Origin of the sequence: Lysobacter sp. TAB13 (assembly GCF_052113885.1) — a bacterium.
GTDB classification, from domain to species: domain Bacteria; phylum Pseudomonadota; class Gammaproteobacteria; order Xanthomonadales; family Xanthomonadaceae; genus Lysobacter; species Lysobacter gummosus.
Genome location: NZ_JBFRDR010000019.1, coordinates 1 through 101,744 on the forward strand (window position 1 = coordinate 1; position 101,744 = coordinate 101,744).

General features: G+C 67.2%; 80 protein-coding genes and 2 pseudogenes. 41 read left to right on the plus strand and 41 right to left on the minus strand.

Annotated features, from left to right (window positions below; translation table 11 throughout):
• A partial coding sequence (locus AB4Y92_RS19355) for an AraC family transcriptional regulator (protein ID WP_441821143.1) occupies positions 1-661 on the minus strand: 661 nt, incomplete at its 3' end.
• A 579-nt stretch (positions 662-1,240) separates the two neighbouring features.
• On the opposite strand from AB4Y92_RS19355, the gene AB4Y92_RS19360 reads away from it, so the two are divergent.
• Entirely contained in the window at positions 1,241-4,444 is a 3,204-nt protein-coding gene (locus AB4Y92_RS19360; RefSeq protein ID WP_441821144.1) for an efflux RND transporter permease subunit, read from the plus strand.
• On the plus strand, positions 4,441-5,583 hold the full coding sequence (locus AB4Y92_RS19365) for an efflux RND transporter periplasmic adaptor subunit (RefSeq protein WP_441821145.1): 1,143 nt from the start codon (positions 4,441-4,443) through the stop codon (positions 5,581-5,583). The genes AB4Y92_RS19360 and AB4Y92_RS19365 overlap by 4 nt, the downstream gene beginning before the upstream one ends.
• A gap of 265 nt (positions 5,584-5,848) precedes the next feature.
• On the opposite strand, the gene fghA is transcribed toward AB4Y92_RS19365, so the two are convergent.
• From fghA to ppc, 4 genes are all read right to left on the minus strand, one after another.
• Positions 5,849-6,679 (minus strand): S-formylglutathione hydrolase, encoded by an 831-nt coding sequence (fghA, locus tag AB4Y92_RS19370; RefSeq protein WP_441821146.1) that lies wholly within the window; start codon positions 6,677-6,679, stop codon positions 5,849-5,851.
• A 130-nt stretch (positions 6,680-6,809) separates the two neighbouring features.
• Positions 6,810-7,919, minus strand: a complete 1,110-nt coding sequence (locus AB4Y92_RS19375; protein WP_441821211.1) for an S-(hydroxymethyl)glutathione dehydrogenase/class III alcohol dehydrogenase — start codon at positions 7,917-7,919, stop codon at positions 6,810-6,812.
• Between the two features lie 123 nt (positions 7,920-8,042).
• On the minus strand, positions 8,043-8,318 hold the full coding sequence (frmR, locus tag AB4Y92_RS19380) for a formaldehyde-responsive transcriptional repressor FrmR (protein WP_215056842.1): 276 nt from the start codon (positions 8,316-8,318) through the stop codon (positions 8,043-8,045).
• A 301-nt stretch (positions 8,319-8,619) separates the two neighbouring features.
• Positions 8,620-11,358 (minus strand): phosphoenolpyruvate carboxylase, encoded by a 2,739-nt coding sequence (gene ppc / locus AB4Y92_RS19385; RefSeq protein WP_441821147.1) that lies wholly within the window; start codon positions 11,356-11,358, stop codon positions 8,620-8,622.
• Between the two features lie 289 nt (positions 11,359-11,647).
• Here ppc and AB4Y92_RS19390 point away from each other — a divergent pair, with 289 nt between their 5' ends.
• Positions 11,648-12,403 carry a tetratricopeptide repeat protein gene (locus tag AB4Y92_RS19390; protein ID WP_441821148.1) on the plus strand — a complete coding sequence of 252 codons (756 nt, stop codon included), beginning with the start codon at positions 11,648-11,650 and terminating at the stop codon, positions 12,401-12,403.
• On the opposite strand, the pseudogene AB4Y92_RS19395 reads toward AB4Y92_RS19390, so the two are convergent.
• Positions 12,381-12,506 (minus strand): annotated as a pseudogene (locus tag AB4Y92_RS19395) (DUF6053 domain-containing protein); the annotation flags it as partial. The gene AB4Y92_RS19390 and the pseudogene AB4Y92_RS19395 overlap by 23 nt on opposite strands.
• 3 nt (positions 12,507-12,509) lie before the next feature.
• Positions 12,510-13,430, minus strand: a complete 921-nt coding sequence (locus AB4Y92_RS19400; protein WP_441821149.1) for a LysR family transcriptional regulator — start codon at positions 13,428-13,430, stop codon at positions 12,510-12,512.
• 138 nt (positions 13,431-13,568) lie between these two features.
• Between AB4Y92_RS19400 and AB4Y92_RS19405 the strand changes: the two genes are divergently transcribed.
• A complete protein-coding gene (locus tag AB4Y92_RS19405; protein ID WP_441821150.1) occupies positions 13,569-14,423 on the plus strand; it encodes a DMT family transporter in 855 nt (284 codons plus the stop codon).
• A gap of 141 nt (positions 14,424-14,564) precedes the next feature.
• Here the strand turns inward: AB4Y92_RS19405 and AB4Y92_RS19410 are convergent, their stop codons facing one another.
• Complete coding sequence (locus tag AB4Y92_RS19410) at positions 14,565-15,944, minus strand: glutamate--cysteine ligase (protein WP_441821151.1); 1,380 nt, start codon at positions 15,942-15,944, stop codon at positions 14,565-14,567.
• A 275-nt stretch (positions 15,945-16,219) separates the two neighbouring features.
• Between AB4Y92_RS19410 and AB4Y92_RS19415 the strand changes: the two genes are divergently transcribed.
• From AB4Y92_RS19415 to AB4Y92_RS19430, 4 genes are all read left to right on the plus strand, one after another.
• Positions 16,220-17,782, plus strand: coding sequence for a peptide ABC transporter substrate-binding protein (locus AB4Y92_RS19415; protein WP_441821152.1), 1,563 nt, complete (start codon positions 16,220-16,222; stop codon positions 17,780-17,782).
• Positions 17,779-18,501 (plus strand): VIT1/CCC1 transporter family protein, encoded by a 723-nt coding sequence (locus AB4Y92_RS19420; protein WP_441821153.1) that lies wholly within the window; start codon positions 17,779-17,781, stop codon positions 18,499-18,501. The genes AB4Y92_RS19415 and AB4Y92_RS19420 overlap by 4 nt, the downstream gene beginning before the upstream one ends.
• The gene (locus tag AB4Y92_RS19425; protein ID WP_441821154.1) at positions 18,501-19,421 is read left to right on the plus strand and encodes an ABC transporter permease subunit; all 921 of its coding nucleotides are present in this window, start codon (positions 18,501-18,503) and stop codon (positions 19,419-19,421) included. The genes AB4Y92_RS19420 and AB4Y92_RS19425 overlap by 1 nt, the downstream gene beginning before the upstream one ends.
• Positions 19,422-19,529: 108 nt before the next feature.
• On the plus strand, positions 19,530-20,561 hold the full coding sequence (locus AB4Y92_RS19430; protein ID WP_441821155.1) for a LacI family DNA-binding transcriptional regulator: 1,032 nt from the start codon (positions 19,530-19,532) through the stop codon (positions 20,559-20,561).
• Positions 20,562-20,770: 209 nt separating this feature from the next.
• Here the strand turns inward: AB4Y92_RS19430 and AB4Y92_RS19435 are convergent, their stop codons facing one another.
• From AB4Y92_RS19435 to AB4Y92_RS19445, 3 genes are all read right to left on the minus strand, one after another.
• On the minus strand, positions 20,771-22,462 hold the full coding sequence (locus AB4Y92_RS19435) for an alpha-amylase family glycosyl hydrolase (protein ID WP_441821156.1): 1,692 nt from the start codon (positions 22,460-22,462) through the stop codon (positions 20,771-20,773).
• The gene (locus AB4Y92_RS19440) at positions 22,459-23,964 is read right to left on the minus strand and encodes an MFS transporter (protein ID WP_441821157.1); all 1,506 of its coding nucleotides are present in this window, start codon (positions 23,962-23,964) and stop codon (positions 22,459-22,461) included. Before AB4Y92_RS19440 ends, AB4Y92_RS19435 begins: the two co-directional genes overlap by 4 nt.
• 255 nt (positions 23,965-24,219) lie before the next feature.
• Positions 24,220-27,048, minus strand: a complete 2,829-nt coding sequence (locus tag AB4Y92_RS19445) for a TonB-dependent receptor (RefSeq protein ID WP_441821158.1) — start codon at positions 27,046-27,048, stop codon at positions 24,220-24,222.
• A 285-nt stretch (positions 27,049-27,333) separates the two neighbouring features.
• Here AB4Y92_RS19445 and AB4Y92_RS19450 point away from each other — a divergent pair, with 285 nt between their 5' ends.
• From AB4Y92_RS19450 to AB4Y92_RS19460, 3 genes are all read left to right on the plus strand, one after another.
• Positions 27,334-28,983 carry an alpha-amylase family glycosyl hydrolase gene (locus AB4Y92_RS19450; protein WP_441821159.1) on the plus strand — a complete coding sequence of 550 codons (1,650 nt, stop codon included), beginning with the start codon at positions 27,334-27,336 and terminating at the stop codon, positions 28,981-28,983.
• A gap of 85 nt (positions 28,984-29,068) precedes the next feature.
• Positions 29,069-29,956 carry a putative signal transducing protein gene (locus AB4Y92_RS19455; RefSeq protein ID WP_441821160.1) on the plus strand — a complete coding sequence of 296 codons (888 nt, stop codon included), beginning with the start codon at positions 29,069-29,071 and terminating at the stop codon, positions 29,954-29,956.
• Positions 29,957-30,168: 212 nt separating this feature from the next.
• The gene (locus tag AB4Y92_RS19460; protein WP_441821161.1) at positions 30,169-31,050 is read left to right on the plus strand and encodes a putative signal transducing protein; all 882 of its coding nucleotides are present in this window, start codon (positions 30,169-30,171) and stop codon (positions 31,048-31,050) included.
• Positions 31,051-31,098: 48 nt separating this feature from the next.
• Here the strand turns inward: AB4Y92_RS19460 and AB4Y92_RS19465 are convergent, their stop codons facing one another.
• Both AB4Y92_RS19465 and yihA read right to left on the minus strand, forming a co-directional pair.
• Positions 31,099-31,962 carry a tetratricopeptide repeat protein gene (locus tag AB4Y92_RS19465; RefSeq protein WP_441821162.1) on the minus strand — a complete coding sequence of 288 codons (864 nt, stop codon included), beginning with the start codon at positions 31,960-31,962 and terminating at the stop codon, positions 31,099-31,101.
• A gap of 246 nt (positions 31,963-32,208) precedes the next feature.
• Positions 32,209-32,898 carry a ribosome biogenesis GTP-binding protein YihA/YsxC gene (gene yihA, locus AB4Y92_RS19470; protein ID WP_441821163.1) on the minus strand — a complete coding sequence of 230 codons (690 nt, stop codon included), beginning with the start codon at positions 32,896-32,898 and terminating at the stop codon, positions 32,209-32,211.
• 184 nt (positions 32,899-33,082) lie between these two features.
• On the opposite strand from yihA, the gene AB4Y92_RS19475 reads away from it, so the two are divergent.
• The 4 genes from AB4Y92_RS19475 (at position 33,083) to AB4Y92_RS19490 (ending at position 36,855) form a co-directional block, all read left to right on the plus strand.
• Positions 33,083-33,970, plus strand: a complete 888-nt coding sequence (locus AB4Y92_RS19475; protein ID WP_441821164.1) for a c-type cytochrome — start codon at positions 33,083-33,085, stop codon at positions 33,968-33,970.
• A 352-nt stretch (positions 33,971-34,322) separates the two neighbouring features.
• The gene (locus tag AB4Y92_RS19480; protein ID WP_441821165.1) at positions 34,323-35,000 is read left to right on the plus strand and encodes a thiol:disulfide interchange protein DsbA/DsbL; all 678 of its coding nucleotides are present in this window, start codon (positions 34,323-34,325) and stop codon (positions 34,998-35,000) included.
• Positions 35,001-35,195: 195 nt separating this feature from the next.
• Complete coding sequence (locus AB4Y92_RS19485) at positions 35,196-36,071, plus strand: thiol:disulfide interchange protein DsbA/DsbL (RefSeq protein WP_441821166.1); 876 nt, start codon at positions 35,196-35,198, stop codon at positions 36,069-36,071.
• 25 nt (positions 36,072-36,096) lie between these two features.
• The gene (locus tag AB4Y92_RS19490) at positions 36,097-36,855 is read left to right on the plus strand and encodes an endonuclease/exonuclease/phosphatase family protein (RefSeq protein ID WP_441821167.1); all 759 of its coding nucleotides are present in this window, start codon (positions 36,097-36,099) and stop codon (positions 36,853-36,855) included.
• A gap of 655 nt (positions 36,856-37,510) precedes the next feature.
• On the opposite strand, the gene AB4Y92_RS19495 is transcribed toward AB4Y92_RS19490, so the two are convergent.
• From AB4Y92_RS19495 to AB4Y92_RS19505, 3 genes are all read right to left on the minus strand, one after another.
• Positions 37,511-40,405: a TonB-dependent receptor plug domain-containing protein gene (locus AB4Y92_RS19495; RefSeq protein ID WP_441821168.1), complete on the minus strand. Its 2,895-nt coding sequence runs from the start codon at positions 40,403-40,405 to the stop codon at positions 37,511-37,513.
• A 371-nt stretch (positions 40,406-40,776) separates the two neighbouring features.
• Positions 40,777-43,704 (minus strand): TonB-dependent receptor, encoded by a 2,928-nt coding sequence (locus tag AB4Y92_RS19500; protein ID WP_441821169.1) that lies wholly within the window; start codon positions 43,702-43,704, stop codon positions 40,777-40,779.
• Between the two features lie 363 nt (positions 43,705-44,067).
• Positions 44,068-44,865, minus strand: coding sequence for a sulfite exporter TauE/SafE family protein (locus tag AB4Y92_RS19505; protein ID WP_441821170.1), 798 nt, complete (start codon positions 44,863-44,865; stop codon positions 44,068-44,070).
• A gap of 240 nt (positions 44,866-45,105) precedes the next feature.
• Here AB4Y92_RS19505 and AB4Y92_RS19510 point away from each other — a divergent pair, with 240 nt between their 5' ends.
• The 4 genes from AB4Y92_RS19510 to AB4Y92_RS19525 all read left to right on the plus strand — a co-directional run bounded on the left by AB4Y92_RS19510 (position 45,106) and on the right by AB4Y92_RS19525 (position 49,946).
• A complete protein-coding gene (locus AB4Y92_RS19510; protein ID WP_441821171.1) occupies positions 45,106-47,178 on the plus strand; it encodes a transglycosylase SLT domain-containing protein in 2,073 nt (690 codons plus the stop codon).
• A 10-nt stretch (positions 47,179-47,188) separates the two neighbouring features.
• On the plus strand, positions 47,189-48,094 hold the full coding sequence (locus AB4Y92_RS19515) for a complex I NDUFA9 subunit family protein (protein WP_441821172.1): 906 nt from the start codon (positions 47,189-47,191) through the stop codon (positions 48,092-48,094).
• Positions 48,095-48,286: 192 nt separating this feature from the next.
• Positions 48,287-48,664 carry a PH domain-containing protein gene (locus AB4Y92_RS19520; protein ID WP_441821173.1) on the plus strand — a complete coding sequence of 126 codons (378 nt, stop codon included), beginning with the start codon at positions 48,287-48,289 and terminating at the stop codon, positions 48,662-48,664.
• Positions 48,665-48,701: 37 nt separating this feature from the next.
• Positions 48,702-49,946, plus strand: a complete 1,245-nt coding sequence (locus tag AB4Y92_RS19525) for a multifunctional CCA addition/repair protein (RefSeq protein WP_441821174.1) — start codon at positions 48,702-48,704, stop codon at positions 49,944-49,946.
• A 362-nt stretch (positions 49,947-50,308) separates the two neighbouring features.
• On the opposite strand, the gene AB4Y92_RS19530 is transcribed toward AB4Y92_RS19525, so the two are convergent.
• From AB4Y92_RS19530 to AB4Y92_RS19540, 3 genes are all read right to left on the minus strand, one after another.
• Positions 50,309-52,810, minus strand: coding sequence for a TonB-dependent receptor plug domain-containing protein (locus AB4Y92_RS19530; protein WP_441821175.1), 2,502 nt, complete (start codon positions 52,808-52,810; stop codon positions 50,309-50,311).
• A gap of 271 nt (positions 52,811-53,081) precedes the next feature.
• The gene (locus tag AB4Y92_RS19535) at positions 53,082-53,504 is read right to left on the minus strand and encodes a VanZ family protein (RefSeq protein ID WP_441821176.1); all 423 of its coding nucleotides are present in this window, start codon (positions 53,502-53,504) and stop codon (positions 53,082-53,084) included.
• On the minus strand, positions 53,501-54,685 hold the full coding sequence (locus AB4Y92_RS19540) for a class I SAM-dependent methyltransferase (RefSeq protein ID WP_441821177.1): 1,185 nt from the start codon (positions 54,683-54,685) through the stop codon (positions 53,501-53,503). The genes AB4Y92_RS19535 and AB4Y92_RS19540 overlap by 4 nt, the downstream gene beginning before the upstream one ends.
• Before the next feature lie 168 nt (positions 54,686-54,853).
• Here AB4Y92_RS19540 and AB4Y92_RS19545 point away from each other — a divergent pair, with 168 nt between their 5' ends.
• Positions 54,854-55,714, plus strand: coding sequence for a hypothetical protein (locus tag AB4Y92_RS19545; protein ID WP_441821178.1), 861 nt, complete (start codon positions 54,854-54,856; stop codon positions 55,712-55,714).
• Between the two features lie 66 nt (positions 55,715-55,780).
• On the opposite strand, the gene AB4Y92_RS19550 is transcribed toward AB4Y92_RS19545, so the two are convergent.
• Complete coding sequence (locus AB4Y92_RS19550) at positions 55,781-56,623, minus strand: DUF6159 family protein (protein WP_441821179.1); 843 nt, start codon at positions 56,621-56,623, stop codon at positions 55,781-55,783.
• Between the two features lie 63 nt (positions 56,624-56,686).
• Here AB4Y92_RS19550 and AB4Y92_RS19555 point away from each other — a divergent pair.
• Positions 56,687-56,746, plus strand: a pseudogene (locus tag AB4Y92_RS19555) (DUF6053 domain-containing protein); the annotation flags it as partial.
• Between the two features lie 110 nt (positions 56,747-56,856).
• On the opposite strand, the gene folB reads toward AB4Y92_RS19555, so the two are convergent.
• Both folB and tsaD read right to left on the minus strand, forming a co-directional pair.
• Positions 56,857-57,207, minus strand: coding sequence for a dihydroneopterin aldolase (gene folB / locus AB4Y92_RS19560; protein ID WP_441821180.1), 351 nt, complete (start codon positions 57,205-57,207; stop codon positions 56,857-56,859).
• A 231-nt stretch (positions 57,208-57,438) separates the two neighbouring features.
• Positions 57,439-58,461 carry a tRNA (adenosine(37)-N6)-threonylcarbamoyltransferase complex transferase subunit TsaD gene (gene tsaD, locus AB4Y92_RS19565; RefSeq protein ID WP_441821181.1) on the minus strand — a complete coding sequence of 341 codons (1,023 nt, stop codon included), beginning with the start codon at positions 58,459-58,461 and terminating at the stop codon, positions 57,439-57,441.
• Between the two features lie 146 nt (positions 58,462-58,607).
• On the opposite strand from tsaD, the gene rpsU reads away from it, so the two are divergent.
• The 6 genes from rpsU (at position 58,608) to AB4Y92_RS19595 (ending at position 64,801) form a co-directional block, all read left to right on the plus strand.
• Positions 58,608-58,823: a 30S ribosomal protein S21 gene (gene rpsU / locus AB4Y92_RS19570; protein ID WP_031371286.1), complete on the plus strand. Its 216-nt coding sequence runs from the start codon at positions 58,608-58,610 to the stop codon at positions 58,821-58,823.
• A gap of 228 nt (positions 58,824-59,051) precedes the next feature.
• Positions 59,052-59,498, plus strand: a complete 447-nt coding sequence (locus AB4Y92_RS19575) for a GatB/YqeY domain-containing protein (RefSeq protein WP_441821182.1) — start codon at positions 59,052-59,054, stop codon at positions 59,496-59,498.
• A gap of 378 nt (positions 59,499-59,876) precedes the next feature.
• Positions 59,877-59,954 carry an SEC-C metal-binding domain-containing protein gene (locus AB4Y92_RS19580; protein ID WP_441821212.1) on the plus strand — a complete coding sequence of 26 codons (78 nt, stop codon included), beginning with the start codon at positions 59,877-59,879 and terminating at the stop codon, positions 59,952-59,954.
• Positions 59,955-60,299: 345 nt separating this feature from the next.
• Positions 60,300-61,178, plus strand: coding sequence for a YihY/virulence factor BrkB family protein (locus AB4Y92_RS19585; RefSeq protein ID WP_441821213.1), 879 nt, complete (start codon positions 60,300-60,302; stop codon positions 61,176-61,178).
• Between the two features lie 268 nt (positions 61,179-61,446).
• Complete coding sequence (dnaG, locus tag AB4Y92_RS19590) at positions 61,447-63,195, plus strand: DNA primase (protein ID WP_441821183.1); 1,749 nt, start codon at positions 61,447-61,449, stop codon at positions 63,193-63,195.
• Positions 63,196-63,391: 196 nt separating this feature from the next.
• A complete protein-coding gene (locus AB4Y92_RS19595) occupies positions 63,392-64,801 on the plus strand; it encodes a hypothetical protein (protein WP_441821184.1) in 1,410 nt (469 codons plus the stop codon).
• Between the two features lie 66 nt (positions 64,802-64,867).
• Here the strand turns inward: AB4Y92_RS19595 and AB4Y92_RS19600 are convergent, their stop codons facing one another.
• A complete protein-coding gene (locus tag AB4Y92_RS19600) occupies positions 64,868-66,004 on the minus strand; it encodes a dipeptidase (protein WP_441821185.1) in 1,137 nt (378 codons plus the stop codon).
• 216 nt (positions 66,005-66,220) lie between these two features.
• Here AB4Y92_RS19600 and AB4Y92_RS19605 point away from each other — a divergent pair, with 216 nt between their 5' ends.
• From AB4Y92_RS19605 to AB4Y92_RS19620, 4 genes are all read left to right on the plus strand, one after another.
• Positions 66,221-68,215 (plus strand): S9 family peptidase, encoded by a 1,995-nt coding sequence (locus AB4Y92_RS19605; RefSeq protein WP_441821186.1) that lies wholly within the window; start codon positions 66,221-66,223, stop codon positions 68,213-68,215.
• A 465-nt stretch (positions 68,216-68,680) separates the two neighbouring features.
• The gene (locus AB4Y92_RS19610) at positions 68,681-69,622 is read left to right on the plus strand and encodes a DNA/RNA non-specific endonuclease (RefSeq protein WP_441821187.1); all 942 of its coding nucleotides are present in this window, start codon (positions 68,681-68,683) and stop codon (positions 69,620-69,622) included.
• Between the two features lie 23 nt (positions 69,623-69,645).
• Positions 69,646-70,020 (plus strand): hypothetical protein, encoded by a 375-nt coding sequence (locus AB4Y92_RS19615; RefSeq protein WP_441821188.1) that lies wholly within the window; start codon positions 69,646-69,648, stop codon positions 70,018-70,020.
• 436 nt (positions 70,021-70,456) lie between these two features.
• Positions 70,457-71,455, plus strand: a complete 999-nt coding sequence (locus AB4Y92_RS19620; RefSeq protein WP_441821189.1) for a bile acid:sodium symporter family protein — start codon at positions 70,457-70,459, stop codon at positions 71,453-71,455.
• 197 nt (positions 71,456-71,652) lie between these two features.
• Here the strand turns inward: AB4Y92_RS19620 and AB4Y92_RS19625 are convergent, their stop codons facing one another.
• From AB4Y92_RS19625 to AB4Y92_RS19645, 5 genes are all read right to left on the minus strand, one after another.
• Positions 71,653-72,954, minus strand: a complete 1,302-nt coding sequence (locus tag AB4Y92_RS19625; protein ID WP_441821190.1) for a Xaa-Pro dipeptidase — start codon at positions 72,952-72,954, stop codon at positions 71,653-71,655.
• A gap of 59 nt (positions 72,955-73,013) precedes the next feature.
• The gene (locus tag AB4Y92_RS19630; RefSeq protein WP_441821191.1) at positions 73,014-73,946 is read right to left on the minus strand and encodes a heme o synthase; all 933 of its coding nucleotides are present in this window, start codon (positions 73,944-73,946) and stop codon (positions 73,014-73,016) included.
• On the minus strand, positions 73,946-75,094 hold the full coding sequence (locus AB4Y92_RS19635) for a COX15/CtaA family protein (RefSeq protein ID WP_441821214.1): 1,149 nt from the start codon (positions 75,092-75,094) through the stop codon (positions 73,946-73,948). Before AB4Y92_RS19635 ends, AB4Y92_RS19630 begins: the two co-directional genes overlap by 1 nt.
• A 79-nt stretch (positions 75,095-75,173) precedes the next feature.
• Positions 75,174-75,662 (minus strand): hypothetical protein, encoded by a 489-nt coding sequence (locus AB4Y92_RS19640; RefSeq protein WP_386794030.1) that lies wholly within the window; start codon positions 75,660-75,662, stop codon positions 75,174-75,176.
• Positions 75,663-75,892: 230 nt separating this feature from the next.
• Positions 75,893-76,633: an SURF1 family protein gene (locus tag AB4Y92_RS19645; RefSeq protein WP_441821192.1), complete on the minus strand. Its 741-nt coding sequence runs from the start codon at positions 76,631-76,633 to the stop codon at positions 75,893-75,895.
• Between the two features lie 87 nt (positions 76,634-76,720).
• On the opposite strand from AB4Y92_RS19645, the gene AB4Y92_RS19650 reads away from it, so the two are divergent.
• Positions 76,721-76,948, plus strand: coding sequence for a twin transmembrane helix small protein (locus tag AB4Y92_RS19650; RefSeq protein ID WP_057941396.1), 228 nt, complete (start codon positions 76,721-76,723; stop codon positions 76,946-76,948).
• Positions 76,949-77,366: 418 nt separating this feature from the next.
• Here AB4Y92_RS19650 and AB4Y92_RS19655 read toward each other — a convergent pair whose 3' ends face one another.
• The 6 genes from AB4Y92_RS19655 to AB4Y92_RS19680 form a co-directional block, all read right to left on the minus strand.
• Complete coding sequence (locus AB4Y92_RS19655) at positions 77,367-78,245, minus strand: cytochrome c oxidase subunit 3 (RefSeq protein WP_441821193.1); 879 nt, start codon at positions 78,243-78,245, stop codon at positions 77,367-77,369.
• Positions 78,246-78,280: 35 nt separating this feature from the next.
• Entirely contained in the window at positions 78,281-78,931 is a 651-nt protein-coding gene (locus tag AB4Y92_RS19660; protein WP_441821194.1) for a cytochrome c oxidase assembly protein, read from the minus strand.
• Entirely contained in the window at positions 78,928-79,068 is a 141-nt protein-coding gene (locus AB4Y92_RS19665; protein ID WP_441821195.1) for a hypothetical protein, read from the minus strand. Before AB4Y92_RS19665 ends, AB4Y92_RS19660 begins: the two co-directional genes overlap by 4 nt.
• 64 nt (positions 79,069-79,132) lie before the next feature.
• A complete protein-coding gene (ctaD, locus tag AB4Y92_RS19670; RefSeq protein ID WP_441821196.1) occupies positions 79,133-80,749 on the minus strand; it encodes a cytochrome c oxidase subunit I in 1,617 nt (538 codons plus the stop codon).
• Between the two features lie 27 nt (positions 80,750-80,776).
• Complete coding sequence (gene coxB, locus AB4Y92_RS19675) at positions 80,777-81,754, minus strand: cytochrome c oxidase subunit II (protein WP_441821197.1); 978 nt, start codon at positions 81,752-81,754, stop codon at positions 80,777-80,779.
• Positions 81,755-81,891: 137 nt separating this feature from the next.
• Positions 81,892-82,146 carry a hypothetical protein gene (locus tag AB4Y92_RS19680; protein WP_441821198.1) on the minus strand — a complete coding sequence of 85 codons (255 nt, stop codon included), beginning with the start codon at positions 82,144-82,146 and terminating at the stop codon, positions 81,892-81,894.
• Positions 82,147-82,376: 230 nt separating this feature from the next.
• On the opposite strand from AB4Y92_RS19680, the gene putA reads away from it, so the two are divergent.
• Together putA and AB4Y92_RS19690 are read left to right on the plus strand one after the other, a co-directional pair.
• A complete protein-coding gene (putA, locus tag AB4Y92_RS19685) occupies positions 82,377-85,541 on the plus strand; it encodes a bifunctional proline dehydrogenase/L-glutamate gamma-semialdehyde dehydrogenase PutA (protein WP_441821215.1) in 3,165 nt (1,054 codons plus the stop codon).
• Between the two features lie 242 nt (positions 85,542-85,783).
• A complete protein-coding gene (locus AB4Y92_RS19690) occupies positions 85,784-86,407 on the plus strand; it encodes a LysM peptidoglycan-binding domain-containing protein (RefSeq protein ID WP_441821199.1) in 624 nt (207 codons plus the stop codon).
• 265 nt (positions 86,408-86,672) lie between these two features.
• On the opposite strand, the gene AB4Y92_RS19695 is transcribed toward AB4Y92_RS19690, so the two are convergent.
• Positions 86,673-87,059, minus strand: a complete 387-nt coding sequence (locus tag AB4Y92_RS19695; RefSeq protein ID WP_441821200.1) for a hypothetical protein — start codon at positions 87,057-87,059, stop codon at positions 86,673-86,675.
• Positions 87,060-87,330: 271 nt separating this feature from the next.
• On the opposite strand from AB4Y92_RS19695, the gene AB4Y92_RS19700 reads away from it, so the two are divergent.
• Positions 87,331-87,783 (plus strand): DUF3574 domain-containing protein, encoded by a 453-nt coding sequence (locus AB4Y92_RS19700; RefSeq protein ID WP_441821201.1) that lies wholly within the window; start codon positions 87,331-87,333, stop codon positions 87,781-87,783.
• Between the two features lie 137 nt (positions 87,784-87,920).
• Here the strand turns inward: AB4Y92_RS19700 and AB4Y92_RS19705 are convergent, their stop codons facing one another.
• The 3 genes from AB4Y92_RS19705 to AB4Y92_RS19715 all read right to left on the minus strand — a co-directional run bounded on the left by AB4Y92_RS19705 (position 87,921) and on the right by AB4Y92_RS19715 (position 90,490).
• Positions 87,921-88,175: a DUF2164 domain-containing protein gene (locus tag AB4Y92_RS19705; RefSeq protein ID WP_057941389.1), complete on the minus strand. Its 255-nt coding sequence runs from the start codon at positions 88,173-88,175 to the stop codon at positions 87,921-87,923.
• Between the two features lie 65 nt (positions 88,176-88,240).
• Complete coding sequence (locus tag AB4Y92_RS19710) at positions 88,241-88,939, minus strand: MOSC domain-containing protein (RefSeq protein ID WP_441821202.1); 699 nt, start codon at positions 88,937-88,939, stop codon at positions 88,241-88,243.
• 171 nt (positions 88,940-89,110) lie between these two features.
• Positions 89,111-90,490: an OmpP1/FadL family transporter gene (locus tag AB4Y92_RS19715; RefSeq protein WP_441821203.1), complete on the minus strand. Its 1,380-nt coding sequence runs from the start codon at positions 90,488-90,490 to the stop codon at positions 89,111-89,113.
• Positions 90,491-90,756: 266 nt separating this feature from the next.
• Between AB4Y92_RS19715 and AB4Y92_RS19720 the strand changes: the two genes are divergently transcribed.
• Both AB4Y92_RS19720 and AB4Y92_RS19725 read left to right on the plus strand, forming a co-directional pair.
• The gene (locus AB4Y92_RS19720) at positions 90,757-91,452 is read left to right on the plus strand and encodes a rhomboid family intramembrane serine protease (RefSeq protein ID WP_215056195.1); all 696 of its coding nucleotides are present in this window, start codon (positions 90,757-90,759) and stop codon (positions 91,450-91,452) included.
• Positions 91,453-91,629: 177 nt separating this feature from the next.
• A complete protein-coding gene (locus AB4Y92_RS19725) occupies positions 91,630-91,947 on the plus strand; it encodes a DUF1820 family protein (RefSeq protein WP_057941385.1) in 318 nt (105 codons plus the stop codon).
• A gap of 252 nt (positions 91,948-92,199) precedes the next feature.
• Here the strand turns inward: AB4Y92_RS19725 and AB4Y92_RS19730 are convergent, their stop codons facing one another.
• From AB4Y92_RS19730 to gpmI, 3 genes are all read right to left on the minus strand, one after another.
• Positions 92,200-93,720, minus strand: coding sequence for a S41 family peptidase (locus AB4Y92_RS19730; RefSeq protein WP_441821204.1), 1,521 nt, complete (start codon positions 93,718-93,720; stop codon positions 92,200-92,202).
• A 219-nt stretch (positions 93,721-93,939) separates the two neighbouring features.
• Positions 93,940-95,205: a murein hydrolase activator EnvC family protein gene (locus AB4Y92_RS19735; RefSeq protein WP_441821205.1), complete on the minus strand. Its 1,266-nt coding sequence runs from the start codon at positions 95,203-95,205 to the stop codon at positions 93,940-93,942.
• Complete coding sequence (gene gpmI, locus AB4Y92_RS19740) at positions 95,205-96,740, minus strand: 2,3-bisphosphoglycerate-independent phosphoglycerate mutase (RefSeq protein WP_441821206.1); 1,536 nt, start codon at positions 96,738-96,740, stop codon at positions 95,205-95,207. The genes AB4Y92_RS19735 and gpmI overlap by 1 nt, the downstream gene beginning before the upstream one ends.
• A gap of 244 nt (positions 96,741-96,984) precedes the next feature.
• Between gpmI and AB4Y92_RS19745 the strand changes: the two genes are divergently transcribed.
• The 4 genes from AB4Y92_RS19745 (at position 96,985) to AB4Y92_RS19760 (ending at position 101,237) form a co-directional block, all read left to right on the plus strand.
• Positions 96,985-97,656, plus strand: coding sequence for a hypothetical protein (locus tag AB4Y92_RS19745; protein ID WP_441821207.1), 672 nt, complete (start codon positions 96,985-96,987; stop codon positions 97,654-97,656).
• Between the two features lie 458 nt (positions 97,657-98,114).
• On the plus strand, positions 98,115-99,893 hold the full coding sequence (locus AB4Y92_RS19750; protein ID WP_441821208.1) for a M28 family metallopeptidase: 1,779 nt from the start codon (positions 98,115-98,117) through the stop codon (positions 99,891-99,893).
• Positions 99,894-100,046: 153 nt separating this feature from the next.
• Positions 100,047-100,442: an MAPEG family protein gene (locus AB4Y92_RS19755; protein ID WP_441821209.1), complete on the plus strand. Its 396-nt coding sequence runs from the start codon at positions 100,047-100,049 to the stop codon at positions 100,440-100,442.
• A gap of 45 nt (positions 100,443-100,487) precedes the next feature.
• Positions 100,488-101,237: a 2OG-Fe dioxygenase family protein gene (locus tag AB4Y92_RS19760; RefSeq protein WP_441821210.1), complete on the plus strand. Its 750-nt coding sequence runs from the start codon at positions 100,488-100,490 to the stop codon at positions 101,235-101,237.
• Positions 101,238-101,744: the final 507 nt, after the last annotated feature.

Here is a 101,744-nt window from a genome sequence, read left to right on the forward strand (position 1 = left end):
GGCGCAGCACCGCGACCGCCTTGGCGACGCGGCTGGAGCGGCTGTCGGTGACCGCCAGCGCGCGCAGGCGATGGCCCAGGTCGCCCATCAGCACGCGATAGAAAATCTCGCGCAGCGCCATCGGCGCCAGCACCGGCAGGTCTTGCGGCGTGTCCAGCAATCGCATCAGCCGCAGCACCGCGTCCATCAATGTCTTGTTGACCTTCGCCGCGTACAGGCCCAGGTCGACGCCGTTGCTTTCGCGGCCGCTGTCGCTGGCCGGCGATTGGCCGGCATCGACGATCAGCCGCGCGATCTCGGCCGGATCGATGTCGATGCGCAGGCACAGATACGGTTTGTCCGGCGTGGCTTCGACGATCTGTCCGATCATCGGCAAGGTCACCGACACCACCAGATAGTTGAGCGGATCGTAGTGATAGGTGCGGTCGGACAAGGTCACGACCTTGCGTCCTTGCGCGACCACGCACAGGCGCGGCTCGTACACCGAGGGCGAGCACTCGGTCGGGCCGCTCATGCGGATCAGGTGCAGCGGCCGCACGACGGTGTTGTGGACACCGTCGCCGCCGCTGTCGGTTAATCGGGCAATCCGATCGACCAGTTCGGCCTGCGCGGCGCAACTGCCTCGGTGCGCGATCGATTCAGCAGAAGTATTGGCGTTCATGGCTTCCCGGGGGGAGGCGGGTTGCTGGGATTATCGGTATGAATCTGGCCTGAGACTGTGCCGCTTCGGCTGAATTGCAGAAATAGGCAATGATGCGACAGTAATGTACTAACGCGGCGGCGGTTCAGGGACTACTTTAATCGCACTCCCCCAGCGACCCGTCACTCCTTGGTAACGGAGGCCGGGCCGATGGGCGGCGATCCGGCTCCCGACGTCCCGCCCCGCGCGGCCGCCGGCGGCCGCGGTCGGCGCGCCGGTCCCGGAGCGGTCCGGTCGGGCAGGCGCAGCGAGCGCCGCCGCCCTGTCACCCAGCGAGGCCCAAACCCAGCGGGGAACGATCGCCCTCCCCAGGCCGATGCATCCGGCGTCCGCGCCCACGACTGACGATTTTGTCAGCCAAGCGACAGCGCCGCGTTCGTCCGCGCCGCCTAAAGTGCCTGTTCTGGCCGCTCGGCCATGCATTCAGGCGCCCGCAGCGTTGCGGCACGCACACGAACCTTTCCGCGCGGTACGGCTGCAACCCGGACCTTCCGCGCGGACACTTCGCACCACTCATCCAGCCGTCGGAACCCTCTCACGATGTGGATTGTTCAATACGCGCTGAGCCGCCGTTACACCATCGGCGTCCTGGCGATCCTGATCCTGCTGTTCGGCGTGCTGTCGGCGCGCAAGATGCCCACCGACATCCTGCCCGAAGTCGGGATTCCGTCGATCAACCTGGTATGGACCTACAGCGGCCTGCCGGCGGCCGACGTCGCGGCGAAGATGACCTCGTTCTCCGAGGCGGCGATCCTCAACACGGTCGATGACCTGAAAGAGGTGCGCTCGGAAACGCTCAACGGCGCCAGCATCGTGCGCATCGACTTCCAGCCCACCGTCAGCCTGGACCGCGCGCTGGTGCAGATCACCGCGGTCTCGCAGACGATCCTGCGGCGCATGCCGCCGGGAACCTCGCCGCCGCTGGTGGTGCGCAACAACGTGTCGAGCACGCCGGTGCTGCAGCTGGTGCTGTCGTCGGATTCGCTGACCGAGGCGCAGCTGTACGACTACGCGCGCCTGCAGCTGCGCTCGCAGATCCAGACCATTCCCGGCATCCGCATGACCCTGCCCTACGGCGGCGCGCCGCGGCAGATCATGGTCGATCTGGATCCGTCCAAGCTGCAGACCTACGGCCTGACTCCGGCCGACGTCACCAGCGCGCTCGAACGCGGCAGCCCGACCTTGCCGTCGGGTTCGATCCGCGAAGGCGGGCGCGAGATGCAGATCTCCATCGACACCAGCCCGGCCAGCGCGGCCGAGTTCCTCGACATCCCGGTCGCCCAGCGCGGCGGCACCGTGCTGTACGTGCGCGATGTCGCCTCGGTGCGCGACGGCGGCGCGCTGCAGACCAACGTGGCGCGCATGGACGGTTCCAGCGCGGTGTCGGTGGCGCTGATCAAGCTCGGCGGCGCGTCCGCGGTCGAGATCGTGCGCGCGGTGCGCGCGCGCCTGCCGGAGATCGAAGCCTCGGCGCCGCCGGGCACGCGCATCCACGCGATCTTCGATCAGTCGGTGTTCGTCGATAACGCCATCGGCTCGATCGAGCACGAAGCGGTGCTGGTCGGCCTGCTGGTGGCGCTGGTGGTGCTGGTGTTCATCGGTTCGTGGCGCTCAAGCATGATCGTGCTGTCGGCGATCCCGCTGGCGCTGCTGGCCTCGGTCGCGATGCTGCATCTGCTGGGCTACACCTTCAACGTCATGACCCTGGGCGGGCTGGCGCTGGCGATCGGCATCCTGGTCGATAACGCGGTGGTGGACGTGGAGAACACCAACCGCAACATCGCCCTGGGCAAGGACGTGCGCACCGCGATCCTGGACAGCGCGAAGGAAGTGGTGTTCCCGGAAATGGTCTCGACCATTTCGATCTGCATCGTGCTGACGCCGATCCTGTTGATGACCGGCCTGTCGGCGTGGGTGTTCACCCCGCTGGCGCTGGCGGTGATCTTCGCCATGCTGGCCTCGTTCCTGCTTTCGCGCACGCTGATCCCGGTGCTGTGCTATCTGCTGCTGCCGGCCGACATCCAAAGCCGCGCCAATCCGCGCTGGGCGCCGGAAAAGCTGCTGCTGAAGATCAATCACAAGGTCGAGCACGTGCTGGACTCGCTGCGCGACAAGCACCACGCGCTGCTGGTCAAGCTGGGCCATCACGGCGCGGTGCTGACCATCGTCGCGCTGCTGGTGTTCGGCGTGGGCGCGCTCGCCGCCGCCTCGCTGGGCCGCGAATACTTCCCGCAGGTCGATGCCGGCCAGTTGCGCATGCAGGTGCGCCTGCCGACCGGCACGCGCCTGGAGGAGACCGCGGCCAAGCTCAGCGAGATCCAGCGCGAGATCCGCAGCATCATCCCGCCGCAGGAACTGCAGACCGTCTACGAGCAGATCGGCGTGCCCGACGCGATCAACCTGTCGCTGGTGGACAGCACGGTGGTGGGGTCCTTCGAAGCCGAAATCATGCTGCAGCTGCGCTCGCCGCACGCCAACAGCCACGATTACCTGGTCAAGATCCGCAAGCGCATCGCCGAGCGTTTCCCCGAGGTGAAGCTGTTCGAGCGCCCGCCGGACGCGACCAGCCGCACCCTGGCCGGCTCGGCCGCGGCCGCGTTCGAAGTGCGCCTGATCGGCCGCGACGTGCCCGGCAACATGGCGCTGGCGCGCGAGATCGAAAGTCGCCTGCACAAGGTGCCCGGCGCTGTCGATATCTCGCTGCGGCAGGTGCTGGACCTGCCCGAGTATCAGGTCAAGATCGACCGCACCCGCGCCGCTCAGCTGGGCCTGGACGCGCAGCAGGCCGCGCGCGCGGTGCTGGCGGTGCTCGGTTCGGCCGGCACGGTGTCGCCGGTGTACTGGACCGACACCGTCAACGCCATCGCCTACACCGTGCAGGTGCAGGCGCCGCTCAACAACATGCAGAACATCGATCAGCTGATGAACTCGCCGCTGCGCATCGGCGCCAACGGCGAGGCGGTGCTGCTGCGCAATATCGCCACCGTGACGCCGCGCAACGTGCCGGCCAGCATCGCCCGCACCACGCTGGCGCCGACCATCAGCGTGATCGCGAATGTGGAAGGCACCGACCTGGGCTCGGTCTACGACCGTCTGTCGAAGATCACCGCCGAACTCAATGCCAAGCTCAAGCCCGGCAATCGCATCGAGATCGTCGGCCAGGCCGGCGAGATGCAGAGCGCTTACGGCGAACTCGCCGCGGGCCTGGTGATGTCGGCGATCCTGGTGTTCCTGGTGCTGGTGGTGAACTTCCAGTCGTGGATTCAACCGGCCGTGGCGATGTCGGGCCTGCCGATCGCCATCGCCGGCGCCGCGGTCGGCCTGTGGGTGACCGGCACGCCGCTCAGCGTTCCCGCGCTGATGGGCGTGATGATGGTGATCGGCGTGTCGACCGCGAACTCGGTCTTGGTGACCAGCTTCGCGCGCGGCCTGATCGCCGACGGCCACGACCCGGAACTGGCCGCGTACGAATCGGCCGCGGTGCGCCTGCGCCCGGTGCTGATGACCGCCAGCGCGATGGTCCTGGGCATCATCCCGATGGCCATCGGCCTGGGCGACGGCGGCGAGCAGAACGCGCCGCTGGGCCGCGCGGTGATCGGCGGGCTGTTGTTCGGCACGCCGGCCACCTTGATCCTCGTTCCTTCCATCCTGGCCGTCGTCGGCCGTCGCCGCAAACCTGCCGCAGACGTCGAAGCCGACGGCGCGGCCGAACCGAACGGCACCCCCGCAGGAGTCGCTCCATGAATCGCTCTAAGCCTCAAGCCAAGCTGATCCGCATCGCGCTGGCCCTGGCCGTTTCCACCGCGCTGCTCGCCGTGTTGTCCGGCTGCGGCCGCAGCTCGGCCGAGTCGGCCCCGGCCAGCACCGTGCCCGATGTCCTGACCGTGCAGGCCAAGGCCGCCGACGCCGCCTACGACCTGTCGCTGCCCGCGCGCGCGCAAGCCGGCGAGTCGGCGCAGCTGTACGCGCGCGCCACCGGTTTCGTCAGCGAGCGCAAGGTCGAACTCGGCGACAAGGTCGCCGCCGGGCAGGTACTGGCGACGATCTCGGCGCCGGAAATCGATCAGTCGGTGCGCGAAGCGCGCGCGGTGCTGGCGCAGACCAGCGCCGACCAGGAACTGGCCAAGGTCAACTACGACCGCGCGCAGACGCTGATCGGTTCGGGCGCGGTGTCGAAGGAATACTTCAGCGATCGCAAGGGCAATTACGACGTTGCCGTCGCCGCGCGCAACGCCGCGCAGGCGCGGCTGACCTCGGCGCTGGAGCGGCAGGCGTTCCAGTCGGTGCGCGCGCCGTTCGCCGGCGTGGTGGTGGCGCGCAATGTCGAGCGCGGCGATCGCGTGGTCGGCGATTCGGCGTCTTCGACCGTGCCGATGTTCGAAGTGGCGGTGCTCGATCCGTTGCGGGTGGTGGTGGACGTGCCGCAGAACGTGTCGATGCAGATCGAAAACGGCCTGGAAGCGCAGGTCAGCTTTCCGGAACTGCCGGGCCAGAGCTTCAAGGCCCAGGTCGCGCGCAGCGCGCGTAATCTCTCTCGCGACGCCGGCGTGATGCGCACCGAACTGCGCCTGCCCAACCCCGACAGCCGCATTCCCGCCGGCATGGTCGGCACCGCGCGCCTGCACCTGCCGCGTGCGGCGCCGGCGGTGGTGCTGCCGGTGTCCACCGTGATCCAGCGCGGCAGCGGAACCCAGGTGGTGACGTTGAAAGGCGATTCGACCCTGGCTTATCGCGACGTCACCCTGGGCCGTAACCTCGGCAACGAGGTCGAAGTGCTCAGCGGCGTCAATCCGGGCGATACCGTGGTGCTTGCGCCTAATGCGATGCTGGCCGACGGGAATAAGGTCAATGCGAAGGCGTTGCCGCCGCCGAAGAAGTCGTAAGGCAGTCGCTTCTTTTGTCGCACGCAACATCGTGAACGTGTCTCCCTCTCCCGCTTGTGGGATGAGTGGACGCGGCTTGCGAGCCATCGGCTCGCGCGTCCGCGAACGCCCAAACGCTATGTGTTTGGGCCGGGGCGGGTTGGGGTGAGGGCACGCGCAGCCGCCAATAGCGTCGTTGCCGTAATTCGCGCGCCCTCATCCGGCCCCCCGCCTTCGCGGGGCAGGCTCTTCGGGCCACCTTCTCCCGCTTCGCGGGAGAAGGGCATCACCCACGCAACGCCTTCGCATGATGCGCGATGTGCTCGCCGATAAAACTGGCAATGAAGTAGTAGCTGTGGTCGTAACCCGCCCGCATCCGCAGCTCCAGCGGATGCTCGGCCACCTCGCACGCCACCCGCAGCAACTCGGGCTTGAGCTGCGGCACCAGGAATTCGTCGTCGCCGCCCTGATCGATTAGCAGCGGCAGCTTCTCGCGCGCGGTGGCGACCAGCGCCGTCGCATCCCACGCCTTCCACGCCTCGCGACCCTCGCCCAGATACGCGGTGAAAGCTTTCTCGCCCCAAGGCGAATGCGAGGGCGCGGAAATCGGCGAGAACGCCGACACGCTGCGATAACGCCCCGGATTCTTCAGCGCGATCATCAGCGCGCCGTGTCCGCCCATCGAATGCCCGCTGATGGCGCGCGCGCTGGTGGTCGGGAAATGCGCATCGACCAGCGCCGGCAACTCATCGACCACGTAGTCGTACATGCGGAAATTCGCCGCCCACTTGGGCCGGGTCGCATTGAGATAGAACCCCGCGCCCTGACCCAGGTCGTACCCGTCCGCGTCGGGAATGCCCTCGCCGCGCGGGCTGGTATCGGCCGCCACCAGGATCACGCCGTGCTGCGCCGCGAACTGCTGCGCGCCGGCCTTGGTGATGAAGTTCTGCTCGGTGCAGGTCAGGCCCGACAGCCAGTACAGCACCGGACAGTCCGCGCTTTCGGCCTGCGGCGGCAGATACACGCCGAAGCGCATCGTGCAGCCCAGCGTGGTCGCGTTGTGGCTCCAGACTTGCTGACGGCCGCCGAAGCAGGCGTGGGATTCGATTTTTTCCATTGCGTTCTCTCGGGTTTTTCCGATCGGCGCGGCGACGATGTGCGGCCGCCCTCATCCGCCCCCCCGCCTTCGCGGGGACAGGCTCTTCGGGGCACCTTCTCCCGCGCGCGGGAGAAGGGAACAACTGCACTCAGTAATGAATCACGGTACGAATCGACTTGCCCTCGTGCATCAGATCGAAGGCTTCGTTGATCCGCTCCAGCGGCAGCGTATGGGTGATGAACGGGTCCAGATCGATCTCGCCCTTCATCGCCTGCTCGACCATCCCCGGCAACTGCGTGCGGCCCTTGACGCCGCCGAACGCCGAGCCGCGCCAGACGCGGCCGGTCACCAGCTGGAACGGTCGCGTGCTGATCTCCTGCCCCGCGCCGGCCACGCCGATGATCACCGACTCGCCCCAACCCTTGTGGCAACACTCCAGCGCCGAACGCATGACGTTGACGTTGCCGATGCATTCGAAACTGAAATCCACGCCGCCGTCGGTCATCTCTACCAGCACGTCCTGGATCGGGCGATCGTGATCCTTCGGGTTCACGCAGTCCGTCGCGCCCATCGCCTTGGCCAGTTCGAACTTGCCCGCATTGGTATCGACGCCGATGATGCGTCCGGCCTTGGCCTGCACCGCGCCCTGGATCACCGCCAGGCCGATGCCGCCCAGGCCGAACACCGCGACGGTATCGCCGGGCTGCACTTTCGCGGTGTTGTGCACCGCGCCGATGCCGGTGGTGACGCCGCAACCGAGCAGGCAGACCTTCTCCAGCGGCGCCTCGGGATTGACCACCGCCAGCGACACTTCGGCGACCACCGTGTATTCGCTGAAGGTGCTGCAGCCCATGTAGTGATGGATCGTCTGGCCCTGATAGCTGAAACGCGAGCTGCCGTCGGGCATCAGGCCGCGGCCCTGCGTCGCGCGCACGGCCTGGCAGAGATTGGTCTTGCCCGACAGGCAGAACTTGCACTTGCGGCATTCGGCCGTGTACAGCGGGATCACGTGGTCGCCGGGCTTGACGCTGGTGACGCCTTCGCCGACCTCGACCACGACACCGCCGCCTTCGTGACCCAGCACGGCCGGAAACAGGCCCTCGGGATCGTCGCCGCTGAGGGTGAATGCGTCGGTGTGGCAGACGCCGGTCGCGGCGATGCGCACCAGCACTTCGCCCGCGCGCGGCGGTTCGACATCGATCTCGACGATCTGCAAAGGCTGGCCGGCGGCGAAGGCGACGGCGGCGCGGCTTTTGATGACCCGGCTGCTCATGGTGAAACTCTCCTGCGGTGGCGTCCCGTGTGGCGGGAAGGATGCGGTGCGGCGCGTGCCGCGGTTATCGGTGAATCGTCGCGCCGCGCATGGATGCGCGCGGCGGCTTCATTTGAGGTACGAACGCACCAGCGCGGCGACTTCATCGATGCTGGCGCTGCGATGTTTTTGCGAAGCCACCGCCTGCCCGAGCTCTTCGCGGATATGGCTTTCCAGCACTTGCGCCATCAGCCCGTTGATCGCGCCGCGGATCGCGGCGATCTGCTGCAGCACGGCCGCGCACTCGCTGCCTTGTTCCAGCGCGCGCTCCAGCGCTTCGGTCTGGCCCTTGATGCGGCGCACGCGGGTGAGGACGATTTTTTTCTCGGCGGGGGAATGCGGCATTGGGGCGGCCTCGGGCGGCGGGCGCTGGATACTGGGGGATAGTATCAGGATCTGGGGAAGGGTCTGGCGAGTGCGGAGCAAATCCCCCGCGCTGGGGAATGCTCAGGCTTCGTGCTGCGCGGGGCGCGTGCCCCCTTTTTTAAAGGGGGCACTGGTTGGCGGCGCCGGCCTCGACGCCTCCCCCCAAGACGGGTTCCCCCCTTTGAAAAAGGGGGGTCAGGGGGGATTTGCTCTTGCTCCAAAAGAAAACGGCGCACCTATCAAAAGCGCGCCGTTCCCAATCCCAACAATGCCAAACCCCTCAACCCGTGTTCTGCACCCCTGCCGCGATCCCATTGACCGTAGCCACCAGCGCCTGCAACAACGCATCCTCCTGCCGCCCCGCCGCGCGCCAGCGCGCGAGCAGATCGACCTGCAACAGGCTGATCGGATCGACATACGGATTGCGCAGTCGAATCGACTGCCGCAAGCGATGATCCCCGGCCAGCAATTCATCGCTGCCCTTGATCGTCAACACCGCATGCCGGGTGCGTTCGAACTCTTCCGCGATGCCCGGATGAAAACGCGCATGCAGATCGCCCTCGGCCAGATCGGCGGCGAGCATCGAATAGCGTTCGAAAATCGCCGGATCGGACTTGGCCAGCACCATTTCCAGATCGTCGATCAAGGTGCCGAAGAACGGCCAGTCGCGCGCCATCTCGGCCAAGGTCTCGCGGCCATGCCGGTCCAACGCTTGCGCCAGGCCAGTGCCGACGCCGTACCACGCGGTCAGCCCGGCGCGGTTCTGCGACCAGGCGAACACCCACGGAATCGCGCGCAAGGAAGAAATATCGCCGGCGCCGGCGCGCTTGGCCGGACGCGAGCCGATCCGCAGCCGCTCGATCACGTCGATCGGCGTGGCCGCGCGGAAATATGCCGGGAACGCCGCGTCCTCGTGCACCAACGCACGGTAGTGGGCGCGCGCGGTGTCGGCCAGATCGCCGGCGATGCGCCGCCAGCCGGCTTCGCGCGGCTCCGGCGGACGCGGCCGCAGGGTCGCGCGCAGCACCGCGCCGGTGGTCTGTTCCAGATTACGCAGCGCCAGCGCGCGGATGCCGTACTTGCGATGGATGACTTCGCCCTGCTCGGTCAGGCGCAGATAACCATCGACCGATCCGCGCGGCGCGGCGATCACCGCGCGCTCGGTCTTGCCGCCGCCGCGGCTGATCGAACCGCCGCGGCCGTGGAAGAAGGCGATGCGCACGCCGCTGTCGTGGGCCAACGCGGTCAGCGCGATCTGGGTCTGTTGCAGCGCCCAGCGCGAGGCGACCATGCCGCCGTCCTTGGCGCTGTCGGAATAACCCAGCATGACGACTTGACGATCGCCGCGCGCGCGCAGATGCGCGCGGTACATCGGGTCGGCGAACAAGGCGCGCAGGGTATCGGCGGCGGCGTCCAGGTCATCGACGGTTTCGAACAGCGGCGCCACGTCCAGCGGCACGCGACCGCTGCCGTCGAGGCAGCCGGCGGTCTTGGCCAGCGCCAGCACCGCCAGCGCGTCGGCGGCGCTGCGGCTCATGCTGACGATGTACGGCCCGAACGCGCGTTCGCCGTAGCGCGGCCGCAGCCGGGCGACGGCGCGGAACACATCGAGCGTCGGCTGCGCCGCGGCCGCGGCGGCGCGCGCCGGCGGCGCCTCGCCGTCGAGCAGCTCGTGCAGACGCGCGGCGCGCGCGGCCACGTCCATCTGTTCCCATTGCGGCAAATCCAGCAGCGCGGCGAGCGCGGCGTCGTGCGTGCCCGAATCCTGGCGCAGGTCGAGGCTGGCCAGATGGAAGCCGAAGCACTCCGCGCGACGGCGCAGACGCCGCACCGCGAAACCGCCGGCGTGTTCGCCCTGGTTCGCGGCCAGACTGCGCTCGATCAACACGATATCGGCCAAGAACGCAGCCGCATCGGGATACCCATGCACGCTTTCATCGCTGGTCGCCTGCAGGCGCGCGGCCATCAGCCCGAGCAGGTTGCGATACGGCATGTCGGCGTGACGCGGCTTGAGCAGCGCGGCGGCCTTCGGCAGTTGGTAGCGATAGTCTTCCACCCGCGCCAGCACCGCGTCGTCCACGCGCACGCGGGTCACCGATTGGCTCAGCAGTTCGGCCATCGAGGCCAGATCGCGGCGATAGGCGTTGAGCACCAGCGCGCGCTGTCCGGCCAGAGTCGCGGCGATGGTGTCGGCGCCGACGTTGGGATTGCCGTCCATGTCGCCACCGACCCAGGTGCCGAAGCCGAGCACGTCGGGCAGCGCGGCGGCAGTGCCGTAGGTTTCGCCCAGCGCCTCTTCGAACATTTCGTAGTAGACCGGCAGCACGCGGTAGAGCACGTCGGACAGATAGAACCCGACGTGCTCGAACTCATCCGCGACGCTGGGCTTGGCCGCGGGCGCTTCGGCGGTTTGCCAGCTCGCGGTCAGGGCCAGGCGGATGCGCTCGCGGTCGGCGCGGCGTTCGGGCGGGGTGCGGCCGCGGTCTATGTCGGCTACTAAACAGCCGACGATCGTTCTTTCTTTCTCAAGCAGCGCGCGTCGCACCGCTTCGGTGGGATGCGCGGTGAACACCGGTTCGATCCGCAGCCGCGGCAGCAAGGCGGCGACTTCCTCCGCGCTCACGCCCAGGCGCGCGAGCGTGCCGATCGCATCGCGCAACCCGCCGGGCTGCGGATCGGCGCCGCGCCGCTCGTAGTCGCGGCGGCGGCGGATGCGATGCACGCGTTCGGCCAGATTGACCGCCTGGAAATACGTCGCGAACGCGCGCACCAGATCGCTGGCCTGATCCAGGTCGATATCGGCCAGCGCATCGGCCAGCGCGGCGATCGGCGCTTGCGCTTCGCGGCGGCGGATGGCGGCGCGGCGCAGGCGTTCGACATCGTCGAGAAAGCCGTCGCCGCGTTGCTCGGCGAGGATCTCGCCGACCAGCGCGCCGAGCATCTTGACGTCGTCGCGCAGCAGCGCGTCGGTGGAGGCGAAGTCGATCGCGCGCAGGGGTTCGTCGCTGGTGTCGTTCATGACGTTCATCCGGTCAAGGCTATCTCAGTGGCTTGTGCATTGCAGCAAGTTGCTTGTGATGCTTTGGTTGCAGGTGAAACGATAGGAACGAGTGGAGAGGAGTGAGGAGTAAGCAAAAGCGATAGGCGGCTTGCGCGCGCTCTTACTCACTCCTCACTCCTGCGCACTCATTTCTGCTCCCCTCGCCCGCCCCGAGGCGACGAACGGCCGCCATCCCCTCTGGCGCGGGCGCCGTCAAACCGTGACACTGTCGCCCGTTTTCGCCCCTCCCTTTCGCAAGGAACGCGTCATGCCGTATCTGGGCCTGGGATTGCACGTCCTGGTCGCGCTGTGTTTCGCCGTGCACGCGGTGCGCAGCGGACAGGATCGTTACTGGTTGATGATTCTCTTCATGTTTCCGCTGCTCGGCAGCGTGGTCTACGCCTTCGCCATCTGGCTGCCCGAGCAGCGCCACACCCAGCACGGCCGCGCCCTGGTCGGCAACGTGCGGCGGATGCTGGACCCGGGCCGCGAGCTGCGCGAAGCCCAGGACGCCTACGACACCTCGGCCACCACCGACAACCGCATGCGCCTGGCCGATGCGCTGCTGGCCGCCGGCCGCGCCGGCGAAGCGCTGCCGATGTACCGCGCCGCGCTCAGCGGCGTGCATCGCGACGATCCGCATCTGCAGGTCAAGCTGGCCCATGCCCTACTCGAAGGCGGCGATGCGGCGCAGGCGCGGCAGACCCTGGATGAGCTGATCGCCAGGCGCGCGGATTTCCGTTCGCCCGAAGGCCATCTGACCTATGCGCGCGCGGTCGCGGCGCTGGGCGAGAAGGCCAAGGCGAAGGAAGAATTCGAAACCCTGGTCGGTTACAGCAGCGGGTTCCAGGCGCATGTGCGCTATGCCGAATGCCTGATCGGCTGGGGCGAACTGGGCCGCGCGCGCGAGTTGTGCGAGCAGGCGCAGGCCAAGGCGAAGCGGCTGCCGGCATATGCGCGCAAGATGCATAAGCCGGAGTTGGATCAGCTCAAGGAATTGGCTAAGCGCACGCAGACGGTGTGAGGGGCGCGGTGGGCTGAGACGAAAGCGTCGGGGCTGAAGCCCCTACCACATTAGATTTTGTGGGAGGGGCTTCAGCCCCGATGCCTTCCGCTCCGATCGCCGCGGCTCAGCCAGCCGCCTCGCCCCGCAACAACCCCAACAACCAATCGCGCACCCACCCCAACCGCGCGCCGCCGCCGGCTTCGGGCAACCACGCCAGATACAGGCGCTTCACCGGCCCCGGCTGCGGCGAGGCCAATACCTGCAATTCACCGCTCGCCAAGCGCTCGGCGATCAACCGCGGATACAGCAGCGCGATGCCCTGCCCGGCCAGCGCCGCGCTGATCGCCGGCATCGGCGAAGACAGACTCAGCTGCGGCAGCGGCCACGCCGCGAGATCGTCGCCGAACCACGCCGGCCAATCCTGACGCCAACCTTCGCTGACCACGTGCAGCACGCGCACGCCGGGCGCCGGTTCCTGCCACCAGCGCTGCGAATCCATCCGCGCGATCAACTCGGGCGAAGCCACCGGCACCAGCGCCTGTTCGAACAACAACTCGCCCTGCAATCCCTGCGCGCGCGGATCGCCGTGCATCAGCAGCGCGTGCACACGCGCCTGCGCCAGATCGGGCGCGGAGGCCGGGCAGAACAACTGCAGGTCGAAGCCGGCCTGGGCGGAGAATTCGTCGATCCGCGGCAACAGCAGGCTGACGCTGAGGCTGGTCGGCGCGCCCAGCACCAGCCGCCGGCTTTCGTCGCCACGCAGGCGCAGGCGCGCGGTCGCCGCTTCGATCTGTTCGAAGCCGGCGATCAACGCCTCGCCGTACTCGCGTCCCAGCGGCGTCGGCCGCGCGCGTCCGCCGCTGCGGTCGAGCAGGCGCAGGCCGAAGGCTTCCTCCAGGTGCTGCACGTGCTGGCTCAGCGCGGCGTGGCTGAGGTGCATGCGCTCGGCGGCGCGGCGCATGCCGTCGTAGCGCACGACGGCGGCGAAGGCCTGCAGGGCGCGCAGCGGCGGCAGGCGGCGGGGCGAGGGATCGTCTGTGGTCATTTTTACTTACCGCTAATCCAGGAATTCCAGATTTTTATGTACCCATGGCATGGATATATTTACCACATGCCTGCCGCCCCGATCGCTTCCCCGGTTGTCCTGTCGCCGTCCCGTCCCTTGGCCCTTCGCGCCGGCCTCATGGCCGCCGCCTCCACCTGCCTGGCCCTGCTCGGCTTGCTCAGCCGCTACACCCGCGGCCTGCCGCCGGAGCTGGTGACCTGGCTGCGTTTCATGATCCCGGGCCTGGTGCTGATCGCGCTGGCGCGGCGCGAAGACTGGCGCGCGGTGTGGTCGCTGGCCGATCGGCCGGGCTGGGTGCGCGCGGTGTGCGTGATCGTCTCGCAGGGCTGCTTCGTGCTCGCGGCGATGCGCGGCGACCTGCTGCACGCGGTGCTGCTGTACAACACCGGCCCCTTGTTCATTCCGCTGATCGCGTGGCTGTGGCTGGGCGAACGCCTGCGTCCGGCGGCGATCGGCGGGCTGATCGTCGGCTTCCTCGGCGTGCTGGTGGTGCTGCGCCCGGATGCGCGCGGGCTCGACGGCAATTCGCTGGTGTCGCTGTTCGGCGGCTTCGCGATGGCGGCCTCGCAGGTGCTGTTCTATCGCAGCGCCCAGCATCAGCCGCCGTTTCGCAATCAGTTCAAGCTGTATCTGCAGGCATCGCTGGTCGGGTTGCCGTTGGCGCTGTTCGGCATGACGCATCTGCCGGCGCAGCCGTTCGCGGTCGAGCCGCCTTGGGTGCTGACCTTGGCCTTGATCGGCATGGCGGCGTGCAGCCTGGGCAGTCAGTCGCTGCGCGATCTGGCTTATCGCGGCATGGACAATGCGTCGACATTGGCGCCGTTGATGTACGTGGCGGTGCCGGTCAGCGCTGCGCTGGATTGGCTGTTGTTCGGGCACGCGGCGCGTGCTTCGACCTTGATCGGCGCGGCTTTGATTATTGCAGGGGCGGTGGTGGCGCTGCGTAGCGGGGCCAGGGCTAAGCTGGGGTGAGTGGCGGGGCGAAGAGCGAATCCCCCCTGCCCCCCTTTTTCAAAGGGGGGAACAGCGCAGTTCTTTACGATCGCAACGAATGCGCTCCCTCCTTTATAAAAGGAGGGTTGGGGAGGATTTGCTTTTCCGTCCCCGCGCTAATCAGTACGCAAATTCCTTGAACACCGGATCCACACTCCCGCCCCAAGCCCCATGGAACAGCTCGAGCTTGCGCTCGGCCGGGCTCTTGCCCATCGCCACGAACTCGGTCAACGGCTCCAGATAGATCGACTCATCGGCGCCGTGGTGGTTCAAGCGCGCGCGGCGCTTCAAGCCGTGCGCGGAAATCTCCAGCGCGCGGCGCGCCAGATCCAGCACCTTGCCGTCGCGGAACGGCAGCTGGAATCCGTGCTTGGGCACGCCATCGCGCAAGGCGTGGCGTTCGGCCGGATTGAAGTCCAGCACCAGATCCCAGGCCGCATCCAAGGCATCGGCGTCGTACAACAGACCGACCCAGAACGCCGACAGCGCGCAGATCCGGTTCCACGGGCCCGAGTCGGCGCCGCGCATTTCCAGGTACTTCTTCAAGCGCACTTCCGGGAACGCGGTGGTGGTGTGGTCGGCCCAGTCCTTCAAGGTCGGGCGCTGATTCGGATACGCCGGCAGCTTGCCGTCGAGGTAATCGCGGAACGACTGGCCGGCGGCGTCGATGTATTCGCCGTCGCGGTAGACGAAGTACATCGGCACGTCGAGCAGGTAATCGACGTAGCGCTCGTAACCGAAGCCGTCTTCGAACACGAAGTCGAGCAGACCGGTGCGGTCGGCGTCGGTGTCGGTCCAGATGTGCGAGCGGTACGACATGTAGCCGTTCGGCTTGCCTTCGGTGAAGGGCGAGTCGGCGAACAGCGCCGTCGCGATCGGCTGCAAGGCCAGCGAGACGCGGAATTTCTTCACCATGTCCGCTTCATCGCGCACGTCCAGATTGACCTGCACGGTGCTGGTGCGAGTCATCATGTCCAGGCCCAGGTCGCCGACCTTGGGCATGTACTCGCGCATGATCTTGTAGCGGCCCTTGGGCATCCACGGCATTTCGTCGCGGCGCCACTTGGGCTGGAAGCCCATGCCGAGGAAGCCCAGCCCCATCGGCTCGGCGACGGTGCGCACTTCGCGCAGATGAGTGGCCGCCTCCACGCAGGTGTCGTGCAAGGTCGCCAGCGGCGCGCCGGACAATTCCAGCTGGCCGGCCGGCTCAAGCGATACCGAGGCGTCGTCGCGGGTCAGCGCGATCACCCGGCCCTTTTCTTCCACCGGCGCCCAGCCGAACTGGGTCAGCCCCTTCAGCAAGGCCTCGATGCCGCGCTCGCCGTCGAAGGTGGGCGGACGCAGATCGTCGGTGCGGAAGCCGAACTTCTCGTGCTCGGTACCGATCTTCCAATCCGACTCCGGGCGCGCGCCCGAGGCCAGGTAATCGACAAGCACGGCGCGCGCGCCGCCCTTGATGTCGGGAATCTCTAGATCCTTGACCTGGCTGGGACCGGACACATCCACCTCGCTGATTGAATCGATCGACTGGACCGGAGCCCGGCCGCGGCCGCTTGGCGCGACCCAACGCCCGCAACCGGCGCCCCGTCACACGGGAGCCGGTCCGATGCCCTGAATCCTACCTTGCGTGAGTACACATGGTTTCTCGGTCTGGATATGCGGCGGGTCGCCTACAATCGCAAGACCCAGGCAGTGTAGAGCCCGTCTTGCGCCGAACAACGTCCGTCCTGCAACGCTATGGTTCGGCCCTGCTACTGGCGCTGGTGGCGCCCGCCGTGCCTGCGCAGACGGCCGCGGCGCAACTAGAACGCGGCAACGGCCCGGAACCGAGCACGCTGGACACGCACCGCTGCCAGGAAGTGGCCTGCGGCAACGTCCTGCGGGATCTGTACGAGGGTCTGGTCACCGAGGACGCGCAAGGGCGGCTGGTGCCGGGCATGGCGCGCAGCTGGACGGTGTCGGCCGACGGCCGCACCTGGACCTTCACCCTGCGCGAGCGCCTGCGCTGGAGCAATGGCGAAACGCTGGACGCGGCGCAGATCCTGGCCAGCTTCCGCCGCGCGTTCGCGCCGGCCACCGCGGCGCCGTTCGGGGAATTGTTCGACGCGCTCGACAACGCCCAGGCGGTGCAGGCCGGCCGCTTGCCGCCCGAGCACCTGGGCGTGGCCGCGCCCGACGCGCATACCGTGGTGTTCACTCTCAACCGCGCCGCCTCGCTGCCGGCGCTGCTGACCTTGCCGATCGCGTTCCCGGTGTATCTGCCGGCGGTGCAGCAATACGGCGCGCAGCACACGCAACCGGGCCGGCTGGTGTCCAACGGCGCCTATCGGCTGCAGGCGTGGACGCCGCAGGCGAATCTGCTGGTCGAAAAAAATCCGCAGTTCCACGACGCCGGCGCGGTGGCGATCGAACGCGTGCGCTTCCACGTCACCGAGGACGCCGCCGCCGAACTGCAGCGCTTCGCCGCCGGCGATCTGCACATCACCGAAGTCGTGCCGCCGCAGCCGTTGACCGCGCTGCGCCGGCGCTTCGGCGCGCAGTTGCGGCTGTCGCCGTATGTCGGCGCGTTCTGGCTCGGCCTGAATCTGACCAAGCCGCCGTTCCGAGACGCGGCCTGCGCCGCGCCGCCGTGCGACGACAAGGCGCTGGCGCTGCGCCGCGCGCTGGCGTTGGCGGTCGATCGCGACAAGCTCACCCGCTATGTCACCGGCCTGGGCGAAACCCCGGCCTACGGCATCGTGCCGCCGGGCATCGCCGGCTACACGCCCGCGGCAATGCCGTGGGCGACGCTGACGCAAGCCCAGCGCGAGCAGCACGCGCTCGCGCTGTACCGCCACGCCGGTTATTCCAACGACAATCCGCTGGTGATCGAGCTGCGCTACAACACCTCCACTCCGCATCGGCGCCTCGCGCTCGCGGTCGCGGCGATGTGGCGGCAGACGCTCGGCGTGCAGGTGCGGCTGCGCAACGAGGAATGGAAGGTGTTCGTGCAGAACCGCAAGCAGCGCGCGATCACCCAGGTGTTCCGCGGCGGCTGGATCGGCGATCTGCCCGACGCGCGCAATTTCCTCGCCGCTTTCGGCAGCGACGGCCCGCTGAACTGGATGGGCTACGACGACGCCGGTTATCGCCAGCGCCTGGCGCGGGCCGACGGCGCGCATTCGGAAGCCGCGCGCAACGCCTGGCTGCGCGCCGCCGAGCAGCGCCTGCTCAACGACAACGCGGCGATTCCCTTGTATTTCTACACTTCCAAACACCTGGTTTCCGAACGCGTGCGCGGCTTCCAGGCCAATGCATTGGACCGTCACGCCAGCCGCTGGTTGAGCCTGTCGCCATGACCGCATCTTCGACCTCGCCACCGCCGCGCAGCCGCAACCCGCAGGCGCATCGCTCCGAACGCGTCGGCTGGCTGCGCGCGGCGGTGCTCGGCGCCAACGACGGCATCGTCTCGATCGCCGGCCTGGTGGTCGGCGTCGCCGCCAGCGGCGCAGATACCGCGGCGATCCTGACCAGCGGCATCGCCGGCACCGTCGCCGGAGCGATGTCGATGGCGGCCGGCGAATACGTTTCGGTGCAATCGCAGGCCGACACCGAGCGCGCCGACATCGCGGTGGAACAGCGCGAACTCGACGACGATCCGCAGAGCGAACTGCAGGAACTGGCGCGCATCTACGAACAACGCGGCCTGACGCCCGAGCTGGCGGGCGAAGTGGCGCGCCAGCTCAGCGCGCACGACGCGCTGGCCAGCCACGCGCGCGACGAACTGGGCATCACCGACACCTTGCGCGCGCGGCCGGTGCAGGCGGCGGCGACCTCGGCGGCGGCGTTCGTCACCGGCGCGGTGCTGCCGATCGCCGCGGTGCTGCTGGCGCCGGCCGGGCGGATCGAAACGGTGGCGATCCCGGCGACCTTGATCGGCCTGTCGGTCTCCGGCGCGCTCGCGGCCTGGACCGGCGGCGCGCCGGTGCTGCGCGGCGCGCTCCGGGTGGCGTTCTGGGGCGCGCTGGCGATGGCCGCGGCGACCGCGGTCGGACGCTTGTTCGACGTGCAGGTCTGATGCGCGTCCATCCGCTCGTGCGCCTGCTCGCTTCGCGCCTGCTGGAAGCGGCGATCACCCTGTGGCTGCTGGCCACGCTGTGCTTCGCGTTGTTGCGCGCCGCGCCGGGCGGGCCGTTCGACACGGAGAAGGCCGCGCCGCCGGAAGTGCAGGCGGTGCTCGACGCGCAGTACCGGCTGGATCAGTCCCTGCCGATGCAATACCTGGGCTGGCTCGGCGACGCGCTGCGCGGCGACCTCGGGCCGTCGTTCCAGTATCCGGACTACACGGTCAATCAGCTGATCGCCAACGCCTTGCCGGTGTCCGCGCTCAACGGCGGCATCGCCCTGCTGCTGGCGCTGCTGTTCGGCGTGAGCCTGGGCGTGTGGGCGGCGTTGCGCGCCGGCGGCTGGACCGACCGATTGCTGATGTTCGTCGCCGGGCTGGGTCTGGCGATCCCGAAATTCGTGGTCGCGCCACTGCTGGTGTTGCTGTTCGCGGTGACCCTGCACTGGCTGCCGGCCGGCGGCTGGGGCGAATGGGACAACGTGGTGCTGCCGGCGATCGCGCTGGCGCTGCCCAACATCGCCTACTGCGCGCGGCTGACCCGCGCCTCGATGCTCGACGTGCTGTCGGCCGAGTACCTGCAGGCCGCGCGCTCGCGTGGCCTGTCGCAGACGCGGCTGCTGTTCGCGCACGCGCTCAAACCGGCGCTGCTGCCGGTGGTGGCGTGGCTGTCGCCGGCGCTGATCAACGTCGTCACCGGCTCGGCCGTGGTCGAGCAGGTCTTCGGCATCCCCGGCATGGGCCGCTACTTCGTCCAGGGCGCGCTCAACCGCGACTACACCCTGGTGCTGGGCGTGGTGCTGGTGATCGGCGCGCTGATCGTGGCGATCAACGTGGCGGTGGATGCGTTGCGGGGGTGGATGGATCCGCGGTGAACCGCCGGGAATCGGGAATGGAGAATCGGCAATCGGCTCCTCCCGCAGCGGCGCTCAGCCTTCCGATTCCCGACTCCCCATTCCCGATTCCCGTGCCAAACTCCCCCCATGCGCAGAAAGTCGAAAGCGACCTCGGTCGATATCGCCCACCTGGCCGGCGTGTCCCAGGCCACCGTGTCGCGCGTGCTCAGCGGCAGTCCGCTGGTCAACGCCGAAACCCGCAAGCGCGTGGAAGCGGTGGTGCGCGAGCTCAACTACAAGGTCGATCGCCACGCCTCCAGCCTGCGCCGTCAGCGTTCGGGCACCCTGGCGATGTTGCTGTTCGAAGATCCGACGCCGGATGAGTCGCACATCAACCCGTTCTTCCTGTCGATGCTCGGCTCGATCACCCGCGCCTGCGCGCGCCACGGCCAGGACCTGCTGATCTCGTTCCAGCAGTTGTCCGACGACTGGGCCGGCGACTACGAAGACAGCATGAAGGCCGACGGCCTGATCCTGCTCGGCTACGGCGATTACCTCGCCTATCAGGGCAAGCTGCAGAAACTGGTCGAGCAAGGCACGCGCTTCGTCCGCTGGGGCGCGGTCCTGCCCGATCAGCCGGGGCTGTCGATCGGCTGCGAAAACATCGGCGGCGGGCATCAGGCCGGGTCGCATCTGGTCGCGCTGGGGCGCAAGCGCGTGGCGTTTCTGGGCGACGCTTCCAGCCATTACCCGGAATTCCTAGATCGTTTCATCGGCTGCGAGCGCGCGCTGGCCGATGCGGGCCTGGTGCTGGACCGCGCGCTGCAGGTGGATGCGGAAAGCTCCGAAGACGCCGGCCATGACGCCGCGCGCGAATTGATCTCGCGCGGGTTGGCTTTCGATGCGGTCTTCGCCGCCAGCGACTTGATCGCGCTCGGAGCGATGCGTGCGTTGACCGAGCACGGGCTGCGCGTGCCCGAGGATGTGTCGGTGATCGGCTTCGACGATATTCCGATGGCGCGGTTCGCGCATCCGCCGCTGACGACGATTTTTCAGGACACCAAGCAGGCCGGGGAGCTATTGGTGGATACGCTGATGCGTCTGGTGCGGGGGGAGGAGGCGGAAAGTATTCGGTTGCCTACGGCGTTGGTGGTGCGTAAGTCGTGTGGGGCTGAGTAGGTACCTACCTACCGTCATTCCCGCGAACGCGGGAATCCAGGGCCTTTCGTGCGAGAACCTTTGAAGTCGCTGGATTCCCGCGTTCGCGGGAATGATGGACTGGAGAGATGACGCTGAAGTCTCTGGATTCCCGCCTTCGCGGGAATGACGTCCTTGAGAGAGGGCGCTGAAGTCTGTGGCGACCGATCAAAACCCGCTGCCCAAAAAACTCACCGCCTACGCGCGTGAGCCATCGCTCTATCCAACGCCGCAACCAGATCACCCCGCACCACCGGCGCATCCAGCACGAACACCTCCACTCCATGCGCCGCAACGGTCGCTTTCAGCACGCCGCCAGCGCCCTCGCCGATATCGACCTCGCCCCCACCCAACGCCGCGCGCCAGCGCCCGGCCTGCAGATACTCGCGCACCTCGAAGTCCGCCGCGGCATCGCCCTTGTTGAGCAGCACCAGCGCGATCTGAGACTGCCCGCCGTGCTCGTAGACCCGATAAAACGCCGCGCGATCGCCCTGCATCAACACATTCAACTGCAAGCCGCGCTGCAACGCCGGCGTGGTCTCGCGAACCTTCGCAATACGCTTAAGTGCGGCGCGAATCGGATGCCCGCGCGCCGCATCGATGCGCTGCTGGCCGAAGTAATTGCGATTGCCCGCATGCTCGGCCTTGCCGCGCTCGAAACCGACCTCCGAGCCGTAATAGATCACCGGAATGCCGCGCGCGGTGAACAGCCAGTTGTTGGCGTCGATGAAACCCGCGTCGCTGGCGTCCAGGCGCGGCATGTCGTGGTTGTCGTAGAACGTCATCAAATCGTACGGATTCGCGTACGGCCCATCGGTCAGATAGAGCCGGTCGGAGAGCAGCGCGAAGTCGCCGCGGCCGCGGCCGAACACCTCGGCCATGCGCTGCTTCAACGGGAAGTCGAGCACGCTCACGCCGCCGTTGCTGGCCCAGGTGAACGGCGCGATGTTCTCGGCCTGGTAGTCGAAGGCTTCGCCGAACATGAAGAACCCGGGACGCTTGGCGCGGATGCGATCGGCGAACTGTTTCCAGAACGCCGGCGGCATATGCCGGATGGTGTCGATGCGAAAGGCGTCGGCGCCCTGATCGATCCACTGCGAATACGCGCCGACGAAGTAATCCAGCACCGCCGGACTGGTGTCGTCGATATTCGAAAGCTGCACCAGATCCTTCTCGTTGTGGAAGAACCGGTGCAAGGGGTTATGCGCGGGATCGAGCTTTTCCGGCGACAGATTCTGGTGATCGGCGACCAGCACGCCATCGCGATAGATCTCGCCGTACTTGGGCTGATCCTTGGGCATGGTGAACGACGGCGAGCCGTGATTGGCGACGATGTCGAGCACGGTCTTCAAGCCGTGCCCCTTCAAGCCCGCGGTCAGGCCGGCGAAATCCAGATCGCGGCTGGGCAGGTGCTCGTCGAGGCGATAGAAATCCACGCCCCAGTAACCGTGATAACCGGTCTTGCCGCGGTCCTGGAACGCGCCGCCCCAGGTCACCGCGTCGCCGCCGGTGAAGGCTTCATCCGGGTTGTCCACGATCGGCGTCAGCCAGACCGCGCCGAAGCCCATGTCGCGAATGTAATCGGCGTTGTCGAGCAGGCCTTTGAAGTCGCCGCCGAGATACCCGATGTTGTCGCTCTCGCCCTTCGGCGCGCCGGGCACGGGCCGGTCGAAACTGTGCGTGGCCGGATCCGGCCCGCCCTGATCGCGATGATCGTTGCCGGTGTCGCCGTTGACGAAGCGATCGGTGACGACGAAGTACACCGCGTCGCTGGCCATCGGTTCCAGCGTGCCGTAGTAATCGCGCGACAGCGCTGTGCCGCGCGTGGCCTGCGCGCAACCGCACAACGCCAGCGCTAAAGCGACGACAGGCAAAGCCCTCACGCCCGCGCCTCCGCGCCGGGCTCGCGCACCCACAGCACGCACAAACCGGCGATAAACAGACTGACGCCGCCGATCACCAGCGCCGCCGCCGGATGCCCGCCGAAGGCATGCTTGACCAGGAACCCGAGCAGACTGGCCGCGACCAGCTGCGGGATCACGATGAAGAAATTGAAGATGCCCATGAACACGCCCATCTTCGCCGCCGGCACGCTGTCGGACAGCATCGCGTAGGGCAGCGACAGGATCGAAGCCCAGGCGAAGCCGACGCCCAGCATCGATAGCAGCAACCATTGCGGGTCGCGGATCAGCGCGATCGAAATCAGGCCGGCGCCGCCGAGGGCAACATTGAACAGATGGCTGCGGCGCAAACCCCAGCGCCGCGTCATCGGCGGAATCACGATGGCGGCGAGCGCGGCGAAGCCGTTGTAGGCGGCGAACAGCACCCCGACCCAGTTGGCGCCTTCGTTGTATGCCGCCGAGGCGGTGTCGCTGCTGTGGTAATGCAGTTGCGTGACCGCCGGTGTGGTGTAGATCCACATCGCGAACAAGGCGAACCACGAGAAGAACTGCACCAGCGCCAGGCGCAGCATGGTCGGCGGCATCGCGCCCAGGTCGTCCATCACCGTGGCGAAGCCGCCGCCGTCGCGGACCACGCCGCGCACCACCAAGGCCAGGCCGAACGCGGCGATCAGCGCGGCCAGAACGTACAACTGGCGATCCAGCGCCATCATCGAAATCGTGGTCGCGCAGATGCCGCCGACCACCATCCACGACGCGCCCAGCAACAGGCAGCGCACGCGGTCGCGATCGCGCGGCGGCGTCGCCGGCGCTTCGTCGAAGGCGAGCAATTCCTGCGGCGGATACTCGCGCGTGCGCAGCACCGTCCAGCCCACCGACAGCAGCAGCACCGCGCCGCCGAAGTAGAACGCGTAGCGCACGGTGTCCGGCACTTCGCCGGGGCCGGCGGTATTGCCCACGCCGAAATGCGCCAGCGCATACGGCAGCAGGCTCGCGACCACCGAACCTACGCCGATGAAGAAGCTCTGCATCGCGTAGCCGCTCGCGCGCTGCTGTTGCGGCAGTTGGTCGCCGACGAAGGCGCGGAAGGGCTCCATCGAGATATTGATCGAGGCGTCGAGCATCCACAGCAGGCCGGCGGCGATCCACAGCGTGGGCGAATTGGGCATCGCCAGCAGCGCGAGCGTGGCCAGCACGGCGCCTACGAGGAAATACGGGCGGCGCCGGCCGAGACCGGTCCAGGTGCGGTCGGACAGGTAGCCGACGATGGGTTGCACGATCAGCCCGGTCAGCGGCGCGGCGATCCACAGCATCGGAATGTCGTCGATCGGCGCGCCCAGCGTCTGGAAGATGCGGCTGACGTTGGCGTTCTGCAGCGCGAAGCCGAACTGGATGCCGAGGAAGCCGAAGCACATGTTCCAGATCTGCCAGAACGACAGTTGCGGCTTGCGGTGCGGGACGGCGGAGTCGCGGCTATCGGTCATGGGTCGATACTGGCATGGAGGGCGGTTGCGCGGTGGGTGGGGCAAAGAGCGAATCCCCCTCAACCCCCCTTTTACAAAGGGGGAAGACAAGCGGCTACGACGCGCCCCACCTCCTACGCAACGGTTCCCCCCTTTGAAAAAGGGGGGTTAGGGGGGGATTTGCTTTTGCCGTTGCGCCGCGTCAAGAGCGAAAAGCAAATCCCCCTCAATCCCCCTCAACAAAGGGGGAAGACAAGCGGGGATTCGCTTATGCCCTCAGAACTGCGAAGAGAACCGCACCCCATACATCCGCGGCGTATTCAAATACCGGATATTGGTCGCGTTGTTGACGAACCCCTTACCCGAATACACCTCGTCGGTCAGGTTCGACACGAAACCATCGATGCGGAACTGATTGTCGCTGCCGAAGTTCACGCCGGCCGAGACATTGACCGTCAAAAACCCATCCACATCGTCGCGCATCGCCAGCCCATTGGCCGGGCCGCCGCCCGCGGCCGGGTTGGAGCCGTTGTTGAACGGCATGTCCTTAAGCGGAATCTCGATCACCCGCCCGTTCGCGTCCAGACCGAAGCCGCGGCTGTTGAACGCGGTCAGGTAGTAATCCGAACGGTAGGTCAGGTTGATCGTCCAATCGAACGAAGACAGCGCGCCGTGGTTGATGTCGATGGTCTGCGACAGGCTGACGTTGGCGTTGTACTTCGACGTATTCGGCAACCGGTTGCCGTCCAGCGGCACGATCAGGCCCAGGCCGCCGGAGCGGGTATCGAGCACCATCGAGTCGTCGAAGGTCGCGTCCAGATACGTGAAGTTGTAGCCCAGGTTGAAGCCGTGCGGCAGGCCGACCCGGCCTTCCAGTTCCAGGCCCAGCACGCTGGCGTTGGCGGCGTTGTCGTTGAACACCTGGCGGCTGGTCGCGTTCGGGTTGGTCGGCGTCGGCGCCGGCACGTCGATCAGGTTCTGCAGCACCTTGTTCTTGTAGTCGTAGAAGAACACCGACGCGTTCAAGCGCACCGGCGTCTCGCCCCACAGATAGTCGCCCTTGATGCCGGCCTCATAGGAGGTCAGCTCTTCCGGCTCGAAGCTCGGTGCCAGCGCGCTGCCGTCGTTGAGCGAGAGCGGACGGTTGATGCCGCCCGAACGCGTACCGGTGGACACGGTGCCGTACAGCATCACCTGCGGATTGACGTCGTACTCGAAGCCCACGCGCCAATCGACGTAGCTGTCCTTGTAGACGTCTTCGCTCTTGCCGCCGGGGAAATCCGAGCGCGCGATCACCTGGATCTGATCGCGGTTCTTCTGCAGGAACTGCGCCCAGTTGTCGTTGGCGCCGAAGCTGTCGATGCCGCCGAGGAAGTAATCGAGCGTATTGCCGCCCGGGCCGCAGCGCAGGTCGGCCGGCGACCAGCCGGTGCAGATGCTCGGATCGCCGCCGCGGCGGTCGCCCGGAGGCGCCAGGCGGAAACCGGGCGAACCCAGGATCAGGCCGGTGGTGTAGGGATTGGTGGAGGTGTTGATCGGCTGGCCGGTGAACTGCTGGAACAGTTCCTCGGGCACGATGAATTGATACTTGATGTTGGATTCGCGCGCGATCTTCTTGTCGCGGGTGTAGCGGATGCCGCCGATCACGCGCAGCGAATCGGTCGCGGCGAAGCTGAAATCGCCGTAGACCGCGTTCGATTCGACCTTCGAATTGTCGCCGCGGTTCTCGCCGCCCAGGCCGTCCTGGTAACCGCAGACCGTGCCCGGCTTCCACCAGTCGCAATCGCCGAAATAGCCGTTGCCGACGTCCCACGACACGTAGTCGTACTTCTCTTCGTAGTTGAACAGGCCCGCCGACCAGATCAGGCGGCCGGTGTCGCCGAAGAAGCGCAGCTCATTGATGGTCGAGCTGGACTTGTCCGCCTGATAGAAGGTGTCGTACCACTTCAACCGTTCCGGATTGAAATAGGCCTCGCGCTCGGAGCCGGGATACACCGGGCCGAGCTGCCACTCGCGCGAAGCGTTGCGGTTATAGAAATCGTACTTGCGGTACGAAGTGTTGAACTCCACCGAGACCTTGTCGTTGAAGGCATAGGTGAAGGTGCCGGCGACGCCTTCGATGTCGTTGGTGGTCTTGCCCTGGGTGCGGAAGTACTGCTTGAACGGATCGTGCAGATCCTTGATGTCGTAACCCGCCGACAGTCCGCGCTCGGCGAACAGGCCCGGGTCGCCGGTGCCGCGCTCGGTCACCTTGTCCAGCATCACGAACGCGGAGAATTTGTCGTTGGGCTCCCACAGCATCGACAGGCGCGCGGCCTGGTTGTCGAGCGCGCTCGGGCCTTCGGCGTCGAACAGCGACTTGGGATAGCCGTTGGTGATGTACGAGGAGCGCTCTTCGTCGAACAACGCCGCGCGCAGGGCGAAGGTCTCGCCGATCGGCAGGTTCAGCACGCCTTCGGCGGTGGTGAAGTCGTAGTTGCCGGCGCCGATCTTCAGGCCGCCGCTGGTCACGCCCAGTTCGGGGCGCTTGGAGATGACGTTGATCGAGCCGCCGGTGGCGTTACGGCCGCGCACTGTGCCCTGCGGGCCCTTGTTGACTTCGATGCGGTCCACGTCGAAGAACATCGGGCCGATCGAACGCGGACGCGGCAGGTAGATGCCGTTGTAATAAGTCGCCACCGACGGATCGGAGGAGAAATCCGAATCGGCCGCGCCGATGCCGCGCAGGAAGATTTCGTACTTGCCTTCCTGCTTGGTGATCTGCAATCCCGGCACCACCGCCTGCAGGTTGCGGAAGTCGGTGTTGATGCCGAGCTTGGTCAGGTCTTCGCCGCTGAAGGACTGGATGGTGCCGGCGTATTTCTGGATCGACTGCACGCGACGGTTGCCGGTGACCTGGACCGCGTCGAGCTCATGCGCGGCGCTTTGCGGCGCGGCTTGCGCGGCGGCGGGCGCGGCGTCCTGCGGCGCGGGCGCGTCGGCGGCCGATGGCAGTTCCGCGCTCCAGGCGGCCCACGAGCTGCACAGCCCCAGCGAGGCCAGGGCCACCGTCAACAGGTGGCGATTGAATTGATGTTGCGATGAAGCCGGCTTCGATCTCGACATGCTCCCCTCCAGAAGCGCTGTGTGTCGGCCGCGCGCACTGACTCGCGCTGCGGTTGCCTGGGCGGCGTGCGCCTTCGGTCTGTGGCGCATGTTAGGCAAGCGGCCGCGTCCGCAGCGGGTTCTGCATACGTATTCATGGGATGAAGTCGCATTCATGTCGCACTTCTTCTGGCGATTGGCGGGTGAATACGTATGCACACGCTCAGGCCGCGAGGGGCGGCGGCGGTAAGCTGGCTCGCATCGCGGCAGTGCAGCACGCAGGCCGCCATCGATCAGGGGCCCGTCTTGTCCGCCGTCCGTATTTCCAGCGATCCGCTCCGCAACGACGCTTGGTGGCGCGGCGCGGTCATCTATCAGATCTACCCGCGCAGCTTCCGCGACCTCGACGGCGACGGCGTGGGCGACCTGCCCGGCATCATCGACAAACTCGGCTACGTGGCCGACCTGGGCGTGGACGCGATCTGGATTTCGCCGTTCTTCAAATCGCCGATGGCCGACTTCGGCTACGACATCGCCGACTACCGCGCGGTCGATCCGTTGTTCGGCGACATCGACGACTTCGACCGGCTGCTGGCCAAGGCGCATGCGCTGGGCCTGCGGGTGATGATCGACCAGGTGCTCAGCCATACCTCCAGCGAACACGAATGGTTCAAGCGCAGCCGCGAGAGCCGCGACAACGAGTATTCCGACTGGTACGTGTGGGCCGACGCGCGCGAGGACGGCACCGCGCCGAACAACTGGATGTCGCTGTTCGGCGGCGTCGCCTGGCGCTGGGAACCGCGCCGGCAGCAGTACTACCTGCACAACTTCCTGTCGGCGCAGCCGGATCTGAATTTCCACAACCCGGCGGTGCGCGCGGCGGTGTTGGACAACGTGCGCTTCTGGCTCGATCGCGGCGTCGATGGCCTGCGCCTGGACGCGATCAACTTCTGTTTCCACGACGCGCAATTGCGCGACAACCCGCCCAAGCCGGCGGCGCAGCGGGTCGGCCGCGGCTTCAGCCCGGACAATCCGTACGCGTTCCAGTATCACCACTACAACAACACCCAGCCGGAAAACCTCGCCTTCCTGGGCGAACTGCGCGCGCTGCTGGACCGCTATCCGGGCGCGGTGGCGCTGGGCGAGATCTCCTCGGAGGACTCGCTGGCGACCATGGACGACTACACCCGCGACGGCCGCCTGCACATGGGCTACAGCTTCGAGTTGCTGACCGAGGACTACAGCGTCGCGCACATCCGCGGCACGGTGCAGCGCCTGGAAGCGACCATGCGCGAAGGCTGGCCGTGCTGGGCGATCTCCAATCACGACGTGCAGCGCGTGGTCACGCGCTGGGGTCGCGGCGAGCGGCCGGCGCATTTCGCCACCCTGCTCAGCGCGCTGGTGTGTTCGCTGCGCGGATCGGTGTGCGTGTACCAGGGCGAGGAACTGGGCTTGCCCGAGGCCGAGCTGCCTTTCGACGCCTTGCAGGACCCGTACGGCAAAGCGTTCTGGCCGACCTTCAAGGGCCGCGACGGCTGTCGCACGCCGTTGCCGTGGGACACCAGCGAGCGCGCCGGCTTCACCAGCGGCGAACCGTGGCTGCCGATTCCGGCCAGCCATCGCGCGCTCGACATCGCCAGCCAGCAGGACGATCCGGCCTCCAAGCTCAACGGCTTCCGCCGTTTCCTGGGCTGGCGCAAACGCCATGCCGCGCTGCTCGACGGCGCGATCGGTTTCATCGACAGCGCCGAGCCGGTGATCGCGTTCGTGCGCGGCGAAGGCAGCGAAGCGATGCTGATGGCGTTCAATCTCGGCGATGCGCAGGCGTCGGTGGAACTGGGCGAACGCGCGGACTGGATCGCCGACGACGGCCACGGCCTGCCCTGCGGCCACCTCCAGGGCCAGCGCTTGATCCTGCCGGCCTACGGCATGTATGCGGCGCGCGCTCGCGGCTGAGGCGCCGCGCCCCGCTCGCCACGCGCGCCGGGGCCTGGGCATACTGGCCTGAGCCGGCCCGTCGGCCGCGCTCAGGGGGACATCGGTGCAGATCGTCTATCACGCCGCCCATTCGGCGGATGCGCAGCTCGTGCGCGGCCTGCTGGCGCAGGAAGGGATTCAATCGTTCGTGTTCGGCGGCGCGCTGGAAGCCGGCGCCGGCCTGCTGCCGGTCGGCGGCTCGGTGCGGGTCGAGGTCGCCGACGAACAGGCCGCGCGTGCGCGCGAAATCATCGAGGAATGGCAGGCCGCGGCGGTGCCGCTGGACGACGACGAAGGCGAGCCGGCCGACCGCGACTTCGGCGACGACGACACGCCCGAGCATGTCGAAAGCGAGAACGTCTACCGGCCGTTGAACCAGCGCAAGCCGCCGCCCAACGGCTTCGCCATGGCCGGCACCGTCATCGCCCTGGTGATCGGCGCCTTGCTCGGCGCGCTGGTGACGGGCGCGGTGATGCAGCCGGGCGTGAGCGAACAGGACGTGGACTACAACGCCGACGGCGTCGCCGACGAGCGCCTGGTCTATGAAGGCCAGCAGTTGATCCGCACCGAGGCCGACCGCAATAACGACGGCAGCGCCGATCAGGTCATCCAGTACGACCCGCGCGGCTTGCCGACCGCCGCCGAAGAAGACCAGGATTTCAACGGCGTGCGCGAAACCACCACGAGCTATCGCGACGGCCTGTGGGTCGAGCGCAGCGCCGACTACAACGGCGACGGCGCCCCGGAACTGCAGCAGACCGCGCTGCGCGGCGTGCCGCACACCGACCAGTGGCTGGATGCGCAGGGCCGGGTGATCAAGCGCAACATCTACACCGGCGGACGCCTGACCGGCGGCGAGATCGATAGCGACGGCGACGGGGTGCTGGACACGGTGCGGATCTTCGATGATCGCGGCGAAATCCGTTCTACGCGGCCTGTGCAGGCGCAGTGATCGGCGGCAAGCGCGGGCCGGTTGATCCGGCGTAGCGGATCGCGCCTGCACGGCGGCCGATGGACGCCGCGATACGACGATGGCGTTCTATCGCGGAGCCTTGCCGAGGTTGCGCGCACGACTGAAACCGCGCGCCAGCCTCTCGTCACACGGCGCCGGTCGCGGGATACTCGCCCGGACGGACCGGCCGGTCGCGTCCATGGAGGACATCGGTGCAAATCGTGTATGAAGCCGCCCATCCGGCGGATGCGCAGCTCGCGCGCGAGGTGTTGGCTCAGGATGGAATTCTGGCGTATGTGCTCGACAGCGCCAGCGGTTCGGTGCGGATCGAGGTCGCCGACGACGATGCGCCGCGCGCGCGTCAACTCATCGGGCAGTGGCGGGGCGCGGCCGCGCCGCCGGCCGGGCACGAAGACGGCGCGCTCATCGATCGCGATTCCGGGCACGGCGCCGCTGCCGCGCCGCCCGACGATTCCGACGCCTACCAGCCGCTGAGAAAGCGCAAGGTAAGCGACAGCGGCTACGGCCTTCCCAGCCTGATGGTGACGCTGATCGTGGGCGGCTTCATCGGCGCGGGCTTGTCGGAAATATTCGCCGCTCGCACCCAGCCCGCGCCGCCGGCCACGCAGACGATCGAAACCGACTCCAACGGCGATGGCCGGACGGATACATGGACGACCTATGTGAACGGCGTAGGCACGCAGATGCGCAGCGATCGCAACGGCGACGGCAAGGTCGATGAGATCGTGCGATTCGAAAACAACTTGCCTCAGTCGAACTCGCAAGACAACGATTTCGACGGCGATTACGAGAGCCAGGCCATCTACCTTCAAGACAAGAACCGCACCTTGACCTACTCGATCGATCGCGACGGCGACGGGGAACCCGACTATCGCGTCGTCGGTCCGTTTTCGATCATGCAGAGCGAAGAGTGGCTGGACTCGCAAGGCCGCGTCGTCAAGCAAGTCCGCCACGATGCCCTGCGCGCACTCGACGGCAAGTTCGACAGCGACGGCGACGGCGTGCTGGATGTCGAGCGCACTTACGACGAGCGCGGCGAGATCGTTTCCACCCGACCGCTGACGCCGCGTTGATCGCGGCCTGCGGCGCGGCCGAAGGGCCGCGACCGCACGGCGGCGGAATCAGTTCTGCGGCGGCCGTTGCAGCTCGCGCACCGGCCGCTCGCGCGGTTCCGGCCGGCCCGGTTGCAACACCGGCGTCAGCGGCCGCGGCGGCGTGGTCTTCGGCGCCGTCGCCAGCGTATCCAGGCGTTTTTTCGCGCCGGCGTTGCCCAGGTCGGCGGCGCGCTTGAGCACCACCTTGGCTTCGTCGATGCGGCCCTGGCCGACATAGATTTCACCCAGGCCGCTGAGCGCGGTGGCCTTGCCCTTGGGGTCGCCGGGCGGCGCGTCCTTCACCGCCTGGGTCAGCGTCGCCTGCGCGCTGGCCAGTTGTCCGTTCGACAATTGCTTCCAGCCGCACAAGGTCGCGTCCCCGCCGCCCGCGCACGGGTCCTGGCCGGCGCTGTCGGCCGCGGCGATTTCCTCCGCCAGTTCCTTGGGCTGGCTGGCCAGCGCGGCGCTGCCCAGCGCGTTCTGCAATTGCTGGTTGTTGTGCTGCAGGCCTTTGACTTTCTCGATGATCGAATCGACCGAGATGTTGATGCTGCTGTTGTTGTCGGCGACCTTGATCGCCGCATTGGGCGCCAGGGTCTGGCCGCTGTATTCGATCACTGGGTCGGGCAAGTTCACCGCGGCGAAGCGCGGCGAGAAGGTCAGGTAGACGTTGGGGACGATGCGTTCGCCGCTGCGCCAGCTCTTGAGCGTGTCGAAGCCGATCATCGCCACTACCACCGCCGCGCCGATGCCCAGGTACCAGCGTACGTTCTTGTTCTGTTCGGCGTTCCGGGTCTTGAGCAGCGCGTAGGCGCCGTAGGCGAAGAACAGCAGCGCGGTGCCGTAGGCGCCCGCGGCGAGGATGGTCTGCGGGTCGGAAATCGGGTCCATGTCGTATCGCTTCCTGGCTGAGCCCGCGCGCGCGGACGGTCACCCAGGGAGTAACGCGAACGGCGGTGGGAAAGCGGCCAAGGGTCGCGAACACTCTCAAAGACTTGGCGAAGCCCGGAGGTCTTTTGTGGGAGGGGCTTCAGCCCCGATGCTCTTCGGCCAGAGCCTGGCGGATCTCAACGGGCCGCTTCACCGCGATCTGAAAGGAAAGCATCGGGGCTGAAGCCCCTCCCACAACAGCGCGGCTTACTCGTCTTCGTCCCGCGCCATCTCGGGAGCGCTCGGCGCCGAGGCCGGCGCATCGCCCATGCCCAGCCAGCCCATCACTTTCTCGCGCGCTTCGTCCACGCCCAGCTTGGACTCGCCGGAGAAGGTCTGCACGCTGACCGTGTCGCCATAGGCCGATTGCAGTTCCTTGCGCACCGCCATCAGTGCCTGCTGCTGCTGGCCGCGGCCGAACTTGTCCGCCTTGGTCAGCAGCGCATGCGCCGGCAAATCGCGGCTGACCGCATAGCCGAGCATCTGTTTGTCGTAATCCTTGAGCGGATGACGGATGTCCATCACCACCACCAAGCCGCGCAAGGCCTGACGCGTCTGGAAGTAGCGGTCGAGGAACGCCTGCCAGTGCGCCTGCAGGTTCTGCGGCACCTTGGCGTAGCCGTAACCGGGCAGATCGACCAGGAATCGATCCGGATCCGGCGCCGGCTCCGGGCCGCGATACGGCAGGCTGACGTCGAAAAACACCAACTGCTGAGTGCGTCCGGGCGTCTTGGACACCCGCGCCAGCGCGTTCTGCTGGCACATGGCATTGAGCGCGCTGGACTTGCCGGCGTTGGAGCGGCCGGCGAAGGCGACCTCGAATCCGCCGTCGGGCGGCAGCTGTTTGACGTTGTGCGCCGACAACAGGTAACGGGCGCGGGCAAGGTGGTTGATCATGCCCTTAGGATCGCATGCCCCGGCCGGATGCTCGCGTTCTGCGACCTGTCCGGCTGAACCCGCGTTGACCCGATCCGGTCCGGCGGAAGATAATTCCGAGGTTCCGGCGCCCATAGTGGCCGGCCGCACTGTCATCCAGCCAGCCCTTGCACAGCAAGCCAGCAGTAGTTCGGAGCCCAGCTACATGAGCCAAGCCCGCGTCCTGAGCCTCGTCGGCATCGCCGCTTTAGCGGTCGCCGCCGTCGCGTTCGCCCAGCCTACGGTCACGCCGATCCCCGATAAGGAGCCGGTGAAGGTCGCGCCGCTCACCGCCGGGCCCAAGACCGCCTGGGGCGACGTCAAGGCCGGCGCGACCAAGGCCGGCACCTGCGCGGCCTGCCACGGTCTCGACGGCAATCCGACCGATCCGCAGTACCCGCGCCTGGCCGGCCAGAGCGAGCGTTACATCGCCCACCAGATCGCCCTGTTCAAGACCGGCGAGCGCAATACCGGCATGTCCGCGGCGATGAAGCCCTTCGCCGACGCGCTCAGCGAGCAGGACGCGCGCGACCTGGGCGCCTACTTCGCCACGCAGAAGTCCGGCGCCGGCGTGGCCGACGACACCGTGATCGCGGCCGGTCCCAACAAGGACAAGAAGTTCTTCGAAGTCGGCGAGCAGCTGTTCCGCAGCGGCGACAAGGCCCGCGGCATCCCGGCCTGCATGGCCTGCCACGGTCCGGGCGGCGCGGGCAATCCGGGTCCGGCCTATCCGCACATCGCCGGCCAGCAGGCGGTCTATTCGCAGCGTCGCCTGGAGGAATACCGCGCCGGCACGACCACGCAGAAAGACCCGCACCTGTTCAACATCATGGCCACGGTGGCCAAGCAGCTCAGCGACGAAGAGATCGGCTCGCTGTCGAGCTATCTGCAGGGCCTGCACGAACGCGCCGACGACGTCGCCGCGGCCGATGCGCCGGCTCCGGCAGCCGCCAAGCCGGCCGCGCCGGCGGCGGCTCCCGCCGCGGCTCCGGCGGCCGCTCCGGCTCCGGCGACGGCCCAGCCGGCCGCTCCGGCCAAGCCCGCCAAGGGCTGAGCCCGCGCCACCCGTGTTTCGACGACGCCGGCCTGGGGACAGGCCGGCGTTTTCGTTTATGGGCGGTTCTTTCCGGTCAGTCGGGTGGGAGCTGCAACCGGAGCGTCTGCCCTCGCGATTCAGGTTTCGCGGCAGTTCCCGCCCGAAGCCCATCCACGCCGCGAGATTTTGGTGATCGCCATCACCGAACGCCGCGCCGCGGAACTTCCGCGCGCAAGATCAGTCTGATCAGACACTCTTGGTTCAAGACGCCGGCCGTTATCCTTAGCGCCGGCGTTTTTTATGCCCGCCCCTCCCGGGCGCGACGGTCTTCCGTGGCGCGACCGGGCCTCACTACCCACGAGACCTAACGATGAATCGACGTCTGGCCACCTTGCTGCTGCTCGCCGCGCTCCCCTTCGCCGCCTTCGCCGCGCCCAAGGCCGCCGCTCCGGCCGGCCCCGCGCCCGAGCCGGGCGTGGATTACGTCGAAATCGAAGGCGGCAAGCCGTTCGCGCCGGTCGCCGGCAAGATCGAGGTGGTCGAAATCTTCGGCTACACCTGCCCGCACTGCGCGCACTTCGAGCCGCAGATCAGCGCCTGGAAGAACAAGCTCCCCGCCGACGTCAACTTCGTCCCGGTGGCCGCGCCGTGGGGCAGCTACTGGACGCCGTACGCGCAGGCCTTCTACACCGCGCAGTCGCTGAAGCTGCTGCCGCAGACCCACGACGCGGTGTTCAAGGCGCTGCACGAAGAACACACGCTGCCGATCCAGAACGCCAGCGCGGCGCAGATCGGCGCGTTCTACGCCAAGTACGGCGCCAACGCCCAGACCTTCGCCGCCACCATGACCAGCCCGGCGATCGAGCAGGCGATGAAGCGCGCGAGCGACTTCATCATGGCCTCCGGCGTGGACGGCACCCCGGCGATGGTGGTCGCGGGCAAGTACCGCATCACCACCCAGAAGGGCTTCGACGACATGCTGCGCGTGGCCGATCACCTGATCGCGCAGGAACGCGGCGCGAAGCCCAAGCCCAAGGCCAAGCGCTGAGGCCCCTGGCCGGACGCCGGCTGCGGGCATGAGCCGGGCCGCGGCGACGCGGCCGCGGTGCGTCCCCGGTTCCGAAATCCCCAATCCCGGCCCCGCGACCGCTATCCTGGCGGCCGCCCTAGACGGCAGCGCGCCGGCGCCTCCCAGCGCCCGCGCCGCCCTCCATTTCATTCGATCGTTTGCGGAGAAGTCCCGATGAATTCGCGTATCGCCACCCTGTCCCGCTATCCGCTGGTCCTGAGCGCGCTGTTCGCGCTGGCCGCCTGCAACAAGACCGAAACCGCCGCGCCGGCCGACGCCGCCGCGACCCCGGCCGCCGGCGAAGCCGCCGCGCCGGCCGCGACCCCGGCCGCGGGCGAAACCCCCGCCCCCGCTCCGGCCCCGGAAGAGCCCGCGATCACGCCGGCCGCCACCGTCACCCCGCCGGAAGGCCCGGCGCCGGTCGCCGGCACCGACTACATCGAAATCCCCGCCGGCCAGGCCTTCGACCCGGTGCCGGGCAAGATCGAAGTCGCGGAAGTCTTCAGCTACACCTGCCCGCACTGCGCCCAGTTCGAGCCGCTGCTGGTGGATTGGCGCAAGAAGCAGACCGCCGACGTGAAGTTCACCCCGATCGCCGGCCCCTTCGGCGGCAACCCGATTCCGTTCGAGAAGGCCTTCTACGCCGCGCAGACCCTGGGCCTGGTCGAGAAGACCCACGAAGCGATGTTCCGCGCCGTGCACATCGACCAGTCGATCCCGTACCTGAGCGTCACCGACGAACAACTCGGCGCGTTCTACGCCAAGTACGGCGTCAAGCCGGCCGACTTCATCGGCACCATGAACAGCTTCGCGATCAACGCCAAGGGCAAGCGCGCCGAGCAGTTCATGCAGCGCTCGGGCGTGGATTCCAGCCCGTCGCTGGTGGTCAACGGCAAGTACCTGGTCAAGGGCAAGAACTTCGAGGACTACCTGCGCATCGCCAGCCACCTGGTCGCGCGCGAGCGCGCCACGCTGCAGGCGACCGCGCCCGCCGCCGCTCCGGCCGCCGCCGCGCCTGCGCCGGCCGTCGAAGCCGCGCCGAAGCAGTAACCGACTCGCAGGATTCGACCCGAGCATGACCACACGCCGGCTGCGCCTGCTCAGCGCGAACATACAGGCCGGCTCCAGCACACGTCGCTACAGCGATTACGCGACGCGCAGCTGGTCGCACGTGCTGCCCGCCGGCAACAAGCGCGGCAGCCTCGACACCATCGCCCAGTTGGCCGGCGAGCACGACATCGTCGGCCTCAACGAAAGCGATCCGGGCAGCCTGCGTTCGGGTTTCACCAACCAGACGCACTACCTCGCCCAGCGCGCCGGCTTCGACTACTGGAGCCACCAGCCCAACCGCCGCGTCGGCAATGTCGCCTCCAGCGCCAACGGCCTGCTGAGCAAGCTGGAACCGCGCGAAGTCGTCGATCACCCCCTGCCCGGCCGCATCTCCGGCCGCGGCGTGTTGATCGCTCATTACGGCAACGACGACGACGGCCTGACCGTCGCCGTCGCCCATCTCTCGCTGGGCGCCGCCTCGCGCGCCTCGCAGCTGGCCTTCATCGCCGAACTGCTGCACGACCATCCGCACGCGGTGCTGATGGGCGACTTCAACTGCTCGGCCGATCGCCCCGAGATGCAGGCCTTGTTCCGCAACACCCGCCTGCAGCCGCCGAACGACGTGTTCCCGACCTTTCCCAGCTGGCGGCCGCAGCGCGCGATCGACCATATCCTGCTGGGCGATGGCCTGGGTTTTGCGAGTGCGCGCGCGGTGCCTGCGGCGCAATCGGATCATTTGGCGTTGTCGTTGGAGCTTGATGTGCCTGAGAGCGCATTGGTCTGAAGCGATAAATCGCAGTACGAAAATTCGCCCCCTTTGAAAAAGGGGGCTGGCGCTTGCGTGGCCGCGTTGCTGAGTGGCCTACAGTGCGCCGGGGGATTTGCTTTTCGGCAAAGCAAAGGCAAATCCCCCCTGCCCCCCTTTTTCAAAGGGGGGAACAGCAAAGGCCGCTGTCGAATGACCTCCGCTTCGTCCGGCGCGAACGCCTCATTGAATTCGCCCCCTTTGAAAAAGGGGGCTGGCGCTTGCGTGGCCGCGTTGCTGAGTGGCCTACAGTGCGCCGGGGGATTTGCTTTTCGGCAGAGCAAAAGCAAATCCCCCCTGCCCCCTTTTTCAAAGGGGGGAACAGCAAAAGCGGCTGTCGAATGACTGACGCTTCATCCGACGCGAACGCCCATTGAATTCGCCCCCTTTGAAAAAGGGGGCTGGCGCTTGCGTGGCTGCGGTACTGAGTGGCCCGCAGTGCGCCGGGGGATTTGCTTTTCGGCAGAGCAAAAGCGAAGCCCCCCTTCCCCCCTTTTTCAAAGGGGGGAACAGCAAAGGCCGCTGTCGTTTGCTTGTATGCAAACGACAACGGCCGACGCATCACGCGCCGACCGTTGTCGAATAACCGCCGCTTCATCCGACGCGAACGCCGGATGAAGCGCTACCGCTCGGATCAGAACCGCAAATCAGCCCGCACGTAGTAATAACCACCGCCCGGCAGATCGTAGGTCGAGCCGTCGAAGCCGTTGAGGTTGCACGACAGGCAGGTCGGCGGGTCCTTGCCGAACACGTTGTTCATGCCCGCCTGCAACTGCAGGCCCTTGAGCACGTCGAAGCGGTAGCCGATCTGGAAGTCGTGGAAGGTGGTCGCGCCCAATCGGTTCTGGCCGGTCTTCGGGTCGTTCTTGCACACGGCGAAGTCGGCGGCGTCGCCGCACTCTTCGACCAGCTGGCTGATGTGACGCGCGGTCCACGATGCGTTCCAGCGGCCGTAGGTCCACTCCAGCGTGGCGTTGGAAGTCCACTCCGGAATCGAGCGGGTGACCGGATCGCTGACCAGGCGGCCGACCTGCAGCGGCTGCAGCGAGCCATCGGCGCCGACGGCTTCGTAATTGCCCACGATGGTGTTCTGCCAGATCACCTTGAACTGGCCGAAGCGGGTTTCCGGCAAAGTCCAGAACACGTCGATGTCCCAGCCGTTGGTCTTGACCACGCTGAGGTTGCCGAGGAAGTTCGCGAAGCCGTCGATCTGGTCGGTGATCGGGTTGCGCTGGATGCCGCCGCAGAATTCCGGCGACAGCGTCTGCACGCACAGGTTGAGCTGGGTCTGCGGGTCGATGGCCTGGATCGCGCCTTCGATGCGATGGCTGTAGAACGTGCCCTCGATGTCCACGCGCTTGGCGATGGCGGTGTCTTCCAGGATCGACGGCGTCCACACGAAGCCGAGCGAGAAGCTGGTCGAACGCTCCGGCTCCAGGTTCGGATTGCCGCCGGTCAACACCGAAATTTGCGGATCGACCTGGCGCGTGCCCGGATTGACGCCCTGCGCGGCGCAGTTGGCCGCGCTGCCGGTCGGCGGCGCGCCGTTGGAGCCGATCAGGCACGGATCGATCATGCCCACGTCGGCGCGGCTCTGCGAGCCGAACAACTCGCCGATCGACGGCGCGCGGAAGCCTTCCGCGTAGGTGCCGCGCAGCAGCAGCTCGTCGGCCACCTGCCAGCGCAGGCCGTACTTGGGCGTGAACTCGCCGCCGAAGGTGGAGTAGTCCGAATAGCGGCCGGCGATGCTCAGGTCCAGGCTCTTGCCGAACGCCGAGTCCTTGAACAGCGGCACGTTGAGTTCGACATAGACCTCGTTGACGTCGTACTCGCCCTGGGTCGGCAGCGACGGCACGCCGTTGTATTCGCCGCGCACGGTGATCGGATCGGGACGGTAAGAGCCTTCGTACTTGCGGTACTCGTAACCGGTCGCGAACGACAGCGGGCCGGCCCACATCTCGAACAGATCGCCGGACAGGTTGAAGGTGGCCAGCTGCAGCTTGTTCTCGCTGCTGTCGTGCAGGACCGGGCTGATGTACTTGAGCATCGCCGGGGTGATGGTGTTGTAGCCGAAGATGTTCAACGGCGTGCAACCTGGGGTGGCCGCGCAGATCGCCGGGTCGCCCATGGCGATGGCGATGTTCTTCGCGTTGTAGCTGCCGCGGTTGGTCTGCTCGGCCTTGTTGCGGCTGCTGGCGAGGTTGGCGTCCCAGAACCAGGCGCGCTCGCCGACATCGAAGGTGCCTTCAAGGCCGGTGCCGACGAACCAGGTATCGACTTGCTGCTCGAAGCGGCGCGGGCCGCCTTCGATCGGACGGCGGCGCAGGATGCGCAGGTTGCTGGAATCGAGCTGCACGCCGAACGGGTTGTAGGGATGGTTGGCCGGCATCACCAGCGCGGCGGCGAATGCGTTGCCGGCGCCCGGGCCCAGGTCGATCGGCTCGGGCGCGGCGCGGTTTTCCGACTCGCGGCGGTTGAGCAGGGCGCGCGCGTACCAACGCACCTTGTCGTTGACGTCGAAGCGGAACTGGCCGAACACGCCGCTGCGCTCGGACGGCGACAGCACGTAGTTGTACGGGGCGAAATTGAACGGATCGTTGGCGCCGAAGCAATGGAAGCCGTCGGTGCGCGGCACCCCGGCCGAGCACGGCGCCTGGCCGGGCGTGTAGGCCGGATTGCTCTGGCCCGCGTTGGCGACCAGGTCGTACCTGTTGCCGTCCGGCGCGGTGAAGGCGATGCGGCCGCCGGGCACGCGCGAGCTGCCCAGCGCCAGACCGGTGCCCGGCACCGGGAAGCGCGCGAGTTCGCGATCGGCCGAGCTGACTTCGTCCTGCTTGGTGTAGCTGGCGCCGAGGAACCAGGTCGCGCGTTCGCTGCTGCCGCCGTAAGCGAAGTCGAGACCGCGGCTGGTGCCGTCGCCCTTGGTGTACTGGCCGAAGTTGGTGGTCAGCTGGAAGCCGTCGAAATTACGCCGGGTGATGATGTTGACCACGCCGGCGATAGCGTCGGAGCCGTACAGCGAAGACGCGCCGTCCTCCAACACTTCGATGCGCTCGACGATGGCCAGCGGAATGGTGTTGAGGTCGGTCGCCGAGCCCACGCCGGAGGCGGAGGATTCGTTGACCCAGCGGATGCCATCGACCAGCACCAGCACGCGCTTGGAACCCAGATGACGCAGATCGACCGTGGTCGAACCGGCGCCGACGCCGCCGCCGTCGGACGGGAAGCCGTCGTTGCCCGAAGCGTTGCGCTTGCCGTTGAACGAGGAACCCGAACCGGTGAGTTCCTGCACCACATCGCCGATCGAGGTCAGGCCGGTGCGTTCGATGTCGTCGCGGGTGAGGGTCTGAATCGGAACCTGGCTTTCGATTTCGGCCTTGCGGATACGGGTGCCGGTGACCTGGACGGTGTCCAGGGTGGTGGTGCCTTTCGCGGCCTCCGATTCCTGCGCGGCGGCGAAGCCCGGCAGGGCGACCAGTACGGACAACTGAATGGCTTTCGCCAAGGCATGACGGCGCAACGCTTTCATCGGTTCTCTCCCTCGAATGATGTGTGGCTTAGCTCTGTTGGCTATCGGCGCGCCGCCCAGTGATTCCCCGCGGACGGCGGCTGTTTTTTGTACGCAATGGATGGAACGGTCGCAAGGCGCGAAAAGATCACGCGATATCCGTATTAGCACCGCGGTGCCGGCAATAACCTGGCCCAACGGGGCTGTTGCGCGTGACTTGCGCACCGGCGATTTCGTGCAAGGCGAATCGGTGCGGCGAACGGCGTGGATAAGAAAACGGCCGGTGGTTTCCCACCGGCCGTTCGTGTTTCAGCGCTGCCGCGGCGCGTGGATCGAAAGCGCCGCGGTCGCGCGAACGCCGACCGCGACACGTCGATGGAGCGCCGCGCCGATCAGAACCGCAGGTCCGCGCGAACGTAGAAGAAGCGGCCGCCCGGGATGTCGTAGGTGGACGCGTCGTAGCCGTTGAGCGAGCACGACAGGCAGATCGGCGGGTCCTTGTCGAACACGTTGTTGACGCCGCCGGTGATCTGCAGGCCCTTGAACATCTCGAAGCGGTAGCCCAGCTGCAGGTCGTGGTAGGTGGTCGCGGCCAGCTTGTTCTCGCCGGTGACCGGGTTATCGCAGTACGGCGAGTTCAACGCCGAGGCCTGGCAGATTTCGGTCAGCTCGGAGATGTGGCGCACGGTCCACGACGCGTTCCAGCGATCGAGCTTCCACTCGGCGCTGACGTTGGAGGTCCATTCCGGAATCGCGCTGTCGTTGACTTCCACGCCCGGCTTGCGCGGCTGGATCTGGCCGGCGGCGCCGACCGCTTCGTACTCGGTGACCCAGGTGTTCTGCCACTTCAGCTTGAACTGGCCCCAGGAGGTTTCCGGCAGCGTCCAGAAGAAGTCCACGTCCCAGCCGGAGGTCTTGATCGAACCCAGGTTGGTCAGCTTGTTCTCGAAGGAGGAGATGCCGCCGATCGAGGAGCGGGTAATGCCGCCGCAGTACAGCGGATCGAGCGTCTGCACGCACAGGTTGAGCTGGGTCTGCGCGTCGATCGCCTGCACCGCGCCTTCCAGCGAGTGGCGGTAGTAGGTGACTTCGAAGTCGAACTTGTCCGACCACGGCACGCCCGCGGCCCAAGCCGGGCTGTAGACGAAGCCGGCGGTGAAGCTGCGCGCGGTTTCCGGTTCCAGGTCCTGGTTGCCGCCGGTCTGCACCGATATCTGGCTGTTGGCCTGGGCGGCGCCGGCCGGCACGCCGAGCGCGGCGCAGTTGGCGCGGTTGCCGGTCGGCGGTGCGCCGGTGATCGAGGTCAGGCACGGATCGCTGAGCTGCAGGTCGGCGCGGCTGGCCGAACCGAACAACTCGCCGATCGACGGCGCGCGGAAGCCTTCCGCGTAGGTGGTGCGCAGCAGCAGTTCATCGGCGACTTGCCAGCGCAGGCCGTACTTCGGCGTGAACTGGCCGCCGAAGGTCGAGTAGTCCGAGTAACGGCCGGCGAGGCTCAGGTCCAGGCTCTTGCCGAACGCGCCTTCCTTGATCAGCGGCAGGTTGAGTTCGACATAGGCTTCGTTGACGTCGTACTCGCCCTTGGTCGGCAGCGACTGGGTGCCGTTGTAGTAACCGGCCACGGTGATCGGATCGGGCTGATAGAAGCCTTCGTACTTGCGGTATTCGTAACCGGCGGCGAACGACAGCGGGCCGGCCCACATCTCGAACAGGTCGCCGGAGAAGTTGGCGGTGAACGTCGACAGCTTCTGCTCGCTGCGATCGCGCACGACCGGGCTGATCCACTGCAGCATCGCCGGAGTGATCGTGCCCGGGCCGCCGAAGATGTTCAGCGGCACGCAGCCCGGGGTGGCGGCGCACAGGGCCGGATCGCCCAGGGCGATGTTGATGTTGCGGACGTTGTAGCTGCCGCGGTTGGTCTGGTCGGCCTCGTTCTTGTTGCTGGCGAGGTTGACGTCCCAGAAGTAGGTGCGGTCGCCGGCGTTGAAGCTGCCTTCCAGTCCGGCGGCGATGTAGGTGGTATCGACCTTCTGTTCGAAGATACGCGGGCCGCCTTCGATCGGACGGCGCGCGACCGTGTCGAGGTTGGCGTTGGGGCCGATCGAGGTCAGGTCGAAGCCGAACGGGTTGTACGGGTTCAGGCGCGAGATCGTGATCTGCTCGGACCAGGGATTGCCGGTACCGGCGCCGGCGCCGAGGAAGATCGGTTCCGGCGCGGCCTGGTTGGTCGATTCGCGGCGGTTGTACAGCGCCTTGACGTAACCCTGCACGTTATCGTTGAAGTGATAACGGAACTGGCCGAACGCGCCGGTGCGCTTGGACGGCGTCAGCAGCATGTTTTCAGCGGCGAAGTTGTAGCGGTTGGCGCCGGTGAAGGGAATGAAGTCCTGCGGATAGCGCGGCCCGTTGGGGAAGCTGCTGCCGTTGGGCGTGGTCATGTTGCAGAACGGCACCGGCGGCGTCGCCGGATTGTCGTCGGTATCGGTCAGCGGACAGGCGCTGCTGGCGGTCGGCGGATTGAAGATGAAGCGGCCGTTCGGCGTCGCCGAGCTGCCGGTCTCCACGCCCAGGCCGGGCACCGGCACGCGCGCTTGCTCGCGGTCGCGCGAGTACACCGGGTCCTGATCGACATAGCTCAGGCCCAGGAACAGATTGGCGCGTTCGGTGTTGTAGCCCCAGGCCGCGTCGAAGCCCTTGAGCTTGCCGTCGCCCTTGCCGTACTGGCCGTAGTTCAAGGTCAGCTGGCCGCCGTCGAAATTGCGCCGGGTGATGATGTTGACCACGCCGGCGATGGCGTCGGAGCCGTACAGCGAGGACGCGCCGTCCTCGAGGATTTCGATGCGCTCCACGATCGCCAGCGGAATGGTGTTGAGGTCGGTCGCCGCGCCCACGCCGGAGGCGGAAGACTCGTTGACCCAGCGCATGCCGTCTACCAGGACCAGCACGCGCTTGGGACCGAGGTGGCGCAGATCGACCTGGGCCGAGCCCGCGCCGATGCCGTCGCCGTTGGGCGAGAAACCGAAGTTGCCCGACGAATTGAATTTGGTGTTGAGCGCGGAACCGGCGCCGGTGAGTTCCTGCACCACATCGCCGATCGAGGTCAGACCGGTGCGCTCGATGTCGTCGCGGCTGAGGGTCTGGACCGGGACCTGGCTTTCGATCTCGGCTTTCTTGATGCGGGTGCCGGTGACCTGGACGGTGTCCAGCGTGGTGGCGTCTTTGGCGGGTGCGGCGTCCTGGGCGGCGGCAAAGCCCGGCAGGGCGACCAACAAGGACAACTGGATGGCTTTCGCCAAGGCATGGCGACGCGACAGCTTCATCGACTCTCTCTCCCTCAAGGTTTGTGACCTAGCTCTATTGGCTATTGGACGCCGTCCGTCCGTGCCGGACGGCATCCAGAGGTTGTAAACAATTCGTGAAGCCGCCACAAGGCGCAAATAGGCCCTACTTGCCAACCCGGTCGCAGTTCTGATCGGCATGCGCCGCGCTGCCGCCGAACGGCGGTTCGCGGCAAGGTCGGAACGCCTGTTCAGGCGTGGCGGGGACGCGGCGGCGGCGTGGCGCCGGAACGCGATGGGCGTCTCATTCCCCCCTCCTGCTGTTCTCCCTCTCCCGCTCGGCGGGAGAGGGCCGGGGTGAGGGTGAGCGCCGCAGGTGCAGCTGCGAAGCCCAATCCGGGCGACTCAGCCGCCCAGCAGCAGACTCACCGCGACCAGGATCAGGAAGCCGGCGAACACCCGCTTCAAGGTGTCGCCGTGCAACTTGTGCGCCAGCCGCGTGCCGTAGGGCGCGGCGATCACCGAGGCGATGGCCACGCCGATCGCCGCCGGCAGGTAGACGTAGCCGATCGCGTAATGCGGCAACGCGCCCGGCGGCGCGTTGAAGGCGTAGCCGATCGCGCTGGCCAGGCCGATCGCCACGCCGCAGGCCGAAGAGGTGCCGACCGCGCGCACCGGCGCCACGCCGCGCCATACCAGCAGCGGCACGGTCATGCTGCCGCCGCCGATGCCGACCACCGCCGACACCGCGCCGATGCCGACGCCGGCCGCGGTCAGCGGCGCTCCCTGCGGCGCCGGCGCATCGGCACCGAGCGCGGCGCGGTTCTTGCCGAACAGCAGCTGCGCGGCGGCGATGAAGCAATAGCCGGACACGATCAGGCGCAGCCATTCGCCGTCGATGCGCACCGCGACGAAGCTGCCGAGCCAACCGCCGAGCAGCAGCCCCGGCACCATCCAGCGCACCGTCGGCCACAGCACGCTGCCGCGCTGGGCGTGCGCGCGCGCCGAGGCGGTCGCGGTCAGCACGATGCTGGCCAGCGAACTGGCCAGCGCGGTGTGCATCGCCGCTTCCTTGGGAATGCCGAAAGCCGGCGCGATCCAGGCCAGCGCCGCGACCAGCACCAGACCGCCGCCGACGCCGAGCAGGCCGGCCAGAATGCCGGCGATCGCGCCGAGGACGAGGAACACCAACCAGATCGCCATGCGTTTGCTCCGATGATCGGCCGATTCTGCATGCCCCGCGCGCGACATGCGACCTCGACGGCGCGATTGTGCGAAGCAGGCGCGGCGCGGGCGGCCACATCGCCAAGCCGCCGCCGTCGATTCGCGCGCGCCGCTCGCCCCTGCCGGCATCGAGCGATGTTCGCGACAGCGTTTGCATTCCGCGCGCATGCACCGCTCGTTCACATAAGACATTCATGCATGCTCGGCTATAGTCCGACGATGCTTCCGCGCCCCTACTCCCTGCTGTTCGCCGCGCTCGCCGCGACCCTCGCCACCACCGCCTGCGCGCAGACCACGGCGGCGGCGCCGGCCCTGCCCGCGATCAAGCCCGCGGCGGTTCGCAACGCGCTGCCGGCGCCCGCGGTCGATACCCAGTTGCCGCGCGTGCGCGCGGCGATCGAAGCGGCCGAACGCGGCCCGTTCGACGCCGCCCAATACGCCGACATCGCGCGCCATCCCTTGTACGGCTGGGTCGAGTACGCGGCCTTGCGCCGCGGCATCGACACGGTCAACAACGGTCAGGCGCAGGATTTTCTGAGCCGCCGCGGCGATCAGGCCTCCGGCGATGCGTTCCGCGACATCTGGCTGGCCGCGACCGCGCGCCGCGAAGACTGGGCCGCCTTCACCGCGGCGTGGACGCCCAAGAGCAGCGCCGGCAAGGAGCGCAGCGTGAACTTGCGCTGCGCCGAGTTGAACGCGCGTCAGGCGCTGGGCAAGGCCGACGCGCAATGGACCCGCGACGCGCAGGCGATCTGGCGCAGCAGCGGCAAGTCCCTGCCCGACAGTTGCGATGCGCCGTTCGCGGTGCTCGCCGCGCAGAACGGATTGAGCCCGGAACTGCGTTGGGAACGCATCGATGCAGCCGCGGCGGAATGGCAGCCGGCGGTGATGCGCGCGGCCGCGCGCGGGTTGCCTGCGGATCAGTTGGCGCAAGCCAACGACTACGCGGCTTTTTTGGATAACGTGAATGAGCGCGCGCTTGGTTGGCCCAAGACCGAGCGCAGCCGCAAGATCGCCTCCTACGGCCTGGCCAAGCTGGCCAAGTCGCAACCGGCCAGCGCCGAAGCGCAATTGCCCAAGTACGCCAGCGCGCTGGGCTTCACCGACGAAGACCGCGGCCGCGTGCTGTACCAGGCCGCGCTGTGGTCGGTCGCGTCCTACGACACCGAATCCGCGCGCCGCCTCAACGCCGTGCCCGATGTGTCCTATGACGAGCGCCTGCACGAGTGGCGCGCGCGCGAAGCCATGTCGCGTTCGGACTGGGCCGCCGCGCTGGCCGCGATCCGCAAGATGGGCCCCAAGCAGCGCGGCGAATCGCGCTGGGAATATTTCGAAGCGCGCCTGAGCGAACGCGCCGGCGACAAGACCGGCGCCGCCAGGCTGTATCGCGAATCGGCCAAGAACGCGGATTTCCACGGCTTCATGTCGGCCGACCGGCTCGGCGCGCCGTACACCCTGTGCCCGATCCAGCCCACCGACAGCGCCGCGGCCAAGGCCGCGATCGCGCGCGATCCGGCGCTGATGCGGGCGATGGGCCTGTTCCAGATCGAACGCGCCAACTGGGCGATCCGCGAATGGGACGACGCGCTGACACGTTTCGACGACAGCCAGCGCCGCATCGCCATCGAAGTGGCGCAAAGCTACAACTGGTTCGATCGCGCGGTGTTCTCGCTCAACAAGACGCCGCAGGAACAGCGCCTGTACTACCTGCGCTTCCCGCTGCACCACGGCGAGACGATCCGGCGCGAGTCACTCAAGAACGGCATCGATCCGGCCTGGGTCGCCGCCGAAATCCGCGCCGAAAGCATATTCAATCCCACCGCGCGTTCCGGCGCCAACGCCATGGGCCTGATGCAGGTGCTGCCCGGCACCGGCGCCCAGGTCGCCAAGAGCCTGGGCCTGCCCTGGGGCGGCGCCGCCAGCCTGTACGACTCGGACACCAACATCATTCTGGGCACCGCGTACCTGCGCCAGTTGCTCGACAAGTACGGCGGCCAGCCGTATTTCGCCATGGCCGGTTACAACGCCGGGCCGGCGCCGCTGGCGCGCTGGCAGTCGCAGCGCCCGGGCATGGATGCGGACTTCTGGATCGAAACCATCAGCTACAAGGAAACCCGCGAGTACGTCGCGCGCGTGCTGGCTTTCAGCGTGCTCTACGACTGGCGGCTCAACGGCGACGCGCTCAACGTCAGCGATCGTCTGCGCGGGGTAACCAATACTCAGCGCAAATCCTTCGTCTGCCCGGCCACCGCCGCGTCCGCCACGACGCCGCTGCCCGCCGAAACCGAGTGAGCCGCGCGCGATGGCCCGTCGTCATGTCCTGATCCTGGGCGGCACCGGATTCGTCGGCCGCCACCTCGTCGAACACCTGCTGCGCGAGCACTGCCGCATCACCGTGCTCAGCCGCGGGGTGGACCCGCACAAGAAGAAACTGCTTTCGCGCGACGCCAGCATCATCGAAGGCGATGTCGGCAATCCGGATTTCCTGCGCGCGGTGCTCGACGATGTCGATGCCGTGGTCAATCTGGTCGGCATCCTCAACGAGCAGGGCGACAGCGGCGCCGGTTTCGAACACGTCTACGTGGAACTGCTCGAAGCGCTGATCGAAGCCATGCGCGACATGGGCGTGGCGCGGCTGCTGCAGATGAGCGCGCTCAACGCCGGCACCGGCCACAGCCATTACCTGGAATCGCGCGGCCGCGCCGAGCAGCGCGTGCGCGCCAGCAAGCTGGCGTGGACGCTGTTCCGCCCGTCGGTGATCGCCGGTCCCGGCGACGGCCTGTTCTGCCGCTTCGATTCTTTGCTGCGTTATGCGCCTGTGTTGCCGATGGGCCGCGCCAGCGCGCGCTTCCAGCCGGTGTGGATCGGCGACGTCACCCAGGCCTTCGTCAACGCCTTGAACGACGACAGCCACATCGCGCGCAGCTACAACCTGGTCGGGCCGGACGTGATGACGCTGGCCGAGATCGTGCGCGCCGGCGCCCGCGCCCGCGGCCGCCTGCGCGCGGTGCTGCCGCTGCCGGACGCGCTGGGCAAGCTGCAGGCCGACATCGGCGAGTTCCTGCCCGGCAAACCGATCAGCCGCGACAACTGGCGCTCGCTGCAGACCGATTCGACCAGTGTCGAGAACGGCTTGCTCAAGCTCGGGGTTACGCCGACGCCGGTGTCGGCGCATTTGCCGGAAATTCTCGGGGTCGGCGCGCGCTGAAGCGTTCGTCGGGGCTGAAAGCCCCTCCCACAATAGTTACGCCGCCACGAAGTCTTTTGTGGGAGGGGCTTTCAGCCCCGACACCCGAAGCCCGGCACCGGCACCGCTCCGGTTGCGGCCAAACGCCATAGACGCGCATCCCTGCATCCACGCGCTAGGATGCGAACCGACTCCACGCGACAAGGACATCCCATGGGCCTGCTCGACACCCTCCTCGGCCACGCCGGCGAAAAATCCACCGACAAGGTCAACGAAGACTTCGCCCCGCTGCTCGCCGCGGGCGAAACCGTGCAGCGCGCGTTCGGCGAAATCCGCGACCTGATCGTGTTCACCGACCGCCGCCTGATCCTGGTGGACAAGCAGGGCGTGACCGGCCGCAAGACCGAATTCCTCAGCCTGCCTTACCGCAGCATCGTGATGTTCTCGCTGGAAACCGCCGGCCATTTCGATCTGGAATCGGAACTGCGCCTGTGGGTGTCGGGCCAGCCCAATCCGATCGTGCGCCATCTGGGCCGCAGCGCGGGTTCGGAGGACATCATTGCGCTGTTGGCGCAGAACTCGCCGCGCTAGTGAGCGCGCATCGCAACGGCATTCGAGGAAAGCAAGGATGAAGGTGTACCTGGTCGGCGGCGCGGTGCGCGATTGCCTGCTCGGCCTGCCGGCCGGCGATCGCGATTACGTGGTCGTCGGACAAACGCCCGAGGCGATGCTCGCCGCCGGCTACAAGGCCGTGGGCAAGGATTTCCCCGTGTTCCTGCATCCGGACAACGGCGAGGAATACGCGCTGGCGCGCACCGAGCGCAAATCCGGCCGCGGCTATCGCGGCTTCGTGGTCGATGCCGATCCGTCGGTGACGGTGGAAGACGACCTGGGCCGTCGCGACTTCACCATCAACGCCATCGCCCGCGACGAAAGCGACGGCCGCCTGATCGATCCCTACGGCGGCGCGCGCGATCTGCAGGCGCGGGTGCTGCGCCATGTCGGCCCGGCCTTCGTGGAAGATCCGCTGCGCGTGCTGCGCGCCGGCCGTTTCATGGCGCGCTTCAAGTCGCAGGGCTTCACCGTCGCGCCAGAAACTATGGAACTGATGCGGCAGATGGCCGAATCCGGCGAACTGGCCGATCTGGTCGCCGAGCGCGTGTGGCAGGAACTGCGCCGCGCGCTGACCTGCGCCACGCCGTCGGCGTTCTTGCGCACCTTGCACGACGCCGGCGCGCTGCGGGTGGTGCTGCCGGAAGTCGATGCGCTGTACGGCGTGCCGCAGCGGCCCGAGTACCACCCCGAAGTCGATACCGGCGTGCATACCGAGATGGTGGTCGATCAGGCCGCCAAGCTCGCGCCCGGCGACGACCTGATCGGCTTCGCCGCGCTGACCCACGACCTGGGCAAGGCGCTGACGCCGGCGGATATCCTGCCGCGCCATATCAACCATGAGCGCGCCGGGCTGGAACCGCTGGCGCAGTTGTGCGCGCGGCTGAAAGTGCCGACCGACCATCGTCTGCTGGCCGAGGCGGCCTGTCGCGAGCACCTCAACGTGCATCGTCTCGATGAGATGCGGCCGCGGTCGGTGTACGAATTGATCGCGCGTTGCGACGGGTTTCGTAATCCGAAGCGGATCGAGCAGATGACGGTAGTGTGCGAGGCCGACAAGCGGGGCCGGTTGGGGTTGGAGGACAACGACTATCCGCAGGGCGCGTCGCTGCGAGCGGCGTTGCACGCGGCGCTGAAGGTGCGGGCGAGCGATCTGAAGCCTGGATTGAGCGGACCGGCGGTGGGCGAGGCGATGCGGCGGGCGCGGATCGAGGCGATTGCTGTGGTCAGGAAGAATGCTGCGGGTGATGGCGCGGAGTGATTCGGGATTTGGGATTCGGGATTCTTGCTCCGCGATTTTTTGCTCGTCATTCCCGCGAAGGCGGGAATCCAGTGACTTCAAACGTTCTCGCACGAAAGGCCCTGGATTCCCGCGTTCGCGGGAATGACGGTCTGGAAGGATGACGCTGAAGTCTCTGGATTCCCGCGTTCGCGGGAATGACGGCCTGGAAAGATGACGCTGAAGTCTCTGGATTCCCGCCTTCGCGGGAATGACGACTTGAAGGTATTCGACTCCGCCGAAGTCTTTCCCCACAAAAAAAACCGCCGCGCGAATTTCGCGCGGCGGTTCCTGGACCCATCAGGCAACGACTCGCATCGCCGCCCTGGCATCGGCACCCAAACTCAGAAGCGATAATCGATCCGGGCGTAGTAGCTGCCGCCGTTCATGCCGAACGGCAGGGTCTCCCAACCGTACTTGAAGCCCAGCTGGGGGAACGGCGCGCCGGTGTTCGGATCCCACTTGTCCGGGTAGGTGTCGAAGATGTTGTTGCCGCCCACCGACACGCTGAGCTTGTCGGTGAACTTGTAACGCACCGCCAAGTCGGCCAGCCACTTGCCGCTCCAGGTCTGCTTGACACCCGGGGTGAAGCCTTCGCCGGTCACCGGGCCGTAGTAGTTGGCGCGCGCGGTCCATTCCCACTTGTTGATTTCGTACACGCCCTGCAGCACGTGGTGCTGACGCGGCTGGCCCTTCTCGATCAAGGTCACCTGGGTGTCGTCGAACAACACATTCGGCGGCAGGATCGCCGACTGCGAGCGGCGGTCCTTCACTTCGGTCTTGTTGAAGTGCACCAACGCGGTCAGGTTCAACTTCGAACCGCCGGCGAATTCGGTGTTGTGGTTGGCGACCAGGTCGATGCCGGTGGTCCGGGTGTCGATGGCGTTGGTGAAGAACAACACCTGGCCCACGCCGATCGGATCGAGGATCGCCCGGATCGGGCAGTTGCCGTTGCCCGGCGCGCACGGCTGGCCGTTATTGCCGACGCTCTCGGGCTGGATGTTGCTGGAGAAGATGATGCGATCGTCGATGTCGATGCGGAACACGTCCAAGGTCACCGAGAAGCGATCGTTGGGCTTGAGCACGAAGCCGATCGATCCGCTCTTGGAGGTTTCTTCCTTCAACGGCTCGATGCCGAACGCGCGCGTCACCGCGCTGTCCTGGCGCGCGGTCAGGGTGTCGGTCAAGACGCCGGCGGCATTGAGGTTGGTCGAGCGCTGGCTGTAGAACAGCTGCTGCACGCCCGGCGCGCGGAAGCCGGTGGACACGGTGCCGCGGATCGCGAACTGCTCGGTCGCATCGAAGCGCGCCGACAGCTTGCCGGTGGTGGTGTTGCCGAAGTCGGAGTAGTCCTCGTAACGCACCGCGCCGCCGAGCAGGAAGCGATCGGTCAGGTTGGTTTCCGCGTCCAGGTACACCGCGTAGTTGTGGCGGCCGTCGTCCACCGCTTCGTTCGGCGAAAAGCCCGGGAAGCCCTGCATGCCCGGCTGCGCGGTCTCCCCCGCCTGGCCCAGGATCGGGATCGTGCGGTCGTTGTTGCGGCCGTAGGTGTAGGTCACCGGCGCGCCGGGGGTGATCTTGTACTCGTCCTTGCGGTATTCCACGCCGGTGCCCAGGTACAGGGGATGGCTGTTGAAGCCCTGCAGGGTGCCGCGGAAATCCAGGTTGAAGGTGGTCTGGTCGGCCTGCAGAGTGCCAGTGTCGGCCTTGGTCGGCGATTGCGCGTAGATGCCGCCGCCGGGCTTGGGCTCGTACCACCAGCTGACGTTGACCGAGTTGCTTTCCTCGAAGCCGAACTTGTTGCGGCCGCGATTGATCGAAATATCCCAATCCCAGTTGTCGTTGATCGGTGCCTTGTAGCCGACCGCCAGCGAGGTGTCATCGACCTTGGTCAGGATGTTCGGCAGGAAGCCGTTCGGATACAGCGTCGGCACCGTGCGGTTGTCGCCCGGGCTGCGGAAGAAGCCGGAGGAATCGCCCTTGCGCTTGGACAGGCCGCCGAACCAGTACAGCTCGCCCTTGCCCACCGGCAGGCCGCCGTTGAACCAGAAATAGGCGTCGGTGGCGTCGGCGTCGCCCAGGCGCTGGGTCACTCGCGGCGGGCTCACGCGCAGGCTGTCGGGACCGGCGCGGTTGGTCTCGGCGCGGTCGCGGTATTCCAGGGACAGATTGAGGAAGCCGCCGTCGTCGCCGAGCTTGACGCCGGTGTTGACCGAACCCTGGTAGTTGGCGCCGTCGCCGGCGTAGTACTTGCCGGCCTGGAACGACAGCTGGGTTTCCTCGGTCTGCTTCTTGAGGATGATGTTGATCACGCCGGAAATCGCGTCCGAGCCGTACTGCGCCGCGGCGCCGTCGCGCAGCACTTCGATGCGCTCGATCGCCGACAGCGGGATCGCGTTGATGTCGGTGCCGGCCGAACCGCGGCCGATGGTCTGCTGTACGTTCACCAGCGCCTGCTGATGGCGGCGCTTGCCGTTGACCAGCACCAGCACCTGATCGGGGCCGAGCGAGCGCAGCGTCGCCGGACGCAGGATGTCGGTGCCGTCGCTGACGAAGGTGCGCGAGAAGTTGAACGAGGGTTCCAGCATCTGCAGGATCTGGCCGATCTCGGTCGCGCCGGTCGCGGTCAGTTCTTCCTTGCCGATCACGTCCACCGGCGCCGCGGTGTCCTCGGCGGCGCGGCCGCGCGCGCGCGAACCGGTCACCTGGACCGCATCGAGCGTCGTCGCCTCGCGGGTGGCCGGCGCCGGCGCTGCGGCGTCCTGGGCGTAAGCGGGGACGAGGGCGCTGGCGGCCATGGCGGCGGCCACGGCCAGCGCCAAACGGTTGCGGTGCACTGAGGGCATGAGTCGTTGTCCTTGCGAAAGTGAGGTGGGCTCCCGTGGCCCGGGCTGAGCCTCACCATTTCTTAACTTTTTCGCAATACGTCGTGTGACTGTGCCGACTATGGCTTTGTGACAGATTTCTTATAACGACGAACCGGCTAATGACCGGTTCAGGCCTGAATGGGTGGGCGGTCACTGAACAGGGCCGGCGGGGCCGTGCCGTGGACCGGCTCGCCAGGCACATAAATTACCCAGGCCGCGCGGCGGATTTCCCCGCTTGCGGCCGACCGGCTCAGCGTTTGCGCGAAAGCCGGCGATCCACCCACAGCAGCCACAGCGCCACCGGCGTGCGCGCCACGAACAAGCCCGCCAGCGCGCCCAGGCTGTTGGCCAACGCGTCGATCGCATCGCCGCTGCGCGAATCGGTCAGCGTGGCCTGGGCGAACTCCAGGCCCACGCCCATCGCGATCAAGCCCGCCACCGCGATCGCCTGCGGCCGCAGCCGCGCGAACAACATGCCCGCGTACGACGACAGCGCCAGGTAGGCGCCGAAGTGTTCGATCTTGTCGAAGTTGGAAAACGGCGGCGGCGGCAGATCGTGCGCCGGCAGCAGGCAGGTCGCGATCACCGTCGCGATCATCGCCAGCCACAAGGCGCACCACAGCAGCGGACGATCGAACTCGCGCAGCAGCGCGCGTGCAGGCACCGCGCTCACAGGCGATAGCTCAGGTCGCCGGCCATGAAGGCGACGCCGAATTCGACGTCCTTCTCAAGCCCCATCACCTGGAAACGCTCGCCCATCTCGCTGGGCAGGGTGAGCTTCTTGACCTCGCTGATGCGGCGCTGCTTCTCGACTTCGTCGCGCAGGCCCTCGATCCGCTGCAGCACCCCGGCCAGGCCGTTGCCGAGCAGGAAGCTGGCCTGCGAGCAGTAGCCGGCCAGATCGAAGCCCGCCGCCAGTCCGGCCTCGGCCAGGGCGGTGAAATCCACCGACGCGGTCAGGTCCTGCAATCCCGGCCACAGCAAGGGATCGCCGTGGATGCGATGGCGGTAGAACGCGCGCAAGGTGCCGTCGCTGCGATCGGGCGAATAGAACTCCGAGCGCGCATAGCCGTAATCGACGAACAGCATCGCGCCGCGGCGCAGGCCGCCGGACACGGCCTGAATCCAGTACGGCAGCTGCGGCAGCAGTTCGGAGCGATAGCCTTCCTCGAACCGCCGCTCCAGCCGGCGTTCGGCCTGGCGCACCGCGTTGGCGAGAAAATCGTCGGCCGGGCGCAGCTCGCGGGCGAAGCGTTCGCCGTCGATGACGATGTGTTCTTCGAACACTTCTTCGTTGTGGATAGCGAAGCGCGGCGTCGGCAGCGCGTCGATCACCTCGTTGGCGAACAGCACGCCTTCCCACTCGTCGCCGAACGGGCCGTCGGGCCATTCCAGCAGATCGAACAACGGCGGCACCAATCGTTCGCGCAGGCGTTCGCGCTGGCGATGGCGCAGCTCCGCGCTCGGCTCCAGGATGGCGTAGCGATCGGGCAGCGCGTCCAGTTCCAGCAGGCGCTTGAGCGCGACCTCGGCGAACGCGCCGGTGCCGCCGCCCAGTTCCAGCAACCGCGCCTGCGGCCCGATCTGCTGCAGCACCGGTGCCACCGATTCGGCCACGCAGGCGGCGAAGATCGGCCCCAGTTCCGGCGCGGTGACGAAATCGCCGCTGGCGCCGAACTTGCTCGCGCCGGCGCTGTAGTAGCCCAGGCCCGGCGCGTACAAGGCCAGCTCCATGAAGCGCGAGAACGCGATCGCGCCGCCGTGAGCGGCGATCTGTTCGCGGATCAGCTGGGTCAGGCGCGCGCTGTGGGCCAGGGCGTCGGCGTCGGGAGGCGGCAGATCGAAGGGTTTCACGTGGCGGCGTTACGCAGGTCGGGAGCAGGCCGCCAGGATAAAGCAGGCTAGCGCTTTGGTACTAAAAACCGCGGTTTTGCCCGGCGTTTAACTCCGGCTGCACTTTATTTTCAACAATCGCGTGCAAGATGGCCGCGCGCATTCCAGCGCCGACATGGAACCGTCCGCATGAGCACCGTCGATCCGGCCGCCGAGCGACGCCGGCAACAAATCGAATCCGGCCCGATGCGCGTGGCGCACCTGCGGCTGTGGAGCTTCGTCGCGGTCTGCGCCGGCTTATGGGGGCTGATGGCTTACGGCATCACCGATGCGATGAACTACGGGCTGACCTCGTCCTACCTCGTGCCCGCCCAGCAGCCGCCCAGCGACACGCCGCCGCTGCTGTGGATGCTGTTCGTCGGCGCGTTCGGCGGCATGATCCTGAGCTTCTTCGTCAACGCCGCGCTGGATTCGGTGTTCGGCCTGTGGGCCGGCACCCAGGCGACCTTCGCCGCCAATCTCACCGGGATGGCGCTGGGCTTCTGGCGCGGCGCCGTCGATCGCTGGCAGCCGCCGCAACGGGTGGGCTTCACCGATCCGCTCAACGGCGCCGTGCAGCCCTGGGACGCCATGACCTGGGCCGGCTGGACCTCGCAATACTGGATGCCGACGCTGTTGCTGCTGATCGCCGCGGCGCTGGCGGCGAGCGCGATGCGCGCCTACCGCAAGCACGCGCTGCGCGAGCGGCGCGCCCGCGAGGCCCTGACCCAGGGCGTGCGCGTGCCGGGCACGATCACCGAACTGCACGACACCGGCGTGGAGATCTACAACCAGCCGCGGATCCGCTTCGTGGTCAAGTTCACCGACCATCTGGGCACCGAGCGCTGGGTGACCAAGACCGGCCTGTTCGATCCGCTGGCGGTGCCGCGGGTGGGCGATGCGGCGCACGTGTGGTTCATCGCCGACGCGCCGGGCGAGCAGGACCGGATCGCGGTCGGTTTCGGCAGCGACGAAGACGCCGACGTGGCCGAACTCACCGCCGGCCGCTGAGCCGCAAAAGCGAAGGCCGCCCGTGGGCGGCCTCGCAACATCGGTTCGATGGTTGCCGCTGGCGACTCAGCGGCGCGGCGCTTCCAGCGCCAGGCCTTCGAAACCGCGCGGCACTTCGCCGTCCACCGCATAGCGGTACAACGCGGCCGAATACACGCTGCCCAGCGCGCTCTGGTACACCGCCAGCGCCAGCAAGGCCAGCACCGTCACCGCGCCGATCAGCACCGCCAGCGCCGAGGACACCAGGCTCAGCACATAGGCCAGGCCGAAACCGGCCGCGCCCAGCGCCAGCATCGCCACGAAGCAGGCCAGGCCGATGCCGGCCATGCCGGCCGCGCTCTCGCCCCAGGTGCGCTTGAACATCGCCACGCTGCGCTTGAGCGCGTCCATCGGCCCGACGTTCTCCGCGACCAGCACCGGCACGACCAGGAAGGTCGCCATCGTCCACGCCGCGCCGAGCGCGCCGCCGATCAGGCGCACGATGAAGTTGTTGTCGCGATCCTTGAGCGCCTTGAGGATCATGCCGACGGTGGCGGCGATGGCCGCGTAGCCGGCGATCGCACCGATGCGCGAACGCGCCGCGTTGAAACCGTCAGCGACGGTGGGATTGCCGCCTTCCAGCCGGATCATCGCCGCGCTGACCAGCGCGCAGTTGCAGAAGATGATCACGAAGTACTGGCAGAAATAAAACGCGAACGCGAACGCCAGCGAGCCGGCGCTGTAACCGTCGGCGAACAGCTTGAAGGCCACCGCCGGGATCATGAAGGTGGCCAGCACCACCAGCACGCAGATCGCCGACACCACCGGGAATATCAACAGCTCCCGGTCCGAATTGAGCACCGAGGCGCTGGCCTTGGCCAACTCCCAGCTGCGGGAAATCTTCTCGAACATCGCCTGCCCCCAGGTCATAAGATCGGGGCATCGTCAAACCTGTGACGGGAATTCGCAAGAGGGTGTGATGTTGGGCGGGGGTTGGGCGCGGCGATCGAAGCCAAGAGCATCGGGGCTGAAGCCCCTCCCACAAAGGCATTCCCGAGCCGAGCGCGAAGCCCCGAAGTCTTTTGTGGGAGGGGCTTCAGCCCCGAAGTCTTTTGTGGGAGGGGCTTCAGCCCCGATGCTTTCCGCTCAGATCGCCGCCGCCCTCAGCGACCGCGCTCGATACACACCCCGACCCCGCGCGCATTGCGGATCGCGCCGGGCTTGCTGAGCTTGAGCCGCACCCGGGCGACCTTGAACTCATCGAGCACGATCGCGGCGACGCGCTCGGCCAGGGTTTCGACCAGGCCGAACTCGGACTGCGCCACGAACCCGGTGATGCGCTCGCACACCGCCGCGTAATCGAGGGTGTCGCCGATCGCGTCGCTGGCGGCGGGCACGCGGTTGTCGAAGGTCATTTCAAGATCGAACACCAGCGGCTGGCGGATGCGCCGCTCCCAGTCGTAGATGCCGATCACGGCTTCGATTTCGAGGCCTTCGATGAAGACGTGGTCCATGGGGGCGGGATTCGGCATGAGGGATTGGCCGTGCGATGCGTAAGAAGTGAAAAACATGCTACCCGCGACGCCGGATTCCGTCGCCGCCGCGAGGTCTTTTGTAGGAGGGGCTTCAGCCCCGATGCCTTTCGCTCAAATCGCCGCGGGGCTTGGCTCCGTGCAAGTGCTTCCAGCACGGAGAAAAAAGCATCGGGGCTGAAGCCCCTCCTACAAAAGCCTTCGCGGCAACGATTAGACCGGATCGAGCAAGGCCATATCCCACCGCGGCGTCACCCGCACCGACGCATCGGCATGCTGCCCCGCCTGCAGGCGCAGCGCGCCAGCGTAGGCGATCATCGCGCCGTTGTCGGTGCAGAACATCGGCCGCGGAAACGCCACCCGGCCGCCGCGCTTTTGCGTCATCGCGGCGAGCTTGGCGCGCAGGCGCGTGTTCGCGCCGACGCCGCCGGCGACCACCAGGGTCTTGCAGCCGGAGGCTTCCAGCGCGCGTTCGCACTTGATCGCCAGCGTGTCCACCACCGCGTCCTCGAAGGCGCGGGCGATGTCGGCGCGGGTCTGATCGGTCTTGTCGCTGTTCTGCCAGGCCAGCAGCACCTGGGTCTTGAGGCCGCTGAAACTGAAATCCAGGCCGGGCCGGTCGGTCATCGGCCGGGCGAACTTGTAGCGGCCCGGGGTGCCCAGCTCAGCCTGCGCCGCCAGTTGCGGGCCACCGGGGTACGGCAGGCCCATCAGCTTGGCGGTCTTGTCGAAGGCCTCGCCGGCGGCGTCGTCCAGGGTCTCGCCGAGCAGGCGGTACTGGCCGATCCGGTCCACCGCGACCAGTTGGGTATGCCCGCCGGACACCAGCAGGGCCACGAACGGCGGCTCGGGCCGGCCCAGCGGGTCGTCTTCCATCAGCGGCGCCAGCAGATGGCCTTCCATGTGGTGCACGCCGACCGCCGGCACTTCCAGCGCCCAGGCCAGCGCGCGCGCGACCCCGGCGCCGACCAGCAGCGCGCCGACCAGGCCCGGGCCGGCCGTGTAGGCCACCCCGTCGATGTCGTGGGTGCCCAGGCCGGCTTCGGCCAGGGTCTGGCGGATCAGCGGCAGCAGCTTGCGCACGTGGTCGCGGCTGGCCAGCTCGGGCACCACCCCGCCGTATTCGGCGTGCAGGGCGATCTGGCTGTAGAGCGCATGGGCGCGCAAACCGGCGTCGGTGTCGTACACCGCCACCCCGGTCTCGTCGCAGCTGGTTTCGATGCCCAAAACCTTCATGGGCGGGCCTTTCGGGCTGCATCGGCCGCCGGTTTCTGGGAGAATGTCGCGTTCATGGAGGTGTATGTTGCACCTTCCGCACGAGCATCGCTATAATGCGCGGCTCTCCCGGTCTGCCGGGCCGGTCCCCGTTAACGAGATTACGTATGCCCAGCGTCAAAGTCCGCGAAAACGAGCCTTTCGAATTTGCCCTGCGCCGTTTCAAGCGCACCTGCGAGAAGGCCGGCGTCCTGGCCGAAACCCGCAAGCGCGAGTTCTATGAAAAGCCGACGCAGGAACGCAAGCGCAAGGCCGCCGCTGCGGTGAAGCGTCAGGCGCGCCGCGCCTCGCGCGACGTCACCAAGCGTCAGCGCCTGTACTGATCGCGCGTTCCGCGTCCGCCAGGCCTAACCTGCCGGCTGTCGCGGAACCACCATCAAGCCGGCCGCGCCTCGGGCGCTGCCGGCTTTTTGCGTTTGCGCTTTAGCCGGGAATCGTGAATGGAGAATCGGGAATCGTGAATGCCCGCTTCACCCAGCGCCGCTCCCAACCCGCAGTGCGATCGCTCTAACGATTCCCGATTCCCCACTCCCCATTCCCGTCAAAAAGCCATGAGCCTCAAGCAACGCCTCACCGAAGACATGAAGGCCGCGATGAAGAGCGGCGACAAGCAGACCCTGGGCGTGATCCGCCTGATGAACGCGGCGCTCAAGCAGAAGGAAGTCGATGAGCGCATCGAACTCGACGACGCCGCGGTGATCGCGATCCTCGACAAGATGGTCAAGCAGCGCCGCGACTCGGTCAGCCAGTACGAAGCGGCCGCGCGCGAGGATCTGGCCCAGATCGAGCGCGACGAAATCGTCGTGATCGAGCGCTATATCCCGGCCAAGATGGGCGAGGCCGAGATCCTGGCCGTGATCGAGCAGGCCATCGCCGAAGTCGGAGCGACCGGCCCGGCCGATCTGGGCAAGCTGATGGGCCCGCTCAAGGCCAAGCTGGCCGGCAAGGCCGACATGGGCCAGGTGTCGGCGCTGACCAAGAAGCGTCTGGCCGGCTGAGTCCGGCCCGGTCCGCCGGCGGATGCGGCGGACCTCGTTATTCCCCGGCGCCGCCTGGCGGCGTCCGGGTTCATCGCCCGCAAGGGCCGCACGACCGGAGGTGCTCCATGAAACGCCGCAATCCCAACGCCGTCTGCTTTCAGGCCGCTGCCTGATCCACTGATCGAAACGACCGACGCCGGGCTCCAGGCCGCTGCCGCGGACACGCCCGAAGCCGTCGATACCGTCGCGCCCGATCCCTCCGATTTCGACCTCGCGCCCTTCCAGGCCGCGCCCGCGCTCGAACTCACCCGTAAACGCCGCAAGGGCTACCCGTCCGAAACCCGCGTCAAACGCGGCCGGCGGCTGGTCCATGGCGACAAGGAACTGGTCGAGAAGCTGGGCCGCAACGATCCATGCCCCTGCCGCTCCGCGCGGAGGTTCAAGGAACTGCTGTCTGCGCGTCGGCCGCCATGACGGTTCGCTGCGCGATGACTACTTTTAGGAACTGATCGCGCGCAATCGTCGATACCCGCGATCGCGCCGCCACGGCGCGATCGCCGCAAAAGCCGGGCATGTCCCGGCTTTTGCGTATCCGACGGGCCGATCGCGCGTCCCGATCACGCATTTGTGCACACATCGCCGACGCATCGCTAACCCGATTTGCGGATACTGAACGCGTCACCCCCGCGACGACGCTCGTACCGCATGCCTTCGAATCCGGATTCCCTGCCCGCGCATCACGACGCTTCACGCCCCGATCCGCCGGCGCCGGACACTGATCGCGCGGGTTCGGGCGCGTCCGAATTCGCCCACGACGCGATGCAGCGCATCCACGCCCTGCAGGCCCGCCTGGAGCAGAGCTGGCCGGGCAAGTTCGCGCAGCGCTTCGTCGATTACGACATCCTGGCGCTGGCCGCGGCGCTGTCGTTCTACACCCTGCTGTCGCTGGCGCCGCTGATCTTGATGGTGCTGTGGCTGACCACCGCGCTCTATCCGTCCGCGCAGGAGGAGTTCTTCCGCCAGATCGGGCTGCTGGCCGGCAGCCAGGTCGAAAGCACGGCGCGGTTGATCGTGGCCAATGCCGAGAACCGCCCGGGCACCGGCTCGTTCGCCGCGCTGCTGGGCACCATCGCGCTGCTGGTCGGCGCCTCGGCCGTGTTCGGGCAATTGCAGGCCGCGCTCAACCGCGTGTTCCGCAGCGACGCCAAGCGCCTGGGCGGGTTGATGGTGTGGCTGCGCAAGCGCCTGCTGTCGTTCGGCATGGTGATCAGCGTCGGCTTCCTGCTGGTGGTGTCGATGGCGGTGCAGGCGGCGCTGCAGCTGTTGATCGCCTATGTGCCCGACCTGCTGCCGGTGTTCGCGGCGGTGGCGTCGTTCGTGCTCTATGCGCTGGTGTTCGCGGCGATGTACCGCTGGCTGCCGGACCGTCCGGTCAGCCGGGGTCGCGCGTTGTTCGGCGGCGCGCTGACCTCCGCGATGTTCATGCTCGGCCGCAGCGCGATCGGGCTGTATCTGGGCCAGGCCAGCCTGGGCACGGCGTATGGGCCGGCCGGCGGCCTGGTGATCATGTTGGTGTGGATGTACTACTGCGCGGTGGTGTTCCTGGTCGGGGCGTTGATCACGGCGATGCTCGACGAGCATGCGCGGGTGCGGCGGCGTTTGGCGCAGGAGCGTAGTGCGGCGGGGTTGGAGGGGTAACTTCGGCTGGGGGCAAATCCCCCGCGCCGGGGGTTTGCGCGACACCAATCTGGCGCCGGGCGCCGCCCCCTTTTGCAAAGGGGGCACCGGTTCTCGCGCCTCTCCAAACGCTGCGCTTCCACCTACCGAGTTCCCCCCCCTTTGAAAAAGGGGGGCCAGGGGGGATTTGCTCTTAGGCCCCAATCGCGGCCGATCCACCCCGCCTCATGGCATCCTAGTCGCCGATCCGCAACGAGTTTCGCGCCGCCCCTCGCAGGCGGCCACCGGCATGGCCCGCATCCCCGACGGCTTCATCGACGACCTCCTCGCCCGCACCGACATCGTCGAGGTGATCGGCGCGCGCGTGCCGTTGAAACGCCAGGGCAAGGAATACTCGGCGCGCTGCCCGTTCCACGACGAGCGCTCGCCCTCGTTCACGGTCTCGCCGACCAAGCAGTTCTATCACTGCTTCGGCTGCGGCGCGCACGGCACCGCGATCAGCTTCCTGATGAACTACGAGCGCCTCGAGTTCCTCGACGCGGTCGATGAGCTGGCCAAGCGCGTCGGCGTGGAAGTCCCGCGCGACACCCGCGCGCGCAACGAAAACTCCGAGACCTCGGACCTGTACGTCGCGGTCGAAGCCGCTCAGCGCTTCTTTCTCAAGCAATACGCCATCAGCGGCAAGGCCCAGGGCTATCTGGACAGCCGCGGCGTCAGCATCGACATCCGCGACCGCTTCGGCATCGGCTACGCCCCCGACGGCTTCAACGGCCTGCGCGATGCGCTGGGCACCGACGATCGGCGCATGAAACTGCTCGAACGCGCCGGCCTGTTCTCCAAGAACGACAGCGGCCGCGTTTACGACAAATTCCGCGACCGGGTCATGTTCCCGATCCACGACCGCCGCGGCCGCGTCATCGCCTTCGGCGGCCGCGTGCTCGACAAGGAAGACGGGCCGAAATACCTCAACTCGCCGGAAACCCCGCTGTTCCACAAAGGCCGCGAACTCTACGGCCTGTGGCAGGTGCGCCAGGCCCACAACAAGATTCCGAAGCTGATCGTGGTCGAGGGCTACATGGACGTGGTCGCGCTGTTCCAGCACGGCGTGGACACGGCGGTGGCGACGCTGGGCACGGCGACCACGCCCGATCACGCCGAGCTGTTGTTCCGCAACGCCGCCGACGTCTATTTCTGTTTCGACGGCGACCGCGCCGGCCGCGGCGCGGCGTGGAAGGCGGTCGAGTCGGTGCTGCCGCGCATGAAGGACGGCCGCCAGGCCTTCTTCCTGTTCCTGCCCGACGGCGAAGACCCCGATTCGCTGGTGCGCAGCGAAGGCGCGGAAGGGTTCGACCGCCGCCTGCGCGAGGCCACGCCGCTGTCGCAGTTCCTGTTCGACTCGCTCGCCGCCGATGTCAACTTGAACACGCTCGAAGGCAAAGGCCGGCTGGCCGAACGCGCCAAACCGCTGCTGGCGCAGATTCCCGACGGCGCCTTCGGCGACCTGATGAAGCAGCGCCTGACCGAGCTGACCGGCGTCGGCGCGCGCGCGTCCTCGCCGGACACGCACGTGCCGACGCAGCGCGCGCACTCGGGCTCGCGTCCGGCGCCGACGCCCAAGCGCTCGCTGGTGCGCAGCGCGATCAGCGTGTTGCTGCAAAAGCCCTCGCTCGCCGCGGCGCTGCAACCGCCCTACCGTTTCGCCGCCTTGCGCCAGCCCGGCATCGAGCTGCTGATCGAAATCGTCGAGGTGGTGCAGCAGCGGCCGGAAATAAGCACCGGCGCGTTGCTGGAACATTTCGCCGAACACGAACAATCCACCGCCCTGCAGAAACTCGCCAGCCAGACCTTGCCCGGCGGTGAGGAAACGCTGCAGCGCGAATTCCTGGACGCGATCGGCCAACTCGAAACCCAGACCGTGGTGCAACGCCTGGACGAGTTGCAGGCGCAGCAACGCGAAGTCGGGCTCGATGACGCCGGCAAGCGTGAACTGCTGACCTTGCTGCAGGCGCGGCTGAGCTCTCCTCGCGCGCCGACTTGAAGCGGCGATATGCGGGCGCTTTGATTTTTCTGTCCCCGCGATTCGGAAAATCTTCGCCCGCTTGCGGCAATTCACCGAAACTGCGCCGACACCCGCGCGCGGTCGCAGACAACCTGCATTCGGGCCACTAGCGTGCACTCCATGCACGGTGCCGCGGCGATCGCCGCCGCGGACCGATCCGACGAGGAGCGCACGCATGGACGTAAAGGAAGCCACCCGGACCATTCAAAACAAACTCGACGACAGCGGCTTTCTCGACGACGTCACCCACGCCGAACTGCGCGACATCAACGGCGTCTTCCGCGATTTGTCGGGGCAGGATGCGCGTCAGGTCTACGACGGACTCAAAGCCGACGGCAAGCTCGACAAGTGGGTCGAGGAAATGAACAGCGGCGGATGGTTCGGCACCGGCGGATTGTCGGCGGGCGAGAAGACCGATTTGTTCAATATGCTGGCGGGAAAGCTGAGCGGCGCGCAATTGGCGGATTTTTCTGGGCATTTGGGCTTCGAAGACGTGATCGCCCTGGGCAAGGCCGTGGCCTCGCACGCCGACGCCAACACCGCCGTGGACTACGTCAAGGCGATGGCGCCGCAAACCACCGCCCACCCGGCGGCGCGCAACGACAGTTCCGCCGGCCGTGGCAGCCTGGGCGCGGAAAACCCGGCGGCGCGCGCGGTCGGCGAGGTACTGGCAAGCATGCCGCCGGCCGCGTTCGGCGCGGCGATCGACGGACTCAAGAGCGACCAGTTGGCCGCGGTGATGAAGACCGCTGCTGGCGTGACGATCAGCTCGCCGGCTCTCAATTACAGCTCCAATGGCGTGCCCTCCGGCGTGGCCATCGACTACGATCCGCGCCTGCTGACCCGCATCCTCGACAACGCCGCCAAGAGCGGCGACTCATCGGCACAAGCCAAGACGTTCCAGGCTGCGTCCGGACAGCTCAAGACGATGCGTGAGAACGTGAGCTTTCCATCGACTTATGTCGATCAGGGCAACGACCTGCGCGCGGTCACCGATGCGATGACCGGCCTGCTGAAGAAGAATCCCTCCGGCATCATGTCCGAACTGGAAAGCAAGCTCGATCGCTACGGCAACAGCCTGATCCCATACACCAGCGAGATGGTTGCGCAGGATCGCGGGCTGGATCTGCGCGAGATCATCGAAGGCCTGAAGACCGGCCCGGTCGCGGGCACGAATTCGGCCGATTACATCGCCGAGCCGGTCGCCGACTCGAGAAACGCCCTCTACTATCCCCATGCGCAGACGCTCGGCTATTTCGTTGGCGCCATCGAGGTCGGCATGAACGAGGAAGCCACCAACACCAAGGCCAAGGGCGATTTGCTGAAGAACGTGTTCGGCACCACCGCCGGCGCGCTCGGAGCGGCGAATCCAGCCGCCGGCGCATTCGGCGCCGCGGCCAACGGTGTCTACGTCGTCGCCGACGATGCGCTGGCCGCGGATATCGCCAGCGGTCAGAAGAACGCGCGCGATGAGCTGCGCGACCGGGCCTATCCGCGCGAAAAGAACAATGCTCCGTACGAGGGCGCGGCGGAAAAGGAATACGACACGGCCGCCAGCCGGGTCGTCAACGCTCATCGCGATTGAAGCGCATATCGGCCGGACCCGCACGCGATCGCGCGCGGGTCCGGTTGGGCATCTACCTGCACTCCCTCAGCCCCACACCTCGCCCATCACCCGGGCGAAATTGCCGCCCAGCACCTTGCCGATGCGCGCATCGCTGTGTCCGCGCTGCGACAACAGCGCGGCGATGATCTCGAAGCGGCGCGGCGTATTGAGGTCGGGAACGAACAGATACACGGTCTCGCTTTCGCCCGGCGCGGAAATGCCCAGCGTGCGGCGTTCGCGGATCGACTCGGCATGCAGTCGCTTGTATTTCTCGGTGAGCTTGACCGGCGAGACGGTGTTGTCGGTGCCGATGCCGACATGGTCCTCGCCGCAGACCTGCAGCGCGTGTTCGATATGCCGCACCACGTCGGCCGCCATCGGCTGGCCGCTCTCGCGCAGGAACGGCATCAGGTAGATGCCGACCACGCCGCCGCCCTGGGCGACCGCGCGCATTTCCGCGTCGGTCTTGTTGCGCGGACGCTCGACCAGCGCCGCGCAGCCGGTGTGGCTGATCAACACCGGCGCTTTCGAGGCGGCGATCGCCTCGGTCGCGGTGCGGCGGCCGCTGTGGGCCAGATCGACCAGCACGCGGCGTTGGTTGAGGCGCTCGATCAGGCTGTGGCCGAACTTGCTCAGGCCGGCGTCGCCGGCCTCCATGCAGCCGTCGCCAGCCAGATTGCGCACGTTGTAGGTCAGCTGCACCGTGCGCAGGCCCATGCGCTGGAAATCGTCGATGCGTTCGAGTTTTTCCCCGATCGGCGCGCTGTCCTGGAACTGATAGACCATGCCGATCTTGTTCTCGCGCCGCGCGCGCTCCAGGTCGGCGCCGGTGCGCACCGCCATGAACACGTCCGGATGCAGGACGATTTCGTTTTCCCAATAGGCGATGTCGCGCATCGCCGCCTCGTAGGCGCCTTCGTACTGCGCGACCGGGCCGACCGTGGTCTGCAGCACGCGCAGGCCGCTGACGCGCGCGTCTTCGACCAGCGCCTTGGACAGCGCTTCACCGGGTTGCGCGTCCTCGCTGCCGATGAAGCCGCAGCCATCGACCACCATCGCCTGCGCATACGGCGGCCATTGCGACGGCGGCGCGGCCGCGCGCAGCGGTGCGGCCCAGCCGCCGGCCAGCGCGCCGGCGCCGGCCAGCGCGCCTTGAATCAGGAACCTCCTTCGGTCGAGCATCGATATCTCCCTGGATGAAACCGTTGCGCCGCAGCGGTCGCGCGGCGCGGCCGCGATCGCGGCGCACTGAATGCAGTCAACGCACTCTAAGCCCCGCAGCGGCCTTGCGAAGCCGTGACTTTCGGGGGGGATCGGCGCGCACCGCGCGCGCTAAGCTCAGGGTCCGTGCGCCGGCGCTGCGGCCGGACGCGATCACCGCACCCTGGGGAGACGACGATGTCGCTGCGCCACGTCCTGACTTTCACCGCGCTGGCGCTGGCTTGCGCCGGCACCGCTCACGCCCGCGACGCCGCCCAGCCCGGCGGCGAGGTCGTCCGCCAGGAACAAGGCAACCGGGTCAGCGAGAACCTCCCGACCATTCCGGCCGAGCTGCTGGAACGCCTCAACCGCTACCAGAACACCCGCGGCGCGAGCTTCGGCGGCTGGACCCACGACGGCTGCCTGCTGATCGGCACCCGCTTCGCCGAAACCGCGCAGGCCCATCGCGTCTGCCAGCCGCTGGGCATGCGCGAGCAGCTCACCTTCTATCCCGAACCGGTCAACAACCTGACCGTGGCGCCGGCGCCGGCCAACGGTTTCGTGTTCGGCAAGGACGTGGGCGGCAACGAGTTCTGGCAACTGCATTACTTCGATCTGGCCACGCGCCAGGTCAGCCTGCTCACCGACGGCAAGGCGCGCAACCAGAATCCGCTGTTCTCGCACGACGGCAAGCAGTTCGCCTACAGCAGCACCGCGCGCAACGGCCGCGACATCGACGTGTGGGTGATGGACTCCGCCACGCGCAAGGCGCGCGCGGTGGTCACCGACGGCGGCACCTGGAGCGCGCAGGATTTCTCGCCCGACGGCAAGCAGTTGCTGGTGATCAAGTTCGTCTCGGCCGGCGAGTCGTATCCGGGCCTGGTCGATCTGGACAGCGGCAAGCTGACCTTGTTCCCGGTCGATGGCGGCAAGGCCTCGATCAGCGATTTCCGTTTCTCCCGCGACGGCCGCGCGGTGTATTTCGTCTCCGACGAACCGGTGGACGGCAAGCCGCAGGAGTTCCGCACCTTGCGCCGGCACGAGCCGTCTACCGGCAAGTTCGAAGTGCTGAGCGCGAACATTCCCTGGGATGTGGACCAGCTGGCGCTGGCCGAAGACGGCAAGCATCTGTTGTTCGTCAGCAACGAAGACGGCGTGGGCAAGCTGCACGTGCTGTCGCTGCCGCAACACAAGGAGATCAAGCTGCCGGCGTTGCCGGTCGGGGTGATCGGCCGCGCCGATTTCTCGCCCGACGGCAAGCGCATCGCGCTGGCGATCAACACCGCGACCTCGCCCAGCGATCTGTACGTGATCGATCTGGCCTCCGCGAAGCTGGCGCGCTGGACCCGCAGCGAAGTCGGCGGGCTGGATTCGACCCGCTTCGTCACCCCGAGCCTGATCCGCTATCCGACCTTCGACACCGTGGACGGCGGCGTGCGGCGCACGATTCCGGCGTTCTACTACAAGCCGGCGCAAGTGCCGGCCGGCAAGAAGCTGCCGGTGGTGATCAATATCCACGGCGGCCCGGAAGGCCAGTCGCAGCCCAGCTTCAACGCCACCGCGCAGTTCCTGGCCAACGAACTCGGCGTGGCGATGCTGGTGCCGAACGTGCGCGGCTCATCGGGTTACGGCCGCACGTACCTGAGCCTGGACAACGCGGAAAAGCGCGAGGATTCGGTCAAGGACATCGGCGCGCTGCTCGACTGGGTGGGCCAGCAGCCAGAGCTGGATGCAAAGCGGGTCGGCGTGTACGGCGGCAGTTACGGCGGCTACATGGTGCTGGCGTCGCTGACCCATTACAGCGACCGCATCCGCGCCGGCGTCGATGTGGTCGGCATTTCCGACTTCACCACCTTCCTCAACAACACCGAAAGCTATCGCCGCGATCTGCGCCGCGCCGAGTACGGCGATGAGCGCATTCCGGAAATGAAGGCGGTGTTCGACCGGATTTCGCCGTTGAAGAACGCCGGCAAGATCGCCTCGCCCTTGTTCGTGGCGCAGGGCAAGAACGATCCGCGCGTGCCGTACACCGAGGCCGAGCAGATCGTGAAGGCGGTGCGGGCGAACGGGCAGCCGGTCTGGTTCCTGATGTTCAACGACGAGGGGCATGGGTTCCAGAAGAAGGCCAATACCGATTATTTCGGTGCGGCGATGATGGAGTTCTGGCAGCGGCATTTGATGGGTGGGGAGTGAGGTTCGCGGCGGCTGGTTAAAAGCAAATCCCCCCTAGCCCCCCTTTTTCAAAGGGGGGAACCGGTCTGGGAGGTGTGTCGGACCGTGAGTCTTCACCGCCGACGAAAATCGGCGCCCACTTTGGAAAAGGGGGCGAGCGCCCGATGCGCTTGGAAGCCGAAACGAACCCACAGCGCGGGGGATTTGCGCGCAACCGCAACAACCGCGCGAAACTTCCGCGATCAGTCGATCTGGCCGATACCGTCCGCCGTCCCGATCACTGAGGTAACCCACGATCACCCGACGCGCGCCCTGGCGATCCGAGTCGAACACGGTGAATCCCGGCACCACCGCCAGATGGGGCCAACCCTATCCGCCCCCGACGAAGTCATTGAACCGTCACGGATTACTGGGGTTTTCCCCAATGGGTAGGCGTGCCGATTCTGGATACTTTGAGTGCCTGCTTCGCATCGATCAGGCACACCCATGACCGACCCGATCTCCGCCGGCCTCGCCCCGCCCCTGCCGCCGCCGCTGGAGCCCGTTCAGCCGGTGCCGACGCCGCGGACGTTGCAGCAAGCCGCGCCGCCGCAGGCACGCGCGCAGGTCGATGGCCTGACGCCGCCGCAGCTCGATGCGCTGCGCGAGCAGGTCGACGCGCTGCCGCTGGCCGAGCGCCAGACGCTGGCCAACGATCTGGCCGGCAAGCTCGACGCGCCGCAGCTGCGCAAGCTGGAAGCCGCGTTCGGCCAGGACACCATCGCCGACGCGGTGGACCGGCGCAGCGGCGCGGACGTGCGCGAGGCCTATGCGGCGCTGCCGCGCGAGGGCGGGCTGATCGACGGCGTGGTCGATACCGTCAAAGGTTGGCTGGGCCTGGGCGAATCCGAATCCGCCGACACCCACGAGATCTCCGCGACGGTGACCAACCCCGACAGCGGGGAGATCAACGACGCGACCTGGACCGTGGACGAGCAGGGCCGGCCGGTGCATGCCGAGGGCACCTTGCGCACCGTGTTCAGCAAGATCGAGCGCAGCGACGCGGAAACCCAGGCGCAACGCACCGCCGCCGACCGCGGCGTGGAAGGCGACCAGGGCGGGCACGTGTTCGGCCATCGCTTCGTCACCGACCAGGGCCTGAAGAACCTGTTCCCGCAGAACGGCAACTTCAACATGGGCGCGTACAAAACCCTCGAAAACGAGTGGGCCGCCTGGGTCGATAAAGGCATGGACGTGCGCATCGACATCGATCTGACCCCGCGCGAGGTCGATCGACCGGACCGGGTTCGCATTTCCTATGACGTGATCGACCCGGCCGACGGCAGCAGGGTTTACGATCAGCGCGTGACGTTCGAAAACCGCGCTGGCCAGCATTACGACCGGGTCGATGGCCCGCAGATGGACGAGTTGATCGCGGCCGACTCCTAACCGACACGCCCTTAAGGCAGGACATGAACAGAGACGAATTGCTCGGCGAAATCGCGCGTTTGATCGTGGTCGATCCCAAGGCCGGCGAACGCCCCTGGGACGGCTATTCGCTGATCGCCTGGTACGGCGAAGGCATCAGCCGCCTCAACGGCTTCCGCTACGACAAAGGCCAGCCGGGCGAACCGCTGACGCCGGCGAGCGTGGAGATCGAGAACCGCCTGGAAGAGCTGCGCCGCGTCACCCATACCAAGGACAAGGCGCCGTGGCGGGTGTGCATCGTGCGCATCAACCGCGAGGCGGCGGAAGTGGCGATCGATTTCGAATACGAGGAACCGGGCAAGTGGTATGTCACGCCCGACAGCGCGGCCGACATTGCCGAGCGGGTACGGCCAATTTAAAAGGTGCAATGCCACTCAATCCACCGAAGCGAAGAACTTCGGTGGTTTTTCCGCCTGATGCGCAGAGGCTGACGAGCTTCGGTGGTTTTGCCGCCTGATACGCAGAGGCTGACGACCTTCGGTGGCTTTACCGCCTGATGTGCGCAGGCTGACGACCTTCGATGGTTTTGCCGCCTGATATGCGCAGGCTTCGGACGCGACGCTTGCGTACCTGACTTCGGTTGACCCCCGCCCTGCAGCCATCCTCCAAGCCTGCAAAGCGATCCAATACACTCCCGCGCCCGGCACCCTCACGCCCGCCCCAAACTCGCCGCCACGTTCCGCCATGGACCGGGCCGCGCGCGCCGGCCAGAATGAGGCTCAGGCCCGCATCGCCGCGCGCTCACTCACCACCGCCGCGGCCCTGCGCCCTTCCCTGTTTGCGAGGCGCCGATCGATGTCGTGGCTCAAACGTTTGCGCGTGGACGGTTTCACCCTGGCCCTGCTGGGCGCGGTCGCCCTGGCCTGGTGGTTTCCGCTGCAGGGCGCGGCGGCACGCGGGCTGGACGACTTCACCAACATCGCCATCGCCGCGCTGTTCTTCCTGCACGGCGCGCGGCTGTCGCGCGAGGCCATCGTGGCCGGCGCCCTGCACTGGCGTTTGCACCTGGTGATTTTCGCCAGCACCTTCATCCTGTTTCCGCTGCTGGGCCTGGCGCTGAAGCCGTTGTCGGGCCATTGGCTGACGCCTGAGCTGTATCTGGGTTTGCTGTTCCTGTGCACGCTGCCATCGACCGTGCAGTCCTCGATCGCGTTCACCTCGATGGCAGGCGGCAACGTCCCGGCGGCGGTGTGCAGCGCGTCGGCGTCGAGTTTGCTCGGCGTGTTCCTGACCCCGCTGCTGATGAGCGCGCTGGCCGGCTCGCACGGGGCGATGGCGAATCCGGGCGAGGCGATCGGCAAGATCATGCTGCAGCTGCTGGTGCCCTTCGTCGCCGGCCATCTGCTGCGGCGCTGGGTCGGCGGCTGGGTCGAACGCCAGCGCGCGGTGCTGCGTTACACCGACCAGGGCACGGTGCTGCTGGTCGTGTACACCGCGTTCGCCGCCTCGGTCAGCAGCGGCCTGTGGCAGAGCACGCCGGTGCAGGCGTTGTATGTGGTGATCGGCGTTTGCGCGCTGCTATTGGCGGTGGTGATGGTGGCGACGACGTTCGCCGCGCGCCGGCTCGGGTTTTCGCGCGAGGACGAAATCGCGATCGTGTTCTGCGGTTCGAAGAAGAGCCTGGCCACGGGCGTGCCGATGGCGAAGATTCTGTTCGCGAGCAGCGCGCTGGGGGCGATCGTGTTGCCGGTGATGATTTTCCATCAGATTCAGTTGATCGTTTGCGCGAGCATTGCCAGGCGGTATGCGCAGCGCGCGACCACGGCGCCTGCGCTGGAAGAAGCCGCGGACTAACCCGCCCACCAATCCCAACCCGAAGGATTCCCCCCTTTGAAAAAGGGGGGCCAGGGGGGATTTGCTTTTGCTCTGCGCTTCGCGCCAAAAGCAAATCCCCCGCGCTACGGCTCTTCACTTCGAAACGAAACTTGCGCCGGGCGCTCGCCCCCTTTTTCAAAGGGGGCAAATTTACGCGTGAAGATCAAAGGCAGCCCTCACCGCGCGTCCTTCACCACCTCGCCGCCCTTGATCACCACCGGCACCGATTCAAGCAACTTCACATCCGCGGTCGGATCCCCCGCCACCGCGATCAAATCGCCCCATCGCCCTTTCTCGACGATACCCACATCGCTCCGCCCCAACGCCTCGGCCGCATTCGAAGTCGCGCTCTGGATCGCCTGCGCCGCGCTCATCCCGTAACGCGTCATCACCGCGAACTGCCGGCCGTTGAGGCCATGCGGATACACGCCCGAGTCGGTGCCGTAAACCATCTTCACCCCGGCGGCATGCGCGCGACGAAAGTTCTCGCGCTGAATATCGGCGACCTCGCGATCCTTGCGCAGATTGTCTTCGAGCACGCCGTTCTTCTTGCCCTCGGCCTGGGTGTAATCGGTGTTGTAGATATCCATCGACAACCAGGTGCCGTGCTGCTTGGCCAGACGAATGCCTTCATCGTCGATCAGGCTGGCGTGCTCGATGGTGTCGATGCCGGCGCGGATCGCGTCGCGGATGCCGCTGGCGCCGTGCGCGTGCGCGGCCACGCGCAGGCCCCACTGATGCGCTTCCTCGGCGATCGCCTTCATTTCCTCATAGCTCAGCTGCTGCTGGCCCGGTTCGGTATTGCGCGAGAACACGCCGCCGGTCGCGCAGATCTTGATCACCGTCGCGCCGTACTTGCGCAGCTCACGCACGCGCTGGCGGCCCTGCTCGGGCGTGTCGGCGTTGTACGGGCTCTTCTGCGCCATCGACGGCGGGAAGAAGGTCGAGTCGCAATGGCCGCCGGTGGCGCCGAAGGCGTAGCCGGCGCCGACGATGCGCGGGCCAGGGAGTTCGCCTTCGTCGATAGCCTGGCGCAGGCCGATGTCGTTCCAGGCGTCGGAGCCGACGTTGCGGATGGTGGTGAAGCCGGCGTCCAGCGTCTGCCGCGCGTGCTTCACCGCGAGCATCGACCAGAAGCGGTCGCCGAACTGCAGATAGGTGTAGCCGCCGTAATGGGGATCGGAGTCGATATGCGTGTGCATGTCGATCAAGCCCGGCAGCAAAGTCATGCCGGGCAGATCCAGGCGCTTGGCCGCGGCCGGCGCGGCGTCGCCGACGCGGCCGACTTCGACGATGCGGCCGTCGCGGATCAGCACCTGCGGGCGATCGATGAGTTTGCCGCTGCGCGAATCGAACAGCTTGGCGGCGGTGACCACCAGTTCGCGCGGCGGCGCGGCCTGCGCGTCTTGCGCCTGCGCCGCGAACGCGCTCGCCAGCGGCAGGAGCGCCGCGACGAAATGAAGGATCGGTTTCCTCATCGACAGCCACTCCCCGGATTTTTGGACGACGGTGCCCGGCGCCGTTGCGGCGCGGGCGATCAACGCATCGGCAGCAGTTCGAACGCCGCCGCCGGCTGCAGCGCAGACAGCAGCCAGTGGTCGATCATCAGAAAAGCGAACAACGCCATCAAGTAGACGATCGAGTAGTTGAAAACCCGCATCGCATAGAGTTCATCCGGCGGGTCCATCAGCTTCCAGGCGTAGTAGAGGAACACCGCGCCCAGCACCAGCGCGCCGCCCAGGTAGAACAGGCCGCTCATGCCCACCGCCCACGGCAGCACGGTCACCGCGACCAGCAGCACGGTGTAGAACAGGATCTGCCAGCGCGTGTATTGCACGCCGTGGGTGACCGGCAGCATCGGCACCATCGCGCGGGCGTAGTCGGCGCGGCGGAAGATCGCCAGCGCCCAGAAATGCGGCGGCGTCCACACGAAGATGATCAGCACCAGCAGCAGCGCATGCGCCCAGTCCCATTCGCCCTGCATGCCGGTGACCGCGGCCCAGCCCAGCAGCGGCGGCGCGGCGCCGGCGACGCCGCCGATGACGATGTTCTGCGGCGTGGCGCGCTTGAGGAAGACGGTGTAGATCACCGCGTAGCCGATCAGCGAAGCGAAAGTCAGCACCGCGGTGACGATGTTGACCCACAGCACCAGGATCAGCATCGAGGCCGCGGCCAGGATCAGCGCGAACACCAGCGCCTGCGTCGGCGTGACTTGGCCGGCGACGATCGGCCGCCACGAGGTGCGCGCCATCTTCGCGTCGATGCGCGAATCCAGCAGCTGGTTGATCGCCGCCGCCGAAGAGGCGGCCAGCCAGATGCCGAGGAAACCCAGGATCGCCTCGCGCGCCGGCGGCCAGCCCGGCACGGCCATGAACATGCCGACGATCGCGGTGAACACGATCAGCGCGACCACGCGCGGCTTGGTCAGCGCCCAGTACTGTCTGGCGGTGGGACGGCTGGGTGCGTTCATCACGGCTCCGGTGTGCGCAGGCGCGCGAGCAGGGACACCAGCGCGAACAGCAGCAGCGCGGCGCCGCCGTTATGCGCGACGGCGACCGCCAGCGGCAGGCTCAGCTTGACGTTGGCGATGCCCAGGCCCACTTGCAACAAGGTCAGCGCACCCAGCAGCGTGGCCCAGCCGCGCATGCCCGGCGTGCGCAGCAGCTTGACCGTCAGGCCCAGCAGATAGACGAAAACCACGCCGGCCATGACGCGATGGGCGAGCTGGATCGCGATGCGCGCCTCGCCGTCGAGAATGCCGCCTTCGTAGTCCACGCCGATGCCGCGCCAGAGCACGAAGGCTTCGCCGAAGTCGTGACGCGGCCACCACTGGCCGACGCAGGTCGGGAAATCGTTGCCGCAGGCCAGCGCGGCGTAGTTGGCGCTGGTCCAGCCGCCGAGCGCGATCTGCACGCCGAGCACGGCGATGCCGAACATGATCAGGCGGCGCACGCTGGCTGCTTCGGCGAGCCGGATCGGCTGGTCGGTGGCGCGCCAAGCGGTCCACACCAGCAGTGAGAACGTCAGTAGGCCGCCGAGCAGATGGCCCATCACCACGATCGGCTTGAGCAGCCAGGTCACCGTCCACATGCCCAGCAGGGCCTGGAAGATGATCACCGCCAGGGTCAGCGCGGACACCCGCGACAGATCGGTATTGCTCCAGCGCGCGGCGGCGGCCAGCAGGATGCCTTCGCCGAGGATCGCCAAGGCCGAGGCGGCGACGTGCTGGCCCTTCATGTACAGCGGGATCGCGATCGCCACCACCAGCGCGGCCGCGGCGATCTGCGCCATGCCCTTGCCGCGCCGGCGCGCCGACACCAGCGCCAGGGTCAGCACCAGCACGCCCAGCAAGCCGGCGATCATGCGATGGAATTGTTCGCGCCAGGCCTTGTGCACTTCCACCGGACGGATCGCGGTGGCGGCATGGTCGGTGATCTCGTGCGCGGTGGTCGGCCACGCCGCGCGGCCGTAGCAGGTCGGCCAGTCCGGACAGCTCAGGCCGGCGTTGGACAGGCGCACGAAGGCGCCGAACACGATCACGCACAGCGCCAGCGCGACGGCCAGCCACGCGATGCGGTGGAAATTCTTGTACAGGCCCGAGGCGTTCAGGCCGGTCATGCTGGTTACGCTCATTCGAAAACTCTTTCCTGCTCGATGCCTGCGATCCGGCGACGGCGCCGCCGCGCCGGCCCGCCGATCACATCAGTTTCAGCAGCTTGGCGAGGTCCGCGCGCAGGCCGCCCGGATCGAAGCCGGGAGGGTAGCGCAGAATCACGAAGCCGTTCGGGTCGATCACATACACCGGCAGCCCGGCCGGGTCGTCCACCCGCGGCAGGCGGGCGAGCAGTTCGGGCGAGCGCTCCAGCACGCGCAGCGAGGCCGGACGCGCCGCGCCGGCCGGCGGTTCGCCCAGCCACAGCACCTCGACATGGTCCGCGTCCTTGCCGAACAGCTGCCAGACCGTGTCCAGCTGCCGCGACAATCGGACGCACAGGCGGGCGCAGCCGGGCTGCGGCGCGACCAGAATGCGCCAGACCCGCGCCTGCGGGTTCCAAGCATACGGCGCGCCATCGGCTCCGCGCAGTTGCAGCGCGCGCAGGTCGGGCTTGGGATCGAGCAGCTCGCCGTGCTGGCGGGTCACCGCCGGATGGTGATCGGTGAAGCGCATGATTCCGGCGATCAGCATCGGCACGAAGAAGAACGCTGCGATCAGGACCAACACCAAACGATTACGGTTGCGCTGCCGATTAGACTCGGAGTCCAACGCAGAACCCGCAGAAGCGGCGCCAGGCTCCCGAGGAGCAGCGTCGGAATTCCGAAGAGCGCCGCCGGACTTCCGGGAAGCGGCGCCGGACTCGCGAGGAGCGCCACCAGGGCCCGAAGCGCCGGCACCGGAGTTGGAAGTATCGGGATCGGTCATGGGCGGTCTGACTCGTTGCGGGGCCGCTTGCGGCGGAAGGTGAGGATCAGGGCGGTGACCAGCACCGCGGCGGCGAGCGCGAACCACTGCAGCGAATATCCGCGATGTTGCTGCGGCGGCAGGGTATTGGCCAGCAATTCCAGATCGCGCTCATAGCCGAGCTTGAGCGCCGGGTCCAGCCGCAGCACCCGCGGCGCCAGCGGCGCGCTCAGGCCAGTTTCGCGCGCGATCACAGCGGTATCGACCCGGGTCAGCAGCCAGCCCTCGCCTTCGCGGCCGATGCCGGCGCCCAGGGCGATGCCGGTGGACGGCGGCGCGGTCAGCAGGCCGCTGAGCGCGAGTTCGCCGTCGGGGCGGGCGATCGCCGGCAGCTTGCGGTCGCCGGCCAGCGGCAGCCAGCCCAGATCGACCAGCAGCGGCGCACCCTGGTTGGGCAGGAAGATGCGATAGGCGCGCACGCCGGCGCGACCGCCGCGCTGCTGGTTGTCCAGCAGCAGCGCGCCGCGCGGATCGAACCGGCCCAGGCCCGAGGCCCAGTCGTAGGCGTGCGCGCGCTTGGCGTCGGCGGCGATCGACAGCGGGCGGGCGATGCGTTCGCTCATCACCGCCGCGGCGGCATCCAGCATGCCCTGCTTCTCGACCGCGCGCCGCGCCTGCCACAGGCCCAGGTGCACGAACAGCGCGATCACCGCCAGCGCCAGCGCCCAGCCGAACCAGCGTCCGCCGCGGCGGCTCACGGCGCGTGGCCGCCGCAAGCGCGGGCGAACTGCGATAATCCGCGCATCGCATCCGCGCGCCCGCTGCGCGCACCCGAGGAGGCCGCGATGAACGAATCGCTGAAGATCTTGCTGGTTGTCGCCTTCCTGATCGTCATTCTGTGGAACCTGGGTGCCGGGCTGTATTACATGCTGGTGGACAAGGGCCAGAGCAAACGCACCGTCAATGCCCTGACCCGCCGTATCGTCCTGTCAGTCGCGTTGATTCTGCTCGTGATCCTGGCGATCTACATGGGCTGGATCACACCGCATGGCGTGGGGTCCAATCCGCATTGACGCCGGCTGGCCGGGGTTGGCTGGCTGATGGCGTGGATGTGGCGCGGACTGCGGACTACGAGTGGCGGTAGCCGACGCCGGTAATGCGTCCGAGTAACAGCTTACGCGCCCCGAAGCCGACGACCTGCAACGACGACGCCTCTTACAAGACCGTCATTCCCGCGAAGGCGGGAATCCAGCGACTTCAAGCGTTCTCGCACGAAAGGCCCTAGATTCCCGCTTTCGCGGGAATGACGTCCTTGTAGTTACGCGAATGACCTTGTGGCTACGCGCAAACCCATACGCGCAAGCCTAAAGCGCTCTCTACAACCTCGGCCCAGACCAAGCGTCTGCGCCGCCGCCACCCAACCACCCGCCTTAAAAACGAAAGGCCGGCAGCGCCGGCCCTCGTTCTGCTTTGCCGATCCTGTCGCCGCGCTTACAGCACGTACACGAACAGGAACAGGCCCAGCCAGACCACGTCCACGAAGTGCCAGTACCAGGCCACCGCTTCGAACGCGAAATGGTTGTCCTTGTCGAAATGGCCCTTCAGGCAACGGAACCAGATGATCGCCAGCATCAGCGTACCCAGGGTCACGTGCAGACCATGGAAGCCGGTGAGCATGAAGAAGGTCGAACCGTAGATGCCCGAACCCAGGGTCAGGTTCAGCTCGGTGTAGGCGTGGATGTACTCCTCCGCCTGGAAGAACAGGAAGGTGCAGCCCAGCAACACGGTGATGCCCAGCCAGAACAGCAGCGCCTTGCGGTGACCGCCCTTGAGCGCGTGGTGCGCGGCGGTGACCGTCGAGCCGGAGGTCAGCAGGATCAGGGTGTTGAGCAGCGGCAGGCCCCAGGCCGGGATGGTCTGGTAGCTGCCGCCGACGCCGGCCGGGCCGCTGCTCGGCCAGGCCGCGCTGAAATCCGGCCACAGCAGGGCGTTGGTCATCACGCCGTCGCCGTCGCCGCCGAGCCACGGCAGCGCGAACTGGCGGGCGTAGAACAGCGCGCCGAAGAACGCCGCGAAGAACATCACTTCCGAGAAGATGAACCAGACCATGCCCATGCGGAAGGACACGTCCACCTGCTTGTTGTAGTGGCCGCGCACCGATTCGCGAATCACATCGCCGAACCAGCCGAACAGCACGCCGATCAGGAACGCGATGCCGACGAAGAAGGTGGGCTTGCCCCAGCTGACTTCGTTGAGCCAGCTGGCGACGCCGATCATGGTCGTGAACAGACCGATCGAACCGAGGAACGGCCAGCGGCTGCTATGCGGGACGTAATAGATGTTGGCGTCTGGCGTGTGAGCGTGGGCCATGGCGGCGTTCCGTAATTAAGTGGTGCTGAGCCAGCTCACGGCGCGGCCAGCGGCGAGGACGGCGTCTTGGAGACCGCGCCTTGCTGCAGCCGTGCGGTGAGCACGTCGTTCTTGAAGAAAGTGTAGGACAAGGTGATGGTTTCCACGTCGGCCGGAAGGTTCGGATCGACGATGAAACGCACCGGCATCTCGCGCACTTCGCCGGCCTGCAGGGTCTGGGCGGTGAAGCAGAAGCATTCGGTCTTGTTGAAATAGCCCGACGCGCGCGCCGGCGCCACCGAGGGCGAGGCGCTGCCGACGATGGCGCGGTCGGTGGCGTTGCGGGCGTGGTAGGTGGTCTCGTACTGCTCGCCCGGACGCACCTTCATGCTGAGCTGGTTGGGCTTGAAGTCCCAGGGCAGCTTGGAATTGACGCTGCCGTCGAACTGCACCGTGACCATGCGATCGGACACCGCGTGCCCGCCGCGATCGGCTTCGGCCACGCCGCGTTCCAGGCGGATGCCGAACACCTTCTCGCAGGCGATGCGGTACATCGGCACCAGCGCGAAGGTGAAACCGAAAGCGCCCAGCGCGACGAAGACCATGATCTTGGTCATCTTCGGACTGGCCTGCTTGCGCGCCTGATCGAGGTCGCGCTGGGCGAGCTCGCGCGAGGCGTCGTCGTGCTGCGGGCCGGACGTGTTCACTTGCCCATCCCGCCGACCACGCCGGCGACGATGAACAACACGTACACCGCCACCGCGGCCAGCCCGAACCACAGCGCGGTGCGGCGCGCGGCCGAACGGCGTTGGGCGAGATCGTGCTGGTCGCTGGGCTGGTTCATGGTCTCCGTCTCCGGGGCCGCGCCGCGATCGTCACCGACCGCCGCGCATGCCGCCGCGCCTGGATCAGTGAGTGATGTCGCCGTGGGCCAGATCGCCGTCGCGGATGACCGGCGGCGTGCCGAAGGTGTGGTGCGGCGCCGGGCTCGGCAACGTCCACTCCAGGCCGCGCGCGGCTTCCCACGAACGCGGCTCGGCCTTGGCGCCGGCGAGCTTCGAGTGCAGCAGGATGCCCAGCATCATGAACGGCGTCAGGAACATGCCGAACGCACCGATCGAGCTGACCAGGTTCCAGTCCGCGAACACCACGTTGTAGTCCGGGATGCGGCGCGGCATGCCGGCCAGGCCCAGGAAGTGCTGCGGGAAGAACAGCAGGTTGACGAAGATCATCGTCCACCAGAAGTGGATCTTGGCCGCCGTCTCGTTGTACATGCGGCCGGTCCACTTCGGCCACCAGTAGTAGACCGCGGCGATGATCGAGAACAGCGCGCCGGTCACCAGCACGTAGTGGAAGTGCGCGACCACGAAGTAGGTGTCGTGGTACTGGAAGTCGGCCGGCACGATGGCGAGCATCAGGCCGGAGAAACCGCCGATGGTGAACAGGATCACGAACGAGATCGCCCACAGCATCGGCGCCTCGAACGAGATCGAGCCGCGCCACATGGTGGTGACCCAGTTGAACACCTTCACGCCGGTCGGCACCGCGATCAGCATGGTGGCGAACATGAAGTAGATCTCGCCACCGAGCGGCATGCCGACGGTGAACATGTGGTGCGCCCACACGATGAACGACAGGAAGGCGATCGACGCGGTCGCGTAGACCATCGCCTGATAACCGAACAGCGGCTTGCGGCTGAAGGTCGGGATGATCTCCGACACCACGCCGAACGCCGGCAGGATCATGATGTAGACCTCCGGATGCCCGAAGAACCAGAAGATGTGCTGGAACATCACCGGGTCGCCGCCGCCGGCCGCGTTGAAGAACGAGGTGGCGAAGAACTTGTCGGTCAGCAGCATCGTCACCGCGCCGGCCAGCACCGGCATCACCGCGATCAGCAGGAAGGCGGTGATCAGCCAGGTCCAGCAGAAGATCGGCATCTTCAACAGGTCCACGCCCGGGGCGCGCATGTTGAGGATGGTGGCGATGACGTTGATCGCGCCCATGATCGAGCTGATGCCCATCATGTGGATGGCGAAGATGGCGAAGGCGACGTTGTTGCCGCCCTGCAGCGACAGCGGCGGATACAGTGTCCAGCCGCCGGCCGGCGCGCCGCCGTCCAGGAACAGGGTCATCAGCAGCAGGGTGAAGGCGAACGGCAGGATCCAGAACGACCAGTTGTTCATGCGCGGCAGCGCCATGTCCGGCGCGCCGATCTGCAGCGGGATCATCCAGTTGGCCAGGCCGACGAAGGCCGGCATCACGCCGCCGAAGATCATCACCAGCGCGTGCATGGTGGTCATCTGGTTGAAGAACTCGGGCTTCACGAACTGCAGGCCCGGTTCGGCCAGCTCGGCGCGGATCACCACCGACATGCCAGCGCCGATGATGAACATCACGAAGCTGAAGATCAGGTAGAGCGTGCCGATGTCCTTGTGGTTGGTCGAGAAGAACCAACGCTCGATGAAGCCCTGTTTGTGGGCGTGATCATCGTGGTGATCGGCGACGGGATGCGTGGCTGCCATGGCCTACCTCTGATTAATGCTTGACGATCAACCCGCGGTCGCGGCGCCCTTCGGGGCGGCGACCGGGGCGTCGGAATTCGGGGTGCTCGCAGCGGCCGGAGTCGCCGCGGCGGCTCCGGTCGGAGCGGCGGCAGGCGCAGCAACCGGGGTCGCCGGCGCGGCAGGTGCAGCAGCGGGCGCCGGCGGCGCGTTCTTGGCCTTCTGCTCGGCCAGCCACTGCTGGTATTCGGCCTTGGGCACCGCGCGCACGACGATCGGCATGAAGCCGTGGTCCTTGCCGCACAGCTCGGCGCACTGGCCGCGGTAGATGCCCGGTTCCTTGATGTCGGTCCAGGCCTCGTTGACGATGCCCGGGATCGCATCCTGTTTCCAGCCCAGGGCCGGCACCCACCAGGCGTGGATCACGTCGTCGGCGGTGATGACGAAGCGGATCTTGGTGTCGGTCGGCAGGACCAGGACGTTGTCCACGTCGAGCAGGTAGTGCTCGTGGTCGGCCTGGGTGACGTGCTTGCCGCTCTGGCGCAGCTGGTCGCTCTTGCGGTCCAGGCGGCTGGTGAAGGCCACGCCCTCGCCCAGATAGTCGTACTTCCACATCCACTGGTAGCCGGTGACCTTGACGGTCATGGCCGAGTCGCGGGTGTCGTACATCTTGATGAGCTTGCTGGTGGCGGGGAACGCCATCAGCACCAGCAGCACCACCGGCACGACCGTCCAGACGATCTCCAGCTTGGTGCTGTGGGTGAAGTCCTTGTCGGGCACCGCGCCCTTGGACTTGCGGAACTTGAACATGGCCACGGCCATCGCGCCGAAGACCAGGATGCCGATCACCACGCAGATCCACAGCGCGAGCTGGTGAGCCGAGTAGGCGTTCATCGATTGGGCGGTGACACCTTTGCCCATATTCAGCTGCCACGGCTTAGGGTCCGCAGCCTGAGCGAACGCAATGACTGGCAGCGCCATCGAGGCGATGCCTGCTGCCCACTGCTTGAAACGACCGGCTTTCATCAGTTCGAGCCCCGAAAAATCAGTGTGGTGATCTAACGCGCTCCGCGGGCTGCCTCAGCTCCCGGCACTGGCCGCGCCGACCAGGGCGAGGGACATGCGGGGGGCTAGAGGTGGCTGGCGAGCCCTGACCGGGCCCATCACGCCAGCATCGGCGCTACGGATAACCGAGAAATGGTAGCGGCCGCCCCGTCCTGCGGCAACCCGCCACTTGCGTCGAGCTTGCCGGAGCGGAAGCGCCCGGCGGCAGAAACGACGCGGTTTTCGCCCGATCGACGTCCGTTGTACAGCATGGCGGAGCGCGCGTCGCAAACGTGACCGGTGCAAGTTCCGGTGGCGATCGGCGCAGTCTTGGCGCGCCGATGCGACCTTGCCGAGCCGGTCGGTTCGCGCATCCGCCGCCGGTTCCGGGCCGCCCTTGCGCCGGCCGGCGTGCCGCCACCCTACTCCCGCGCACGGCGCGGCCGCCCCGCAGCCGGCCGAAAAAGAGCAGATGGCGCCCGAGATAAAGCTCTAAAATGGCGGACTTCCCACCCCTGTCCCGGGTCCGATGTCCACCAACGCCTCCTCCGCCGTCGCCAGCGACGGCCCGCCGCCGCGCCCTGGCACCCCGCCGCCGCACGCGATGATCAGCCCCGAACTGCCGCCCGCGCCCGAGGGCGCGCGCGCCGCGCTCACCCGCGGCTGGGTGCGCGACGAAGCCGAGCACGTGCGCTATCTGCTCGAACTCGCGCGCCTGCCCGACGCCGACCGCGACGCCGCCCAGGCCACCGCGGCCGATCTGGTCAAGCGCGTGCGCGCCCGCGCCCAGGATCAGGGCGCGATCGAAGCCTTCATGCGCCAGTACGACCTGGGCAGCGACGAAGGCGTGCTGCTGATGTGCGTGGCCGAGGCCCTGCTGCGCATTCCGGATCAGGACACCGCCGACAAGCTGATCCGCGACAAGCTCGGAGAAGCCGACTGGAAGCGGCATCTGGGCCAGTCGGACTCGGTGCTGGTCAACGCCTCGACCTGGGGCCTGATGCTGACCGGCAAGCTGGTCGATCTGGCCGACGACACCAAGCGCGACGTCCACAACGCCTTCAAGCGCCTGGTCGGCCGCGTCGGCGAGCCGGTGATCCGTCTGGCCGTGCGCCAGGCGATGCGGATCATGGGCCACCAGTTCGTCATGGGCCGCACCATCGGCGAGGCGCTGTCGCGTTCGAAGAAGGGCGACAACGCCAATTACCGTTATTCCTTCGACATGCTCGGCGAAGGCGCGCTGACCACCAAGGACGCGCTGCGTTATCTGCAGGCGTATCGCGACGCGATCCATGCGATCGGCAAGAGCGGCAACTACAAGAACGCCGACGTGTTCGCCACGCCGTCGATCTCGGTCAAGCTCTCCGCGCTGCATCCGCGCTACGAGCACGCCAAGCGCGAGCGCGTGTTCGCCGAACTCATCCCGCGCGTGCTGGAACTGGCGCAGCTGGCCAAGGGCTACGGCATCGGTTTCACCATCGACGCGGAAGAAGCCGACCGCCTGGAGATGTCGCTGGACGTGATCGCCGCGGCGTACAGCGACAAGTCGCTGGACGGCTGGGAAGGCTACGGCCTGGCGATCCAGGCCTATCAAAAGCGCGCGCCGGAAGCGATCGACTTCATCGCCGAGCTCGCCCGCAAGACCGGCCGCCGCATCCCGGTGCGCCTGGTCAAGGGCGCGTACTGGGACAGCGAGGTCAAGCGCGCCCAGGTCGATGGCCAGGCCGGCTATCCGGTGTTCACGCGCAAGCCGAACACCGATGTGTCCTACCTCGCGAACGCGCGGCGCATGCTCGAAGCCAGCGACGCCATCTACCCGATGTTCGCCACCCACAACGCGCAGACCATCGCCACCATCCACCGCCGCGCCAAGGCCATGGGCCGCGAGCAGCACTTCGAATTCCAGAAGCTGCACGGCATGGGCGACGACCTGTACGCCGAAGTGATCCCGGCCGACCGTTTGAACGCGCCCTGCCGCGTGTACGCGCCGGTGGGTTCGCACGAGGACCTGCTGCCTTACCTGGTGCGCCGCCTGCTGGAAAACGGCGCCAACTCCAGCTTCGTCAACCGCATCACCGACGAAGCCATCGCGATCGACGACCTGATCCAGGATCCGGTCCAGACCGTGTCCGCCTTCGACAGCATCCCGCATCCGCGCATTCCGCTTCCGGCCGATCTCTACCGCAGCTTCGGCTTCGACAGGACCAATTCCATGGGCGTCAATCTCGCCAACGATCAGCAACTGCAGACCCTCGCCGAGCAAGTCAACGCCGCCGCGACCGCCGACTGGCGCGCCACGCCGCTGGTACCGGGCGCGAGCGCGACCGGTCCCGACATCGCCGTGACCAACCCCGCCGACCGCCGCGAAATCGTCGGCCAATGGAAGGCCGCCGACAGTGCCACGGTCGAGCTGGCGCTGAAGAACGCGGTCGCCGCGCAGGAGTCGTGGGACACGATGCCGGCCGCCAGCCGCGCCACCATCCTCGAACACGCCGCGACTCTGCTGGAAGAGCGCATGCCGCAATACATCGCGCTATGCACCAAGGAAGCCGGCAAGACCATCCCCGACGGCGTCGCCGAAGTGCGCGAAGCGGTCGATTTCCTGCGCTACTACGCGGCCCAGGCACGCAAGCTGTTCGCGCCCGAAGCCCTGCCCGGCCCGACCGGCGAATCCAACACCCTGCACCTGTCCGGGCGCGGCGTGTTCGTCTGCATCAGCCCGTGGAACTTCCCGCTGGCGATCTTCGCCGGGCAGATCTCCGCCGCGCTCGCCGCCGGCAACAGCGTCATCGCCAAGCCGGCCGAACAGACCAATCTGATCGGCTACTACGCGGTCAAGCTGCTGCACGAAGCCGGCGTGCCCGAAGCGGTGCTGCAGTTCCTGCCCGGCGACGGCGCCACCGTCGGCGCGGCGCTGACGAAAGACCCGCGCGTGGCCGGCGTGGCCTTCACCGGTTCCACCGACACCGCGCGCGCGATCAACCGTTCGCTGGCCGCGCGCGACGCCGCGATCGGCGTGCTGATCGCCGAGACCGGCGGCCAGAACGCGCTGATCGCCGACTCGTCCTCGCTGCCGGAGCAACTGGTCAAGGACGCGATCGGTTCGGCCTTCACCTCGGCCGGCCAGCGCTGCTCGGCCGCGCGCGTGCTGTTCGTGCAGGAAGACATCGCCGACAAGGTCACCACCATGCTCGCCGGCGCCATGGCCGAGCTGAAGGTCGGCGATCCGGGCCTGTTGTCCACCGACGTCGGCCCGGTGATCGACGAAGACGCGCTGAAGATGCTGGTCGATCACGCCGCGCGCATGGACACCGAAGCGAGCAAGATCGCCGAAGTGCCGGTCGATGCCGGCAGCGCCCACGGCAGTTTCTTCGCGCCGCGCGCGTATGCGCTCAAGTCGCTGGATCAACTGCATAAGGAAGTGTTCGGCCCGGTGCTGCATGTGATCCGCTGGAAGGCCGATCAGCTCGACGCGGTGATCGATTCGATCAACGCCACCGGTTACGGCCTGACCCTGGGCATCCACTCGCGCATCGACGAGACCATCGACCGCATCAGCACGCGGGTGAAGGTCGGCAACTGCTACGTCAACCGCAACCAGATCGGCGCGGTCGTCGGCGTGCAACCCTTCGGCGGCCAGAACCTGTCCGGCACCGGCCCCAAGGCCGGCGGCCCGCACTACCTGCCGCGCTTCACCACCGAGAAGACCATCACCGTCAACACCACCGCGGCCGGCGGCAACGCCTCGCTGCTGACCCTGGGCGATTGATCGGCGCGCGCGGCGGGGGTATCGCTCCCGTCGCGCGGTTGCGGCACCGCTTGTGCGACACATCGAAACGGCGCGGCCTTCGGGCGGCGCCGTTTTCGTTTGCGGGCCTATCAGGGATGACCCTAGCTAGGGTCCGTCCCGGCTTTCCCGACGCGGCGCGGCGCGGAACACTGCGCTGCAAGTGCAGTCAGGGGGCTGCTCTCCGATTACCGGTTTCCTCGAATCCGACGGGAGAGTCTCCAATGATCCACAACATCGTCCGCGGCGACACGCTGTCGGAAATCGCGATGCGCTATCACACCAGCGTCGATCGGTTGATGTCGCTCAACGCGCAGATCAAGGATCCGGACCTGATCTACGCCGGCCGCACGCTCAACATCGACGGCCGCGCGGGGCCCGGAAACACCGGCGTTCAAGGCCCGGAAAAGACCGGCCGTCCCAGTGGCACCGGCAGCGGCAACGCCGCGGCGATCGCCAAGCAGTACCTCGGTCGCGACGCCAGCGACCTCAAGCGCAGCGGCGAGCTGCCGATGAATCCGAACGTGCCCAGCAACGTGTGCTGCGCCAACTTCGTCACCGCCTGCCTGCAGAAGGCCGGTGCGATCAACTGGCATACCGATTCGGTCGCGGTGCTGCGCGACAAACTCAGCGCCGAAGGCTGGAAGCGCGTGGACGTGAGTCATGCCAAGCCCGGCGACGTGGTCATCATGCAGAACTCGCGGCAATCGCACACGGTGCTGTTCGCCGGCCTGGACGGCAACGGGCGGCCGCAGTTCATCGGCTCGAACAACCGCAATGCCGACGGCACGCAGGAAATCAGCTGGGGCGGGGCTTCGGGGGATTGGTACATTCTGTCGAAGCCCTGAGTCGCTGCTGGGCTGCGTCTTCTCCAGTTACCGAAGTACGCCCCCACTGCGACTTACTTATCTACCGTCATTCCCGCGAACGCGGGAATCCAGGGCCTTTCGTGCGAGAACGCCTGAAGTCGCTGGATTCCCGCCTTCGCAGGAATGACGGCTGGTTGGATCGTCGGCAATCGCGTCGATGGCCGCAGTCAGACAACCTCGACCACCAGACGAAACATCGACGCGAACGAAAGCCACGCCCCTCAGGCCAGACCATTCGCTCCGATCAATACCCAAACAAACTAGCCGGCGCACCGTACTGCTGCGGCCACGACTCCCAGGCCACATCGCCCGGCGCGACCGCCTCGGCGACCAGACTCCACCGATCGCCGTTGCGCTTGAACAAAGCCGCATAGGTGTCCGACATCCCGCCCGCCGCGGCCTGCTCGGCATACACGCTCGCGCTCCAATCGGGCCGGCGCCCGTCGGCGCCGCGCATCTGCGAGCGCATGAACGCCCAATCGCCCTGGCGATCGAGTTCGTCGATCTTCAAGTTCAAGGCTAGGCCGGTGGCCTTGCGCGCATGCGGCGTGGCCAGGTCCAGCAGGATCGCGTAATCGGCATCCCCAGGTTGCAAGGCCTGCAGGCGGGACTGGGCGAAAGAAGAATTCATGGCGGCTCCCAAGTCGAGGAACACAGCGAGCGACAAAGCCACAATAACAGGGCGCGGCATGAGCGGACTCCACAACTTTGCGATCGGCGCGCCGCGTCGCTCACCAAGCGCCGCGGCCGTGCCCGAGCCTAGCGCTTGCTCGCGGCGCGAGCCTGCGACGGGCATCGCAGATAAGCTTGACTGCGCGCGCGAAACCGCGCCGCGCTTGCTGCGAAAATAAGCCGCCCGCTCGCGTCATCGGCGCGAGCCGCCCACCCGGGAGATACGGATCATGTCCTGCAAATCCTTGTTGTCCGCGTCGCTGCTGTGCGCGCTGACCGCCTGCGCTTCCTTGGCGCCGCTGCCGGTCAAACCCGGCGATCCCTCGGCCTGCGCCGAACGCCGCGCCGACCGCGTGCTGTTCGGCATGAACAGCCCCGACGGCCCGGTCAGCGAAGCGCAGTGGCAGGCCTTCCTCGCCGAATTCGTGACTCCGCGTTTTCCCGCCGGCCTCACCGTGTATCAGGCCAAGGGCCAGTGGCGCGGCGACAGCGGACAGGTCGAACAGGAAGATTCGCGCGCGATCGACCTGATCCACGAGGACACCGCCGAAGAACGCAAGCGCGTGGTCGAGATCGCCGACGAATACAAGCGTCGCTTCAAACAGGAAGCGGTGTTGATCGTGAGCGCGCCGGCGCGCGCGTGCTTTGCGCAGCAGTCGGCGCGTACAAAGACTGCGGGCTGATCTACCGTCCCGCGGCGGTCGGCCCCGACAACCCCATCGCCGCAGCACGCCCCCCGCAACATGCGAGGGCCCGCTTTTGTGGGAGGGGCTTCAGCCCCGACGCTTTCCGATCAGCCCCGACCAACCCGGCCCCGACCTCACCGACTGAAATCGGTCCGCCGCTCCAACTGCAGCAACTCATCGCCGACCGCTTCGAGCTTGGCCGCCACCAGCGTCTGCGCATCGTAAAGACCTCGGTTGTAGTAATAGCCACCGATTTCCTCCGAAATGAAATCGATCAAGAACTCCGCGTCGAACCGGCCGATCTGCTGATTCAGCTCATCGTTGAAATAGCCTTGCAGCTTGGCGACGATCGACGCCTTTTCCGCATCGGTGAACTTGATTTCGGCCATATCCGTGTCTGCTCGTTGCGTGAAGCCATACGATAACCGCCGCGCACGCATCGCGGTCGCCGGCCTCAACCCGCCGCCGGCCCGTCGATGCGCGAGCCCCAATCCTCGACCGCGCCGCGCTCCAGCCGCATCTGCACCAGCTTGCGCCACGACGGCACCAGCGGCAGCGCCTGCGCCGCGCGCAGCTCTTCGAAATCCAGGGTGCGCGTGTACAGCATCGTGGCGATGCGTTGCAGCGTCCATTGCGGCCACGCGCGCTCGACCAGCTCCAGCGTGTCGCCGGCCGCCGCCTCGCCGCTTTCGATCACCCGGTAATACCAACCGGTGCGGCCGCTGGCCTGCACGCGCCGCGCCATGTCGGCGATGCCGAAGCGATCGTTGAGCTTCCAGCACGGCTGCCGGCCCTGGCTGACTTCGAGCAGGACGCCGCCGATGCGATAGCGATCGCACAGGCAGACCTGCGCCTCGGTGAGGCCTTCGCCGCTGAAGTTTTCCCCGAACGCGCCGGGCGCGCGCAGCAGCGCGTGATCGCCGATGTCCTCGCGCCAGGCACGGTAATGCTCGCGCGGATAGTGATGCACGGCCTTGTCGGGCCCGCCGTGCACGCGGCGGTCGCCCTGCTCGTCGCCGTCCACGCCCGCTTCGCCGATATGCACGCGGCCGGCGAACGGCGTCTTGGCGATCGCGCTGACGCTGCCCGGGCGCGTGTAAGGCCGCGCGCGGCCGCGCAGCAGCGAGTCGATGACGGTGCGGGTTCGGATCATGGCGAGGACGCTCCCGGATGACATCGCGGCCGGCGCGGCGTATCGCCGGTGCGTCGCGCTCGGGCGCCGCCATCAGGACGGCGCCGCCGCTCGGATACCGCCATCCTCGCATCGCCGCAAAAGAAAAACCCCGCCGAAGCGGGGTTTTTCGTTCAGCGATACGGCGTTGGATCAGAACTTGTACTGAGCCGCGATGCCGAACAGATCGGCGTGGCCCTTGAACTTGCCGACCAGGGTCGAGCCGCTCGAGGACACCACGTTGACGTCCGGGCTGTCGATCTGGATGCGGGTGTAGGCCGCATCGACGCTCAGGTGCTCGTTCGCGTTCCAGGTCAGGCCCAACGAGTACAGGGTACGGTCGTTGTCGGGCAGACGCGGGGTGCGGTGCGTGTCGTTGGTCGGCGACTCGTCCTTGGCCACACCGCCGCGCAGGGTGAAGGAATCGTTGAAGTCGTACTCGGCGCCGAGTGCGTACATCATCGTGTCTTCCCACTTGAACTGCTCGCTGGTGATCAGCGTGCCGTCGGCGCGCTTGATATCGACGGACTGCAGCGAATGCCAGTCGGTCTTCTGCGCGTCGAACATCATGCGGAACTGGTCGGTGAACTTGTACGACACGCTCAGCGTATCGGTGCTCGGCGTGGTCAACGCCGCGCCGCCGGGGCCGCTGTTGTAGGTGTTGATGCCGCGCGCGGCGAACAGCGCCGCCACCGAGCCGGGCTTGGTGAAGGTGATGTTGCCTTCCAGGTCGTGGTCGATTTCCGAGCGGTGCGAGTAACCGATCGCCAGCGCGTCGGTCGGCTTCCACTGGAAGCCCAGGATCCAGCCGATACCGGTGTCGTCGCCCTTGACCTTGGCCAGACCGTCGTTCTTCTGCGGGCCGAACGGTGCGGCGACCGGGTTCGGCGTGACGCAAGCGGCGACCGAGACGCGGCAGATCGCCGAGCCGAAGTCCACCGCGTTGGTCAGGGTCGCTTCGGCGCGCTCGTAGATGAAGCCGGCGCCGATCGAGAAGCGATCGGTCAGCTTGATCGCGGCCGACAGCGTCAGATCGATGGTCTTCACTTCCGACTCGATCGCGTTGTAGCGGCCGACCCAGTCGCTGTCGTATTCGGTCTTCAGGCCGAACGGCGCGCTGAGCTGAGCGCCGAGAGTGAGCTTCTCGAAGGCGCCGTGCAGCGGTACGACGATCGACATCGCCGGAACGGCGGTGATGTCGCCCGGGTCGCCGCCGTTGCCGCCGGTCAGCGAGCGCGCGAGCGGGGTGCCGGCCGCGGCGCTGCCGCCGCCGGTGAACTTGGCGGTCAGATCGATCGCGGTCACGTCGCCACGGATGGTGACGGTATCCAGGTTGACCATCGCGGCCGGATTATTGGAAACGACCGAGGCGTCGTTTTCCGAAACCGCGCTGCCGGCGAATGCGCGGCCCTGGTTCTTGACGCTGTTCTCGCGAATCTGGAAACCGGTTGCACCGGCCGAACCGAAAGTGATGACGCCAGCGATACCGAGCGCGAGCGCGGTCAGGCGGGTGTAGCGGTGTGAGGGTTGCATGCGTGTAGTCTCCGTTGGAGTATTTTTCGTCTGACTCGGCCGTGTGCACGCAAGCCGCCGAAGCGACCCTCGTGCCGCCGGAAACCCCTCCCGACGTACGACGCCGTATGCACTATAGCGCGGCTATTAACCGAACGCTAACAATACGCCCAACCCCGCAAACCCATCCCGTACCGATGTCGCAAACCCAGGTTTCACAGAGACTTACGTCGTATTTCTGCCTTAACAGGGGCACCGTCCGCGTGCCCGGCCGGCGGGGCTGAACGGTGTTCGTCTCGATTCCCTCGCGCGAGCGCACCCGGCTGCGCTGGGCCACCCCGCTGCTGTTCGCGCTGCTGTGGATGTGCTTCATCGTCTCGGCCGTGGTCCTGCCCGATCCCGAGCAGCGCCGCCTGATGGTCGAATGGGGCGCGTTGTCGGGCGGCCTGTCCAACCCGGAGGCGTGGTGGGACGCGATCCGCGACGGCAGCGTGCTGCGTCTGTTCAGCGCCTTGTTCCTGCACGCCGACTGGGCGCATCTGCTCGGCAACCTGGTGTTCCTGTTGATCTTCGGCCTGCCGGCCGAGCGCGCGATGGGGCCGTGGCGGTTGCTGGCGCTGTTCCTGTTCGGCGGCGCGGTGGCCAATCTGGCCGCGGTGATCGCCATCGCCACGCCGGACCGGCTGATCATCGGCGCCAGCGGCGCGGTGTCGGCGCTGATCGGCGCATACCTGGCGCTGTTCCCCAGCGCCAAGCTCGGCGTGGTGGTGCCGCTGGGGTTGTTCCTGCAGTTCGTGAAGGTGCCGGCGCCGTTGTTGATCGGGGTGTGGGCGCTGCTGCAGGTCGTGTTCACCTTCATCGGCCCGGCGTTCGGCGCGGTGGCGTGGTCGGCGCATCTGGCCGGATTCGCCTTCGGCGGCGCGTTCGCGCTGATCGCGCGCGCCGGCATCGCGCGGCGGCTGCGGCGCAAGCGTGGATACTGAAGGGCCGGGAATCGGGAATGGAGAATCGGGAATCGTAAAAGCCGTGGTGGAACACTATCGCCCTTGTGTTGAAGTCGCGAACCCCAAGGTAATTTCAGTTCACGGCGTGACCGTTTTTACGATTCCCGATTCCCGATTCCCGATTCCTGATTCTCCATTCACGCTCCCCGGCCTCCCATGCCCACTCTCTACAAAGTCACCTTCCTCAACGCCGGTAAGATCTACGAGCTGTACGCGCGCAAGATCGCCTCGGGCACGTTGTGGGGTTTCACCGAGATCAGCGAGCTGGTGTTCGACCTGCACGAGGGCGTGGTGGTCGATCCCACCGAAGAACGCCTGCGCGATGAGTTCGGCACCACGCGGGTGCTGCATCTGCCGATGCAGAGCATCGTGCGGATCGAGGAAGTCGAGCGCAAAGGCCAGTCGGCGATCCGCGACGCGGCCACCGGCGAAAAAGTGGTGACGCCGTTTCCGTTTCCGGCCAAGCCGCGCTGAGCGGTTAGCGCGCGTGAGTTCGCATCCGCAACTTCGGGATAGCGACACAATCACAAACCGCGAAGCCACGACGTCTTTTGTAGGAGGGGCTTTAGCCCCGATGCTTTTCTATCAGACCTCGACAGACTTGCCTTGTCGGAACGAAAAGCATCGGGGCTGAAGCCCCTCCTACAAAAGACTTCGCGCAAACGAAAACACCCGGCCGGGGCCGGGTGTTTTCGCAATCTCGAGCAATCGCCGAACCGCTACCGCTCAGCGCCGGTTCGCGCTCGGCGTCGCGCTCTTGCTCACCGCGGTCGGCACCTTGGCGCCGGCCGGTTTCTTCAGTTCCGCCAACGCCGAGGCGATCGGCGCGTCGCCTTCGAGCACTTCGCCGGCGTTGCTGCCCGGCGCGTCTTCTTCGTCGCCGTGCAGATGGCCCGGCAGGGTCGCTTCGGTGTAGCTCGGGCGGCCGTCGTTGTCCGGCGTCTTCGGCGCGCGGATCACCACGTCGGGAACGATGCCCAAGGCCTGGATCGATTTGCCGCTGGGCGTGTAGTAACGCGCGGTGGTGAGCTTGACCGAATCGCCGTTGTCCAGCGGCAGCACGGTCTGCACCGAGCCCTTGCCGAAGGTGCGGCTGCCGACCACGCGCGCGCGGCCGTTGTCGCGCAAGGCGCCAGCCAGCACTTCCGAGGCGCTGGCCGAACCGGCATCGACCAACACCACCAGCGGCGCGCCGTCGAGGCGGTCGCCCGGGGTCGCGCCGAACTCGGCGTCGCTGATCGCGATGCGGCCGCGGGTGCTGACGATCTTGCCGCTTTCGAGCATGTCGTCGGCGATCTGCACCGCCGCGGTCAGCAGGCCGCCGGGATTGCTGCGCAGGTCCATGATCAGGCCGCGCAGTTTTCCGCCGGATTGGGTTTTCAACTTCTCCAGTTGGGTCTCGAAATCGGCGGCGGTGTCGGCCTGGAACGCGGCGACGCGGATGTAGCCGTAACCCGGTTCAAGCATGCGGCCCTTGACGCTGGCCACGCGGATGGTTTCGCGCGCGACGGTGACATCGAACGGCTTGTCGCGGCCTTCGCGGATGATGGTTAGTACCACCTTGCTGCCGGCCGGGCCGCGCAGCGGGCCGGAGCTGTCGGCGTCATCGACCTTGAACGGCTTGCCGTCGATGGCGGTGATCAGATCGCCGGCCTTGATGCCGGCGCGGGTGGCGGGCGTGTCGTCGATCGGCGAGATCACGCGCAGGGTGCCGTCGGGCTGGCGCTGCAGTTCCACGCCGATGCCTTCGTAGTTGCCGCGCGACTGTTCGTCGAAATCCTCCGCGGCGACCTTGTCGAAATAGACGCTGTGCGGATCGAGATCGAGCAACAGGCCGCGGATCGCCGAATGCATCAGCTTGGCGTCGTCGACCGGTTCGACATAGGCCTGTTTCACCGCGTTGTAGACGGCGACGTAGCGACGGATTTCGTCGATCGGCACCTTGGAATCGGCGTCGTCTTCGCCCTTGCCCGGCTTGCTCTTGGCCTTGGCCGTGGCAGGCGCCTGGGCCGGAGGCACCGGCGCGGCCTGATCGTCGCTGTCGTCGTCGTTGCCGGGCTTGGCCGCCGGTGTGCTGTCGGCGGGTTTGGGCGCGGCGGCGGGCTTGGGCGGCGACGCCTGGGCCGGCGCCGGACTTGCGGGCGCGACGGCCGGCTTGGGCTCGGGCGCCTGCTGGGCCATGGCCGGAACGGCGCTCAGCGCCAGGACGAGCGGTAGCCAATTACGCAGAGGGTGACGCAAGGACATGCACGGCGCTCCGAAACAGGTAGCGGTTGGACCGCAAGGCGCGGGCCGGGTTCGATGGATTATCTGCGCACGTTAAGCGGGGCGGTTGCAAGCTTTTGTTAAACCCGTCGCGACGCGCCGCGGACGATTCATCCGCGGCGGCTTTTGAGGCGATAAACCTTGCCGGATCGGCAGGTTCGGGCGGTTGCGGCGCGGCCTGAGCCCGGCACCGCGATCGGATCAGCGCCGCAGCCAGGTGTTGGGATTCACCGGCTGACCGCCGCGCCGCAGTTCGAAGTACAGCGCCGGCCGGCCGTGGCCGCCGGAACTGCCGACGGTGGCGACCGCATCGCCCTTCTTGACCGTCGCGCCGGCGTCCTTGAGCAAGGCGTCGTTGTTCGCGTACAGGCTCATGTAACCGTTGCCGTGATCGACGATCAGCAGCAGGCCGTAACCGGTCATCCATTCCGAATACACCACGGTGCCGTCGCCGACCGCCTTGACCGTGGCGCCGGCCGGCGCGCCGATCAGCAAGCCTTCGCTGCTGCGGCCGTCGGGCATGGTGCCGCCGAAACCGGCCAGCAAGGCGCCGGACACCGGCCAGCCCAGACCGCCGACCTGCGGCGCGGGCGCGCTGGCGACCGCGACCGGCGGCTTGCGCACCGGCGCGGGTTTGCCGCTCGCTGCCGCCGCGGCCGCGGCGCGGGCTTCGCGCGCTTCGCGTTCGGCCTTGGCCTTGGCGGCAGCGCGGCGCTGCGCTTCGGCGCGCGCGGCGGCGGCGCGCAGTTTGGCCAGCAGTTGTTCCAGGCCCTTGGCGTCGCGGCCGAGCTCGCGTTCGCGCGTGCTGCGGTCCTGATATTTTTCGTTGATCTGCGCGACCAACGCAGCACGCGCCTTGCGGTCCTTTTCCAACTGGCTGATCTGGCTGCGCTGCTGCTTGCGAGTGCTGTCCAGACTGGCCCGACGCTCGACGATCTGCCGCTCCAGCGTGTCCAGCTCACGTAACTGCGTGCTGAGTTCGTTGATGCGCTTGGCGCGATCGCGCTGCACATAACCGTGATAGGTCAGGATGCGGCCGCTGTCGGCGACGCGGTCCTGCGACAGCAGCAGTTTCAGCGGCGCGTCGTTGCCTTGCGCGTAGGCCGCGCGCAGCAGCCGCGCCAGCTCCTGGCGTTGCGAACCTAGCTTGGTGTTGAGCGCGTCGCGCTTGGCCTGCAACTGCTTCATCGACGCCTGCTCGCGCGCCAGCCGGGTTTCGATGTCGCGAAGGGCGCGGTTGGAATGGCCGACCTGTTCGTCGGCCGCGCGCAGTTGCTGGGTGGCGTCGCCGCGCTGGCCTTCCAGCTTGCGGCGTTCGTCGGCGACCGATTTGAGTTCGGTCTTGATCTTCTCGAGCTTGCGCTCGGCTTCGCGGCTGGTGCTCTGCGCCGCGGCGTGCGCGGCCACGGGCGCGGCCAGCGGCATAACCGCCAGCCATGCGATGAGCCACGCGCGCGCGAACCGCATCAGGGCTGCAACAGGCTGCGGCCGGTCATCTCGGCCGGTTGCTCGATGCCGAGCAGATCCAGGATGGTCGGCGCGACGTCGCGCAAGGCGCCGCCGCTGCGCAAGCTGCCCTTGCGCGGTCCGAGATAGATCAGCGGCACCGGGCCGACGGTGTGCGCGGTATGCGGCTGGCCGGTGGCGGGGTCGCGCATCATTTCCAGATTGCCGTGGTCGGCGGTGATCAGCAGCGCGCCACCGACTTCGCGTACCGCCGCGACGATCACGCCGATCGCCTTGTCCACCGCCTGCGCGGCCAGGATCGCCGCCTGCAGATCGCCGGTGTGGCCGACCATGTCGGGATTGGCGATGTTGCAGATCGCCACGTCCACCGACTGCGTGCGGATGGCCTCGGCGAGCTTGGCGGTGACTTCCGGGCAGCTCATCTCCGGCTGCAGATCGTAGGTCGCGACCTTCGGGCTCGGCACCAGGATGCGGCTTTCGCCTTCATAAGGGTCTTCGCGACCGCCGCTGAAGAAGAAGGTGACGTGCGCGTATTTTTCCGTCTCGGCGATACGCAGCTGGGTCAGGTGATGGGCCGCCAGCAACTCGCCCAGAGTGTTGTGCAGATCGTCCGGGCCGAAGGCCACCGGCGCCGGCAGGCGCGCATCGTATTCGGTCAGGCAGACGAAGCGCGACAGCTTCGGCCGGCGCGCCGGGTAGCCGTCGAAATTCGGATCGACGAAAGCGGCGGTGAGCTGGCGCGCGCGGTCGGCGCGGAAATTCATGAACACCACCGCGTCGCCGTCGGCCATCGGCTTGGCGTCGCCGATCACGGTGGGGGCGACGAACTCATCGGTTTCGCCGCGCGTATATGCCGCGTCCAGGCCTTCCTGCGCGGTCGCCGCGTGTTGCTCGCTGTCGGCTTCGACGATCGCGTTCCAGGCGCGCAGTTGGCGATCCCAGCGCTTGTCGCGGTCCATCGCGTAGTAGCGGCCGCTGATCGACGCGATGTGAGCGTTGCCGGCGGCGGCGCAGACTTCTTCCAGCCGTTGCAGGCTCGGCGCGGCCGACTTGGGCGGCATGTCGCGGCCGTCGAGGAAGGCATGCACGGCGACGCGGGCCACGCCTTCGCGGCGGGCCAGGTCGATCATCGCGAAGATATGGCGTTCGTGACTGTGCACGCCGCCGGGCGAGAGCAGGCCCATCAGGTGCAAGGTCGCGCCGGCCGACTTCGCCGCCGCGCAGGCCGCGCGCAGTTCGTCGTTGGCGAAGAAGCTGGCGTCCTCGATGGCGGCATCGATGCGGGTCAGGTCCTGATAGACGATGCGGCCGGCGCCCAGGTTCATGTGGCCGACTTCGGAATTGCCCATCTGCCCGTCCGGCAGGCCGACGTGGCGGCCTTCGGTGTGGATCAGGGTGTGGGCCTCACTGGCCTCCAGCGCGTCCCAGTTCGGCAGGGTGGCCTGGGCCAGGGCGTTGTCGGTCGGATCGTCGCGGTGGCCCCAACCGTCCAGGATCAGCAGCACTACGGGCTTGGGTCGGGGAGTCGCTGACACGTGGGGGATTCCTAATATGACGAGGGGCAGGGGCCGCCGCGGGCGGGTTCTGCGATTGTAGCGAAGCGGGCGATGAAGCCTCGGGGAACGGACGATCCGTGCCCGGACGACATCGCCGGGTGCGACGCAAGTGCTTGATCCGGCAAATCTACGGCACGAATCATCGCTAAAGATGCCTTCGGGTTAAACCGTTTGCGCACTCGCCGCATCTGTTTGCTTGCCCACTCAGACAATGGAACATGCCATGACGCGCACTCGCCTCACCCTCGCCCTGTCGCTGATGACCGCCCTGAGCCTGGCGGCGCCGCTGGCTTTCGCCGACGACGGCATCAGCAAGGTCAACGGCAGCATCTCGGTAGGCTCCAGCGAACGCCGCGGCGACCTGGAGACCGTCAACGGCAGCATCAAGGTCGGCGACAACGCCCGGGTCGAAGACGTCCAGACCGTCAACGGCGGCATCGTCATCGGTTCCAGCACCCAGACCGGCGGCCTGGAAACGGTCAACGGCGGCATCCGCGCCGGCACCAACCTGACCGCGACCGCCGGCCTGGAAACGGTCAACGGCAGCATCTTCGTCGATCGCGGCGGCACCGTGCGCGGCAAGGTCAGCACCGTCAACGGCGCCATCGGCCTGGTCGATACCGACGTCACCGGCAGCATCGAAACAGTCAACGGCGACCTCACCGTCGGCGTGGATTCGCACATCAGCGGCGGCATCCACTACAGCAAGCCGCACGGCCTGAATCTGCCCGAGCGCCGCGCCCCGCGCGTGATCATCGGCCCGAATGCGCGCGTGGACGGCAGCCTGGTGTTCGAGCGCGAGGTGGAGCTATATGTCCACTCCAGCGCGAAGACCGGTTCGATTAGCGGCGCTACGGCGATTGCGTTCAATACGCCTACGCCGCAGTTCAAGTAAGGGTTTTGCCCCTCGCCTCGATTCCATTCCTCCTGCGGTTTCTTTTGGTCGAAGATAAGGAGTCGGGCGAGGGCGGGCTTGCGAGCTTTTAGCGCCATCTCCCCAGACCGTCATTCCCGCGAAGGCGGGAATCCAGAGACTTCAGCGTCATCCTTCCAGAACGTCATTCCCGCGAACGCGGGAATCCAGCGACTTCAAACGTCCTCGCACGAAAGGCCCTGGATTCCCGCGTTCGCGGGAATGACGGTAGGTAGGTACGTTGGCTCTGGTGTCTGGTGTCTGGTGCATGAGGCCCTGGACTCCAGGCCCTGGACTCCAGACTCTGGCATCCCGGCTCCGACTCCCCACCCCACCACCGTTCGGCGAACCCGCTCGATCGGACAACACACGCCCGAGCCTGCACCTAGAATGGACCTCCCCCACCCCCGGCCCACGAGCCGCTCCTGGAGGTTTCGCTCTTGTCCCGAACGCCCCTGTCCCGAACCACCCCGCTGCTGAAAGCCACCTCGCTGGTCGCCGCCGCGCTGGTCCTGTCGGCCTGCAACAAGCCCGCCGGCACCGCCGAAGCGCCCAAGCCGGCCGAACAACCGGCCGCGCAGACCGCCGCGCCCGGCGATCACGCCTTCGACGCGGCCATCAACGCCGCCGACTTCGCCCAACACGTCAAGATCCTGGCCTCGGACGAATTCGAAGGCCGCGCGCCCGGCAGCGCCGGCGAGGAAAAGACCGTCCAATACCTGGAAGCGCAGTTCAAGCGCCTGGGACTGAAACCCGGCAACGGCGACAGTTATTTCCAGACCGTGCCGATGGTGGAAACCACGGCCGATGAAACCGCCTCGCTCAAGCTCGACGTCAAGGGACAGGCGCGCGAGTTGAAGTTCGGCAGCGACATGGTCGTCGGCACCCGCACCGGCCAGCCGGAAGTGAAGATCGACGGCAGCGACCTGGTCTTCGTCGGCTACGGCGTCAACGCGCCCGAGCAGCAGTGGAACGACTACGCCGGCGTCGATGTGAAGGGCAAGACCGTCGTCATGTTCGTCAACGACCCGGGTTTCCACGGCCAGGACGCGACCTTGTTCGAAGGCAAGCGGATGACCTACTACGGCCGCTGGACCTACAAGTTCGAAGAGGCCGCACGCCAGGGCGCGAAGGCCGCGCTGATCATTCACGACACCGCCGGCGCTTCGTACGGCTGGGAGGTCGTGAAGAACTCGTGGTCCGGCGCGCAGTTCGATCTGCCGGCCAAGGACGATCCGGAACCGCGCCTGCCGGTGCAGGGCTGGATCACCAACGAAGCCGCGCGCAAGTTGCTCGGCGATCTGGGCCAGAACCTCGACCAGTTGTATCAGGCCGCCGGCAAGCGCGGCTTCAAGGCAATCGCGCTGCAGGCCAAGGCCTCGGTGGATCTGAAGAGCAAGATCAGCCAGAAGGCCTCGCGCAATGTGATCGCGCGTCTGGACGGCGCCAAGCGTCCGGACGAAGCCATCGTCTACATGGCGCACTGGGATCACTTGGGCAACCATACCGGCGAAGGCGGCCACGAAGGCCACGGCGCCGATGCCAAGACCACCGGTCCGGACACGATCTACAACGGCGCGGTCGATAACGCCTCGGGCGTGGCCGGCATCCTGGAAATCGCCGAAGCCTTCACCAAGCAGACGCCGCCGCCGGATCGCTCGCTGCTGTTCCTGGCGGTGACTTTGGAAGAATCCGGCCTGCTGGGTTCGAAGTACTACGTCGCCCATCCGACCGTGCCGCTCAACAAGACCGTCGCGGTGATCAACCTCGATGCGATGCCGATCATCGGCAAGGCCCGCGACATGACCGTGGTCGGCTACGGCAGCTCGGAGCTGGAGGACATCCTCAAGACCGTCGCCGACGGCCAGCAGCGCGTGCTGCATGCCGAGGGCACGCCGCAGGACGGCTTCTACTTCCGCTCCGATCACTTCAACTTCGCCAAGGCCGGCGTGCCCGCGCTGTACGCCAAGGGCGGCGACGACCTGCTCGACGGCGGCGTGGAAGCCGGCCAGAAAGCGCAGATCGATTACCGCGACAACCGCTATCACAAGCCGGCCGACCAGTTCGACCCGGCCTGGAAGCTCGACGGCGTGGTCCAGGATCTGGACGCGCTGTACGGCGTCGGCAAGACCCTGGCCGGCAACGAGCAATGGCCGAACTGGTACGAAGGCAACGCCTTCCGCGCCGCGCACGACAAGCTGATGGCGCCGGCGAAGTAAGCCGCCGCCGGCCGCCGGTCGCGTCCCGATCAGTCCAGCGATCGGGCCGCCCGCGGCCGCAAAGCGATCCGACGACGGCGCCCGCGGGCGCCGTCGTTTTTTCCGCTAGGCTGAGCGCACCGCCGAACGCGGTTCGCCCACGAAGGAACGCGCATGTCCATGACCCTCGCCTATTGGTGCCTGCTGATCGCCGCGCTGATGCCCTACCTGTGGGCCACGGTCGCCAAGGCCAACGGCAAGCGTTACGACAATCGCGACCCGCGCGCCTGGCAGGCGCGGCAGGACAACCCGCGTTCCAACGCCGCCTACGCCGCCCACCTCAACGCCTTCGAAGCCTTCGCCCCGTTCGCCGCCGGCGTACTCGCCGCGCAGATGGCCGGCGTGGACACGAACTGGATCGTGATCCTGTCGATCGTGTTCGTGGTCTGCCGCGTGCTGCACGGCGTGTTCTACATCGCCGGCAAGGCGCCGCTGCGCAGTCTGGTCTGGGCAATCGGTTTCCTCTGCGTGGTGGCATTGCTGGCGCTGGCCGCGTTGGCCGCGATCTGATCCAAACCACGGCGCCATCGCCCTAAGCATTCCGCAGAGTTCCGCATGTCCCCGGCTCCGATTTTCGATCACGATGAATTCGCGCAATCGCTGCGCGACGACGGCTTTCGTTTCGTCGCCGGCGAGGACATGCGCACACACCTGCAAGAGCACGGCTCACTGCAGGACTGGAACGTATTCGCCGACAGCTGGAACGATCTCGCGCCCGACGCTTACCTGGCCCGCGTCGGCCAACAACGCCGGCGCCGCCACGCGGTATTCCGCGCCGGACGCGAGGGCGCGATCGAACGCCGGCCGCATCAGCCGCATTACCAGAGCCTGAGCTACAACACCTTGCAGGGCGACATCGAGCGCTGGTTCGAACCGGTGCGCGACGATATCGCGCAAGGTCAGACGCTGGGCACCGTGCTCGCGTTCTGCCGCGATTTCTTTTCCGCGCTGGCGCCGCAAACGCCGGCCTGGCATATCGAACTGCACCAGTTCCGCATCGAGGCGCGCAGCGATCAGGACGGCCAGCCCACGCCCGAGGGCGTGCATCGCGACGGAGTGGACTACGTGCTGGTGCTGCTGATCGACCGTCACAACATCGTCAGCGGCACGACCACCATCCACGACGGCGATCGCCGCCTGCTGGGCAGCTTCACCCTGACCGCGCCGTTGGACGCGGCCTTGGTCGACGATGCCCGCGTGTTTCATGGCGTCACCGCGGTGACGCCGCTGGACCCGGAGCGCGAAGCGCATCGGGATGTGTTGGTGGTGACGTTTCGGGGTGAGGGTACGCCTGCTTCGCATTGACAGGGCTCTCCAGCCGGACCCGGCGCTGTCGCGGCTCCAGCGGTTCGGTGTTGGTTGGAGGAATGCGTTTCTTCGACATTCCCACCTGTCGTCGGCCGGCCGGCCGGCCGATAAAGCAGGCTTAGTTACTTCCAGACAAATTTCACTGTTGAATAGGAAGCGACGCTCCGGCTGATTCGCCGACGCCGCCGCCCTTTGATTACAACAGTCGAATTCAGCCGAACATTCCGCCCAGTTGGCAAAGCTAACGGGATCGCTTAAGGATTCGACGGATTACGCCCTCCACGGATGCGGCGAATCTACAGAGCGCGTTCAAGGATTCATCGAATCCGCCGGCGCGCCATCCGCGGCTAAGGCGGATTAACTCCGCGCGGGAATTAACTCCCGAAGTAACTGGAACCACGGAAGTAACTCGGGCGAAGTGGCCGGTGGTAGTAAGTTTCCCGCGCGCAAAGAAAAACGCCGCAACCAGTGGTTGCGGCGTTTTAGGGTAAAGCCCCTGGCGAT

What these genes read in the sequence shown, in the direction of transcription:
- AB4Y92_RS19360 (WP_441821144.1), top strand. Translation starts at nt 1,241, where the DNA reads ATGTGGATTGTTCAATACGCGCTGAGCCGCCGTTACACCATCGGCGTC.
- AB4Y92_RS19365 (WP_441821145.1), top strand. Translation starts at nt 4,441, where the DNA reads ATGAATCGCTCTAAGCCTCAAGCCAAGCTGATCCGCATCGCGCTGGCC.
- fghA (WP_441821146.1), bottom strand. Translation starts at nt 6,679, where the DNA reads ATGGAAAAAATCGAATCCCACGCCTGCTTCGGCGGCCGTCAGCAAGTC.
- frmR (WP_215056842.1), bottom strand. Translation starts at nt 8,318, where the DNA reads ATGCCGCATTCCCCCGCCGAGAAAAAAATCGTCCTCACCCGCGTGCGC.
- ppc (WP_441821147.1), bottom strand. Translation starts at nt 11,358, where the DNA reads ATGAACGACACCAGCGACGAACCCCTGCGCGCGATCGACTTCGCCTCC.
- AB4Y92_RS19390 (WP_441821148.1), top strand. Translation starts at nt 11,648, where the DNA reads ATGCCGTATCTGGGCCTGGGATTGCACGTCCTGGTCGCGCTGTGTTTC.
- AB4Y92_RS19400 (WP_441821149.1), bottom strand. Translation starts at nt 13,430, where the DNA reads ATGACCACAGACGATCCCTCGCCCCGCCGCCTGCCGCCGCTGCGCGCC.
- AB4Y92_RS19405 (WP_441821150.1), top strand. Translation starts at nt 13,569, where the DNA reads ATGGCCGCCGCCTCCACCTGCCTGGCCCTGCTCGGCTTGCTCAGCCGC.
- AB4Y92_RS19420 (WP_441821153.1), top strand. Translation starts at nt 17,779, where the DNA reads ATGACCGCATCTTCGACCTCGCCACCGCCGCGCAGCCGCAACCCGCAG.
- AB4Y92_RS19425 (WP_441821154.1), top strand. Translation starts at nt 18,501, where the DNA reads ATGCGCGTCCATCCGCTCGTGCGCCTGCTCGCTTCGCGCCTGCTGGAA.
- AB4Y92_RS19430 (WP_441821155.1), top strand. Translation starts at nt 19,530, where the DNA reads ATGCGCAGAAAGTCGAAAGCGACCTCGGTCGATATCGCCCACCTGGCC.
- AB4Y92_RS19440 (WP_441821157.1), bottom strand. Translation starts at nt 23,964, where the DNA reads ATGACCGATAGCCGCGACTCCGCCGTCCCGCACCGCAAGCCGCAACTG.
- AB4Y92_RS19445 (WP_441821158.1), bottom strand. Translation starts at nt 27,048, where the DNA reads ATGTCGAGATCGAAGCCGGCTTCATCGCAACATCAATTCAATCGCCAC.
- AB4Y92_RS19465 (WP_441821162.1), bottom strand. Translation starts at nt 31,962, where the DNA reads ATGGACCCGATTTCCGACCCGCAGACCATCCTCGCCGCGGGCGCCTAC.
- yihA (WP_441821163.1), bottom strand. Translation starts at nt 32,898, where the DNA reads ATGATCAACCACCTTGCCCGCGCCCGTTACCTGTTGTCGGCGCACAAC.
- AB4Y92_RS19475 (WP_441821164.1), top strand. Translation starts at nt 33,083, where the DNA reads ATGAGCCAAGCCCGCGTCCTGAGCCTCGTCGGCATCGCCGCTTTAGCG.
- AB4Y92_RS19480 (WP_441821165.1), top strand. Translation starts at nt 34,323, where the DNA reads ATGAATCGACGTCTGGCCACCTTGCTGCTGCTCGCCGCGCTCCCCTTC.
- AB4Y92_RS19485 (WP_441821166.1), top strand. Translation starts at nt 35,196, where the DNA reads ATGAATTCGCGTATCGCCACCCTGTCCCGCTATCCGCTGGTCCTGAGC.
- AB4Y92_RS19490 (WP_441821167.1), top strand. Translation starts at nt 36,097, where the DNA reads ATGACCACACGCCGGCTGCGCCTGCTCAGCGCGAACATACAGGCCGGC.
- AB4Y92_RS19495 (WP_441821168.1), bottom strand. Translation starts at nt 40,405, where the DNA reads ATGAAAGCGTTGCGCCGTCATGCCTTGGCGAAAGCCATTCAGTTGTCC.
- AB4Y92_RS19500 (WP_441821169.1), bottom strand. Translation starts at nt 43,704, where the DNA reads ATGAAGCTGTCGCGTCGCCATGCCTTGGCGAAAGCCATCCAGTTGTCC.
- AB4Y92_RS19505 (WP_441821170.1), bottom strand. Translation starts at nt 44,865, where the DNA reads ATGGCGATCTGGTTGGTGTTCCTCGTCCTCGGCGCGATCGCCGGCATT.
- AB4Y92_RS19510 (WP_441821171.1), top strand. Translation starts at nt 45,106, where the DNA reads ATGCTTCCGCGCCCCTACTCCCTGCTGTTCGCCGCGCTCGCCGCGACC.
- AB4Y92_RS19515 (WP_441821172.1), top strand. Translation starts at nt 47,189, where the DNA reads ATGGCCCGTCGTCATGTCCTGATCCTGGGCGGCACCGGATTCGTCGGC.
- AB4Y92_RS19520 (WP_441821173.1), top strand. Translation starts at nt 48,287, where the DNA reads ATGGGCCTGCTCGACACCCTCCTCGGCCACGCCGGCGAAAAATCCACC.
- AB4Y92_RS19525 (WP_441821174.1), top strand. Translation starts at nt 48,702, where the DNA reads ATGAAGGTGTACCTGGTCGGCGGCGCGGTGCGCGATTGCCTGCTCGGC.
- AB4Y92_RS19530 (WP_441821175.1), bottom strand. Translation starts at nt 52,810, where the DNA reads ATGCCCTCAGTGCACCGCAACCGTTTGGCGCTGGCCGTGGCCGCCGCC.
- AB4Y92_RS19545 (WP_441821178.1), top strand. Translation starts at nt 54,854, where the DNA reads ATGAGCACCGTCGATCCGGCCGCCGAGCGACGCCGGCAACAAATCGAA.
- AB4Y92_RS19550 (WP_441821179.1), bottom strand. Translation starts at nt 56,623, where the DNA reads ATGACCTGGGGGCAGGCGATGTTCGAGAAGATTTCCCGCAGCTGGGAG.
- folB (WP_441821180.1), bottom strand. Translation starts at nt 57,207, where the DNA reads ATGGACCACGTCTTCATCGAAGGCCTCGAAATCGAAGCCGTGATCGGC.
- tsaD (WP_441821181.1), bottom strand. Translation starts at nt 58,461, where the DNA reads ATGAAGGTTTTGGGCATCGAAACCAGCTGCGACGAGACCGGGGTGGCG.
- rpsU (WP_031371286.1), top strand. Translation starts at nt 58,608, where the DNA reads ATGCCCAGCGTCAAAGTCCGCGAAAACGAGCCTTTCGAATTTGCCCTG.
- AB4Y92_RS19575 (WP_441821182.1), top strand. Translation starts at nt 59,052, where the DNA reads ATGAGCCTCAAGCAACGCCTCACCGAAGACATGAAGGCCGCGATGAAG.
- AB4Y92_RS19585 (WP_441821213.1), top strand. Translation starts at nt 60,300, where the DNA reads ATGCAGCGCATCCACGCCCTGCAGGCCCGCCTGGAGCAGAGCTGGCCG.
- dnaG (WP_441821183.1), top strand. Translation starts at nt 61,447, where the DNA reads ATGGCCCGCATCCCCGACGGCTTCATCGACGACCTCCTCGCCCGCACC.
- AB4Y92_RS19595 (WP_441821184.1), top strand. Translation starts at nt 63,392, where the DNA reads ATGGACGTAAAGGAAGCCACCCGGACCATTCAAAACAAACTCGACGAC.
- AB4Y92_RS19600 (WP_441821185.1), bottom strand. Translation starts at nt 66,004, where the DNA reads ATGCTCGACCGAAGGAGGTTCCTGATTCAAGGCGCGCTGGCCGGCGCC.
- AB4Y92_RS19605 (WP_441821186.1), top strand. Translation starts at nt 66,221, where the DNA reads ATGTCGCTGCGCCACGTCCTGACTTTCACCGCGCTGGCGCTGGCTTGC.
- AB4Y92_RS19610 (WP_441821187.1), top strand. Translation starts at nt 68,681, where the DNA reads ATGACCGACCCGATCTCCGCCGGCCTCGCCCCGCCCCTGCCGCCGCCG.
- AB4Y92_RS19615 (WP_441821188.1), top strand. Translation starts at nt 69,646, where the DNA reads ATGAACAGAGACGAATTGCTCGGCGAAATCGCGCGTTTGATCGTGGTC.
- AB4Y92_RS19620 (WP_441821189.1), top strand. Translation starts at nt 70,457, where the DNA reads ATGTCGTGGCTCAAACGTTTGCGCGTGGACGGTTTCACCCTGGCCCTG.
- AB4Y92_RS19625 (WP_441821190.1), bottom strand. Translation starts at nt 72,954, where the DNA reads ATGAGGAAACCGATCCTTCATTTCGTCGCGGCGCTCCTGCCGCTGGCG.
- AB4Y92_RS19630 (WP_441821191.1), bottom strand. Translation starts at nt 73,946, where the DNA reads ATGAACGCACCCAGCCGTCCCACCGCCAGACAGTACTGGGCGCTGACC.
- AB4Y92_RS19635 (WP_441821214.1), bottom strand. Translation starts at nt 75,094, where the DNA reads ATGACCGGCCTGAACGCCTCGGGCCTGTACAAGAATTTCCACCGCATC.
- AB4Y92_RS19640 (WP_386794030.1), bottom strand. Translation starts at nt 75,662, where the DNA reads ATGCTGATCGCCGGAATCATGCGCTTCACCGATCACCATCCGGCGGTG.
- AB4Y92_RS19650 (WP_057941396.1), top strand. Translation starts at nt 76,721, where the DNA reads ATGAACGAATCGCTGAAGATCTTGCTGGTTGTCGCCTTCCTGATCGTC.
- AB4Y92_RS19655 (WP_441821193.1), bottom strand. Translation starts at nt 78,245, where the DNA reads ATGGCCCACGCTCACACGCCAGACGCCAACATCTATTACGTCCCGCAT.
- AB4Y92_RS19665 (WP_441821195.1), bottom strand. Translation starts at nt 79,068, where the DNA reads ATGAACCAGCCCAGCGACCAGCACGATCTCGCCCAACGCCGTTCGGCC.
- ctaD (WP_441821196.1), bottom strand. Translation starts at nt 80,749, where the DNA reads ATGGCAGCCACGCATCCCGTCGCCGATCACCACGATGATCACGCCCAC.
- coxB (WP_441821197.1), bottom strand. Translation starts at nt 81,754, where the DNA reads ATGAAAGCCGGTCGTTTCAAGCAGTGGGCAGCAGGCATCGCCTCGATG.
- AB4Y92_RS19680 (WP_441821198.1), bottom strand. Translation starts at nt 82,146, where the DNA reads ATGCGCGAACCGACCGGCTCGGCAAGGTCGCATCGGCGCGCCAAGACT.
- putA (WP_441821215.1), top strand. Translation starts at nt 82,377, where the DNA reads ATGATCAGCCCCGAACTGCCGCCCGCGCCCGAGGGCGCGCGCGCCGCG.
- AB4Y92_RS19690 (WP_441821199.1), top strand. Translation starts at nt 85,784, where the DNA reads ATGATCCACAACATCGTCCGCGGCGACACGCTGTCGGAAATCGCGATG.
- AB4Y92_RS19695 (WP_441821200.1), bottom strand. Translation starts at nt 87,059, where the DNA reads ATGAATTCTTCTTTCGCCCAGTCCCGCCTGCAGGCCTTGCAACCTGGG.
- AB4Y92_RS19700 (WP_441821201.1), top strand. Translation starts at nt 87,331, where the DNA reads ATGTCCTGCAAATCCTTGTTGTCCGCGTCGCTGCTGTGCGCGCTGACC.
- AB4Y92_RS19705 (WP_057941389.1), bottom strand. Translation starts at nt 88,175, where the DNA reads ATGGCCGAAATCAAGTTCACCGATGCGGAAAAGGCGTCGATCGTCGCC.
- AB4Y92_RS19710 (WP_441821202.1), bottom strand. Translation starts at nt 88,939, where the DNA reads ATGATCCGAACCCGCACCGTCATCGACTCGCTGCTGCGCGGCCGCGCG.
- AB4Y92_RS19715 (WP_441821203.1), bottom strand. Translation starts at nt 90,490, where the DNA reads ATGCAACCCTCACACCGCTACACCCGCCTGACCGCGCTCGCGCTCGGT.
- AB4Y92_RS19725 (WP_057941385.1), top strand. Translation starts at nt 91,630, where the DNA reads ATGCCCACTCTCTACAAAGTCACCTTCCTCAACGCCGGTAAGATCTAC.
- AB4Y92_RS19730 (WP_441821204.1), bottom strand. Translation starts at nt 93,720, where the DNA reads ATGTCCTTGCGTCACCCTCTGCGTAATTGGCTACCGCTCGTCCTGGCG.
- AB4Y92_RS19735 (WP_441821205.1), bottom strand. Translation starts at nt 95,205, where the DNA reads ATGCGGTTCGCGCGCGCGTGGCTCATCGCATGGCTGGCGGTTATGCCG.
- AB4Y92_RS19745 (WP_441821207.1), top strand. Translation starts at nt 96,985, where the DNA reads ATGACGCGCACTCGCCTCACCCTCGCCCTGTCGCTGATGACCGCCCTG.
- AB4Y92_RS19755 (WP_441821209.1), top strand. Translation starts at nt 100,047, where the DNA reads ATGTCCATGACCCTCGCCTATTGGTGCCTGCTGATCGCCGCGCTGATG.
- AB4Y92_RS19760 (WP_441821210.1), top strand. Translation starts at nt 100,488, where the DNA reads ATGTCCCCGGCTCCGATTTTCGATCACGATGAATTCGCGCAATCGCTG.